This is a genomic window from Nonlabens xiamenensis (genome assembly GCF_003865345.1).
In the GTDB taxonomy this organism is placed as follows: domain Bacteria; phylum Bacteroidota; class Bacteroidia; order Flavobacteriales; family Flavobacteriaceae; genus Nonlabens; species Nonlabens xiamenensis.
Map to the genome: position 1 here is coordinate 230,687 of NZ_RMVE01000005.1, position 115,343 is coordinate 346,029.

Genomic DNA, 115,343 nt, shown 5'->3' on the forward strand with positions numbered 1-115,343 from the left:
GGTATATTCCTGTTGTGCGCGCTCTAAAAATTGATAGCCACTGCGTATGCTGGAAAAAGTAGTCAGGGCTTTGTTGGGGTGCGTAGCTCTTTGAATCTTGAGCATCTGATACCCATTCTGATCAGTTTTCATGTACAAGCCCGCTGAGAATCTCGGTTTTCTCGGGTGTTTATTGAACCTGGGTTTATGCTTTTTAATTTCTACCAACTCCTTTAAAGAGGCAATCAGTTCGCTACCGGTTCGCTCAAACTTAACATCCTGAACAACTTGTTGTAATTCTTTTGATCGCTTGTTATCGTTGGTAAAGAGTTGGATCAGTTTTTTTTTGATGTTTTTACCTTTACCAATATAAATGATGCGTTCCTTGGCGTCAAACAAGTAAAAGACGCCAATTGTAGAAGGCGTTAACTCAACCAATTCCTTAAGGTTAGGAATCATTTTTACTCGCTCAATGGTTTTCAGGCTTTTTGAGATGATTTCTTTAGCGTGGTCCTTATTCAGGAGCATCTTAAAAAGTTTTACTGTTGCCTGGGCATCCCCAGTGGCACGATGCCTGCTAGGAATCGGTATTCCCAACGACTTACAGAGTTTACCTAAATTGTAGGTAGTCTCCTCTGGTAAAAGCTTTTCGGCCAACTCCACTGTACAGAGGCTCTGTTTGGAGAAGTCATAGCCCAAGCGGTCAAACTCAAGTCTTAACATCCTAAAGTCAAAAGCCGCATTATGGGCTACAAGAATGGCCCCATCCATGATTTCCAAAATGCGTTTGGCTACTTCATAAAACTTTGGGGCTTTGACCAACATTTTATTGCTGATACCAGTAAGTTTCACTACAAATGGCTGTATGGGGCGCTCTGGATTAATCAGGCTAGCAAATTGGTCTACTACTTCATGACCATCAAACCTATAGATGGCAATCTCTGTAATGCCTTCTTCATTATATTTCCCTCCAGTAGATTCTACGTCCAGTATTGCGTACAATAGTTTAATTTTAAGTCAGAGCGGCTTGTAATTTCTATCTCAATAAACCTGGCCGCTGCAATTACCAGTCTAAAATAAGGAATGGGATTTGAAAACTGCCGATCGCTTTTATCCTTCAAAAGTCGGCCGATGCGTCTCACCAATTAATTTAAAGGTGGTGTTCATTCCATTCGCTCGCCTAAACTAATAAAAAAAGCCGTGTTTGATAGACACGGCTATTTTATTTTAATCAGGAGGTATTATAATTTGGTACCGTAAATCTTATCGTATAGATCCTGGTATCTGGATTTAATGTTCCGTCGCTTGAGTTTCATGGTAGGAGTGAGGTGCTCGTCCTCTATGGTCCATTCTTCTGGGGTCAATTCAAAGGCTTTGACACGCTCCCATTTACCAAATTTCTCGTTGTGCTCATCAATCTCTCGCTGATAACGTTCAATTACTCGTTCGTTTGCACATAAGTCCTTGTTGTCTGTAAAGGAGATTCCCTTGCGCTTGGCCCAATCATGTAAAAATTCAAAGTTGGGTTGGATTAAGGCGGCAGGCATTTTTTCTCCTTCACCGATAACCATGATTTGCTCGATAAAACGGCTTTGTTTCATGGTATTCTCAATTACCTGTGGAGCAACATATTTTCCTCCTGAGGTTTTAAACATTTCCTTTTTACGATCTGTAATTTTTAAGAATCCTTCGCTGTCGATTTCTCCAATATCTCCGGTATGGAAATAACCTTGGGCGTCAATGGCTTCATCTGTTTTTTCTTGGTCTTTGTAATAACCGATCATGCGCTGCGGCCCGTTGATGATGATTTCACCATCCTCGGCAATTTGCACGTCAGTTTCTTTCAACATTTTACCTACGGTACCAATTTTAAATCCGCCGTTGCGCATGTCGTTGACTGAAATCACTGGACTGGTTTCTGTCAACCCGTAACCTTCCATTACTGGAACACCAGCCGCATTAAATACTCGTGCTAACCTTGGTTGTAAAGCCGCGCTTCCACTGGCAATAGCTTTTAAGTTGCCCCCCAGGGCTTCTTGCCATTTGGAGAAAATAAGTTTTTTGGCCAGTTTAAGTTTCTGCTCATACCACCATCCGTTAGCACCATAAGGTTCCCATTCCAAGCCCAGTTCAACTGCCCAGAAGAACAGTTTCTTTTTTACCCCTGTCAGGTCAGTTCCTTTGGCAATAATCTTATCGTAGACTTTTTCGAGCAATCGAGGTACTGCGCTCATCACATCAGGCTTGACTTCTTTTAAGTTTTCTGAAATGGTTTCCAGAGATTCTGCAAAGTAGATTCCCGTTCCTGTATAAACGTATAAATACTGCAGCATTCGCTCGTAAATATGACAAACAGGAAGAAAGCTCAGGGCGGTAGATTCTCCTTTAACTATCGGCAGCCTTTCGTCACAATGCATGGCATTACTAGCAATATTTTTATGTGAAAGCATGACTCCCTTAGGGCGACCTGTAGTTCCCGAAGTGTAAATCAGTGTGGCTAGATCTTCAATGTCAATGCTTGCTTTGATCTCGTCTAGCTCGCCTTGATTGCTGGTATCTTCTCCCATTTGCAAAACATCTTTCCAACTCTTGCAACCGGTTATATCGTCAAAGGAGAATACTTCTTTTAAGCTAGGGACGTCCTTTTTGATGCTCATTACCTTATCGTACACCTCTTTGTCTGAAACAAAAACGTATTTAGACTCACTGTGGTTCATCACATAGGCATAATCTTCTTCAGAGATTGTAGGGTAGATGGGGACGTCTTGGGCACCCGTCTGCATGATCCCGATGTCCATGATATTCCATTCCGTGCGGTTAACAGTCGAGATAAGGGCGATCTTGTCATTCTTTTGAACCCCCATTCTCAGTAAACCTCGAGAAATGGCGCTGGCCTGGTCCACAAAGGATTGGGTGGATGTTTTTACCCAGGTGCCGTTCTTCTTGGTGACTAAGGCATCCTCACGCGGATACGTGTCCAGCTGGTATTGAGGAAAATCAAAAAGTCTTTTGTATTGCATGGTCTATTTTTTCAGTATGGCAAATTAATGATATATCATCAGTTTTCAAACGTTATAGTATGGTCAAATCAGAAAATATGTATAATTAATAAGAATAATACATCGATCAAGCCTTATATCTTATTGACCTATTGCGTATTTCATATAATTCCCAATCACTACTCAGCGCGGGTACATATATTGTTCTATAAAAATAGCTATAAATCTCCGTTTGTGTAAATATGGGGTAAAATAGAGGTCAAAAAAAACTGCTTCTTGAATGAAGCAGTTTTTATGAGTTAAGTTTTTATAACTTAATCTTTACAAATCTTTTAGTGCGACCATCATTACCATCTACGATAAATGACCTAAGGTCAAGTTTACAGGCATTGCGAATAGACATCGCATAAGAACCAGTTTTCTTCGCCGAAATAACTTCTTTATGGTGCAATGTACCCGAGGTATCCATTTGAATATGAAAAAGTGATAATCTCTTTTCATGCCCTCCTTTAAATGCCAATGAGAGGTCTGTTTCATCTTCTTGTTCTTTGGCGTTTAAAAAAATATTCAGGTTGTTTTCAGAAACAAAGGCATAATAGCTGTGAAAATCAGCAGGGGCTGAACTCTGTGCTTGTTCCTTTAGAATCAACTTTGTGGTCATATATTTTCCTTCTGGAGAAAATTGACTAAGGGCTATATCATTAAAATGATGAGTATAATGCTTTCTCATCATACCGTTTTGAAAAGATTGCCGCTCCACAACTCTGACATAGTCTTCCTCTCCTATAAGATATATGTATCCATCTTGTGAAATAAAGATATCCTTAGCCTTCAACTCCGAACTCTCACTTCGCTTGAGTCTTTTTGTTCTACGTTCGTTGGCATCGTGAATTTCACTAACTATACCATCGGTAAAAGGAGTGAGATTTGAGTTTCTTTTCTCTAATGTTTGTCCATCAAATAATCCCATGTAGACACCTTTGATACCGTCTGTTTTTTTCTCTCCATAATAGCCGCCAACCACTAATTTTCCATCTAGGACATCTGAGGCGATTTCTTGGATAAAAAATTTCTCATTTCCAAAGCTATAGGCAAAATCCCCTTGAGCATTTACTAAGCTTATTTCCAAGTGAAAGTTGGCCTCCTTATCCTTAGCTTTATTTCTTTTGGATTCTTTTCTTTTATTTCCTTCATAAACCTTAGAGGTTAAAAAAACACTTCCATTGGAGTCATTTATATCTATGGATTTGACCACGTATAAATAATCTTTCAACTCCTTTTTAAGCGTATGGGTATACAGAATATTAAAATCTGAATCTAATACGACCATTTGATGCTCTTCACCTTCATGGTCACCCACTTTGATGGCTGTAGAGTAGAGGTAGTAATTATTTGAGGTGGATGCTTTAAAATATCCTCCCGTATCAAGATCTTTCTTTTCCACTCCATAATTAAAGATTATTGGTCCCCAGGCTGGTTTTTGAATATTTTGGTCTGAGTAATCAAAGATGATACGATCTTTAACAAATGCTTCATTTTTAAAATCGACTTTGTACAAGGTTCCGATGCCTTGGTCTGAGTCGATGGCAACAAACTTTAATTGCCCATCGATAAATTTGCCAGCTACATACTCCTCATCTTTTTCGCCCTTGATATAGTATTGGGATTGATGATTCATATTGCTGTCAAATACATCGATCACCATCTTGTTACCTCGACCAGACCTTTTAGAAACAGAATAAATCTTTCCATCTTTACTTGGTATGTTAAAGACGATATCATTCCATTTTCCTTTGCCCTTAAATTCGGCACCCAGCTGAATATTCTCAACAGGATCGTACTGGCCTTGTACGCTGAGGCTAAATAGCCCGATAATAATTAGAATTAAATTTCTCATGAGTAATAATTAAAATATAGTTCTTATGTAAATTCCGTTGCATTCAAAATATTTGTAGTCGAACACTGACAATTCACTTTTAAATTAATTTTTTCAAATGAATCTCCAATGCATGGAATAATTCTTACAACTTCACCTTCATCTGCACTATTGTTGAAGGTGTTTGCTGCGTTTGCTCTTATATGGGAATAATAAAATAGATGACTATGTGGCGTAGCAGGTTCATGTCCTAAAAGAATGAAGTTCTTGTCTAATTCAAAATCTTCAGGGGATTCTTCATGATGATAAAAGTCAGACCCTAAATGGCCACATACATTTGATTGGTTGTTTATTTCCGAAGAGGCCCGAAAAGTAATTCCCAATCCAAGAGAAATCGTTGTCTGCGGACTTAACACCAAATACAATCCTGAGGTACTTTCCTCACCATCCTGGGTATAAACAGTGATGCTCATGATGCAAACGGTAAATAATAAAAGTTTTTCACAAGGGTTGGTGGTAGCACTTGGGTTGGTTCTGTTCAAAGGTCGGCGTGAAACTATAAAAATTTCGTTCAAAGTGAAAAATAGAAGTTAACCTCCAAATGGTCTTTATTCATCGATGTTTTAACCATTCTTAAACAAAATATTACCTGTATAAGTGTTTATAAACAAGACATATACAGACCACGTTTATCATCCTGAAACCAACATTTGCAGAAATATTTGAAGATATAAGGTTGATGGTTAACGGGCCGCACAGGTATTACACATTTTCTATTATCTACTGGTCAAAACTCTGAAAAACAGCTATCTATACGTTTGAGTGCTTTGATCTTTGTAAACTTCTATATCCAGGAAACCATTGTTGATAAATTTTCCTTTACTTCCCAGAGTTATTGGCTTTCATCGATGAATAGACTATGAGCATGATCGGAGTGCAGCCTTTCCAGTCTTTTATTCTCCAATATTTAGATGATTTTTTCATTGTAGATACCACAACTTCAACTTGTTCACATCAGATTTTTTCATCTATTAACTCAGCTAGTGTTTTGGTCATTTTCATCTCATCACTACAAGGTCCAGGACATTATTCAATACAAACTAGTATAAAAAAGAAAGCTGTCTCCGTAATAAGAAACAGCTTTTTTATTACCCTTTTTAAAATTTGGGGTTTTAATCAGGATTCGCTTTCGCGAAAGCGATAACATTCAAGGTCTTTCATCTTTTTTTACACTTCAACTTCTTCATTCTGATTTCTAAAGACCAGTTCATCTTCAAAGGCATCGACTAACACAATACTGTCTGTAGTAATGGATCCCGCCAAGATTTCCTTGGATAATCTATTCAGGATTTCCTTCTGGATGACACGTTTCACTGGACGAGCTCCATATTGAGGATCAAAACCTTTTTGTGCCAACAAAGCGATCGCCTCATCGGTAGCATCGATGGTGATTCCTTGCTGAGCTAGCATCTTTGAAATTCCACGTAATTGTAAGCTAACAATCTCTTTGATTTCATCCTTATTCAAAGGAGTGAACATCACAATGTCGTCAATTCTATTGATGAATTCTGGGCGAACTCGCTGTTTTAAAGCGGTAAGAACTTCTTGTTTGGTCGAATCAATCAGACCATCAAGCTGTCCGTTAAAGTTCTCGAATCTTTCTTGTATCACATCGGCTCCCATATTGGAAGTCATGATTATAATGGTGTTTTTAAAATCCGCAACACGCCCTTTATTATCAGTCAACCTACCTTCATCCAGTACCTGTAAGAGTATGTTGAAAGTGTCGGGATGGGCCTTTTCAATCTCATCCAGTAGGACTACGCTATAAGGCTTTCTGCGCACCGCTTCGGTGAGTTGGCCTCCTTCATCATAACCTACATATCCTGGGGGAGCACCTACTAGTCTGCTCACACTGTGCCTTTCCTGATATTCACTCATATCGATGCGCGTCATCGAATTCTCATCATTGAATAGGAACTCGGCCAAGGCTTTGGCCAGCTCTGTTTTACCTACACCAGTTGTACCCAGAAAAAGGAATGAGCCCACTGGTTTTTTCTGATCCTGTAGTCCGGCCCTGCTTCTGCGCACGGCATCGCTTACCGCTTGAATAGCCTCTTTTTGTCCGACGACCCTGTGGTGAAGTTCATCTTCCAATCGCAGCAATTTCTCGCGCTCACTCTGTAGCATTTTGGTAACAGGAATTCCAGTCCATTTGGCGACCACTTCAGCGATATCGTCATAAGTAACCTCTTCTTGAATCAGGGACTGACTGCTATCAGTGGCTTCCATTTCTGCTTGTAGCTGCTCAAGCTTTTCTTGAGCTTCTTTGATTTTACCATATCTCAATTCAGCCACTTTTCCATAATCCCCTTCACGTTCTGCACGTTCGGCTTCCAGTTTGTAGTTTTCTATATCTGTTTTGGCATTTTGGATATTATCCACCACGCTTTTTTCATTCTCCCACTGCGCGTTTAATTCGTTTCTAGACTCCTTAAGGTTAGCCAATTCAGATCTAAGTGTCTTTAGTTTAGCTTCATCCTGTTCTCTTTTGATGGCCTCAATCTCAATCTCCAATTGCATGATCTTGCGATCCAGAACGTCCAGTTCTTCGGGCTTTGAATTGATTTCCATGCGCAGTTTGGAAGCGGCTTCGTCCATAAGATCTATGGCCTTGTCTGGAAGGAAGCGATTGGTGATATAACGCTGGGAGAGCTCTACTGCACCAATGATCGCATCGTCCTTGATTTGCACCTTGTGGTGGGTCTCGTATTTATCTTTGATACCCCTGAGTATAGAAATGGCACTTTCAGTATCAGGTTCATCCACTGTGACTTTTTGGAAACGACGCTCCAGAGCCTTGTCCTTTTCAAAATACTTCTGGTATTCGTCCAGTGTGGTAGCACCGATGGCGCGTAACTCTCCTCTGGCCAGTGCTGGTTTTAATATGTTGGCTGCATCCATGGCACCCTCGCCACCGCCAGCACCTACCAAGGTGTGTATCTCATCAATAAATAAGACAATATCTCCGGCGCTGGTCGTCACTTCCTTGACCACTGCCTTGAGTCGCTCTTCAAACTCTCCTTTGTATTTGGCTCCGGCGATCAGCGCTCCCATGTCCAAAGAGAAAATTTGCTTGTTTTTGAGATTCTCAGGTACATCACCACCTACGATTCTATGCGCCAATCCTTCTGCGATTGCAGTTTTACCAACTCCGGGTTCGCCTACCAGCATGGGGTTATTTTTGGTCCTCCTGGATAATATCTGGAGAATTCTTCTGATTTCCTCATCTCTACCTATAACGGGATCCAATTTACCCTGGTCAGCCAATTGATTGAGATTTTTGGCATATTTATTCAAGCTATTGTAGGTTTCTTCAGCACTTTGTGAAGTCACCCGTTCTCCCTGACGCAGTTCTTCTACCGCTTTTTCCAATGATTTTCTCGAAATACCTTGGTCCTTTAAAATTTGTGCAGTTTTTGAATTACCGTCAAAAATTGAAAGAAGCAAGTGTTCGATACTTACATATTCGTCCTTCATCTTAGTGGCCAGACTCATTGCATTATTCAGGACCCTGTTGGTTTCCCTGGATAATTGTAACTCGCCGCCCTCCACTTTGGGTAAGGATTGAAGCTGACTATCAATCAATTGATCAATCAAGTTTAAGTTTACATTCAGTTTTTTGAAAATAAAGGGGACGACGTTCTGATCAACCAAAGTGATGGCTTTGAACAAATGGGCATTTTCTATTTGTTGTTGTCCTAGTTCCTGCGTAAGCTGTTGGGCCTGCTGCAGAACCTCTTGTGATTTTATAGTTAATTTATTGGGATTCATATCTATTTCTTTTTCCGATCTCAGGTCAATTCTTATACCATAACAAAATTTGTCATTTAGTCAGATATTTTCTGAGATTTAACAGACATTATGACGTGTTTATAAATGCTTTGGGAATATTGGCAGCCATCACGTCTATCTTTGTAACTTAGTAGTAAGGCGGTAGAATTACTTGATTGGTATAAGACAACAGGCGATTCTATCACATAAGGCTACTAATTTTACTATTATGGGACTGTTTGACAAACTTTTTAAATCACAACGTGAGATCGCTAAGGAAGAAATTCAAGGGATCCAATGGGATCAATTGGAATCCATCGATCAATTAGATAATTTGATCAAAAATTCTGAGATCAAGCCAAAGGTGATCTTCAAGCACAGTACACGTTGTGGTATTTCACGTATGGTACTTAGTCAATTTGAAAAGGGGTATACCCAAAACCAAGATGATGTGACCTACTATTTCTTAGATCTTTTGAACTATAGAGACGTAAGTAACGCCATCGCCGAAAAGTTAAACGTCACCCATCAGTCACCCCAAGTCATTGTCTTGCGCAATAATAAAGTGCTACACAATGAGTCCCATCATGGCATTGACATCAAGAAAGTTCAGGAAATCATACATCAAAATCAATAGAAAATGAAAAGCTTTAGAATTACCCTGGTTGCCATCAGCCTTTTTTTAGCCTCTTGTGCCACCAATGTTTTTACTGGAGAAAGAACGCTAAAACCAGTAGCCAACGAACAAATATTTCCGGCTGCCTATGCGCAGTATGATGAGTTTTTGAGTGAAAACAAAGTAGTCACTGGTACCGCTGAATCCCAAATGATCAAGACGGTAGGGGGTAAAATTAAAACAGCTGCCCAGCGGTGGCTTAATGCTATTGGACATCCAGAATATTTAGATGGATACGCTTGGGAATACAATCTTGTTCAAGATGACCAGGTCAATGCTTGGTGTATGCCAGGAGGTAAAATTGTTTTTTATACCGGAATTCTTCCTATTTGTCAAGATGAAACCGGTGTAGCGATAGTTATGGGACATGAGGTAGCACATGCTTTGGCAAATCACGGTGGGCAACGTATGCGTGCTGGCCAATTACAAGCTCTAGGGCAAGTAGGGGTGGCTGTTGCAGGTAGCGGGCGTAGTCAAAGTACGCAGCAAATATTGAATCAAGCCTATGGTTTGGGAAGTACCACCTTGGGAATACTGCCTTTTTCCAGAAGTCATGAGAATGAGGCCGATAAGATTGGTCTGTATTTGGCCGCTATTGCTGGATATAATCCTGAAGAAGGTGCCAGATTGTGGCAACGCATGAAAGCTAACAGTGGGGGGCAAGCACCGCCTGAATTTTTAAGCACACACCCATCGCCCGATACGCGAATCGCTAATCTAAGAGACTTGGCGCCAAAGGCAAAAGCGGAAGCCAGAAAATACGGTGTAACTAGCTTTAAGTAAAGCACTCATCAATGTTTGGAGGTGAATCTAGCAGTTAGACCTTCAGCTAATCAAAAAATACATACTTTTAAAGGGTTCAATCGCGAACCCTTTTTTTATGCAAACCAACTTACCCAAAGGTCACAAAAAACTGATTCATGCCTGGGCCTTTTACGATTGGGCCAATTCAGTGTACTCCCTTGTGATCACTAGTGCCATCTTTCCTATCTTTTATGCTGCAGTAAGTAAGAAAGCTTTCGATCAAGGACGAGTACCTGAGCTGTTAAAAGATGTCAACAATGAAAATATAATTATTGTAGTCACGGCTATAGCTTTTCTCATTGTTAGTTTGATTTCTCCAATACTATCCGGAATAGCGGATTACAGCGGACGCAAAAAGCGATTCTTGCAGTTCTTTTGCTATTTAGGGGCCTTGAGTTGTATCGGGTTGGCTACTTTTTCTTTTGATTATTTATGGACAAGTCTTTTGATCTATATGTTGGCCTTAATCGGTTTCTGGGGTAGCCTGGTATTTTATAATTCCTACCTTCCCGATATTGCTTTTACCGAACAACAGGATGCGGCCAGCGCCAAAGGTTTCTCCCTCGGTTATATAGGTAGTGTCATTTTATTGATTCTTTGTTTGGTTCTCATTCAAGGTGGCTTTTATCCAGAGAAAGGCTTGTTCCCTGAATCAGAATGGATGCGTTTAACAGCTGTACAATTGTCGTTTGTATTGGTGGGACTGTGGTGGATAGGATTTGCACAGTATACTTATGCATTTCTACCTATGGGGACCAAAAAAAATACGGAACAAGTTAGGAATATTTTTACCAATGGCTTTAGAGAACTTAAAAAAATATGGCTCGGTCTAGGCGACAACCTGCAAATGAAGCGATACTTGGGCGCATTTTTTATTTACAGCATGGCTGTTCAAACCGTCATGCTTGTTGCCACTTACTTTGGAACAGAAGAAGTCGCTTGGCCGATAGATCCAGAGACCGGAGAATCTAATGCAACCACTGGTTTAATTATTAGTATTTTACTGATCCAACTAGTGGCCATAGGTGGTGCGTGGCTGGCCAGTTTGCTTTCGCGAAAGGTAGGAAACATCAAAACCCTCATCTTGATCAATGTATGCTGGGCGGCCATATGTATTTACGGTTACTTTGTCATCACGCCATTGCAGTTTTATATTACGGCAGGTTGCGTGGGCTTAGTTATGGGTTCTATACAGTCTTTATCCAGAAGTACTTATTCCAAAATGATTCCTTCTGATACCGTTGATACAGCCTCTTATTTTAGTTTTTACGATGTCGCTGAAAAAATAGGTATCGTTATTGGAATGGTCATTTTTGCCGTAGTAGGCCAGGGGACAGGTGGTATGAGAGGCCCCATACTTTTTCTGGTTGTGTTCTTTATCATTGGTGTGATCCTGTTATATCGGGTACCAAAAATCCAAACTTCCGCAACACCCAAAAAAGCTGATGACCCACCAATTTAAAGGTTTATGGTCCTATCTTTTTGATCGAGATCCGTGTATGATGATATTCATTTTAAGAGCTTACTTATTTAAATGGAAATACTGTTAATCACGCCAGCCATTAGCCTTTAGAATTTAACCAAATCATTTAAATGGATTATCAGAACAAATCAGAAGTCTACTACGCCAATGTACGACCCGAAATGCTGAAATACCTTCCAGATAATCCATCGAGGATATTGGACATTGGTTGTGCAGATGGATCATTTGGTTGGATGGTAAAGGAAAAAACAAAAGCTGAAATTTGGGGTATAGAGTATATGCCTGAACAAGCCAACCAGGCAGCAAAAAAACTTGACAAGGTGTTTTCTGGACCTTGTGAAAAACATATATCTAAACTACCTGATGCTTATTTTGATGTTATTTTCTGTAATGATGTTCTAGAGCACCTGGTTGATCCGTATGAGGTACTTGATCATCTCAAGTCTAAAATTGCACCAGATGGTATCTTGGTTAGTTCAATACCCAACGTGAGGTACCACAATACATTTATGAGAGTTATATTTCAAAAGGATTGGAAATATCATGACCATGGAGTGATGGATAAGACCCACCTAAGGTTTTTTACAGGAAAAAGTATTAAAAGAATGTACGAAGAGGCTGGTTATGAAGTGATCCGCCAAGAAGGTTTGAATAAAAGCAGGTCCATCAAACCTATTTTATATAATATCCCGGTGCTTTTTAAACATATGGATATACGCTATCCACAATATGCTACGGTGGCGAGACCAAAAACATAAAACCCCAAATCATTGGATTTGGGGTCATTGGACTGCGCAGCTTTTAGACTACATGTGCGTAATATCTCCACTGCCCAAAACACTCTTTTTTACTTTGTCGGCAGAGCCTTTATACCTGAGGTCTCCAGAACCAACAATGCTGGCAGATAGTTTGCCACCATTACAGTAAACTGACACATCACCGCTTCCAGCGATAGATGCTTCTACATTGTTAGCTTTTAAACCAAAAGCAGATATATCGCCACTACCAGCAACACTGGCATTGAGTGACTCTGTACGACCAGTAAGTTTTACATCACCACTTCCTGCTATATTCACCTCAAGTTGCGCGCACTCTACCTCAGTTTCTATATCACCGCTCCCAGCTACAGAGATTTCCATGTTTCTGGATTTAAGTTTGATCTCACTGCTGATATCACCACTTCCAGCCATGCTTAAACTGCTAATACGTCTTACGGGAACCCAAACTTTTACTCCTTCTCGGGTGGTAATGTTGATACGGTCTTCCAGTCCTATTTTCAAAATTCCACGATTCACCTCGATCTCAATATATTCCATGATATTGGATTCTGCTTCAACCCTGATTTCACCTTCTTCTCCTTCCATTATGGTGATATCAAAACTGCTTCTGGCAGAAATACCCTCGTAGTCAGAAGTATTGAAGGTTTTAGTAATAACTTCTCCATTGCCTTTCACCCGCTTGCCGTTGCTCCACCATTGGGCTTGGGCAGTTTGAGCCGCCATAAAGAGTACACAGATATAAACGATTTTTTTCATGATATTCAAAATTTAGAAGGTTTAAAATGATTAGTTGCTTTTGAGACTGACTCCCCCAAAACTGGATTTGATGTTGATGATTCCTCCTGAACCATTACCACCCGCATACCCTGACTTCCTTTTGTCGGTAGAATCCTTTTCAGATCGGGTTACGTTGAGATCTTCAGAAAGTTTGATTCCTGCAAATTCAGTATCGATTTCAAAACTGAATTCGGCATCTGGGTGATAACTGATTGTCACACCCGTATAATCTGAGCGCACGATAGCTTCTTTGAACCCTGGTTGCAAGGCTGCGATGTTAATAGAACCAAAATCTGTATTCAAGTTAACGCTTTCATGGACCTTACCCAATCTAATGGTACTGTAATCACCCCTGCATACTAGCCTGTTCACCTCTTCTGATTCCAGTGTAGAAAAGTCGCCGTTGAAATTCAGATCGTTGGTGTTGTGGAAATTCCCCTTGGTGTAGTCTCCTTTAAATTCGACTCGCTCACACCCATGTAGATCAAAACTACTGAAATCAGCACGTATGGTTCCAGACTTCATATAATCTATGTGCGAACTCTTGGTATAATCAAATCGCAGTTCGTTGTTTTCCGCCAGGAGTTGTCCGATATCCAAACGTCCAAAATCGCATTTGATCTTGGCTTGACCTTCCAATCGATCTAACACAATAGCGCCATAATCGTTGGATACATCAAGAGAGGAGGTAGCTGGCATTTTAACGATATAATCAATTTTGATTTTAGACACTTCGTTCTTAGCACCACTGAACCAGCTGGTCCAACTGTTGTTTCTACTCGTGCTGTAGTCGGTATCTGTTTCGGCGCTCACTCTGGAAGCACTGGCTTCAAAATTGACGTCGATTTCCCTGAGCTGTCGATCTACGTTTTCTTCATCATCACCACTCACTTCTACCATGATATCCATAGCAACCCTGGGCTCATTCCAAGTGGTTATGGTAACACTACCAAATTCATTTTCGATATGAACCATGCAGGTTTTGTTGACAGTAAAGCTTTTGCTCAGTTTTTTAGACTTGGTATACTTGCCGGTGCCGGGATCCGTAGCCATAGCCAGGGTTGGCAATAGCATCAGCAGGAGGAGGCTGATTTTATATAAATATTTCATTTTCATTTTCTTTATAAGTTTTCAGTTGTTCTATTTGTTCTAATGCGGTTTCCAATAAATCAATTCTCATTTGGAAATTGGTAATCATGGCAGCGATCACCGCTTTACTGTCTTGATTGACTTGAAAGTCTTTTTTGATGCTTTGATAATCTGTTTCCAACTTGTCCAGTGCTGCTTTAGTATCTGCTATAATACGTTCAGTTTCTGGTGATTGTTCTTTATTCAACCGCTCTAGTTCTGCATCAATGGTACGCTTAAAGAAGTCTTGAGCCTGCGCCATCTCAGGAGAAACGCTGGATAATTCAAGGTCAGTTTCTGGCGTTGCGCCCATATTAAACACGGTTAAGCCCATCAAAATTGCCAAACCAGCTACCAACGACCACTTAATGATCGTAGTGGTGTTCAAGGTCCTGATCTTCTGATTCTGACGATGTTCCACGCGCAATGCTATTGCGGTATCCTCTTCCAGGGAATCCTGCTCTGCACAAATGCTATCCAGCCGATCCATAAACCTGGTTCTATGTCCTTCTGGTAATTTTTCAAGATCAAAATCTTGTTTAGAAAACCAGTCTTCCATTCCTTTACCCATAACATTCCATTTTAGTTCGCAAACTCGATTTTGCCCGTGAGATTGTCGTTCTGCACATGGCGTTAGAGATATTTAAGATCTCACATATTTCTTCATTATCCATTCCTTCAATCAGGCTCAATGTCAGTATCTGACGGTAACTTTCTTTGAGTGTATCCATGACTTTCAATACTTTTTTGGCAGTCATTCCTGCAGCTTCCATGTCAATTTGCTGGTCGGGTACTTGTTCCATTTGGTAAGCGACCTCTTCATAATCTGTTGTCGGCATTCGTTTTTCATTTCTCAAATGGGTCAGACTATTGTTGACCACGATTCGCTTTAACCAACTACCGAAAGTAGCCTCACGATTCCACTGCTTCATTTTGGCAAAAGCAGTGATCATACTCTCTTGCATGATATCTTCTGCCTGAGAAGTGTCTCGTACAATACGCAGGGCAACGTGGTACATTCCTTTTGCGTACTGATCATACACCTGCATTTGGGCACGGCGATCTCCATTTTCACAGAGCTGGTATAGTTCTATTTCGGTGGCAGTTAAAGTCACTTGGTCAGTGTTACGTCTTAAAGATGCAAATTAAACTAGCATGTTACAGTTCGTGGCAAGGAATTTGAATTTTCCCGTTATAATGTGTGGTGGTCGGATTGATGAGGCTTTATTAATTATAATTTAATGAGGCTGCAGTAGATTGATTTACAGTTGATTGTTTGTGGTGTTTTCGCTTTCGCGAAAGCGATATCATCATCACCCACCAAAATTTAATCAACAACAAATAAAATAAGTCACAATAGTGAATGACATTGTGGCGAGGAAAGAAGATATGTTTAAGACTAAGAAATTTAATATAGACAACTTGTCACTTCAGGAATTGGATCAAGATGCCGAATTTATTCCATTATTGAGCAGTGAGGATGAAGAAGAAATGAACAATGAAAGCGTTCCGGATACCCTTCCTATTCTGCCTTTGCGTAATATGGTCTTGTTTCCAGGAGTGGTTATACCCATTACTGCGGGTCGGGACAGGTCCATCAAGTTGCTACAAGAAGCACATAAAAACAATTCTGCCATCGGAGTGGTAGCACAGACTGATGAAGAGATTGAGGAACCTAGTTATGAAGATCTCCACAAAACTGGTGTGGTCGCCAAGATTCTCAAAACCTTTAAGATGCCCGATGGAAATACCACGGTCATTATTCAAGGTAAAAAACGTTTTGAAATGGGTGAGATCGTCAGTGAACATCCCTATATCACTGCTGTGGCAAAACCAGTTCAGGAAGCTCGTCCTGCCAGAGAGAACGTGGAGTTTGCTACGATTATTGAAAATATCAAAGATCTGGCCCTTGAAATTATTAAAGAAAGCCCAAATATCCCTAGCGAGGCTTCATTTGCTATTAAAAATATCGAGTCGGATTCCTTCTTGGTGAATTTCGTGGCTTCCAATATGAATTTAAAGGTTGCCGAAAAGCAAAAAATTCTGGAAATCAATAGCTTGAAGGAAAGAGCGCTAGAAACTTTGAGGTACATGAATATCGAGCGCCAAAAACTCGAACTCAAAAACGACATCCAATCCAAAGTTCAAACGGACATTAATAAGCAACAGCGGGAGTATTTCTTGCACCAACAAATGAAAACCATCCAGGACGAATTGGGTGGCGGAGTTTCTTCCATGCAGGAGGTTGACGAGATGCGCCAACGTGCCAAAAAGAAAAAATGGGACGACAAGGTGAAGGAGCATTTTGAGAAGGAACTGGCAAAGATGCAACGCATGAATCCTCAGGTTGCAGAATACAGTATACAACGCAATTACCTGGACCTCTTCCTGGACCTTCCCTGGAATGAATATTCCAAGGATAATTTTGATTTAAAACGTGCGATGCGCATCCTCGATCGAGACCATTATGGACTGGATGAGGTCAAAAAGCGCATTATTGAATATCTGGCTGTGCTCAAACTGCGCAATGATATGAAGTCGCCAATTTTATGTTTATATGGTCCTCCAGGGGTAGGAAAAACTTCTTTAGGTAAATCTGTGGCCGAGGCACTGGGTCGTGAATATGTGCGTATCTCATTGGGTGGGTTGCGCGATGAAGCCGAGATTCGTGGTCACCGTAAAACCTACATTGGTGCCATGCCAGGACGAATCATACAAAGTATTAAAAAAGCCAAAACTTCAAATCCCGTCTTCGTATTGGATGAGATCGACAAATTGAGTAACTCGTCGCATAATGGGGATCCTTCTAGTGCGATGTTGGAAGTACTTGATCCTGAACAGAACAATGCATTTTATGATAATTTCCTAGAAATGGGCTTTGACTTGAGCAAAGTCATGTTTGTCGCCACTTGTAACAGTTTACAGACCATACAGCCTGCACTCAGGGATAGAATGGAAATCATCAATGTTACAGGATATACCATCGAGGAAAAAGTTGAAATCGCTAAACAGCATTTGTTACCTAAACAACTCAAGGAACATGGTCTAAACAAAAGCCACCTTAAAATTGGTAAACCTCAATTAGAAAGAATCGTTGAAGGATATACCCGAGAAAGCGGAGTGCGAGCGCTGGATAAGCAAATTGCTAAAATGGTACGTTATGCAGCCAAAAGCATCGCCATGGAAGAAGAATACGATGTCAAGGCGACCAATGATACCATCTTGAAGGTGTTAGGATCGCCCAAAATGCAACGTGACAAATATGAAAACAATGAAGTAGCCGGTGTAGTTACTGGCCTAGCCTGGACCAAGGTGGGAGGGGACATTCTTTTTATAGAGTCTATTCTGAGTAAAGGAAAAGGGAACCTGACCATTACCGGTAATTTGGGTAAGGTGATGAAGGAAAGTGCAACCATTGCGATGGAGTACATCAAGGCCAATGCGGAACAACTGGGTATTGACCACGTGGTTTTTGAAAAATACAATGTGCATATCCACGTACCTGAAGGGGCCACACCCAAGGATGGCCCTAGTGCTGGTGTAACGATGCTTACCTCACTGGTATCCTTGTTCACCCAACGCAAGGTCAAAAAGAGTATCGCCATGACCGGAGAGATTACCTTGAGGGGTAAGGTATTGCCTGTAGGCGGAATCAAGGAAAAAATCCTGGCTGCCAAACGTGCACGCATCAAGGAAATATTGCTTTGTGAACAAAACCGCAGGGATATTGAAGAGATCAAACCTGAGTATTTGAAAGGTCTGACTTTCCATTATGTGAGTGATATGAGCAAAGTTTTGGAATTGGCGTTGACCAAACAAAAAGTCAAAAACCCTAAAGAATTGATAGGATAAATTTTTTGTCAGGATTTATTATTTGCCGTCCAGATCTAACAAGATAGAGGTGCGTTTCTCGACAATCAGGTGTTGATACCATTTACCTAGATTGGCGGCTATCTTTTGATGGTTTTCTACCAATTGTATAGCCAGCGGAAAGACTGCGCGGTCTTTGTGATTTTTAATAGCGGTAAGGTAACCCAGGAACTTACCGTGTTGGTTCAGTATTTTCGGCGGGTTGGTACTCAGCGGGTTCCAAGGTGAATAGTTCTTATTGGGGTCTCCGTAAATATTAAGGTCATTCCAGATGGAAGTCGAACTAAAACTGCTACCGTACTCGCCAAAGGCATTCCATATAGAATTGGTCTGAAATCTTTCACATGTCAAACAACCCAAGTAAACTTGATGATTTTCACCCCCGTAGAGGTGCATTTCCTGGCCTTGAGCCAGACCACCTATAAGTAGGTTCAAAAGAATAATTCCTGCAAACGGAAGCTGGCGCATATTCGTTAGGATTTGTGTTGATGCTTGCTTCCAAAAATAAGTGAAAGAAATACGACAACAAAAGCGCCGAAAAACACAAGCTTTATAATTTGGCAAATAAAGACAGGGTAGGATGGTGAGGAATAATCAAATCCTTTTGGCTCATTGAATGGTGTATACACACTTCCGTCATGTACAATTAAGTCAATGGGTTATTCCAAAACAGTTGACCCTTAAACTGTTATATTAAACTGCTGCGTTCTGGGTAAGCAGCTCGCGGTCGAACAACTCCAAATTGATTGGTTTGAAAGTTGGACGAATCTGCTATGATGGATATCGACTTGTTATTAGCACCATAGACACAGGACTATCTCTGTTGCTGTCCAACCATATGGCTATCAATATAGAAGTAAAAGATGCCTATAGAAATGACTAACAGCTTACAAGCACACTCCTAGCCATTGTTGATTGTATAACTTCCTGTGGGAGAAATATAAGATTTATGTATAGAAGAAAGGAGCTGGAGTTGGGCACAATCCAGCCCAATGTCAATAAAATTAAAATATGAGTAGAGTTGCTGACCGTCTCGATTGAAATGATTTCCAAAATAATGAGATACCCTTTGGTGATGAAATGTCCATTAGTGGGTACATAAAACCCTGCTTTAAAGGGAAGTCCTGTTGACAATTGATAGGAATGAAACACGGATAGGGCGGATGAGTTGCTATCCTTGGGGCATAAGCTTAACAACAACATACAGCGCGACGAAAGGTCAGAACTGCGGGTCAGGTTGTTTTCTTTGGTCCCATTTAATGTCACTCAAAGCACTGGCTTTGATACCAATAAAGAAGAACCAGCTGTTTCTAGGACCTATAGGAGTCCAGTTAAAACTCATCCTAAAACTTTCCAGATCCCGCTGAAAGCGCAAGGTTGTGAATGAAATTCCTTTACCCACAAAATCATATCCCGTATTACCGCCTACAGACCATCTGGGGGATAGCTCAACATCGCCGCTTACCATTAAACTTTGATTATTGATCTCACTCTGCCGTTGGGCATTGTTGTAGGTCATGGTATAAGCAAAGTTCAAATTCCATGGAATCTTAAATCGGTACCGCTGCTCATCTATGTTTACATCCTGTTGTTCTGGTTCAGCATTCAGGTCGGCATTGGGGTCTACCGCCTGGCCGAAAAGGTCATCCTCCCGACCACCGTTGGCCAGTGTACGATCATTTAATTTTGTTGGGTTTTTCTCTTCTTCTGTGGCCTCTTTGGAGAAGTCTTTGTCACTTAATGAAAAAGAAACCCTTGCACCAGCTCTGGTCAAACGGAACAGGCTACCACCATTGTTGATATTAAAAGTATTGATGCGTTGATTATTATTGTCCAGGGCATAAGGATCAAAATTGGCATCCAAGTTCAAATCGATCTTCTTGGTTAAAGGGATGACGCCACGGACCTGCAGCGGACTCCAGTTCAAGCTATCTCCTGCCAAGTTATAGGCAGTGTTGAATGTGAGTGTTTTTAGTAGTTGAATTTTCTTAGGTTCGGTGGCGGTACTATCCTTATCCCTAACTTTGGCCTCAATGTTATTTTGAACGCTGATACCTATACTGCTGGAGAAATTTCGTCCTGGCGCACCGGCATAAGTTCCTTCAAATCTACTGTAAAAACGCTCTTCCTCTGACACCTCAAGTCCGCGCTCGTCTAGTAATCTTTCATAGTATTGATCAAAACTTGGGTTGGCGGAATAACTAATACTGGGTCTGATCACATGTCTGATGGCTTTGATTTTAGCATCAGGGTTATCGGATTTCCAGTTTCCAAATATCTGAGTCCCGACGCTGGCACCGTAACTGTAGGTGCGGTAGGAATCAAACCCATTGATGGTATCCCTTCTTACTGCAAATCCGCCTGTGTCGTTGGCTACCAAGGTCTGATCGATGGTTTCAAACACCCAGTTCTCATCATAATTGGCATTGGCACTAATACTGAAATAACTGATTTTAAAGTTGGTCGCGAGAGGTACACTATGTCGCACGCCCATCACCGCATTGTCAAACATACGACCTGTAAGAAAGTCTTCATCATTGGTATTGATGGTATTTTCTGCACGAACGTTATACTGCAGGTTGACATTTTGGATGATTCCTTTTTTGGAACCGTTCTTACCAGCAAAGGGGTACACCCTGGATACACTTCCCTGTAGTGTTGGCAACGTCAGATTCACGGTTCCTTGGTTGACATTTTGTCGCACACTTACTGTCGAACTCAAATTGACTTGTGGTTCTCCTGGAAAGGTCTTGTTATACGAAATTGAGCTGGCCAAGGTATTGTTCAGTGTTGCGCTCTGATTGATTTGATTAAAGGACTGTCTAAAAAACTCGCTGCTCCCCAGGTTAACGCTAGCGCTAAATCGGGAATTTGGGTTGGATTTCGGATCCTGTGAATGTTGCCAGTTCAAGTTATAACGTGTAGATTTAGAAAAATCAGAGAATCCGCGCTCACTTTGGATTTGGTTTTCATACAGGAACCTCAAATTTCCAGAAAATCTATACCGCTTTCTATAACTACTCTCTACACGAGCTCCATAACTTCCATTGGTAAAGTAATCTCCCAACAGGGTCAAGTCAAAATAATCATTGACGGCAAAGTAATAGCCACCATTCTGTAAAAAATACCCCTGCGTATTGTTATTTCCAAAGGAGGGCAATATAATTCCACTCTTGCGCTCACTGGTCATGGGGAAAAAGGCAAAGGGTAATCCCAATGGGGTAGGCACATCGGCAATGTACATATTGACCAAGCCGGTGACAATCTTTTTCTTTGGTACCATCTTAATACGTCGAGCGAGAAAATAATACTCAGGATTTTCAGGATCCTTTGAGGTAGTAAATCTTGCATTGCGCATAAAGAAAACCGAATCATTGACTTTTTTGACTACTTCGGCAATCACGTTGAATTCGCCTTGCTTGGTGACTGAATTATAGGTTAGCGCTTTTTTACTGTCTTTGTTGAATACGATGGAGTCAGGCTTTACCGTGTTGGTGCCTTGAGTAAATTCCGGTTTTTGGGTGTAAACACCTGTTGAATCCTCGACGATACCATAGGCGTAAATATTGCCGGTATTATTATCAATAACAATTTTTCCGGCTTTGATGTTGATATCACCGTAAGTGATTTCGGCCTGGTTGTACAAAGTGATGGTATTGTCACGTCTATCGATGCGCTTGTAATCGGTAGCACTGGACTCAATTTTGTATTCTAGAAAACTTTTCTTCTTTACGCTGTCTTGCGCAATAGTATCTTTTTTAGAACGATCGTTGGTATCTACGACCACACCGTTTAAATTCATTAAAGCCGCGTCAGTCCCCTGAATTGATGTGTCTACTTCCTGCTGTCTCAATTCCCTTAGCCTGGCATTGATAAGCGAATCGTTTTTCTGATTTTCACGTGCAGGAATCTTCTCCCCAGATTGCGGTAATTCCTGCGCGATAAGTTCTGCACCACCTGTTAAGAACAAAAGGATAAAAATGATATGCTTATAGTAGGTATGCAATCTTGACTGTACTATTTTCGTTATTGGAATGGCCTGGTTTTTGAAATGTCAAAACTACGTATAATATTACAGCTGTTTTGTCATTTCGCTTTCGCGAAAGCGGACTTAATAAAAAACAATGCTATAAGCTTTATTCTCTATATGAAAACGAAGGAAATCTTCATTATTGCCCAAATGTTACTGCCTGTTTTTATGCTGGCAAATATACCGATCGATTCTACAAAAACCAGCAATAACAAAGTTTTTACAGTGGTATTGGACGCAGGTCATGGAGGTAAGGATTCAGGAAAATATATCGCACGCACTGCAGAGAAGGATATTGCACTGAGCGTAGTCAAGATGTTAGGCAAAGAATTGGAGGCGCATCGAGATATCAAAGTGGTTTACACCAGAACAACTGATAAGTTTCTCGAACTCTACCAGAGGGCTGACATCGCCAATAATGCCAAGGCCGATTTATTTGTATCCGTTCACTGTAATGCAGCGGCAGCCACAAGTGCCAAAGGAAATGAAACGTGGGTACTTGGGATCCATCGAAATGCAGACAATCTCGAGGTGGTACAACGAGAAAATTCTGTAATTCTATTGGAAGAAGATTACGAAGAGAAATATGCAGGCTTTAATCCAAACGACCCTTCTAGCTTTGCCACCAACCTGATGATCCAGGAGGAATATTTGGATAATTCTATTGAAATGGCCAGCAATGTACAGACCCGATTTTCAGCAGATCTTAAGCGTAAAAATCGCGGAGTCAAACAGGCAGGATTTGCTGTTTTGCGATTGTCTTATATGCCTAGTGTTTTAATTGAAACTGGGTTTATCACTAATGCCGAGGAACGAGCTTTTCTTAAAAGTAGCGCGGGTCAAAAGAAGGTAGCTCATTCTATTTATGACGCTATTTTAGAATATCAAAAGAACAGGGATATCAATCTTTTTATATTAGATCAGGTAGATACTGGTAGTGTAGATGGTGCTGTGCCCTTTCAAACGGCGGCAGATAATGCTATTTATAAGGTCCAAATTAGTGCAAGTGGCAATAAATTAGCTCCCAAATCTTACAATTTTCAGAAATTGCCAGAAATCTCCAGAGAGCAAGATGGGTCTATTTACCGATATTTTACGGGTAATTTTTCTAACCTGGCAGACGCTGTAGAATTGAAGAAGCAAGCGGTGGCAAAAGGTTATAAATCAGCCTTTATAGTCGTTTACGAGAACGGTGTGCGTCGAAGGTTGTAACAACTCATAAAAAATTGTTACTTCATATCTATGCGGCTTGCCTTATCTTTACATTCGCAGAAAGGCTATATTCATGAAGCTCTCCAAAGAAATCAAAGTCGGTATCCTCACAGTTTCAGCCGTTGCGTTGTTCATTTTTGGATACCAGTATCTCAAAGGTCGGAACCTACTCAAAGATGACCGATCTTTTTATGCCGTTTATAATAACGTGGAAGGACTTACCCAGTCTGCTCCTGTGACCATCAACGGTTTACGGGTTGGAAATATTGACAATATTGACTTTTTGGATTCTTCTGGAAGGTTATTGGTAAAATTTCACGTAGATGAGTCTTTTAGTTTTTCTTCGGAAAGTACAGCTTCTGTGTATAGCACTAGTCTTATTGGTGGAAAAGCCTTGGCCATCGTCCCCAATTTTGAGAGTAACGCGCGTCCCGCTCAACCAGGTGATACTTTAAAATCTAAGATCGATTCTGGTATTCAAGGTCAAGTCATGGATGAGTTCTTACCTCTCAAAGATAAAATTGAGCATATGATTGTGAGTGCTGATTCAGTACTTACCGCTGTGAATAAAACCTTGAATCCAAAAACACGAGCAGCTATTGTCAGTAGTTTGGGTGAGGTCAACAGAACATTGGTCGAAATCCGAGGCTTGTCTAGAAGTGCCAATAGCTTTTTGGAAGATAACCGCCAGAATCTAGATCGCACGATTGCCAATCTGGACACCACTACCAAGAATTTTGCGGCCATCTCTGATACCTTGGCACAAGTTGAAATAGCTGGAACGGTAAAAGAACTGGAAATGGCAGTATCCAAATTCAACGTAGTTTTGGATGATGTAGCTTCAGGAAAAGGCAGTTTAGGAAAGTTGATGACTGACGATAAATTATATACCAACCTTGAGCGCACAACACGTCAGGCTGAGATGCTGTTGCAGGATATCAAACTTAACCCCAAACGATACGTACATTTTTCAGTATTCGGTAAGAAGCCTGGAGAATATGAAGAACCAGAATCCCGAGACCAATAATCAATTATGGAGTACTTACCTATTATCATTTTTGCCCTGATCCTCGTGGGAGGTGTGGGATATTTTGCGAGCAACATCAAAAAAATGATTCGCAACATCAAATTGGGAAAAGAGGTAGATCGTTCTGACCGTAAAGGGGAACGCTTTGCACAAATGGCTCGTATAGCTTTAGGTCAATCTAAAATGGTACGTCGTCCTATCGCTGGACTTCTACACATTATTGTGTATATAGGATTTGTCATTATCAATATTGAAGTCCTCGAAATCATTATCGATGGTCTGACAGGGCAGCACCGCATTTTTGCGCCTTACTTAGGTGGAGTATATGACTTTCTGATTGCTACCTTTGAAATTCTTGCCTTATTGGTATTGGTGTCGGTCATTGTGTTCCTGGTAAGAAGGAATGTGATGAATATCCGTCGTTTCTTGGCTCGCGAACTCAAAGGTTGGCCTAAAAATGACGCCAATTACATTTTGTATTTTGAGGTAGTATTAATGGCGCTTTTCCTTACGATGAATGCTGCCGACCTGGCCATTCAACAAGGTGTCGCCGCTGGTAGATTTACCAGTGAGGCCGCTACACATTATATCGCTGCTGGTTCTTTTCCTGTAAGCCAATTTATTTCACCACTGTTTGAAGGAATGGAGTTCAAAACTTTGTTCTGGATCGAGCGTACTTGCTGGTGGTTACACATTGTAGGTATTTTGATCTTTTTGAATTATCTATACTGGTCCAAGCATCTGCACATCATGTTGGCTTTCCCTAACGTTTATCTGGCAAAGCTTACGCCAAAAGGTCAATTCACCAATATGGAGGCGGTGACCAAGGAGGTAAAAATGATGATGGATCCCAATGCAGATCCGTTTGCGGCTCCGGACCCTGCTGCTGCAGAAGAAGAGCCTGCCAGTCTGGGTGCTCAGGATATTTTTGATCTGAACCAGGTACAATTATTAAATGCTTACACCTGTACCGAATGTGGGAGGTGTACGGCCGAGTGTCCGGCCAATCTGACCGGTAAGAAGTTAAGTCCGCGTAAAATCATGATGGATACCCGAGATCGCTTGGAAGATGTAGGAAAAGTGATTGATAAAGAAGGGGAATGGAAGGATGATGGTAAGACGTTGTTAAACGATTACATTTTGACCGAAGAGTTATGGGCTTGTACCACGTGTAATGCCTGTGTTGAGGCATGCCCGATTGGTATCGATCCATTGAGCATCATCATGGAAATGAGAAGATACCTTGTGCTGGAGAATAGTGCGGCGCCTAATGAATTAAATGTCACCATGGGTAATATTGAAAACAATGGAGCACCATGGCCTTATAACCAAATGGATCGCCTGAACTGGGCAAACGAATAACATTATGAGTGAACAATTTAAAGAAGCATTAAATGAGGATGGTTCCTTGGCAAGTCCTGTATTGCCGGAAGGTGTCAAAAACTACTTGATTGATATTGACGGAACTATAACAGAAGATGTTCCTAATGAGGAACCAGAGCGCATGGCAACTTGCTTACCATTCCCAGATGCCTTGAAAACCCTGAATGAATGGTACGATGATGGACATATCATTTGTTTCTTTACCTCAAGAACCGAAGAACACAGAGAAGTAACAGAAGCCTGGTTGGACAAGCATGGTTTCAAATACCACAGTTTATTGATGGGTAAACCTAGAGGAGGAAACTACCACTGGATTGACAACCACATGGTACGCGCTACTCGCTATAAAGGTCAGTTTACTCATTTGGTAGAAAAGGAAGTAACCATTGAGGTCTTTCAAAATAATAAGTAAACATACACATTGGCTTCCTTTCTTTTGAGCCAGGAAGTTTTGTCAAATTTGCATTGGGAAACAAATTTGGTTCCTGATTGACGTATAGAATAAGAACCTATGAGCAACAATTTAACAGTACCAACCGTAGCAGAGTTTATTGCACAAGGAAAACAACCCGAAGTTTTATTCTGGGTAGGGTGCAGCGGAAGCTTTGACGACAGGTCCAAAAAAATTACCAAAGCCTTTGTCAAATTATTGAACAAGGCGGGCGTAGAGTTTGCGGTATTAGGAGCAGAAGAGAGTTGTACAGGGGATCCTGCTAAACGTGCTGGAAACGAATTTCTATTCCAGATGCAGGCGATGATGAATATAGAAACCCTGAATGGATACGAAATCAAAAAGATCGTTACGGCTTGTCCTCACTGTTTTAATACGCTGAAAAATGAATACCCTGAACTAGGAGGGAATTATGAAGTGATTCATCACACCTCTTTCCTTAAAAGTTTGATCGCTGATGAAAAACTTACCATCGAAGGAGGCAAATTCAAGGGTAAGAAAATAACTTACCATGACCCCTGCTATCTAGGACGAGCCAACGAAATTTATGAGGCACCCAGGGAATTGATCGAAAAACTGGATGCTGCATTATTGGAGATGAAGCGTAGCCGTCGCAATGGTCTGTGCTGTGGAGCAGGTGGTGCCCAAATGTTCAAAGAACCTGAAGAAGGAAAAAAAGATATTAATATCGAGCGTACGGAAGAAGCACTGGAAACAGGGGCAGATGTCATTGCAGCAGCTTGTCCGTTCTGTAATACAATGATGAGTGATGGAATCAAAGCTGCAGAAAAAGAAGGACAAGTTGAGGTTCTTGATATTGCAGAGATGATCGCCTCAGCTGAAGATTTATAATTGATTATGAGAAATTTTATTACCCTTTTTATTTGTTTGCTCGTGTTTACAGGCACCTATGCACAACAACCGAGCGAAGAAGCTATTAGTAAATTATCAACAGATACCTGCACGTGTATCGAGAAAATAGATAACATTAAAACCGAAGCCCAAGCCGAGTTAGAATTAGGTAAATGCATGGCCGCTGCCTACGGTAAAGATGTAAAGTACTATAACAGTCAAGGTCTTGATTTTATGAACGAGGCCATTTTGGAAGAGTTTGGTGAAGCTGTAGGTTTAAATATGGTAGCGAATTGCCCTAGCTTTCTTGAAATTTTCATAAACATGGATTATGATGATGAAGAAACTGGAGATAGCTATGAAACCTTTGAGGAAATCACTGGCAGCGTTCAGAAACTCACCTCTGATTCATTCAGTGTTTTGACGATCAAGGACGACAACGGAAGGCAGCATAAAGTCCTTTGGCTGACTTATGTAGACAATGGTGACTTGCTGAGACAGGCCATTGAAGACAAAAAAACCTATACATTTAGGGTTCGCGAGCTGGACATCTATGATCCACGCATTGAGGAGTACCGAAACATGTATGTATTAGATCGCATAGATTAACTGGTTTGTCAGAAAATAAATTTGATTATAAAAGCATTGTATTGTCCGCAGCTTTCGGCGGGATGATTTATGCAATATTGATGTCAGTCTGGTACCAATTTGTCAATGAGGAGCCCTTTAGTATATTGAAGTTTGTCATTGACTTTTTCATGTTTGGACTGTTGATCGCTGGAATCATCTGGTGGTCTATGAGGGGGAAAAACAAGGAGAAATAGCCAACTGGTGGTAACATTTGAGTTGGTACAATGTTAGACATGCTTACACCTTCTTTTAAAGCCAGTCATGCGTGATAAACAACAACAAGCCAATTATCAGCAACGTATCCAACGTGTTTTTGAATATATCGATGAAAATCTTGGGGAAGATTTAAACCTTGAGGTTTTAGCGGGTCAGGCCTACTTCTCGCCGTATCATTTTCACCGTATTTTTAAATTCATGACTGATATGACGTTGAATGACTATGTGACCAAAAGGCGCATGGAGAAATCGGCTGCGGATTTGCTGCATAGAGATACACCTGTAGGAGAATTAGCCCATACCTATGGCTTTGCCGATAGTACTTCGTTTTCCAAGGCTTTCAAAAATTATTTTAATATCAGTCCTACGCAGTTCAAGGATCAAAATTACCAGAGATTTAGCAAGATCGGACAACTGGACCGCAAGAATGGACAAGACAATCTAACTCACGAAAAATACATTTGTACCATCGACAAACTAAAAAAATGGATACAGATGAATGCAACTATTACAATTACCAACATTCCTTCCATGGAGCTGGCCTACATTTCCAGTTTAGGAGTAAGCAATCTTCCGCAGGCCTATCATAACCTGGTACAATGGGCGATAAGCAAAGGATTGATGAACGATCATTCCAAAATGGTCACCGTATATCACGACAGTTTTAAATTTACTTCCCCTGAAAAGGTCCGTATCAGTGCTTGTATATTACTTGACGAACCCATGGCACCAGAAGGTCAAATAGGGAGGCGTACAATTCCTGAAGGTAAGTATATCAAGTCTGCTTATACAATAGGGGTAAATGAGTTTGAACAAGCGTGGACAGGATTATTTGTATGGATGAATGAACAAGGTTATCAAATGGCAGATAAAGAACCTTTTGAGATCCATCACAATAATTTCAATGAACATCCACAGAAGAAAGCCATCGTTGACTTTTACATTCCAATAGTGGGGTGATCAATTGACAAACATCAACAAAAGCCCGTGCTGATGAATCATTCAGGTTGGCTGTATTGGTGATCTCGTATGCAACGCAGGAAACCTTTTACTCCTTTTATCAAACTCATGGCAAATCCTTAACTTTACAGATCAAGAATGGTAAATAACGAGTTGATTATAACCCGGGAAAGAAAGATGTCTGATCCATGCCTCATAAAAAAACGCCCTATAGGATCCTTGATCAGGATTGGTTTACTGATGGGGCTATTTTATGCCTGCGGGATGGCAGGTTTTGATCTGTGGGATAGTGGAGATTTTTATTGGATCAAATTTATAATGAACACCCTGATTTTTGGCGGATTGATGGCGTATTCTTTTCGTTACCATAGAAAGAAAGCATAATAATGAGAGCAAATTTTAAAGACCTACCGGATGATGCCCGGGTATGGATTTATCAGGCCAATAGGCCTTTTACTACAGACGAACTCAATGAGCTCAAGCCGCAGATGGACAATTTTCTACAGCAATGGACCGCACACGGCAAAGATTTAAAAGCTGGAGTAGAGTATCCGTATAACCGTTTTATCGTGATAGGCCTAGATCAGTCTCATGCCGGTGCAACCGGATGTTCCATTGATGCTAGTGTACATTTTATCCAGTCTATTGAAAAAGCCTTTGGGGTTGATTTGATGGACAAGATGAACGTGACTTTTAAGAACGGTCCTTATGTGGCACATAAAGAATTAGCTGACTTTAAAAAAATGGCCAAGGCCAAATCTGTTTCGCCTAAAACTATCGTATTCAACAACTTAGTTCAGACGGTAGGGGAGTACAAGGAACATTGGGAAGTTCCTGCCAGTGAGAGTTGGCATTCCAGATTTTTTTGATCTGATACTTTCTAAAGGCCCAGGGCGTATTTCATTTTGATTATTCTAATATTTATCGGTGGGATAACCCGTGTAAAACACGCTCAATTTTTGACTTAAATTTATCAGCTTTCCCCAGTTAATTCAATATCTTTCGTTGAAGGGAATGATTATTGTTTCCTACTGAAAAACCTCGGTAACTTCTATGAAATTGAATTTGGTCAAATTGACTGTTTGTTTGTTCGCTTTCGCGAAAGCGTACACCACACAAGCCCAATTAAATAATAATCAACCGCTTATTGCGAAAGACGCTGTAGCTCAAAACATTTGGGTGGATAGTGTCTATCAAAGTCTTTCCCAAAAAGAACGCATCGGCCAGCTCTTTATGGTGGATATGTTTTCCAACAAAGGTGCTGCCCATGAAAATCAGATCAAACGCTTGGTAAAGGAATATGGCATCGGTGGTATCATATTTTCTAAAGGAGATCCTGTCACACAAGCCCGGTTGACCAATCAATTGCAGGCTCAAGCAAAGATTCCTATGCTTATTGCCATGGATGCAGAATGGGGACTGGCGATGCGGTTAGAAAATACCTATGCTTTTCCATGGAATATGACTTTGGGAGCCACTCCAGGAACACAATCTAGTTATGAAGTAGGTCAACGTATAGGTGAACATTGCCGTCGATTAGGGGTCCACATCAATTTTGCGCCAGACGTGGATATCAATACCAATCCAGATAACCCTATTATCGGTAATCGCAGTTTTGGTGAGGATAAATTCAATGTGACCCAAAAAGCAGAGGCATTTATGAAGGGGATGCAAAGTACCGGAACCTTGGCTTGCGCTAAACATTTTCCTGGTCACGGTGATACCGATCAAGACAGCCATAAAACCTTGCCTACCGTAGATTTTTCCGCTGCCCGTATCGATAGTGTAGAATTATATCCTTACAAACAATTGATTGATAAAGGCATGGCTAGTGTCATGGTTGCCCACTTAAATATTCCCAGCCTGGAACCCAAGTCGGGTTACCCAACCAGTATCAGTAAAAAGGTAGTTACAGATTTATTAAAGAAGCGTCTGGGTTTTCAAGGCTTGATTTTTACAGATGCCTTGAATATGAAAGGAGCTAGTAATTTTAGCGAACCTGGCGACATAGATTTGGCTGCGTTCAATGCTGGTAACGACGTGTTGCTGATTTCTGAAAACGTTCCAAAAGCCATCGCCAAAATTGATGCAGCTATCGCCACTGGAAGTATTACCGAAGACCGACTGGCCCATTCAGTCAAAAAAATACTGCAAGCCAAATACGTCGCCGGACTTCACCAATATCAGCCAATAGATGAGACAAACTTGGTACAACAACTCAATACAGAACAGGATGAAGTAACCTATGAACGAGCGATGTCAAAAGCCATCACTGTTTTAAAAAATGAAAATGACCTGTTGCCCCTTAAAAATTTAGAGACTAAAAAAATTGCCTATGTCGAGTTGGGGGATGATAGTGGTGATGTTTTCTATCAGGAGCTGAATAAATACGCAAGGGTAGATAAGATCATTGCAGATCGTCTCGACGGACTGCTCCAAGCCCTGTCGCCTTATAACACGGTGATCGTTGGATTTCACCGCAGTGATGAGAATCCCTGGAAGTCCTATCAAATCAAAGGAAAAGAACTAACATGGTTATATGAGATTGCCCGCAAGCATGAGGTGGTTTTTGACGCTTTTGTCCGCCCTTATGTGTTGAACCAATTGAAAACTACAGCCAATTTTGAGGCTGTACTTATGTCCTACCAGAATAGTAAATGGAGTCAGCAGCTCAGTGCACAAATCATATTTGGCGCAAGGGAAGCGGTTGGTAGATTGCCCGTCAGTGCAGGTCAGTTTACGGTAGGGGATGGTTCAAATCTTACCGCGATTGGAAGATTGTCCTATGGGGATACGCCCAGTAGTGTGGGATTAAATACAGCTGTTTTAGAAAAAATTGACAGCATCGCTCAATACACAATAGATCATCAAGGAGCACCAGGAATGCAAGTGCTGGTAGCACGCAAAGGTAAAGTGGTTTGGAACAAAAATTACGGGTATCATACCTATGATAAAAAACAGGAGGTAAAGGCCAGTGATATCTATGATGTAGCTTCTATGACCAAAATTATGGCCACCTTGCCTCTGTTGATGGAGCTGCAGGAAAGACATGTATTGGACCTGGATAGCCCAGTGTCTCTATATGTACCTGAATTACGTGCATCTAACAAGGAAAACATCAGCCTAAAACAGATGTTGTCTCATTACGGCAGACTTAAACCATGGATTCCGTTTTATATACATACGTTGGATTCTGTAGACCAGCAACCGTTGAGCCAATTCTACAGTAAAGGCCCTCAAGCAGGTTATCATATCAAAGTGGCTGATGGACTCTACGGCAGCAAAGTGCTCAATGATACAATTTTTGGAAGAATAAAAAACTCAGAGTTGCTGGATGAACTTGAATATAAGTACAGCGACCTGCCCTACTATATCTTTAAAAAATACCTGGAAGATCGATCTAAAAAAGACCTGAACGAACTCACCCAAACTCATTTTTACGAGTCTATGGGAATGCATCGTACAGGGTATTTGCCGCTGAATCGTTTCCCAAAGTCGGAGATCATACCTACTGAAAACGATACCTTATTTAGAAAACAGCAATTGCATGGCTTTGTTCACGATCAAGGAGCTGCAATGCAAGGTGGAATAGGTGGACATGCTGGTGTTTTCTCCAATGCCAATGACGTGGCCAAGATGATGCAAATGTACCTTCAAGGTGGGACTTACGGTGGCCGTCAATACTTTAAGCGAGAAACCTTGGATACCTTTAATACTTGTTTTTATTGCGAGAATGAAGTGCGCAGGGGAGTTGGTTTTGACAAGCCTCAACTTGAGGAGCCTGGACCAACTTGTGGCTGTGTAAGCATGACCAGTTACGGTCACAGTGGATTCACAGGTACCTTAACCTGGGTAGATCCGGAAGAAGACATCGTTTATGTTTTTCTTTCTAATCGTGTGTATCCAGAAGCCAGCAATCGATTCCTGATCCAAGAAAACATTAGAACCAATATTCAACAAGTGATTTATGACGCAATTATTGATTAAGAACTCCCAATTATGAAGTTAGCCATTGTTTGTTATCCTACCTTTGGTGGAAGTGGAGTAGTGGCTACGATGTTGGGGACTGCCCTTGCAGAACGCGGTCATGAAGTACACTTTGTTACCTACAGCCAGCCCGTCCGATTGGAGCTACTGTCAAGAAATATTTATTTTCATGAAGTGAATGTGGAAGAATACCCACTCTTTCACTACCAGCCTTATGATCTTGCACTTTCCAGCATGCTGGTCAATGTGGTACAGGAACATGGCATCGAACTCCTGCATGTCCACTATGCCATTCCGCATGCCTATGCAGGTTATATGGCCCAGCAAATGCTCAAAGACTTAGGAATTCATCTTCCTATGGTTACAACTCTACACGGAACAGATATTACACTGGTAGGAAATCACCCAGTATATAAGCCTTCTGTGACTTTCAGTATCAACAACAGTGATGTGGTCACCTCAGTATCTGAAAGTCTTAAGCAGGATACTTTAAAGCTTTTTGATATTAAAAAACACATCGATGTAGTGCCCAACTTTATTGATATGTCTACTTATCAGTCGGAATTTAAAGATTGTGACCGTTCTGTCATGGCATTTCCACAAGAGCGTATCATTGCTCATATCAGTAATATGCGACCTGTAAAGCGCATTATGGATGTGGTCAAAATTTTTGAATTGGTGGAAAAGGAAGTGCCGTCTATTTTAATCATGGTCGGAGATGGGCCAGAACGCGCTGCTGCCGAGGAATACGGAAATAAAGTTGGATTGAGGCAAAAGATAAAATGGGTAGGGAACAGTAATGAAATTGATCGTATTCTTTGTTTTTCTGACCTTTTCCTATTGCCTTCTGAAAAGGAGAGTTTTGGACTGGCTGCACTGGAAGCCATGGCCAATCGTACTCCTGTTGTTTCCACCAACACTGGCGGACTTCCAGAGGTGAATGAAGACGGTGTGTCTGGTTATACTAGCCAAGTAGGGGCCATTGAAGAAATGGCACGATATGCGATCGACATCTTAAAGGAAGATAAAAATTTAAATAAGTTCAAGAATGCCGCTTTCGCGAAAGCGGAACAATATGACATCAAACACATAATACCTCAATATGAAAAACTTTATACCGACATGCTTGATCTTGCTCATTAGCCTGGCATCATGTTGTAGCCAAAAGGGAGCCAACGCTCAAGTGTCTAAGATTGATCAAGGAGAAATGATAGTACTAACGGATCAACATACAGGTCACGAGACCAAGGAAATTTTGGTCATTGACAACCAAACAGACCTCGAGAAAATCTACGATAGGATCAATGAGGGAAGGAGTCCGTCCTTAACATTGCCAACTGTAGATTTTGATCATCAATGTGTGATCGCCACCTTTTTAGGCACTAAAACCAGTGGGGGCTTCTCCATCAACGAAAAATATGAAGTATACACTGAAGACGGTATACGTTATGTTTTTGAAGCGGTGTCCCCTGCGCCCGATAGTCTAGTGACCACGGTTATGACTTCGCCGGGTATGTTGGTAGTAAGCAACCATCCTGCGTCCGAAGTGCAGGTGGAATGGAAGGAGTGATCCGGAAAAGAAAAAAAGTATAGGTATTCATCACACCGGAAATCTTATGTGGTACAACGCGGTCATCTGGTTAGCTATTGACCTTACTCAGATAGGCAAGAAGCTCCGACGCTATAGTAATAAATACAGACTGTCGGTACTGATAGTGTTGTCTGGTGTTATTTCTTTAGCACAATCCGATCCGGCAGAATACTTAAAGTTTATTGACGCGCAAAATGAACTGATTCATCGGTCTACCTGGAATTATATGCAGGAATACAGTTTAGATGTCAACCCGAATGCGTTAAAAGGAGCACGTAAACAATTGGAAAACCAACTCAAAGCTTCCTTGTCCAAAATCAGTCGTTCTAGAACACCAGATAAGGAGTTTACCAATCAGGCAATGACGTATGTTCAGGGAAATTTAGATTTGGTAGAAGGCGATCTTAAAAGTTTGCTGAAGGACAAAAATGCTGGAGATATAACGATTAATCAGCTTCAAATTTTACAACAATTGCGCAAGCGCATCCAACAAATCAGACAGAATTATGACCAAGCGGTCATTGACTACGGGCAGAAGTATGGTTTGAATTTAACTGAGAATGACTCCCGACTGGCACAAAATATGGCAGCCACTATACGAATTTATGATTATTACAATCAGCTGCAGTTGGTTTTCAAAGGATTACAGCAAGAGGAATACAATTTCTGGCAGGACATGAATAATAAGAGCTTGGTTTCTTATGACCAATCCATCCAAGAATTAAAAGCACATTTGGCATCTGTAAAGGTTGACAGCGCTCTGTTGGCGTATGAAGGGGATGGTAGGATGGGTATAGTGTTAGAGGAATATCATCAGTTTTTGACAAAGCAAGTTCAGGGAGGACTTGATCCGATCCGAGTGATTAAAAATGCTACTCCGGGAAATCTGACGGCTCAGACGGATGCTTATAATCAGAGCATTCACTGGGCAAACAGAACTAGAAAGAAGCTTTATGAACGGTGGAAGGTAGAAAGTAAGGAATTTTTGCGTAGAAAAATCTCTTCATTGATCTCCCTTTAACAGACTTTATTTTAATTTTAAGTCAATTCATTAAATGAAGGAGTTATCTTTAAAATAAAAATTATGAAATCTATAATATCGTATTTAAGTTTAATTGTAGTCTTTCTGGGTTTTCAGAATCTCCAGGCACAAGATCTTGATTTAATTGAGGCCAGTAAGAGTCAAAAGGACAGAGCACATTTAATCGTTACAAAACTTAATGACCAACTGTCATTAACTGAAAAGCAGTACATGTTGTTTCACGAAAAGCAAACAGAATTTATTGCTAAAAATGATGCCGTCATCAATAGTGATAGAACGCCAGATGAAGCCAATAAATTATTAAGAGCTTTTTACAAAGAACAATATCAAGAAATGGATGATATTTTGACTGAGCCACAGATGCAGGTATACAGAGAAATACGTCCAGTTACCGACCCCTTGATTACAGTGAGTAGATTACAAACTACCAATGAAAAAATGGATAACTAATTTTGATATAAGTCATTTTTTAAGGCCGTTCCATCAGGAGCGGCTTTTTATTTGATAGGGTTGCATTGATTGGGTCAAGATTTTATCTTTACGCTTCTTAATTAATATTTGAACCACAACTTATGGGTAGAGCATTTGAATTCAGAAAGGCCAGGAAGATGAAACGCTGGAGCGCCATGTCCAAAGCCTTTACAAGAATTGGTAAAGACATCGTGATTGCAGTAAAGGAGGGAGGTCCTGATCCAGACGCGAATGCAAGATTGAGAGCGGTGATCCAAAATGCCAAATCGGTCAACATGCCCAAGGCCAATGTGGAACGTGCGATTAAAAGAGCAACAGATAAAAACACGGCCAATTATGAAACCGTATTGTTTGAAGGATATGCACCACACGGAATTGCCGTACTGGTTGAAACATCCACCGATAACAACAATCGGACAGTGGCCAATGTGCGTAGTTACTTTAACAAATGTGATGGAAGTCTAGGAACCTCTGGATCCGTAGAATTCATGTTTGACCATAAATGTCATTTCCGTATTCCTGCTGGTGATCATGATTTGGAAGAGTTGGAATTGGAATTGATTGATTTTGGGGCCGAGGAACTTTTTCTGGATGAACGGGATGAAGAGGACGATAATTCAGTGGATGGTATCATGATTTATGCTGAATTCCAAAATTACGGAGCACTGCAAAAAGGCCTAGAAGAAATGGGTATCGAAATCTTAAGTAGTGATTTTGAATATATACCTACCGTTCAAAAGGAATTAAATGAGGAGCAAAGGGAAGATGTAGAAAAATTGATTGAAAAATTGGATGAGGATGATGATGTCAATAATGTTTATACAACCATGAAGGACGATTAATAAATGCATCTTGTAAAAATTTTAAGCATCAATTCTGGATTTAGTCTTAACTTTAAATGCTAATCATAAAAAATTTATATCATGGTAAAACAAAAATATCAAAGTGTCCTTGATCTGGGTGAAAAGTTAAATATCAAAGAAGGTGATGTTCAGGTAAAAGGAGACAGGCTGGAAATAAAGGGTACGGCCCATACACAATATGAAAAAGATTTGTTGTGGGATGAAATCAAAAGAGTAGGTGGCGAGAATCCGTCAGACCTCATGGCGGATATAAAAGTTGAAAATGATGCTTACTATACCAAGCACACTGTGGATAGTGGCGAATCCCTAAGTTTAATCGCCAAAAAGTATTATGGTGACCCAATGAAATACAAGCAAATATTTCAGGCCAATACTGACCAACTAAAAAATCCGGATTTGATACATCCAGGTCAAGAATTGATCATTCCAAATAAATAATAAAAATTATAATATCTTATCAAGGCCGTTTCAGAATTTTCTGCAACGGCTTTTTAATTGTATACATGTGAGTCAAAGTGGTAATTGTTTAACTAACAGCAATATTACGTGCTACTGACGTCATAAGCTTACCAGTGTATGATAAAATTGGTAAAGTATTTATTGAAAAAATACCAATAGACCCATTGTTTTAACGTAGTCCAACTGTGGCTTTATCGATGAAATGCGTAGTTGGTATGGTTGAAGTCTATTGTTTAATCGTAAATAAGTGTATTTCATCGATTTACCGATGAATAGGTGATTTAAACCTCTAGTAACCATAGCATCCAAGTAGTTTTGTATGGTCTATCATTCATATCAACCAGAATGTCATGAATACAAACTACTTAAACCAATTTATCTCACGTTCTTCTAAACATAGCGCTGGCTTCTTTTGCCAAACCTTGTTTTTATTCTTCGCGTTTGGTCTGCAAGCTCAGACCTATTGTGAGCCAGAGGCTAGGGATGAAGCAGATCTCTATATCAATCAGGTTGAATTTGCAGGTATGATTAATTCAGGGACTGGATACGCTCTGGGTTATCAAGATCATACCGCTCATATCGGCTATGTGCAGGAAAATGGCACAGTTACTTTTCAACTCACTGCTATCCCCTTAAATGCATGGCAAGTTGGAGAAACCGTATTTGGTATATTCATCGATTTAAACAGCGATGGCGACTTTACAGATACGGATGAAACCCTTGTTATTACCCCTTTGGGAGGTGAATCATATGCTTATACTTATACACTACCGGCGAGCATGGTTTCAGGTAACAATTATAGGGTTAGATTCAGGGCAGCTACCAGCTACCTGGGTGATTCTTGCGCTGACGAGCGTCGATCTGAAACGGAAGATTACCTTATTGGTGTAACGAGCGCAAGTGGGCCCAGTGCGATAGATGATAACTTTAGTGCAACAGCTAATTCCAATGGATCAGACAACACGTTGGATGTTTCTGCAAATGATTCATTCGGGCCTACTCATGGTAGTGATGGAGATGACTATTCCATAGCTTCAAGTCCGTTGACCACAGCAAATGGTGGATCAGTCGTAGAGACTACCGACGGGGTATTTGAATATACCCCAGGTGCAAACTTTGTAGGTATGGATACTTTTGCCTATACATTCTGCGATTCTGGAGGGAATTGTGCGAGCGCTACCGTATATCTGCTAGTTGATTTCGGAGCTTGTACTCCATCATCTAACTCTGGTGGTACGCATTACATTACTAGATTTCAATTGGGCGGTGAAACTACCAGTATTGATAATTCATCAGGAGATGATGGTGGATATGCTAATTTCACCGGCGTTACGCCTGCTGATGTTTACACAGGAGGAACCTATACCATGGACTTAGACACCCAAGGTGACAGGTCGGGTTGGGCGGCCTATATTGATTACAACAGGAATGGTGATTTTGGTGATCCCGGAGAGCAAATCTATGCAACCAATGGAGAAGAGGCTACTCCTTATGCTCCACGTTCTTTTACAGTACCTACAGGCCTCTCCTTTGGTAATAGAATTTTAAGGGTAGGTTCCAGACGGTACTGGTCTTCCAATGAACCCTGTGGTACCACCAGTGGGCATCCTGAAGAGTTTGAAGATTATATCGTTGAAGTTGCACTTGATCCATCAACTCCGCGAACAGCTTCTGTAACTGGGAATCTAAATACCATTAACGACGGAGATACCACTACATCATTTACGAATTTTACTGACTTTGGGGCAACAGATACGAGTTCTGGTACCCGTCAACGTACGTTTACGATAACTAACATTGGAGGGGCTGACCTTACATTGGGAACCAATCCAGTCATCTTTGCTGGTGGAGGTATTCCAGAATTCACAATTATTGCCGCCCCTGCTAGTGGGACCGTCATTCCATCAGGTGGTTCGGAGAGTTTTACGATTGAATTCAATCCATCCGCTGCGACTTTCTTTACTACAACCGTTAGGGTGAGGTCCAATTCATCTCCTAGTGGAACCAATAATTATGATTTTGCTATCAGTGGAGAAGGCGCCGAAATTTATCCAGATACCGATGGAGATGATGTTTCTGACAACGTGGATATAGATGATGATAATGATGGTATTACCGATACCGAAGAACAAAATTTATGTCTCGCTAATCCGCTGAGCAGCACAGCAGATATCATTTTCCTTAATGAAACCTTCGGTGCAGGTACCAATAAAGTGAGAATTGACGATGTTACTCCAGGAGTAAGTACGACTTATTGTTATGAAGATGGTACCACAGCTAGGGCTGCAGATGAATGCGACAATGATCAAAACTTAGGTGATGGTAAGTATGCTGTTCACTATTCCATCACCGACAACGATGGGAACACCGTAGTAGGAGCAAATACTGCCGATATTTCTGCATGGGCAGAGCGATTGTGGTATGACGGGCAAGATCATACCGTGGGCGATACAGATGGAAGAATGGCCATCTTTAATGCAAGCTTTGAACCTGGTACCTTTTATGAAACTGAAATCGTCGGAACAGTGCCCGGAGCACCCATATATTATGAATTTTGGGCAATCAATATTGACCGTGCGGATAGCGAATTTGATCCCAGCGAATTACCGCGTATACTTCCGAATGTGACCGTCAACTTCTTAAGCCTTGATAAAACTATCACCTATCATACCTTCAATGCGGGAGATATTCCACGATGTGATGGAGATCCTACCAATTCCTGTATTCAGTCGGATTGGATCAATAAAAATACCACGGTAGTCCTACCCTCAAGTGATTTTATCATTCAGTTGGTCAACAATGCTCCTGGAGGTTTTGGAAATGACTTGGCACTAGATGACATAAAAATTACACAACAGCTTTGTGACCTTGACCTTGACGGTGTGGCTGACGTTGTAGATTTAGACAATGATAATGACGGGATCCCCAATATTTACGAGATCGGTCAACCTGCCTCAGTGACTTCAATCGATGATAATCGTGATGCCACTTCTTTCAATGATAGTGGCTGGGTTGATACTAATGTTAACGGTATGCATGATGCCTATGAGTCATTTGCAGCTTTAGACTCTGATGGAGATGGCGTGGCTGATTATTTGGACCTTGATAGTGATAATGACGGAATCTTTGATGTGTTGGAATATGATGGCTATGGTGATCTCGATATCAGAGGTGACGGATGCGGTGATGGGACAGATCTTTACACCAACAGTGCCACCGATGAATCAGATGGCGATGGGATTCTAGCCATGTATGATTTAAACGATAATGACTCGGACAACGATGATCATGGAACTGCTGGATTTGTTTTACCCCAGGATTCTGATGGAGACGGTATTCCAGATTACCTGGATATTGATAGCAATGATGCTGCCGATGACCTTACCAATGGAAGCGATATAGACAATTCCTACTATGCTCACTTGGATTTAGATCATGACGGTAGAATAGATATTGGTACCGATGTAGATATGGACGGCGTTACGGATGGAACCTCCGATTTCGATACTGGATTGTTTGGTGCGCCGATTGACCTGGATACCGATCTTCATATGAATTTTGACGGGCGTAATGACTACGTTCAAGCCAGTATCAGTAGGTTGGCAGGATTATCATCCTTTACCGCCATGGCTTGGGTCAAGTTGGATGCTTCCTTTTCCAACACAGGAACTTTCCTAAGTGATTCTGGATTTGAGTTGAAAATTACACCTTCTCAAACCGTTCAATTGGTTTTGACGGATAACGCCAACAATACTTATACGCTAGAGAGTTTGGCGGCATTGACGATCAATAAATGGTTTAATATCGCTGTGATTTACGATAGCAATAACAACGAGGTAAACCTATATATCAATGGTGTAGAGGAAGCTACCGCCGTGACCTCTGGACTGCCAGTTCAATCCATCGGCGGACAAGTCCTTACGATCGGTAATTTAGCCGATGGATCCAATGAATATTTCCATGGTTCGATCGATGAGGTGAGACTATTTTCCAAAGCCATCGAGCACCAATCAATGACCCAAATGATGTATCAGGAAGTTGGCCTTTATGCAGGCGACCTCAAAGGAAAGCTGATCAATAGAACTTTTCAAGGAGTGGCCTGGACCGATCTCATATTGCACTACGATTTCCGGAAAAATGTATACGATCAGGTTTTTGACCAAAGTGCTGCAGGTATAGATGCGATCATGTACAACATCAAGAGTATTAAGTCTCAATCGGCTCCTTTACCCTATGAAACAGCACAGCCAGGTCTTTTGTCTGATCCTAGTACCTATGTGGAACCAGTCGTATGGCATCCTTCTGATCTAGCTGCCTATCCTTACGGTATACTTCATGTTAAACACGATGTCACTCTTCCGGTGAGTGCCCAGTCCTCAGGATTAATTATTGATGCTGGAGCGACCCTTACCATTCTGGACGGGAATGAAGGTAACAGTAAGTGGTATTTACTACTCAATGGAACAATTGACCTGTTGGGCGATGCACAAATTACCCAAACGGAAGCTAGTGAACTGGATGTCGTGAGTGTTGGAAAAATATTGAGAAGACAGGAAGGGAAAGGTGATGTGTATAGTTACAACTATTGGGCCTCTCCTGTAGGTGAATTATCAACTTTAAATAACAATACAGACTTTCACTTAGGAATGCTCAAAGATCCATTTGGAAATGTGCAGTTTACCAGTAGGGGAGTCATTACTCCTCCAGTGACACAGCCAGCCACGATAAGCGGTAGGTGGTTGTATCAATTTGTCAGCGGAAACTCCTACTTCGATTGGTTACCAATAGACCAAAATACACCCTTGAGTCCAGGAACAGGTTGGACCCAAAAAGGTGCTGGAGGAAGTCCGAACCAACAATATATTTTTGAAGGAAAACCCAACAACGGAGTGATCCAAATTCCGGTGACTACAGACGCCTATTCTTTGGTAGGTAACCCTTACCCTAGTGCCATCGATGCCAGACAATTCATTGTTGATAATGCAGGACTCATTGATGGAGCGGTTTATTTATGGGATCAATTCCGAGGAACGGATCATGTTCGTGCCAACTATGAAGGGGGTTATGCGACCATTACCCAACTGGCGACGACTAGAGGTTCGCAAATCGCTACAGGTGGAGCATTAGGCGGTCCTACACTTGGGACAGTAACTCCAACCTTCTTTTTGCCAGTGTCCCAGGGATTTTTTGTCAACCATACTGGAACAGGAAATTTGGAATTCAACAATGGTCAGCGCGTATTTAAGTTGGAAGCTGCTGGAGAAAGTATATTTACAGGTGCACCAGGAAGTTCGCAAGCTCAAGTGGATCGCTCAGACTACCAAGATCAAGAGGCCACTATCATAAGATTGGAATTGGAATCAGAAGTTGGAGAGAGTAAGGAAATTGTGCTCGGTTTTGACCAAAGATTTACAATGGGTGAGGATTATGGCTTTGATGGGCGTATGTACGATAATCCCAGAAGCTGGGACCTATACACCCAGTTTGGTGGACGTAACTATGTGATCAACGCATTACCTGAAATTCAACCCAATGCTCAGGTTCCCTTGATCATTCATGCAGAACAGCAATATCAGTATATACTTCGGGCTACTGAAATAGCTCAGATCGATGCAGGACAGATAGTGTTACTTCATGATAAGGATTTGAATGTTTACCACGACTTAAGGCAAGGTGATTATTTATTTCAAGTGCCCACAGATGGAAGGTTTGAGAATAGGTTTGAGGTCGTGTTTGAACAACCCTCTACTTTATCCAACGATGATTACATAGTCGACGGATTACAAATTTATTATGCCAGCCAGCAGGAATTACTATTTGTTGACCATGTGGAAGGAACTTTAGAAAAAGTTCAGTTGTATGATCTGTCGGGTAAGTTGTTGTACCGCTTTCGCGAAAGTGACATCCAAAACAGCTCCAACGGTATGAGGTTGCCTACGATCAGTAGTGGTATCTATCTTGTGGAAGTTCATGTAGACGGGCAGTCAACTACCCAAAAAATTATCAAGCCATAGCATATAAAATAAATATGAATAAATTTGACTCTGCCAAGTATGCTTGTACTGGCAGGGTTTTTATCTTTTCTACTTCAATCTAAACCAACAATAATGAAGAAAATTACCCTATTCCTTTTTATGTTTACCCTGATGCTTGCGTGGGCGCAGGATCCTGAAACCAATAGCCGAAACTGGTCAGTAACAAAACTGGCCAATGCTGATCAGTTGGTTTCTTACCCTAATGAAATTACATACGGTCCCGATGGTTGGTTGTGGATAACAGAACGTGCTTCCCACAACAATAATGAAAACAACAATGGTGAGCGTGTGGTAAGGGTCGATCCTACTAATGGTAATAAAACAGAAATGTTGGACCTGCACAATGATGTTTATAGTGCAGCAGGACAAGATGGGTTGATGGGTATGGCCATTCACCCTGATTTATATGCCGATGTGACCACCACCACCAACAATTATGTTTATCTGGCCTACACTTATGATGATGCACCGGGTGGTAATGTAGCCAGAAAGCTTCGTATTGCGAGATATACCTATGACAACGCAAATAATAACTTGGATCCCAACTCTGAGTTTGTGTTGATTGACAATATAGATGGAAGTAACGATCATAATTCTGGTCGTATGAAAATAGGGCCAGACCTAAAAATCTATTACACGGTAGGAGATTTAGGTTGGAACCAATTTGCCAACAAATGTCAGCGTATCCAGGCCCAGGCACTTCCCACTCAAAATGATGTGAATAACCAAAATTGGTATTCGTATAAAGGCAAAATTTTAAGAATGAATCTGGATGGATCCATTCCCGCAGATAATCCAGTATTTTATCCATTTACCGTAACGGATGCCAACCCAATACCGGACAACGCGGATACCAATCGCCCTGATAATGAAAAGGTACGTAGTCATATTTATACCTACGGGCATAGAAATGCTCAGGGTATCATATTTGATTCTGCCGGAAAACTATATTCTTCTGAACACGGTGACCGAGTGGATGATGAAGTAAATATTATTACTCCAGGAAAAAATTATGGATGGCCGCTTATTGTGGGACAACGTGATGCCCAGGCTTACAGTTACTGTATTAAGGCTTCGGACCCAAATGGTTGTACGACCGGCAGCAATGAATGTCCAGCGGGTTCTACCATACATCAGGAAGATGCTTTTCCAGAACCAGTTGATTTTCAAGGCCCCATTGCCACTTACGTAGACTTACCTGCCAGTGTGCCTACGGGTGACTTTTTAACTTGGCCTACAGTGGCTCCCTCCAGTATTGATGTTTATGAATCCGGTATCATTCCTTGGAATAAAAACATCATTGTCCCAACCTTGAAAAAAGGAACATTATACCGTTACGAACTGAGCACAGATGGGAACTCTGTGGCCAGTGAGTTGATCGAATTTCATTCGTCCAATGACCGGTATAGAGATGTGGCATTTTCACCAGATGGAAGTACAATTTATGCGGTAACAGACAGTGGAGGATCTACCTCTGGTCCATCAGGAACCACAAACGTAGGTGTGAGCAATCCAGGAGCTGTATTTAAAATTGAATACCAAAGTTTCCCAGAACCATCTAATCAAGTTACCGCTTTTACCGCTACTGGTGGCGCAGCCTCAGTAAACTTGAGCTGGACCGATGCCAGTGGAACCAATCAAGCAGATGGTTATTTGATCGCCGTCAGCACAACTCCAGGGAATTTCCCTACTTTGATTGATGGAACATCACTGTCAGACGACCTCGATTTGACGGACGGGAATGGGGTGATCAATATCAAAAACGGAGTGGAAAGCTATTTGCTTCAGAACCTAGATGAAGCTACCACCTATTATTTTGAAATTACGGCTTATGCCAACTTTGGTACTGATGTAGATTATTTGACTGGTACTCCAGCTCCTCAGGCTAACGCAGTTACTGAAGAGTCGCCAAAACTGTTCATCACAGAAGTGGTCAGCACTGGTGCAACTGCAGACCGTGCTTTTGTTGAAATCTATAACTTTGGTTCCCAGCCATTGGATTTGGCTGCCAACAACATTTATTTGGGGAGAGAACGTGCAGGCGGAAACCAATTTGATGTGGCCTTGACCGGAACAATCCAGCCAGGACAATATTTTGTTGCCGGGCGCAGTAATGCCCAGTTCAGTTCTGTATATGGAATGAATCCAGATGCCGAAGGGACGGATGATCTTTTTGGAGGAGATGGTGATGATCCATACATATTGACCGTAGGCAGTTTTGTGTCTGGCGGTCACCTTACGCTGGATATTTATGGAGAGATAGGTGTAGATGGGACGGGAGAAGCCTGGGAATATACTGATTCCAGAGCGGTACGCCGCAGGGAGGTAAGCCAGGGCAATGTGGTTTGGACTGCATCAGAATGGGATATCATAACTATTGCAGCTGCTGCTGAAACCACACCCAAAACTCCGGAAACTTATTCTTTTGTATATGATGCCGGAAACTGGTCTCCTTTTGATCCCAATGGTTTGAGTTTGCTGGTGGATAATGCACAAGTGATGAACGGAACAGCGACATTGACTGGTGCCATGGAAATCAATGACCTAACTATTGACGCCGGAGCTACCTTGAACTTTGCAGGTCAACAAATGACCTTGGCAGGGAACTTGACCAATAACGGTGATATCCAGGCATTGGATGCCATACTCGTGGTGGATGGAGTTACTGCACAAAACTTATCTGGTAACGATTTTGGGTTGGCTACGCTTGAAGTACGTAATGCAGTTACGGTGAATTCAACGATCAGCTTATATGAGCTGCTTACTATAAGCGCCGACCTTAGCGTTGATCCAGCTCATAATATTGTTCTGAAAAGTAATGATCAGGGCACCGCTTATATCTCTGAAATTTCGGCAGGTAATGTGACAGGTAATTTTAGGGTTGAGCAATATGTTCCTGCAAGGAGAGCATTTAGATTTTTGACTCCATCGGTCACCACTTCTGATTTTATTTCTGATAACTGGCAACAGGATACCCACATTACTGGATCGAATACAGGAGCCAATGGTTTTGATGCCACTGGAACAGGAAATGCCTCGATGTTTGGTTTTGACAACCTAAACGGAAACTGGACTGCCGTTGCCAACACGGATGCTACTATTTTAGAAGCTGGTAAGGCCTACCGTCTGATGGTAAGGGGAGACCGCAGCATTAATGTGAATGATAATAATGCTACCCCAGTAGCTACAACGCTCAATGCAACTGGTACTATTCTTACCGGTCCTCAGATTGTTTCCAACTTGAGTAATACCGCCAGCGGATTCAACTTTGTTGGAAATCCGTATCAGGCACCGATTGACATGCAATTGGTATTGGCGGGTTCAACAAATCAAAATACTTCGTTTATCTATTTATGGGATCCAGCCTTGAACGCGAGAGGAGCCTATGTCACTGTTGATGTTACGGATAACACCTCCAATAATATAGGAAGTTTATTGAACAAATATGTGCAACCAGGAACTTCTTTCTTTACCCAGACGTTGACCGATGCTGCTGCTTCTATCGCTTTCGCGGAAGCGCATAAATCCACAGATCAAGGAATCCTAAATACAGCACGAACTGCTAGTGTTAGCTCATTGATTGTTTCTCTATATGAAGACAGTGAGTTCCAAAACGGTAGTGGTCCTAGAGATGGTGTGGTAATGAAATATGGTGGACAGTATTCCAATGCCGTTACCGCAGAAGATGCGATAAAATTCAACAATTTGGACGAGACCATGGCATTAGTCAATGGCACAGATCATTTGAGTATTGAAAAAAGACAACCACCTGCAGATGGTGAGAGTACAGGATTAAACTTTGTGCGTTACCGCGGTATGCAGTACGTGTTACAGCTTCAATTGAACCAATTGGGTATTGGAGCACAACTATACGATGCACATACACAAAACTATACCCAACTCAATGAAGGTGTTAACAATTACTCATTTACTGTAGATCCACAGCAGGCAGGAAGCAACGATCCTGAGCGTTTTAGTATTCTTTATACCAATTCTACCTTGAGCGTAAATGAACCTGTAGTTAGTGGCTTTACATTGTATCCAAACCCTGTTGAGGATGGGGTGGTGCAATTAGGATTTGGTCAGCAAACTACCATACAACGCATTGAACTATTCCACAGTTCCGGACAATTGATCGGAACGACCAAAGTTCAAAATGCAGTTGATTCATGGAGCTATCGTTTACCACAGGGTGTGGCTACGGGGAATTACTTTATCAGAGTAGTCACTGACTTAGGAAGTGAAACCCAACAATTGATCGTCCGATAAGATTTAGCAATTGTTCTATTATAAAAACGGGTCCTCATGGGACCCGTTTTCTTTTAATGATTTTATCTTCTCGGCAAGTCGTCTTGCAGGTTCTTAAGCGGGAGTGATGATGAACCTGTCAGGTATTCATCTACATGGTGAGCCGCCTGTCGACCCTCAGAAATAGCCCAAACGATTAGCGATTGTCCTCTTCTCATATCTCCTGCGCTAAATATGCCTTCCATATTTGTCTTGTGATCGTTTACACTTGCTTTGACATTTCCTCTTGGGTCTTTTTGTAAGCCTAACTGATCGACCAGAGTAGCGTCAGGACCTGTAAAACCAAGGGCCAATAAGGCCATATCACATTCCCAGGTTTTCTCAGTATGGGGAATTTCTTTGAGTTGTTTGCGGTTGCTTCCAGGTTGGTCTACCCATTCTACTTCACAAGTCACCAACCCTGTCAGATTGCCTTTATCATCCCCAATAAATTCTTTGGTGCTGATACCAAATACTCGGTCTACACCCTCCTGATGCGAACTGCTCGTGCGCAATCTCATAGGCCAATAGGGCCAGGGCTGATCTTCAGGGCGCTCCGTCCCCGGTCGGGATAGAATTTCAAAATTGTAAACACTTGCAGCACCTTGTCGGTTTGAGGTTCCTATACAGTCTGAACCAGTGTCACCTCCACCGATCACGATGACTTTTTTACCAGTGGCTTCAATCAATTCCTCCCAGGCTTTTTTACCATCTACTCGTTCATTGTTTTGCTTCAAGAAGTCCATGGCTTGATAAATCCCTTTAAGGTGGGATCCTTTGATGGGAATGGATCGGCGTTGCGTGGAGCCGCCACAGAGTAGCAAGGCGTCGTGTTCTGTACGCAGTCTTTCTATACTGACGTTTTTACCGACGTGAGTATTTGTTTTAAAAACAATTCCTTCTTTTGTTAGAATGTCTAGCCTTCTGTCAATGATGTCTTTTTGCAATTTAAAATCAGGGATGCCGTAGCGAAGTAAACCACCTATCTTTTCATCTCTCTCATATACGGTTACTAAATGACCGGCCCGATTCAGCTGTTGTGCGGCCGCTAGACCAGCTGGTCCTGAACCAATAATTCCAACGGATTTGCCAGTCCGTTGGATAGGCGGCTCAGGCTGTATCCATCCCTCTTCAAAAGCTTTCTCGGCAATATTTTTTTCTATGTTCTCAATGCTGACGGGATCCTCATTGATGCCCAGCACACATGATTCTTCACAAGGGGCAGGACATAGTCTACCCGTAAATTCAGGGAAATTATTAGTGCGATGGAGAATTTGGGCAGCTTCTTTCCATTTTCCTCGGTACACCATATCGTTAAAGTCTGGAATCAAATTTCCCAGTGGGCATCCACTATGGCAAAACGGGATTCCACAATCCATACATCGACCGCCCTGCTTTTTGAGTTCGCTCTCCTCTAAGGGTACGGTAAATTCTTTATAATGTTGAAGTCTTTCTGCTACGGGTAAGTAGGACTCATCTTTTCTTTTATATTCCAAAAAGCCTGTTGTTTTTCCCATTTCTGTTTTGATTTTGGATTATACGGTTTGTTCTTCAGCTAGTTTTAACAAAGCTTGTCGGTATTCTTCTGGTAAAACTTTGATAAAATGATGGACTTCACGTTCCCAATTTTCCAGTAAGCGTTGCGCCAATTTACTGTAGGTAGCGTTATAATGTTCTTCCACCATTTCTTTTAATAATTGCAAGTCTTCTTCTTGCTGAACTGGGCCAAAATTGAGCCCTTCGCTATTTGACTTGCGTTGTAATTCAGAGGAAGGGTCATATACATAAGCTATACCACCACTCATCCCTGCGCCGAAATTGCGACCAACACTACCTAAGATAACAACTGTGCCTCCAGTCATATATTCACATCCATGATCACCAATTCCTTCTACCACAGCCTGTGCTCCTGAATTACGCACACAAAAGCGCTCGCCAGCCTTACCGTTGATAAAGGCTTTTCCGCTGGTAGCACCATATAAGGCAACGTTACCTATAATAACATTTTCCTCTGGAACAAAAGTGGATTCCATAGGAACCTTAACAATGATTTTGGCTCCAGATAAACCTTTACCTAAATAATCATTAGTATTTCCTGAAACACTTAAGGTCAATCCCTTGGCTGCAAAAGCTCCAAAACTTTGTCCAGCACTACCGGTGAAATTCAATTTAAGCGTGTTCTCAGGTAAACCATTCGCGCCATAAATTTTAGAGATTTCATTGCTTAGTATGGTACCTACTGCACGATCCTCATTGGTGATTTTAAAGTCGAGACTGGTCTTTTCTTTTCTAAAGAGCGCTGGATGTGCTTTGGAAATTATTTTAAAGTCCAGGGATTTTTCAAGATCGTGATTTTGCTTGGTTGTGTTTCTTATGGATACGCCTTGAGGTGCCTTGACTTGATGAAGGATGGGACTCAAATCCAATCCCATCGCTTTGTATTGCTTGATGCTTTGGCTGCGATCCAGCTTTTGTACCTGACCAATCATCTCGTCCATAGTCCTGAAACCTAATTGTGCCATGATCTCACGAACTTCTTGCGCCACGAAGTACATAAAGTTGACTACATGTTCGGGCTTACCTTTGAATTTTTTACGTAATTCAGGGTTTTGGGTAGCTATACCTACTGGACAAGTATTCAAATGACACACTCGCATCATGATACACCCAGAAGCTACCAGAGGCGCCGTTGCAAAACCAAATTCTTCTGCTCCCAACAAGGCAGCCACTGCGACATCTCTTCCTGTTTTGAGTTGACCATCACATTCAAGGACCACGCGATCCCTTAAATCGTTCATGACTAAAGTTTGCTGGGCTTCTGCCAGACCAAGTTCCCAGGGCAAACCTGTATGTTTTAAACTGGTTAGTGGAGCGGCTCCAGTACCTCCATCATGTCCTGAAATCAAGATGACATCGGCTTTGGCTTTGGCGACCCCAGCGGCCACCGTTCCTACACCTACTTCTGATACCAACTTGACGTTGATACGCGCCTCTCTATTGGCAGATTTCAAATCATAGATCAACTGTGACAAGTCTTCTATACTGTAGATGTCGTGATGCGGTGGGGGAGAGATCAAACCAACATAAGGAGTTGAGTTTCGTGTCTTGGCAATTTCCGGATTTACTTTCGGTCCTGGAAGGTGTCCGCCTTCACCCGGCTTGGCGCCTTGGGCCATTTTTATTTGTATTTCGGAGGCATTGGTCAGATAATTGGAGGTCACCCCAAATCGGCCAGAGGCAACTTGTTTGATCGAACTGTTTTTCCAGTCTCCGTTAACATCCTTATAAAAACGTTGCTGATTCTCACCACCTTCTCCAGAATTACTCTTCCCGCCGATTCTATTCATAGCGATGGCGAGATTTTCATGGGCTTCTTGGGAGATCGATCCATACGACATTGCACCGGTTTTAAATCTTTTAACAATTTCGGTCCAGGGTTCTACCTCCTCAATATCGATGGGGTCAAAATTGGTAAATTCAAACAATCCTCTGATGGTCATGAGTTGCTTTTGCTGCTCATTAACCATTTGCGCATACTCTTTATAAACTACAGGTTTATTGGAACGCACGGACTCCTGTAATTTGGCAATACTCAAAGGGTTAAAGAGGTGACCAGCACCATTTCTCCTCCAGCGATACTCACCGCCTATTTCGAGATCCATGGCAGAGGGTTCAGTAGCAGCGATACTCGAATCTTCTTTTACATTTGTTGGTGGTGTCGCTTTCGCGAAAGCTTTATGGTATCTCTTGTTGATATCTTGCTCTATTTCATGAAGACCTATGCCTTCAAGTCTAGTGACCGTTCGAGGGAAATACTTGTCCACCACTTTGGAATTGATACCTATACATTCAAACAATTGCGAACTTCGGTAGGAGTTTAAGGTAGAGATACCGATTTTATTCATGACTTTTAGCACACCTTTTCCAATTGCGGCATTAAAGTTTTGAATGGCGGATTCCACCTCGTCAACCTCCAGATCACTAAAGCGTTCTTCAATGATTTCGTTGACCATGTAAGGGTTGATAGCGCTAGCTCCGTAGCCAAATAATAAAGCAAAATGATGTACCTCCCTAGGTTCTGCGCTCTCAATAATGATACTGAATTGAGATCGTTTTCCTAATTTGAGCAGTCCGTTGCTGACATAAGAGCAGGCCAGCAATGCTGGAATAGGTGCCATATTTCTATTGGCTTCTCTGTCGGTGAGAATGATGATGTTAGTTCCTGCATCCACAGCTTTTGCCGCTTCAGTAAGTAAGCTATCTAATGCATTTTCCAATCCGTTATGTCCTTTATCAATTGGATAGACCATTGATACGGTTGAAATGTTGAAGTGGGGATGATCAAAATTCTTGATCTTGTCCAGGTCCTGCTTTGAAATGACAGGGTTTTGAATCTTCAGCTTGCGACAATGCTCAGGAAGCATTTTAAATATATTATGATCGCTACCTAAGGTCAGACTGATGTCAGTAATTAATTTTTCCCGGATTCCATCTAGAGGCGGATTGGTCACTTGGGCAAATAGCTGTTTGAAGTAATTATAAACGAGCTGGGTTCGGTCTGAAATGGCTGCGATCGGTGCATCATTTCCCATTGATCCTATAGGTTCCTTTCCTTGTTGAGCCATAGGTAGAATGATACGATCAATTTCTTCCTGCGTATAGCCAAACATCATCTGACGGGCGATCAGTGATTCCTGATTGTAAAAAACCGGACACTCATTATAAGGGATATTCTTTAAATGAACCATGTTTTCCTCAAGCCATTCCTGGTAAGGATGCCCAGCGGCAATTCTGTTTTTTATTTCTTCATCGTTCACAATTCGTCCTTCAACCATGTCCACGAGAAACATTTTACCTGGTTCTAATCGGCCGTGAAACTCTACATCCGCAGGGTCGATTTCTACGACACCGGTTTCAGAAGACATGATAACATAGCCCTTTTTTGTCACCGTATAGCGCGAGGGTCGTAGTCCATTTCTGTCGAGAACAGCGCCTATATAATCCCCATCCGTAAACGGAATAGATGCAGGTCCATCCCATGGTTCCATCAAACAACTGTTGTATTCGTAAAAAGCTTTCTTTGCCGCTGTCATGTCTGAATTCTTTTCCCAGGCTTCGGGCACCAGCATCATCATCACCTCAGGCAAACTACGACCTGTCATCAATAAGAGTTCGACTACCATATCCATGCTAGCAGAATCTGACTTGTGAGGTAAAACGATAGGCAACACCTTTTTAAGGTCATCACCCAACCAATCGCTTTGCATCAACTCTTCCCGAGAATACATTCTGGCTACATTACCTCTCAACGTGTTGATTTCTCCATTATGACACATATACCTGAAGGGTTGTGCGAGGTCCCAAGTAGGGAAGGTATTGGTTGAAAAACGCTGGTGGACTAGAGCCAGACGAGTCACCAAACGGTCATCCAGCAAGTCTCTATAAAATAGTTTAATATCTTTAGGTCTGAGCAGACCTTTATATATAATGACCTTGGTAGAAAAGCTAGGCAGGTAAAAAAATGAGCTTTCAGAGAGTTTGGAAGAATAAATCAAGTGCTCGGCGCTCTTTCTGGCCATAAATAACTTACGATCAAAATCGATTTGATTTTTATGTACATCGGGGCCGGTCACAAAGATTTGTTTCACAAAGGGTTGGGAAACTTTGGCAATGTCACCTAACACGGATTCATCTATAGGTACATCACGCCATCCCAAGAGTTCGATTCCTTGAAGTTGTAATTGTTCTTCAAAGACTTGAATGCAATATTTGCGCTGGTTTTCTTTGAGCGGCAGAAATACATTACTAACGGCATAAGCTCCAGCTTCAGGTAGGTCAAATTCGCACTTGCTTTGAAAAAAGCTGTGAGGAATATCAATTAGAATCCCGGCACCATCTCCAGTGCGTCCATCGGCGCTCACGGCGCCTCTATGTTCCAGTTTTTCTAATATCTGGAGCGCTTTGTGAATGATATCATTGGACTTGACACCGTTGAGGCTACATATGAAACCTGCACCGCAGTTGTCATGTTCAAATTCTGGTAAGTAAAGACCCTGTTTTTTTAATGTCATGGCAGCATGATTTAGGATATAATAATGGCTTGGTTTGTACTAAATATACTTTTCTATTATTCCCATTCCAAATGCGCGGATCATTTTTACGAGTATCCAATTTTAATGTGGTTATCATTGCCAGATTCTGAAAATACACGATCTCAATTGCGAAATTCAAAACAATCAGAAATGTTAATAATGCAATAAAATGAATTTTTCCTTCAATATAATCATGAAAAAAAGCCTTTTCTACTGACTAAACAACCAAATTTTCCTCGATGAACTGATAATCTCGTATTCTAAATGTTAAGTTAAAATTAAAAAAAGCATATATTTTTTACAGACCCCTATTTTTTATAGGGGTCATTTTGATAATAACATAAAAATGATATATTTGACCTTAATAAAATAGGGGTGTGATTTATTTTTTGATAGGTTTACATCATCAAATCAATCAAAAACCTATTTTATGAAAACTCTATTTTCCTTCTGTATGATTCTTTTGGCCATGACTGCATTTGCACAACAAGAAGAAAACACTGAAAAGAAAACATTCACCTTGTCGGGTAGTGTCGATGTCTACGCTAGACAGAATCTCACAGGACCTAATGGTGAAGATGCCATTGCCCCCAATACCTCATTTGCCAATTTGAATGGCTTTGCCTTAGGCATGGCTAACGTTGTTGGTTCATTTGAAAGCAAAAATGGTAAAGTTGGTGCCGTTGCCGATCTGGTCTTTGGCCCAAGGGGAGAGGATGCTACCTTTTTGTCTCCTGAGTTGCGACCTGGTGGTAGTTCAAATATTTTAAACCAACTATATGTATACTGGAATGTTAGTGAAACGACCACGCTTACCTTTGGTAATTTCAATACCTTCTTAGGTTATGAAGTCATTTCACCGACCGGAAATTTCAATTATAGCACTTCCTATATGTTTTCTTTTGGTCCATTTTCCCATACAGGAATAAAAGCCGATTTCAGTTTATCAGATGATTTTGCTATCATGGCAGGAATTTTTAATAATACCGATGCCACCGAGTTCAATCCTGATAATGATTACACAGTCGGAACACAATTGGCTTACAAGAGTACTTTTCTCAATTTTCTTTACGGTAAACAAGGAGGAAATACTGAGGCTACTTTCCAGGTAGACCTTACCACTGGGTATGACTTGAGTGACAGCTTTTATTTAGGACTCAATGCCACTTACAATACAACTGATGATGCCGCTTTTTACGGAGTTGCTTTATATCCACAGTACGCGTTAAGTGATGCTTTTAAATTAGGTCTTAGAGGAGAGTACTTTGCCGAGACTGAGGAAGGCGTACTCGCCATCGGTGGCTATGATGAATCAGGAGATGCCTCGGTGATTGCTTTAACCCTTACTGGAAGCTATGAAATCGAAGACTTTACCATTAAACCAGAAATAAGAATTGACAGCACGAGTGAGGATACCTTCCTAGACGCTGATCTGGAACCTGCCGATTCGCTCGCTTCTTTTCTGGTGGCAGCCATCTATAAATTTTAATTAAACCAATGTAAAAATGAAAAAAATCGAAGCCATTATCAGAAAATCTAAGTTTTCGGCAGTAAAGAAAGCCCTGCATGCCGTTGACGTGAATTTCTTTTCCTATTGGGATGTTACCGGTTTGGGAAATGAAAAAAAAGGCTCAGTGTACAGAGGCGTATCCTATAGTACAAGCGATATTCAACGCAGATACCTATCCATTGTGGTGACAGATGAATTTGAGGAACAAACTGTCAACGCCATTCTTGAATCTGCGCGTACAGGAGATGTGGGTGATGGAAAAATATTTGTCTCTACTATCGAGGAAAGCTACAGAATAAGAACTGGCGAAAAAGGCAAAGACACCCTCAAATAACCTACACCTCAATTCAATCAATCTTTATCAACCTAGAAAACTATTATCATTATGAATGAAGTACAAAAAGAAGCACTGGATGCTGCCCTTGCCTTGAAAGGAGACATGGGTGCCTTATGGATCACGCTTTGTGCCATCCTGGTATTTTTTATGCAGGCTGGATTCACCCTTGTAGAGGTTGGATTTACCAGGGCCAAAAACGCTGGGAATATTATTATGAAAAACGTCATGGACTTAGCTATTGGCTCCATCATGTTTTTTACCGTTGGTTATGCATTTATGTATGGCGACATTGTTGTGGCAGGTGGGTTTATGAGATTCAGCAGTGAAGAACAGGGCTATTTTCTCTTTCACGCAACCGATTGGTATAACTTGTTCTTTCAAACAGTATTCTGTGCCACCGCAGCTACCATTGTATCTGGTGCTGTAGCCGGACGTACAAAATTTTCAACCTACCTGATCTTTTCAGCGGTACTGACCACCATCATCTATCCCATATCAGGAAGTTGGTATTGGCCCTTCGATGAAAATGCTTGGTTAAATGAATTAGGCTTTATAGATTTTGCAGGTTCTTCAGTGGTACATGCAGTAGGTGGTGGAGCCGCGTTGGTGGCTGCAAAACTAGTTGGCCCTAGAATCGGCAAGTACGTAGACGGAAAGGTAAATGTAATCCCTGGACACAATATGCTTTACGGTGCCTTGGGAGTCTTAATACTTTGGTTGGGCTGGTTTGGATTCAATGGTGGATCTCAATTGGCCTGGGGAGGCGATGATACCATCGCTGCTGGTAGCGTGATCATCAACACTAATCTTGCCGCAGCTATTGGAGCAATGGCAGCACTGGCTTATACCTGGTTGAGATATGGGCAGGCTGATTTGTCCATGACCTTGAATGGTGGTCTTGCCGGGTTGGTGGGTATCACCGCTGGATGTGGCGCAGTCAGCGCGATCGGCGCTATTTGTATTGGTCTGATTTGCGGTATCGTGGTCGTGATGTCTATTGAATTCCTCGATAAAAAATTACGAATCGACGATCCAGTAGGAGCGATCTCTGTTCATGGAACCTGCGGATTCCTTGGAACCGTACTAGTAGGAGTATTTGCGCTGGAAGGCGGATTGATCTCTGGTGATGGTTTCAAACTCTTAGGAGTGCAAGCCTTAGGATCTTTGTCCTACATCGGTTGGGCAGTGGTTACAAGTTTCGTGCTATTGTTTGTGCTGAAAAAGACCATTGGTCTGCGAGTAAGTGCCAAAGAAGAGGAAGAAGGTCTGGATATGCACGAGCACGGTGTGAATATCTATGCCGAGGACTAATATCAACCCAAACTAAAACGTCTAAAATAAAATCCGCCGTAATGGCGGATTTTTTATTGGTAAGTCATCAGGTTATTTAAAGAGCTAGAAATAACAATTCTGGTCTCTCGGTCATTAGAAAGTTGCTTTCTAGGCAGCCTCCCTTTTTTCAAATCAACCTGGCTGTAGTCTATTTAAAAAGATCCATACCAGGAATGTTAGGCATACCGTCTTTGGCTACGGCAGCCACTTCCGTATCATGTATGTTTTCGGCTCGATCCAGTGCTTTGTTCATCACACTGATCAAATAATCTTCCAACTGATCTTTGTCTTCCAATAGGCTATCATCTATTTCTACATTTTTTACCTGGCGATTGGCTGTGAGGGTGATTTTAAGCAAGCCATCGCTACTTTGCTCTTGCACCATTACCGTATCCATGCGCTTCTTGGTGGCTTCAACCTTTTCCTGTGTCTCCTTGAGTTTTCCCATCATACCCATCATATCTCCAAACATATCTTTCGTTTTTTTGTTTATCATTCATGTGTTCGGCAATCAGGGGCAGGAAACTTTGAGTTGCTCCGCTACCTAAATGCCATTTCTGTGTCCGCTTTCGCGAAAGCGAAACAAAAATAAGTCTCTTAGGACAATGACGGCAAATAGACTACCTATTTTATATCTTGCACCGCTGAAAAACTAAGTTTTATGGCCCACCAAGCTCCAATTGCCAAAAAGATTGCTCATGTTCACGATGCCCACGACCACCAACGCATCGATTATTATCACTGGATGAGTGAGCGTGATGCCCCAGAAGTTATCCGCCACTTAGAAAACGAAAATGAGTACTATGAGGCCATGACCGCACATACAGCCGACTTAAAAAATAAGCTGTTTGAAGAAATCAAGGGTCGTTTAAAGGAAGATGATCAATCGGTTCCCTATCTACTCAATGGATATTGGTATTTCAGCAGGATGGAAATAGGGGAAAGCTATCCCTATTATTATAGACGCCAGGACGGAACCCAGCACGAAGAATTGTTGTTCAATGTCAATGAGATGGCTCAGGGTCATGATTACTATAAGCTTACCGGTATGAATGTTTCGCCCGATAATAAAATGGTAGCATTTGGTATCGATCAAATCGGGAGACGAGAATATCAACTTTTTGTTAAGGACCTAACCACTGGTGATATCTTGCCACATTCACTGAAAGGTACAACTGGAGGATCTGTATGGGCTAATGACAACAAAACGCTGTTCTTTACCCGCAAGGACCCTCAAACTTTGCGAGCTAATCAGATTTTTAGATATCAAATACATCGACCAGCCGAAACCAATGAGTTGATCTATGAGGAAAAGGATGAGACCTTTAACTGCTTTATATATAAAACGCTTTCGGAGGAATATATCATGATCAAGTCCTCAGCTACGCTTTCAGATGAAGTCAGATTTATCAAAGCTGATCAGCCTGGTGCGGCATTTCAATTGGTTCAGGAGCGGCAGCCAGAAATTGAATATAGTGTATCTCATTATCAGGATCATTTTTACCTGATGACCAATAAAGATGGGGCGACCAACTTTAAAATCATGCGTACACTTTGCAGTACACCAGAAATGGAAAATTGGGAAGAAGTGATCGCTCATGATCCAGAGGTGTTGCTGGAGGATTTTGACATTTTTGAGAAATATTTTGTGGTTTCAGATAGGTTCAATGGGCTCAATCGAATCCGAATCAAGGCTTGGGATGGTACCGTAGACTATTTCTTGCCCTTCAGCAACGAAACCTATACCGCTTATACCAGTGCCAATTTTCAGTTCAAAACCAATAAGCTTAGGTATAGTTATAATTCCATGACATTGCCTCCATCGGTGATCGAATTTGACATGGAGACGCGAGAGGAAATAATTTTAAAAACACAACCTATAGAAGACCCTGACTTTGATCCAGATAATTACCATTCTGAACGGGTCTGGGCAACAGCTGAAGATGGTGCCAAAATACCGATCAGTCTGGTTTACCGAAAGGATAGAAGGGTGGAAGGTGGCAACCCACTCTTACAATATGGTTATGGTAGTTATGGAAGTACGATAGATCCTTATTTTTCCATTTCGAGGTTAAGTCTGCTGGATCGCGGATTCATATTTGCCATTGCGCATGTGAGGGGTGGAGAATACCTGGGAAGGGAATGGTACGAACATGGGAAAATGTTTCACAAACGCAACACATTCACCGATTTTATTGCCTGTAGTCGGCACTTAATTACCCAGGGCTATACCACTGCACCTCATTTATATGCCTCGGGCGGTTCGGCTGGAGGTTTATTAATGGGAGCGATCATAAATATGGCACCCAGGCTGTATAATGGTATTTTGAGCGCTGTCCCATTTGTAGATGTGGTGACGACCATGCTGGATGATAGTATACCACTTACTACTGGAGAATATGACGAATGGGGGAATCCGCACCAAAAAGATAGTTATGAGTATATGCTTGGTTATTCGCCCTATGACCAAATTAAGGAACAAGATTATCCACATATATTCTGTACGACCGGTTATCATGATTCACAGGTGCAATATTGGGAGCCTGCCAAATGGGTTGCGAAACTAAGGGAATTAAAAAAAGACAATCATTTGTTGTTGTTTAAAACCGACATGAGTAGCGGTCACAGTGGCGCCTCCGGCCGGTATGAAGCATTAAAAGAAGTGGCGCAGGACTTTGCCTTTCTGCTGGATCTGGAAAAGATCACTACCTAGAGAATTTTTTGTGTAAATTTGCCACGTTTTTGTGCAGATTTTTTGTGCAGACTCAAAACCCAATATATGAGCGACAACATTAAAGCGTACCATAGCGTACTTGAACTGATAGGAGAGACCCCATTGATTCAACTTTCCAAAACGGTTCAAGATTTTCCGGGAAGCTATTACGCCAAAGTAGAAGCGTTTAACCCTGGCCATTCGTCTAAAGATCGCATCGCCCTTCACATTATAGAAGAAGCAGAACGCAAAGGAATACTTCAACCAGGCCATACCATCATTGAGACCACTTCTGGAAATACCGGATTCAGCATCGCCATGGTGAGCAGGATTAAAGGTTATGACTGCATACTAGCCGTGAGCTCTAAATCAAGTGCAGACAAGATTGATATGCTGAAGTCCATGGGGGCCAAAGTATATGTTTGTCCCGCACATGTCAGTGCAGATGATCCACGCAGTTATTACCAAGTTGCGAAAAGATTACATGAAGAAATCAAAGACAGTATCTATATCAATCAATATTTTAATGAACTGAACATAGATGCTCATTACAACACCACGGGCCCTGAAATCTGGGAACAAACGGCTGGTGAGATCACACATCTGGTAGCTTGTAGTGGAACCGGAGGAACGATCTCTGGTACGGCGAGGTTTCTTAAAGAGCAAAATCCCAACATCAAGATTTTGGGGGTAGATGCTTATGGTAGTGTACTGAAAAAATACCATGAGACCCAAGAATTTGACAAGGATGAAATATACCCATACCGTATTGAAGGACTGGGGAAAAATCTGATTCCAACAGCTACAGATTTTGATACTATTGACAGTTTTACCAAGGTAAAGGACGAAGATGCCGCCCATATGGCGAGGTTGATTTCTCAAACTGAAGGTCTATTCGTTGGTTATACCAGTGGAGCGGCCATGCAGGCGGTGAAACAACTGGCAAGCCAAGGTGTATTTGACAAGGACTCTAAGGTGGTTGTTATATTTCCTGACCACGGTTCTCGTTACATGAGCAAGATTTATAATGATCAGTGGATGCAGGACCAAGGCTTTTTTGATTCCAAATCTACAGCCGACCAGCAGCATATCGAGTATATCAAGTAGATTGAAGCTTGCTTGTTGGAGCAGAGGCCAGTTTCATCAATGCATTCGGTTATCCTATGCAGCTGCTAATGGGAATGGATTTTTTGTAAAAAATAGCTTCTGTTTATTGAAGGAGTAGCTGGAAGTTATTAAGGTTGTTCTCCTTACCAGTATTATCTGAAATTTAGAATATATCGTAGGTTGTATGTAAGCCATTGTTATATCAATGACTTATCACCCAATTGTGCGTAAAATTCTTATTACTATGCATGCATAGTATATGTATAATCCTTCATACTTTGTATATTTGCCTGCTTAATAAATGATATGAAGGACTTATTTGACAAAATTTATAAGGACAAGGGACCATTAGGTAAATGGGCAAGTGTAGCTGAAGGATATTTTGTATTTCCGAAATTGGAAGGACCTATTGCCAACCGAATGCGTTTCAATGGTCGAGAGGTCATCACCTGGAGTGTCAATGACTACTTAGGACTGGCTAATCATCCAGAGGTAAGGAAGGTAGATGCAGAGGCTGGTGCTGAATATGGAAGTGCCTATCCTATGGGTGCCCGAATGATGTCTGGTCATACCGATTTGCATGAACAATTACAAGACGAATTGGCCGAATTTGTTGAAAAAGAAGCCGCCTATTTGTTGAATTTTGGGTATCAAGGTATGGTTTCCACTGTAGATGCACTGGTATCCAAGGATGATGTCATAGTCTATGATGTAGATGCTCATGCCTGTATCATTGATGGTGTACGATTGCATCATGGTAAAAGATTTACCTATAAGCACAACGATATTGAAAGTATAGAGAAAAATTTACAGCGTGCTACCAAAATCGCCGAACAGACTGGTGGTGGTATTCTGGTGATTTCGGAAGGAGTTTTCGGTATGCGAGGTGAGCAAGGGCGTTTGAAGGAGATTGTTGCCTTGAAGGAAAAGTATAACTTCCGACTATTTGTGGATGATGCACATGGTTTTGGAACACTAGGTAAAACTGGAGCCGGAGCAGGGCAGGAGCAAGGCGTACAAGATCAAATTGATGTGTATTTTGCCACATTTGCCAAATCACTGGCCAGTACAGGAGCTTTCATTGCAGCGGATAAAGAGATTATTGATTACCTGAAATACAATTTGCGTTCGCAGATGTTTGCCAAATCACTTCAAATGCAATTGGTCAAAGGTGCTTTAAAACGTTTGGATATGTTACGCACCATGCCAGAACTAAAAGAAAAGCTTTGGGAGAACGTTAATGCTCTTCAAAACGGACTCAAAGACAGAGGTTTTGACATCGGTACTACGCAATCCTGTGTGACTCCAGTTTATTTAAAAGGGAGTATACCAGAAGCTATGGCTTTGGTCAAAGACTTGCGAGAAAATTTTGGAATTTTCTGTTCGATCGTAGTTTATCCAGTGATTCCGAAGGGAATGATATTATTGAGATTGATCCCAACAGCATCGCATACACTGGAAGATGTAGAAGAGACGCTGGATGCGTTCTCTGCGATCAGAGACCGATTAGAAGGCGGTGTGTATAAAAGACTAAGCGCAAAAGTTGCTGAGGCGATGTCCTAAGTAATGCGTTTTGATCCATTAAGAGAGGTTGCCTAAAAAACATACATTGTAAAATGTTGTCAGTCTAAGCTTGTCGAAGATCGTTTGAAGATGAAGAAACTAAAAACTTCGACAAGCTCAGTTTGATCATATAAATCTTCTGTTGGGGCCGCCTCTTGTTTATTTTCAATATTTCTGTTACAGGCTGTCCTTATTTTTTTTCAGGTAAGCTTGTTGTATCACGCTGATCGGGTAGGTATCTACTTTATAGCCTTCGGCCTTTCCTGCGGTCGTTGAATCCTGTAGGCTGGACATGGTGATCATAAAATCCATGTGGTCCGGATAAAACTTTTCGGTACTATTCAAAAGGTTACCCGCTACCTGATAAGTACTAAAGAGCGTACCATCTGCATAAGCAACAGGAAGTATGATACCGTTATTCTCATCCAACTCAAAGACATTCGGATTCGGCGTGCTAATGAGGGTGTAAGCTCTTTCAGACCGCTCTTCACCGTAAAATATTTTATAATCAAAACGTGTGCTATCGGCAGTAGATAGTAAATGAAATTCCATGGGAATGGAATTGACACCGTTACTGGTAGTGATTTCCAGATCACCTTTATACACACCTAAATAATCGTTGGGAAAGTCGAATGCCTTTTTTACGTCAGCGGGTGTTTCTTCAGCCGTGGTGGACTCAAACTCTTTGGCCTCTTTACAGGCCAGAAACAAAGGCAAGATCAGAAATGCTATCCATTTTTTCATGGAGCGAAAATAGGTATTAAAAAGAAATCCCGAGTCGTCCATATAGACTTCTCGGGATTTCCCACTAACCAACCAAAAAACTTTATGAAAATTACTCTTAATAACCTTCTTATAGTATGTTTCAATTCCCGTGCCAAAGTATTATGCGTACATAATAAAATTATTACTCATTCTTTGATTTAACTGCCTTGAAAAGGAAATCCCGAACGCTCTTGCAAACCTCCGGGATTTCTCACTAACCAACCAAAAAACTTTACGAAAATTACTCTTAATAACCTTCCTACCATATTATTCAATTCCCATGCCAAACTATTATGCGCGCATAATAAAATACCGAAGAATATCATGGTGGTTGCAGAATAAAGAAATCCCGAGTGATCGAGCGACCTCTCAGGATTTCCTACTAACCAACCAAAAAAACTTTATGAAAAAATACTCTTCAAAATCACATTTATCTGAAAAACAATACATTGAGTATGATTTTCTTCAAATGAGCGTGCAAAAATACATAGTATATCGGGATTGGCAAGTATTCTTTGTTATTTATTCGATAAACGGCAAATCAGAGCCATTTTTTCCATCTGAAGAATCCAAGCAAGCTTACAAATATAATGGCGTTTAGAATCCAGAAGTATTGATAGCCATGCTCCCAGGTCAGTTCTGGTATATGTTCAAAATTCATCCCGTAAATACCAGCCACAAAAGTCATAGGGATAAATAACGAACTCACAATAGTCAATACCTGCATGACTTGATTCATTTTATGGCTTACACTGGACAAATACATATCCCTTAGTCCTGCATTGATTTCGCGATACGATTCCACCGTTTCTATAATCTGTATACAGTGATCATAGGCATCTTGAAAGTAAGCATGTGTCCTTGAATCGATCAAAGTGCTATCCTCTTTTAATAATCTGCTGATGGACTCCCGCAGCGGATAAATGGCTCTTCTTAAACTGAGCAACAACCGCTTATTGCGTTGGGCCTTATTGAGGCTATCCTTTTGTGGTTCCTCAAATATTTCATCTTCTAATTGGTCCAGGTAATCCCCAATCTGTTCCACGGCGATAAAATAATGGTCGATAACACTATCGATCAACGCATAAAACAAATAATCATTTTTAACGGAACGTATTCTCCCTTTACTGTTTTCAATCCGGTCTCTTATGTTCTCAAAAACATCCCCTGTTTTTTCCTGAAAAGTGATAACGGCATCCTGTGTCAGGATAATACTTACCTGCTCTTCATTGAGTTCGTTGTTTTCTGTATCATAGGAAATCATTTTTATACATTGATAAATATATTCTCCATAAAACTCGGTTTTAGGACGTTGGGTGGTATTGGCAATATCTTCCAGTAACAAATGATGTAAGTGGAATTTGGATCCAACTTTTTCCAATAAGTCTATATCGTGTACACCGTCTATATTGAACCAGTTTACCCGGTCTTCCTTGAGCTGATCCAGGAAAATCCCATACTGCTTAGAATAATGATCTTTATCGTATAAAATCGTTTCTGCTGTGACTTCTCCATCGCGCTCTTCTCCTACATACGAAATAGTTCCAGGTGGCTGAAACACGGTACTTTTTGACTTTGGGGTCGCCTTGCGTCTAAGTCTTAGCTTTGGGGTCTTCATAGGCTTGTAATACTAATGCTAAGATAGCTTTTCTGCAATATAAGGAGCGGTATAGCTCTCTTTGACCTTGGCTACCTCTTCTGGTGTACCGGTGGCTACAAGTCGTCCTCCTTCCTGACCACCTTCAGGTCCTAAATCGATTACATAGTCGGCGCATTTGATCAGATCCATATTATGCTCGATCACGATCACCGAATGACCTTTATCAATCAAGGCATTAAAACTGTCTAATAGTTTGTTGATATCGTGAAAATGTAGTCCTGTTGTGGGTTCATCAAAAATAAACAGGGTCTTATCGTTAGTTGTTCCTTTGACCAGAAAACTGGCCAATTTAATACGTTGTGCTTCACCACCAGATAAGGTTGAGGAGCTTTGTCCTAAAGTGACATAGCCTAGACCTACATCTTGAAGTGGTTGGAGTTTTTTGATGACTTTTCTTTCTTCGTGTTTCTCAAAAAAAGCAATGGCGTCATCGATTGTCATATTTAAGAGATCATCGATATTTTTACCGTGATAAGTTACTTCCAGGACCTCTTTTTTAAATCGCTTCCCTTTACAGGTTTCGCAAGTCAATGTAACATCTGCCATAAACTGCATTTCGATGGTGACTTCACCATCTCCTTTACAGGTTTCGCATCTACCACCATCCACGTTAAATGAAAAGTGTTTAGCCTTATAGTTACGAATTATGGACAATTTCTGATTGGCATAAATATTCCTGATATCGTCGTAGGCTTTGACGTAGGTCACCGGATTTGATCGCGAACTCCGACCAATAGGATTTTGGTCAATAAATTCGACCGTCTTGAGGTTTTCAAACTTGCCTTTGATATCAGTAAATTGGCCCGCTTTTTTACCATAACCTCCCAATCTCTTAAGTAAGGCTGGGTATAAAATTTGTTTGACCAGTGTAGATTTTCCACTACCAGACACTCCTGTAACCATAGTTAGTACACCCAAAGGAAAACGCACGTCAATATTTTTTAGGTTGTTTTGACGGGCGCCTACGATGTCAATATGGTATTTATGATTTCTTCGCTTTCGCGGAAGCGGAATCTCCATACTTCCATTAAGGTATTGAGCCGTAAGACTATCTGAAGCTAATATTTTCTCCAGACTTCCCGCAGCCACCACTTCGCCGCCATGAGTTCCGGCTTTGGGTCCAATATCTATGATTTCATCAGCCGCTTGCATGATTTCCTCATCATGTTCAACCACGATCACCGTGTTACCCAAATCCCTCAGGTTTTTTAATACTTTTATCAAGCGTTGGGTATCTCTGGGGTGCAAGCCGATGCTGGGTTCGTCCAGTATATACATGCTGCCCACCAAACTGCTTCCCAAAGAAGTGGCTAGATTGATGCGCTGACTCTCTCCTCCAGAAAGGCTATTTGATTTTCGGTTGAGTGTTAGATAACTTAACCCTACATCGGCCAAAAAACCTAACCTGTTGTTGATTTCGACCAACAAACGCTTAGCGACCTGACTATCGTGTTCGTTGAGTTCGAGTTCCTTAAAGAACTCCACTAGTTCCTTAATGGGCATCACCACAAGATCAGTTATCGTAGTATCGTTGATCTTTACGTAGGAAGCCTCTTTGCGCAAGCGTGCACCACCGCAATTACTGCAACGTGTTTTGCCTCTGTATCGGGACAACATCACCCTATTTTGAATTTTATAAGCTTTTGCTTCCAGTTCCTCAAAAAAGGCATTGATTCCTTGAAAATGTTTATTCCCATTCCAAACCAGATCCTTTTCCTTCTGAGTTAATTCAAACCAAGGCCGGTGGATCGGAAAATCAAATTTTGCTGCATGCTTAATCAGTTGGTCATTGTAGTAAGACATACTATCTCCTCTCCAGGGGAATACTGCTTTTTCATATATAGACAAAGCAGTGTTGGGAATGACCAGATCCTCGTCAATACCTATCACATCACCATATCCCTCACATTTCGGACAGGCACCATATGGGTTATTAAAGCTAAACAAGTGTGGATTAGGCGCTAAAAACTCCATTCCATCCATTTCAAACTTATTGCTAAATTCTCGAACGGCACTTCCGTTCATATGCTCGATATAGGCTAATCCTTTACCTTCAAAAAACGCGGTGTCCACAGCGTCGGCCAGGCGATTGTAAAAATCTTCATCATCTCTTTTAATGATACGATCTACTACAATTCGCACCTCGTCTTTTTTACTGTATTCAAGCCCTTCTTCATCGATGCGATGTATATCATCATTGATCTTGATCCTCGTGTATCCTTGTTGCAATAGGACTTGGAGTTGATCCTTGATTTCTCTTTTACCCTTGACAATCAATCGAGTCGTCAACAGTAGCTTGGTACCATCTTCTTGGGATTTTACATAATTAATGACATCGGTAACCGTATCCTTTTTGACCTCATTCCCGGAAATAGGAGAGTAGGTACGACCGATGCGGGCAAAAAGCAATTTTAGGTAATCGTAAATTTCTGTACTGGTTCCAACGGTAGACCGCGGATTGGTAGAGTTGACTTTTTGCTCGATCGCAATGGCGGGAGCAATACCTTTGATATATTCTACCTTGGGTTTATTGAGTCGGCCCAGAAATTGTCGCGCATAGGAAGATAGACTTTCTACGTACCTGCGTTGACCCTCGGCATAAAGTGTATCAAAGGCCAGGGAAGACTTACCACTTCCTGATAGGCCGGTGATGACCACCAGTTTATTTCTAGGAATCGCGGCATTGAGGTGTTTAAGGTTGTGTAGCTCGGCTCCCTTAATTAAAATATTCTTTTTAGGGCTTAGCTGATCGATATCGGCAAAAAGGCTTTTTTTGGGCATATGCACAAATATAAGATCGGTGATCGTCCCAGTTTCCCGCATTATTGTAAGAAAAATGTTAAATAATGTTACATGATTTTGTTATTCTGGAATAAAAGTTGCTATATTTAGCCCGTTAACATTTTTTAAACACTACGCGTATAGGATAACATTACTTTAAAAATCGATCTACAAGGAACATCTGGAGGATCAACAAAGTTGTTATACTATGCTTATGGAAAATGTTAAAGACTCAGTACTGGTCCGACAGTATATTGAAGGGGATGAAGGATCACTAGAAATTCTTATCCGTCGTCACAAACAAAGAATCTACAGTTTTATTTTTTCAAAGGTTATGGATCGGGACATCACTGAAGATGTTTTCCAGGATACCTTCATTAAAGTTATCAAAACCCTTAAACGCGGCAAATACAATGAAGAGGGTAAGTTTCTACCTTGGGTCATGCGTATAGCCCACAACTTGGTGATTGATCATTTCCGTCGCAACAAACGCATGCCTAAATTCCAGTCTAGAAATGATTTTGATATTTTTGACGTGATCAGTGATGGTGAGGAAAGTATGGAATATGAGATGATCACCAGTCAGTTGCACGATGATGTTAAACGATTGGTAGAAGAGCTGCCTGAAGATCAAAAAGAAGTATTGGTGATGCGTATCTATAAAGAGATGTCCTTCAAAGAAATAGCTGCTGCTACTGATGTTAGTATCAACACGGCGCTCGGAAGAATGCGTTATGCCTTGATCAACCTGCGCAAGGTGATTGACAAGCACAATATTGTATTGACAAGATAATTAGTGTTTTTTGGCCGATTCTTATAATAAAGCCTTGAAAGTTGCGTTTAATTCAAAACTAAACCCAATTCCAAATGGCAAAACTTTACAAAGAATCATTACCAGAATCCGTGAAACCCCTTGGACCGAAAGAGGATACCATCAAGCTGTTGCTCAGCTTTTCAAAAGCTTTGAGTATATCTCATTATAAAAACATGACTTTTGAGATACTCAATAATTAAAAATTAATTTTTGTTTTCGAAAAAAGCCCATTTTGAAATGAAATGGGCTTTTTTAAGGTGTATATCATCCATCTTTCGCGATATTTAAAATAATACCAGACGGTCAGTTCTTCCTCAGTTCTTCTTACTTTTTGTGGCGGCATATTGGTTGAGCACGCTTTTTCTACCTACTGTTTTAGTAATGATGTCTTTTTCCAGATCCCAACCTCTGGCAGGACTATACTCTCTACCGTACCAGATGATTTGCAAGTGTAAGTCATTCCATTTTTCTCTGGGAAAAAGCCGTTTGGCATCTTTTTCAGTTTGAACTACATTTTTTCCGTTGGTGAGGTTCCAACGATACATCAAGCGATGAATGTGCGTATCTACTGGAAAAGCAGGTATTCCAAAAGCTTGCGATAATACCACCGCCGCGGTTTTGTGTCCGACGGCCGGTAATTCTTCTAATTCTTCATAGGTCTGCGGGACCTGACCTTTATGTTTATCGATTAAAATTTGGGATAAACCGTGAATACCCTTAGATTTCATTGGGCTGAGACCCACCGGTTTAATGATTTCCCTGATCTCATCTACACTCAGCCTCACCATGTCGTAAGGATTGTCTGCGCGTTCAAAAAGTAAAGGGGTAATCTGATTGACCCTGACGTCTGTACTCTGTGCACTCATGAGTACGGCAATCAATAAAGTGTAAGGGTCTTTATGGTCTAAAGGAACAGGAATAGTAGGGTAGAGCTCTTCTAGCTTATTTATGATAAATGCAACCTTTTCTGCTTTGTTCATTAGTATCTTTATGCTTTGAAACCCAAAAATACGATTATGACTTCATTAAAAGCGGGTGATCCAGCCCCAGATTTTAGCATCCCCAACCAGGATGGTCAAACCATTTCCCTCTCTGACTTTAAAGGTAAAAAGTTGGTGCTTTTCTTTTATCCGAAAGCCAGCACACCAGGTTGCACCGCTGAAGCCTGTAATTTAAGAGACAATATTGACCGCTTTCGCGAAAGCGGATACGAAATTCTAGGGGCGAGTGCCGACAGTCAGAAGCGTCAACAGAATTTTAAAAATAAATACGATTTACCTTATGATTTACTGGCCGATGAAGACCATGAGCTACTCAATGCCTATCAGGTTTGGGGACCTAAAAAGTTTATGGGCCGAGAATATGATGGGATACACCGTACAACTTTTGTGATCGATGAAAAGGGGATCATCAGCGAAGTTATCCAAAAGGTAAAAACCAAAGAACACGCTGAGCAGATTCTATAAAGGAGCATCCTCTACCGAGGTTTCTGGTTCAGACTCTGTGCTACATTCCTCGTTACAGCCGAACAAATTTTGCGCTTTCATCAAATCAGCAATACCTTCTGGCAGCATTTCTTCCCAACCTGATTCACCTTGTTCAATCTTGCGCAATACATCCCTGGAGAAAATGTGCAGAATATCTGGATTGTAATCCTCAATATCCTTAAGTTTTCCATTGTACTTGAAGAATTTATACAATTCCTTCATACGTGGATGTACTTTAAGGTTTTCACTGGTGGTCAATTCGCCAGTCTCTTTGTCAAGAAGCGGATACAGATAAACGCGTAAATCTTTAAAGAAGAGTTTACCAAAGGCTTCCAGAATACCTCCACTGAGGTGCGTATAGTATTTGGTGTCAAAGATATCAACCAGGTTGTTGACTCCCATCACCAGCCCTATACGTTCTTTCGTGTAGTTATTCAGGTACTCAACCAACTTATAGTATTCCTTGAAGTTGGATATCATAACTGTTTGTCCGAGAGAGCATAAAAGCTCAGCTCGATGCATAAAATCTTCCTCGTCAATTTCACCACTGGCCCTTAAATTGGATAAGGTAATTTCAAATATGGTTTCTAGTTTTTCTTCCTTAACCGTACCTGATTTTAGAAACCTTCTCCTGGCAGTTTCATACATATCCATATTCACTTTGGTCACTGGTCTAAAGCTTCCACGCAAGGCCAATACATTCTTTTTGTACAATATGCGCGCAGAAAGGATGTTGTTTCCGTCAGGACCAAACATGACCGCCTCCGTCATTCCATTTTTTAACAGCTGTAAACTCATCAGGCGGTTGTCGACTTGCTTGAATCGAGGACCAGAAAAATTGATCATATCAATTTCGATCTTATCTTGATCAATATGGTCATATAGGTATTGCAGCAATTTCTTGGGTTGATCGTGCTTATAAAAAGCGCCGTAAATCAAATTGGTTCCCAATGTTCCTAAGGTAATTTGTTGCAGTCTTGCGTCACGTTCCTTAAAACGCACGTGCAATATGATTTCTGAATAATCCTCTTCTGGCGAGGCTTGAAAGCGTATACCCACCCAACCGTGACCTAGATAGCGCTTGGCAAAATCAATGGTCGCTACAGTATTGGCATAAGTAAAAAAGAGTTTTTCAGGGTGCTTTTCTCTGGAGAGTCTTTGCTCGATAAGATCTGTCTCGTGCTGTAGCATTTTCACCAATCGGGACTCAGTCACGTATCTACCATCACCCTGTATACCGTAAACAGCATCAGAGAAATCTTTGTCGTAAGCGCTCATGGCCTTGGCAATAGTTCCAGAGGCGCCACCTGCTCTAAAAAAATGTCTCACGGTTTCCTGTCCAGCCCCGATCTCGGCAAAAGTACCGTAGATGTTTCTGTTCAGATTAATTCGTAAAGCTTTGTTTTTGAGAGAGGGGACCGATTCAAAATCGTGGTCGCCAGGCAAGGATATACCCATTGGTGCTTATTTGCTGTTTACACAAAGGTAGCAAAGCCCTTAGCTTTATAAAAAAATATCAATACTTTTATGAAACAATTATGGAAGTAAAAATCACGCTCTTGGGAACTGGAACATCCCAGGGAATTCCCATTATAGGTAGCACACATCCAGTATGTTTGAGTCAGGATCCCAAGGATAAAAGACTGCGCGTAAGTGCACTTATTGAGGTCCAGGGAAAACGCTTTGTCATCGACTGTGGGCCAGATTTCAGACAACAGATGCTGCGACATAAGATCACAAGGTTGGACGCCGTTTTTTTTACGCACGAACATGCCGACCACACAGCAGGGCTCGACGACTTGCGCCCGTTTTATTTTCGGCAAGGTGATCTGGAGTGTTTTATGACCCCTAGAGTACATAAGGCCTTGCAAGAACGATTCCATTATATCTTTACTACTGAGAATAAATATCCAGGTGTAGCGACCCTCAATGTGCACGAATTTGGCAACGAGAGCTTTATCGCAGATGGGGTAAAAATCACTCCGGTACTGGCAGATCATGGATATATACCTGTTCACGGATTCCGGATAGGTAATTTTGCCTATATGACTGACGTAAAAACTATTGCCGATTCAGAAAAACAAAAACTAAGAGGACTAGATGTGCTCGTGCTCAATATGTTGAGAAAAGAGCCGCATCCTACCCACCTAAACATGGAAGAGGCGATGGTGTTGATTGAAGAATTACAACCTAACCGCACCTATTTTACCCACATAAGCCACCATTTAGGGTTCCACGAAGAAGTACAACAAACCTTGCCCGAGAATGTGTATTTGGGCTATGATAATCTAGAAATTATTTCAAAATGATGAAAAAGAACATTTATTTATACCTATTTATTTTTGCCGCACTCATTGCTTTAATTGTTTATGTGAACGGTAGGAAATACCAAGAAGATTTGGAACAAAACGTTTCCCAACTTAGGAATGAACTCAGTAAAAGTGATGAGTCAAGAAAGGATTTGCAACGCCAACAGTTGGAGTGGGAGCAACGCTCAACTTTTTCTTTAGAAGGCAATCCTGAAGCCGAGAGTTATTTTGACTCCTTGGGCACTTCTGCCGACATAGTAAAGTCACTGATAACCGACGAATTGTTAGAACTAAACATTCAAACTGGTGGAAATCCATTGATCCCTTATGTAGGCGCTGGTAAGGGCTATCATATCATTGATACTCAGTTTATCAATCACCGCTGGGTATTGGCCAATTTTACCGACGGTCAACGTTGGGGAGAAATACTTATCCAGTATTTTTTTGATGAAAATAATGAACTAGAACTTACCGAAGTTGGAACAGTACTTTATCCAAACTAATACCTGCTGATCACCAACCGAACATGGAAATAAGTTTTGAATACTGGAATCGCCTGGCCGATCAAACCATATTGATTAGTTCGCTGCTCTGTGGTTTCTCCATCGCTATTTTGGCCAATTTTCTGGTAGCTAGCCTGCGGAGTCGTTTGACCAATTACATTTTAGTTCTTTCTACCTGTGCCGCTGGTTTTTTACTGATCAGTGTGTTTGCGATGACTAAACTGCTGTTGCTCACCACCCAGGGCTATCCTTTTCCCGTGGTCAATGACGACCTGTTTTTTCCACGCATTGTTGGTAGCTGCTCTTTTTTTCTTGGGATATTTTCGTTGATTTCAGTCATTTCCCTATCCGGATGGACCCGATCAAAACGACTGGGTAGAATCACGACCTTGATTGGCTTGTTGACCCTGATCTGTTTACTGGTTGTATTGTACTGATTCTAAGCTGTTAAGAAAAAAGACGTGATTCCAACCATTTTTTCATGTCGTAAAAGTTTTCCCTGGCTACCCCATGACCTACAGGATAATCATTGAAAACATGTGGAATTCCCCATTCCTTTAATAGCTCAGGCGCCTTGCTTCCCCAAGCAAAGGGCACCACTTGATCCATGTTGCCGTGGGAGATAAAAAAGTGCGTGGTGTTTGCGCTTTCGCGAAAGCGAGACGCCAAATTTTCTTTTCCAGCGATCAACTCCTCATTGATATAACCGCTCATGGCTACTACATTTTGAAATTCTCTTGGATGCGAAAGACTAAGTCCATAGGAAAGTATGGCTCCCTGACTAAAACCTAATAGACTGATCTGTGCTGGATCTATGGGATAGGTTTGTTTGACTTCCTCTATAAAGCTCATCAATTTTTGCATGCTTTCCCGGGCCTGGTCGTCGTCACTGAATTTTTCACCATGTGGATCAAAGTTGATGGCATACCATGCGGCACCATACGGCGGTAATTCATAAGGCGCTCTAACAGAAATAATGAATAATCGCTCGTCCAATTCAGGAGCAAAAGAAAATAGATCTTCCTCATTACTGCCATATCCGTGTAACAAGATAAGAAGGGGGGCTTTTTCCAGCTTGGAAGGTCGGGTAAGGTGTTGAAGACTGAGTTGTTGTGACATTATTTGATAAAACTAAACCAGGTTTGAAAATAACTCCCTAAAACGGGTAGCGGGTCTTTTTGATCCCTCAAAGCAGAAAGCATTCCCAATAAGGCAATCAAAACCATCAAAGTGATGATCAGCAACGCGATATACCAAGTCGGTATCAATTCCGCAAAAACGCTGATAAGAATCGCAATTATAGCAATGCCAAACATTTGGCGTATATGGAAGGCGGCAAATTGCTGCCCTTTATTCTGATTCATAATTACGGCTATCCCAAAAACTCCGATAAACAGTAAAAGGTGAATGTATAAAAAAAGACTACTGGCATAAGCCAGAATGGCCAGATTTTTACCTGCTAGACTAGACATAAAAGGTAGATTTTTTATTGTTGACCACACCAAGTATCTTCCCTTTCATTGGACGTCCCAGAAAAGCAGAATTCTTGCTGGTGGATATGATATGTTCCTCGCCAAATTCATATTCATGAATAGGGTCAAACAAGGTCAGATTGGCGAGTGTATCTTCTTTTATCTTTGGTCTGCTTATTCCGAAAACCTGGTAGGCGTTGGTCAATAAAGCAATAGCTCTTTCGGTACTGACAATATGATTGAGTGCCCCAAAACAAGATTCTAATCCAACTGTTCCCGCTGCAGCATGATCAAATTCCACTGCCTTTTGCTCGATGGTCAATGGGGTGTGATCACTGGTCACCAGGTCCACTGCATTGGTGTTTAAATATTTTCTCAGGGCTTTTTGTTCGTTACTGTCCCGCAACGGAGGATTGAGCTTGAAACGCGTATCAAAGTCGGTAAGTACAGCACTGGTTAAAGTCAAATGGTGAATACTAACGCTGCTGGTTACGGTACTACCTGAATCTTTAGCACTTTTGATGAGTTTTAAGCCTTCAACCGTGGAAACGGTAGGGATGTGTAATCTTCCTCCAGCGTATTGGGCCAATCGGATGTCTCTAGCAATTTGTATTTCCTCGGCCAGTCCTGGCATAGATTTTATTCCCAAATGTATACTGTTCTCATCTTCATTGATCATGCCTTTTCCTGCGATATTTCTATCTTGAGGAAAGGATTGGATCACAGCATTAAAAGCCGATGCGTATTGCAATCCCACCTTGAGCAAATTTGCATTCTGTACACTTTTTTTGTAATCGTAAAATGAAACCGCACCTGCCTTTTTCATATCGTACAATTCTGCCAGATGTTCTCCTTCCTGTTGCAGGCTTAAGTTACCTACCGGAAAAACATTGACCACATTTCCTGCCGTGGCTTGCAACAGGTAGTGTATTCCAGATTGGTCCTGTGGATTGGGTTGATTGTTAGGGTTGAGCATGATACCAGTAAATCCGCCGGCTGCCGCTGCCTTCAGTCCATTTTCCAATGTTTGGCGCTCCTCAAAGCCCGGTTCGCCAAAACTTACACTGGAGTCCAACCACCCTATAGAAACATGGAGGTTTTGGTGTTCAATCAACTTAGCTTTCGGTTCCTCGATCTTGGACTGAATTTTTTGAATTTTACCATTTTTGATCAGGATATCCCTTTTCTTGAGGTGGAGTGACGAATCGGCATCAACGATGACAGCATTTTTGATCAGAATCATTTCAAGTACTTTAGGATCAACAGTTCACAAATTAAAAAAAACAAGGCACCCAGCACAAAATATTTCCAAAGGCTCAGTATATTTTCTTCTTGACTGATCTTGTCCAACACATCGCTTACCTCATTAAATACATCAGGACCTAAATCAGCATCTTGATAATAGGTCATTTTATTTTCTGAGCGGTCCAAATTATAGCTCAACGTAGCCATTTTTTTATCAGATTGCAATACGTTGTAGCTGCCGGGTAGTTTGAGTTCTTGCCCGCTAGACAACATGACATAGCTATCAAAGGCTTGCTGGGCTGGGATCCATTCCTGCGAATCAAGTTCAAGTTTTAGGACTTCATCCTGTTCCATGATGGCAGGAACCGCTATTTGATTGTCGGTTCCCAAGCTGTAATATAACTCTGGCACTGGCAAGGCGCTGATGGCCATATTATAAAATATGGGTACAATGAGTGGCGAATTTTGAAAGTTGGAGTTCTCCTGATTGATAGGAGCGGTAAAAATGTACATCTTACCTTTCTGAAACAGGAAGCTTGACCCATCTTCCAGCGAAAGAATAGGAGAGAGGGCGTTCGTTGTAAGCAGACTGGTGTTGATTCTGGGGTACTGAAAATTGGTTACTCGGTTATTGAAAACACCTTCCAGCAGTGGATGCGAAAAGTGGATCTGAGTAATGCGTTTTTCAAAATCATTCGGCTGCAGTGTCGGTATGCCGGCAATTTCTAGTTCAGACATTTGCAAAGAAGGGATAATGACAAGACTCCCTCCATTGGCCATTAATTTATTGAGTTCTAATCGCAAACCTGCGGGAATATCAGTCAGTTCATTCAAGATGACAAGTTGTTGTGATGCTACCAGATTGTAATTTAAATCACGCTCATTCACCGCTAGATATTCAAACTCAGGGCCATCATATAATCGATTAAGGAAATTACCATTGGCTCCGTTAACGCTCAATACCTTTATCTTTTGCAGATTATTAGTGCTGATATACATGCTATTGTCAAAGGTCAGGCCTTCATCTTCAATACTAACACTCGCTTGAAGTGGCTCGGTTAATTCCAGGTCAAACTCTGCTGTTCCCTCCTGATTTTCTAGCTTAACACTGGTCTTGGCCATCAGGATACCTGCATTGTCCAGGCTAATGGTGATTGGTGTTTCTACCTCATAATTGGCTGACAGATCAACCTCGAGCTTAAGTTTTCTTCCGTTCTGACTGGCCACAAAAACTGTGTCTATGGAAATATTATTTAGGTTTTGCGGTTCCAATTTGACAAATTCGAGTTTGATTCCAGGTAAGGAGTCTGTAAATGAACCAGATCCGTTTTTCTGAAAATCCGATATCAGGATCAGCTCTTTGACCGCCGCATCATTGTTGAAAAGCGACTGGGCCTTTAATTGAATTTGTTCGGGAGTAAGTGCGCTGCCAGTAAAACCACTATTCAATAGTGCATTGGAAAGTTGTTGTTTATTGGTGGCTGTAAATACCTGATCGTTGGTAAATAGGGAGAACACCTTATCTGGGGATAAGAATCGCAGCAAATCTGTCACTGCCGTATTATACAAGGTGGATTTGGCTCCTTTGGCCTGCATGGAGTATGAATTATCCAGGTAGATCAAGGTTTCCTTTTCGCTGGTGGCTGTATCGCTGCCAGGCCAATAGGGCTGAGCAAAAGCCAACACCAAACAGCTGATCGCTAGCATCCGCGCGAGCAAGCTCAACCATTTCTTTAATTGGCGACTTTTTCTAGTTTGATTGATCAGTGGCTTTAGAAAGGCAACATTGGTAAAGGCCACTTTTTTAAATCGCCTCAGTTGAAACAAATGCACTAAAATAGGTATGAGCAGAAAGAATAGACCGTAAAGAAGAGCAGGATTCTTAAATAGCATTTGGTTCTGTTACCTAAGGTCAAAGATAATCACTTTGACTGTAGCCACCATAATATTTTACATATACTCAACGCCGTTCTTTTTCATGGGGAAATGGAAGGCTATGCGCCAACTTGAGTTTTAACAACACTTAAAGTGGAGCACGGGTTGATCAGTGTTTGAATCGTTCAATCCTTATTGTCCTCTGTTTTAAAATCCTATCGATTGCTTATCAAACTGCGCTATAACTTGGCTTTACAATTCTTTAAAAGCACCCAACCCGAACAAGGCGTAATCATACTTAACAGGATCATCTGGGTCAAACTTCCTGAGTTGAAGGTCGAGTTCGCCAACGGCCTTTGCATCATTCTGCTTACGTTTTAGTAGCCCTAACTTTCTGGCAATATTGCCGGTATGCACATCCAGTGGCAAAGAAAGGGAGCTTGACGGAATTTTATCCCAGATTCCGAAATCAACGCCAGCCTGATCTTTTCTCACCATCCATCTCAAATACATGTTGATGCGCTTGGCACTGCTATTTTTTACTGGATCGCTCACGTGCTTCTCAGTTCTCGCAGGGTGTTTGATTTCAAAAAACACTTTTTTAAAAGCCGATATTCCTTCTTGTAAGTTGGCTTCTGTATGGTACGCTTTCGCGAAAGCGGATTCCAACCCGTCATGATGTGCATAGATATGCTGCAACGACCTCATAAAGCTTTGGGCGTCCTGGCTGTTAAAGGTCCGGTGTACGAAACCTTCAAAACGCGCTAGATCTTTTTCTTCAAAGTTTTTAATAAAATCTGAGGGGGCATGATCCATCAATTCCATTAGCCGGTTGGCGTTGTTGATGATACTTTTTCTATTTCCCCAAGCGATAGTAGCGACCAAAAAGCCTGAGATTTCAATATCTTCTTTATCATCAAATCGGTGCGGAATTTGAATCGGATCGTGTGGGATAAAATCCGAGGTATTATACTGGATCACTTTGGCTTCCAGAAATTCCTTAAGCTCTTTACGATTCATTTTCATAGGAACGACCCGTCCGACATGATGAGTTTGCGGTCGGCCAACTCTGCTAGTTCTTCATTGTGGGTAACGATCACAAAAGTTTGTTGCATTTCATCTCTGAGTTTAAAAATGAGCTGGTGCAAATCTTCGGCGGTACTGGAATCTAAATTTCCTGTAGGCTCATCGGCAAAAATGACTTTAGGATTATTGATCAATGCCCGCGCCACTGCCACCCGTTGCTGTTCACCTCCAGACAAGGCACCGGGTTTATGTTCAAACCTGTCTGAAAGTTTAAGGTAATCCAGGAGTTCTTTGGCGCGTTTTTCTGTGCTTGATTTGTCCTTATTACCGATGTAGGCAGGAAGACAAACATTTTCTAGGGCACTAAATTCAGGTAATAACTGGTGAAATTGAAACACAAAACCTAAGGACTCATTGCGGAATCGACTTAAGGCTTTAGGCTTCAATGACATCAAGTCTGTTCCATTAATACTCAACCGAGTCTCAGGTCTTGAATCTGGTGTTTCTAAGGTTCCTAGTATGTGCAATAAGGTGGTCTTACCAGCGCCCGAACTTCCTACTACACTTACTACCTCACCAGGTTGAATATGCAAATTTACGTCATTCAGCACCTGTAGGTCTCCAAAGCTTTTATTAATATGGGTCGCTTCTATCATAGCATAAAGGTAGGTGATACTAAGCTTTGAACAATCTCCTGGCATCATTGAAATCCAAGAAATAAGTCACACGCAGAGAAATATTGTGCCGTTGGTCTTGTTGAAAAAGGTTCTGCAGACTGTCCTGATAGCTGATTTCGCCCTGATCGTCTTGGTTAAAAATACTGTTGCGGTAGAGTAGGGTAGCCTCACTACCCGGCGCAAAGCGCCATCGGTAGGAAAGGTCAAGGTTCCAAATATTAAAATTAGCGTCTGGATTTTGTCCGTCCTCTAGCGCATAATCACTGGGAATGGTTGTACCATCATCTTGTAATTCCTCAAAGTTTCTACTAAAACTTGCTCTGGACCAAAAATTTCTAAAAGCAATGCTCAGTGCCTGTCGGTTGTTGAAATTATAGGTTCCAGATATTTGATTTTCTACGGTATGGGTGTTCCTGTTACTTAAAATAGCGGTTGCTCCTTCATTTATTCTAGTGACATAACTGATGCGGTCATCGGTCCTGGACCAGCTATACCTATAAATCAACAAAAATTTATCTGAAAACCTAAACCGCGGACTCACGTTGTAGTCATAACTTAATTCTGGGTCATCAAATCGTTGAAAATACCCGGCATTGATGTCCAGGGCAAGCTTTTTCCTGTAGTCGGTAGAAATGAACCCGCCCACAAAAGTTGCTGGATTATAACGCACCACTTGCCGAGGAATGCGGCTTTCAAACTGATTGAGGTTGCGGGTAGAATAGACCACATCCATCCCAAAAGCCAATCGCTCTCTGGTGATAAAAAAAGGGTTGAGGGTGACATCTGTTTTGGTGATAATGTCTGGATTGAGCTGTCGCTCGTGCCTCATTCTCAATTCAATATTGTACCGATTAAAAATACCTTGTTGGGTAAACTGATTGTATTGTAAGTCAGCCGCAAAGGTCTGAAAATTAGTACTGAAGTTTTGACCTAAATCGTTCGGATTCCAATTTTCTCCGGTGAGAAAGTGGCCCAATCTGGGGCGCCATTTTCCTGTTGTACGTCGCCATTGTATTTCAGTTTGGTAGCCAGAATCAGTCCCTGTAGGTGTAAATCTGTTACTCATTTTCACTTCCGTATGATAATTGTTGGCCGCTTGGGAATCGTTCAGATCAACGATCAAGGCAGTAACGTTGGCATCGGTAAAACTGCCGTTACGCAAGGTATTGGCATTGGCGATAGAGGCAGAGCTGTTTTTACCAAATTGCTGGTCCAGAACAAACATGTTGTAATTGGTAAAAGGTTCGGTGACCACCAATCTTCGGAAACCATCAGCTGAATTCTCTACGGTGGCTTCTGTTTTTTCAGTGATGGCATTGAGCACTCCTACACCCAGTCGGTTCTTGGTGCGCCCTGTGACTTTAACGGCATTGAGCAATTGGGCGCTGGATGGATTGTCAATGATATCCTCATTTTCAAAGAGTTCGATATTGCTAAAACCAGATGGTGTTTGTCCAATACGTCTCGAGAAAAATATACCACCTTTATTCAATAAATCGGTACCCTCATTAAAGAACGCTCGGTTCTCCCCAAAGGTTTGTTCAAAAGGTCCCAGATTAAGCCTTACCTGATCAAAGGCCACTTGTCCAAAATCAGGAATCAAAGTTGCATCCAAGGTAAAGGCCTCATTAATTCCGTATTTCAGGTCCAGCCCGGCGCTGTAATCGGTAGTGTTTTCTCCTGCAAACCTATTGTGAACAACACTGGTATAAGGATATAGATTGAGACGCAGGGGTGGATTGATCTCGGCCACTCCTTTTAGCAAAGCATCGTATTGAGTGTCATTACCTTTGGTAATATCAATATAGTTATAAGAATAAAATTCGTTTAATTTTACGATCCGGCGAGTGACTTGAAAACTCCAATCTTGAACGTTACGCTTAGGAAATCTAAGGGTTCGGTAAGGAATCTTCATTTCCACATACCAGCCTTTATCATCAATGCTGGTTTCTGAAGTAAAAACCACATTATAGCTAAAGTCTTCACGACCTCCTTCAACAATGGCATCTGCCAGGGCATTAGCACTGGTAGCAAAAAACCTGGTTTGATTGATCTGATTGTTGTAAGTATTGATATAAAAGCCGAAATTATCAGCTTGTACACCAATCTGGTCACGCTGAGAAAACTGAGTAGGGATACTGCCCGGGTCATCGTCATAGAGGTAGCCAGCCACGTACAAGGCGGTATCATCGTAAGCAATTTTCACCTCGGTGCGATGGGTTGGTCTTTCTGCCTGGCCATTTGTAGGCTCTATCATGACAAAATCTTTCGCAACAGGAAGTCCCTCCCAAAAGGCTTCAAAGGGCTTCCCATCAATATTTGGTTTGTCATTCACCCTGGTGGCTACATAAGATTTTCTGGAAATATTTAAAGAATCAGAGGATATTTCATTGGACTTGGTTGGCGTTTGTGCAGTGGCCGCTTTCGCGAAAGCGAATAGAAAAAACAGGAAATAAAAAGATTTCAAAGACATTCTGATTGGAGCAAAGCGCAAAAATAAAAGGTTTAACAATTTCTTTCATTAAAGACTTGTTAATATGGTATATGGCTATGGGCATGGAAGCTACATTGCAATATGGAAAAGGAAAAAGCAATCGTTGCAGGAGGCTGTTTTTGGTGTACCGAAGCGGTTTTTCAGAGAGTCAAAGGCGTGGAAGAAGTTCGGTCAGGATTTTGTGGAGGCCAAATCAAAAATCCGCCGTATCGGGAAGTTGTTCAAGGACGTACTGGTCATGCTGAAGCTATTGAAATCACTTTTGATCCATCCATCATCAGTTATAAAGAATTACTGGAGATATTTATGGCTACCCATGATCCAACGACCTTAAATAGGCAAGGGTATGACGTAGGTTCACATTATCGAAGCGCCATTTTTTATCTGAGCGAGCAGCAACGTGAAGTGGCGACCGCTTATGTCCGTTCACTAGAATCTACGGGTGAATATACAGATCCTATCGTAACAGAAATATCTCCCGCCACTGAATTTTACCCAGCTGAAGAGGCACATCACAATTATTACAACAACAATCGGGAGCAAGGCTATTGTCAGGTGATTATCGATCCGAAAGTGCGGAAATTGATGAATTCCTATAGCGACCTAGTCAAGGGTGAAGTGAAATAAATCCTCTATTCAGGTGTGACGTCGATCACTTGCTTATCTTTTTCATCCACGGATTTTGACTTGATGACATACGAATAAAACCACATAATTGTAAAGGAAGGAATGATATCTAAGCCTGGAATCATTTCTTCGATAGCGGTAAAAACACCAGCCGCCACACCGGTTTTGGAAGGATAAAGTTTGGTCATCAGATAACCAGCGATGGGAGCCCAGGCTACATCCGTGAGTTCTCCCCAGCCAGGAACCAGATAGGAAGCCATACCAATAGCATCAAATACCAGTCCGGCAAATAATTTGGAACGTTTAGAAGTCAACATAGTTTTTTATTGTAAACCTGTCAAATAACGTTCCAAAAACGAGGTTTAGTGCAGGTTGGCAGATATTAAATTTAAAAATTCCGTACGAGTTTCAACTTTTTCAAATTGACCTCTGAATCCACTGGTGGTTGTTGTACTGTTCTGTTTTTGAACACCGCGCATCATCATACACATATGTGCAGCCTCAATGACCACAGCCACACCTTTGGGCTTTAAGGTTTGATGTAAACATTCTAAAATATCATGGGTCAATCGCTCCTGAACTTGCAGTCTGCGAGCAAAAACGTCAACAACTCGCGGAATTTTTGATAGCCCAACAATATGACCATTGGGAATGTAGGCCACGTGTGCCTTTCCAAAAAAGGGTAACATATGGTGCTCACACAGACTATATAATTCGATGTCTTTGATAATAACCATGTCGTTGTAGTCTTCGGCAAACATCGCTCCTTTAAGAATCTCGACGGGATCAGAATTATATCCAGAGGTTAGAAATTGCATGGCTTTAGCAGCGCGTTCAGGGGTCTTAACCAGTCCTTCCCTTTGAACATCTTCTCCCAGCTCAGTAATCACTTCTTTGTATTTATCCTTGATTTCGTCGGTTATCTCAATGTTGTATTCTTCAAAAACTCGGTATGGTGCCATAGTGGGTAAATAAGTGATATCAAAAATACAATATAAGTGTTTATAATTTTAACTCAAAAGTTAAACATTTTTAAAAGATAGGATTTAAAAAGAAAGGGAGAGTCCAATTTGATTGATTCCGGCAGAAAAGTGTATTTGTGTCGTAGGGTTCCTGTCTTTTCTCTTTCTGTCGCCATATCGTTTTTCACCGTAGCCATTTCTGGTGTCCAGGTATCGGTCAACACCCTCCACTGTGGCGACTACAATAGCTAGACTTAGCACTACATCGGTTAAAAAGTGCGCTCCCGACCAGAGTCTGGATACTGGTGAGATCAATCCAACCGCGTAAATACCACCTTTTACCCAAGGGTTATCAAAATGCTTGGCCAATGCGTAGGCGGTGGTAAATGAGAGAATGGTATGTCCAGAAGGAAACGACCTATAACCTGATTCTCCAGAAAATGGTCGAAACACATCTTTTCCTACCCCTGTTTGCGGTCTGGCTCTACCAGTGATGGCTTTCAGGAGCTGTTGTAGAACACCGCCAGCAGTAGCGCTGGAGATCATCAATACGCCAGTACGTCTCCATTCTGGATCTTTGGCGATCAAGCCATAGGCATAAATTCCGGTAGTCACACCATAATTGTTCTGCGGGCTACCAAAGTACCACCCAAAATCCCGGATTAACTCTGGAACATTGTCTTCTTGTCTTCCAAAGTAGTCTGCCGTCTCATCATCCACTATATAGAGTCCGCCAACCAATGCTGCTGTTGCCCCGGCTCTAAAAAAATCTCTTTTTTTCCAGTGAAAGGGGCGGGAGTAAGCATAGGCCACTCCATTGAAAGTATTTAAACCATCGTATTTCAATAATTGCCAGGTGTTCATTTCGGATACTTGCTGGCTAGAAAACGAGTCGGCTTTGAAGTTTTGGGCAGAGGCTAGAAAAAAAGTAGGTAAGAAAAGGAGTAAAAACAGGTAACGCATAAATCTAATTCTAACGGCAAAATTAATCAATTCAGCCAGTTGTGAGTTGGGGTTTAAGATTAACTTGACTTAATTTATTTTTAATCGTTGACTTTCCAAAATAGTATTATATTTGCAACCGCTTAGAAATAGGCACTCATAGGTCGCGTAGCTCAGCTGGATAGAGCATCTGCCTTCTAAGCAGACGGTCACAGGTTCGAATCCTGTCGCGATCACAACATTTTAAGATACTGAAAACCACACTTTTAAAAGTGTGGTTTTTTGTTTTGGTTCATGTTTGTGGGATAGATCAGCTGGGTCGTAATTCCGCCCATAGACGTTAAGCTTACTAGGTATGCATCACAACATGCTTCAATCGCCTGCTAAGATCAAAAGCTACATCACCACGCATTTAAGAAATGACTGGACTTCAGAAAAGTTGAGTTCGAACTAGGTGGATCTAGTTTACCGGATTTTGTTGCTTCGTAAAATGTTCAATCCATTACTAAGAAATCTATTTCCAGTAGAATACAACCTATACTACATGCAGATTGTGCATTAAGACTGCAACATAAATGCGGTCAGAGATTGAACGGTCAAAACATCACCACTTTGCGGTACCGGTAATGCCAGTCCGAAAGCAGAGAAATCCTCCAGCTCATAATCCAATTGGTTGTCTGATTTGATTAAACCTGTGTCTCTGGCCCAGTAATTATCAATGGTGATAATATCTTGCGGATTTAATAAGTTAACATTTGTAGTAAACCCGCCGACGCTCACTTCAGTTGATATACTAGCATTGATGATCACCTGACTGTGAATCACATCGGTATAGGAAACGCCGTTCACTGTCATCATGGAAACATCTGCTTGTTGAACACTACGTACGGTATAATTGATATCCAGGTCGTAGCCTTGAACGGTCTGAGTGGTCATTTCAGCTATAGAAAAAAGTTCTATTCCAGCTCGAGCGTTTTGGTCAAATAGCACACCATTATCAATGGTAAATGATAGACCTTCAAATCCCTCTATTGAGAAATCCACACTCCCAGACCCTATTAATTTACCTTCAGTCTCACGCAGACTTCCACTGGTCAGGATGGTACTCATTAGCGTATTGGCAGGATCAGGTGTAGAGCTCAGCTCATAGGATTGACCAGTTTGGGCAGTTACCTCCAAATCATCATTTTCTGTATTGCTACCTGTAGTTACATCATACCTCCAATTATTTTGAAGCTGCAAAGGCATATAACTAAAATCGGTTGTTGGCGCATTTCCATCGTCGCTCTCGCATCCAATCGAAAGGCTAAGAATTAAAACAAATGGAATTAGATTTTTGAGTTTCATTTCTAACAATTTTAAACAAATATAGACAAGTCGAATCTACTTTGGTTGAAGGGCGGTTCTATTTTGCTTTTAGGTAGCCTGTTGAGTCAAGGTTTGTCAAGTATACATTGACTGAACTAACTGATCCATTTACACTTGTGATTAACATTAGCCATATCAATTCCCATGACTTATATTTGCTCGTATGGCAGGAAATACCTTTGGAAAACAATTTACCTTAACGACTTATGGAGAGTCGCATGGTGCAGCACTTGGGGGCGTGATTGACGGATGTCCTGCAGGAATCGAGATTGATTTGGATTTCGTTCAACGAGAACTAGATCGACGCAAGCCTGGGCAAAGCAAAATCGTTACCCAACGCAAGGAAAGTGATACGGTAAAGTTTTACTCTGGAATCTTTGAAGGTGTGACCACTGGAATGCCCATTGGATTCCAAATCATCAATGAAAACCAAAAGTCTAGGGATTACTCCCATATCAAAGACAGCTTCAGGCCCAGTCATGCCGATAAGGTTTACCAAGAAAAATATGGTATTAGAGATTACAGGGGTGGAGGCCGGAGCAGCGCCAGAGAGACCGTCTGCAGAGTGGTGGCAGGTTCTATCGCCAAGCAGTTGCTTCAGCAAGTGAGCATCACCGCTTTTACTAGTAGTGTAGGAGAGGTATTGATGGAAAAACCTTATCATGAAGTCGATTTTAGTTATATCGAACAGAATCCGGTGCGTTGCCCTGATCCCGCTTTCGCGAAAGCGATGGAACAGAAAATTCTCGACATTAGAAAACAAGGAGATACTATTGGAGGAACTGTGACCTGTGTGATCCAGGGTGTTCCTTCAGGGTGGGGCGAACCAGTATTTGACAAATTACACGCCGATCTGGCCAAGGCTATGTTATCCATCAATGCAGTCAAAGGATTTGAATATGGCAGCGGATTTAGTGGTTCCAAAATGAAAGGTAGCGATCATAATGATTTGTATAATGATGACGGTTCTACCCAGACCAATTTAAGTGGTGGTATTCAGGGGGGGATTTCAAACGGAGAAGACATCTATTTTCAAGTGGCTTTTAAGCCTGTAGCGACCATTATGCAATCCCAACCCACCATCAACAAAAAAGGAGAAGCCGTAGAAATGAAAGGCAAAGGTAGACATGACCCTTGTGTGGTACCCAGGGCGGTTCCTATCGTAGAGGCGATGGCTGCTTTGGTTTTGGCTGATCATTTTTTAAGATCCAGGACCTCCAGGATTGATGTATAGATCATGCCTATCAAAGAAAAAGAAGGAATACACATAATAGCATATAGTTTTTAATTATGAAGAAATTAGCATTGCACTGGCAGATATTGATTGGTATGGTAGGAGGAATAGTCTTTGGCTTTATTCTGATACAAACCGCTTGGGGAAGTGAAGAGGTGCTGGTCAAAACTATCAAGGAGTCAACACGCATCGTACATGAAAATGTAGACGGCCAATTAGTTGCTGTAGAACAAGTTCAGCCGGAACAGGAGGTTTATATGACCAAAGCCAGACACTTTGTGAGTCGTTGGATTGAGCCGTTCGGTAAAATATTTGTCAATTTGTTGAAACTTATTGCGGTACCTTTAATTCTGGCTTCACTGATCAAAGGAATATCCGATCTAAAGGATATCGCCAAATTCCGTAATATGGGTTTGCGTACCATCGTCATTTATATTGCTACCACTATAATTGCCATCACTATAGGTTTATTGATGGTAAATGCTTTTGAACCTGGTTCTGGTATCTCTCAGGAAACCATCGATAACTTAAGTGCTACTTATAGTGGGAATGAAAATATACAAGGCAAGCTCAATACCGCAGCACAACAGAAAGATGCCGGTCCTTTGCAAGCTTTGGTAGACATGGTTCCAAGCAATGCTGTAGAAGCCATGTCGGATAACAGCCTGATGTTACAGGTCATATTTTTTGCCATCTTTCTGGGCATTTCTATGTTGTTGATTGGGGAAAAGGCAGCTAAACCGCTGAAAAAGTTTTTTGATAGCCTGAACGATGTAGTTTTAAAGATGGTCGACCTGATCATGCTGACTGCTCCATATGCTGTATTTGCGTTGTTGGCCACCGTGGTAGTAACTTCTGATGATCCGGAGGTATTACTGGCTTTATTGTATTATGCGCTAACAGTAGTGGGCGGACTCATATTGATGATCGTTGTGTACTGCCTCATCTTTTCACTCTACGTGAAAAAATCTCCGTTCTGGTTCTTATCACAAATCGCCCCAGCCCAATTGTTAGCTTTCTCCACCAGTTCAAGTGCTGCAACCTTGCCAGTAACTATGGAAAGGGTAGAGGAACATATGGGTGTGGAAAAGGACGTGGCCAGCTTTGTTCTTCCTGTAGGAGCGACCATCAATATGGATGGAACCAGCCTGTACCAAGCTGTAGCCGCTGTATTTGTTTGCCAGGCTTTGGGAATTGATGTTTCTCTGAGCGCTCAATTGACCATCGTACTTACTGCTTTATTGGCCTCTATAGGTTCAGCTGCGGTTCCTGGAGCGGGAATGGTGATGCTGGTTATTGTGTTGGAATCAATAGATTTCCCCAGTGATCTGTTGCCAGTTGCGCTTGCTTTGATATTTGCAGTAGATCGTCCTTTGGATATGTTGCGTACAACAGTTAATGTCACTGGAGATGCTACCGTAGCTTCTGTAGTAGCCAAGTCATTAGGCAAGTTTGGGAATCCCGACGTGCAGGATTGGGATGATCATCTCGACGAAGTGACTTCATAAATTACTGTGTTTAAGTTTTGTGCATATTTATGCTCATTTCTCTTCCTTTATTTTAAGAAATATTTAAGGATTTCAAGTATTTTGCGCGCCTCTAATCATTATTAGATGTATCGCCTATTATGCTTGTTGGTCTGCTTAGTCACCTGTCAGCTATCGGCCCAAATTGGCATTGGAACTACCAACCCTGATCCAGCAGCTGTACTGGATATTCATGCAGAAATTTCCCCTGGACATTTTGGAGGTCTCAAATTACCTACCGTTAATTCGGCCCAAAGGGACCTTATTGCAACTCCGATCCCTGACGGAATGATGATTTACTACCGCGAGGCAGGTAACAGATGTGTTCAACTTTATGATGCGCAAGCTGCCAACTGGGTGAATTTTTATTGTATGAATGCTGCCCCGGTAGCCAGTGGAACATCAATCTCCTATACAGATGCCTTTGTAGGTGAAATGATGAGTTTTGATGCCGGTAGTTTTACACAAACTGATGCCGAGGCCGACCCGCCAGGCGCACGTTTATACCAATGGTTCCGAGCAGATGATACGAACGGCCTCAATGAAGTTCCCATTAGCGGAGCTACCGCTGCAGATTATACTTTGACTACAGCTGACGATCAGAAGTTTATACGTTTGGCAGTCACGCCTACAGCCACAACTGGTGCTAGCCCGGGAGTGGCGGATTATTCTTCTTACAGCCATCAAGTAACTTTTGCTCCCACCAAAATATCAATGGTACCACAAAGTCAAACGGTATCCGAGGCACAATCTCCCAACGCTATTGAACTTGAATTTTCTTTCCCTTATGTGAGTTCGACGCCAGTTCAGATCGAGCTTGTGGCATCAGATTACACCAGGTTGGCCGAATCTGGAACCGTAACTGTTACCATACCAGCCCAGCAGACATCGCCGTTCAGAACTAGCGTTTTTCATACCGCAGACAATGCTTTGACGGATGGGAATCTGGATATCATATTTAGCATTGACGCTGTGTATGGAGGTTTAGGAGCCAATTCCATAGGCGCCGTATTTCAAGATACCTGGACCATTCTGGACGACGAGACGATTCCCAGCTACTACATCAATGAGGATTTTGAAACAGATGGAAATGGTATACGTTACACCACGAGTACCGCAGAATCCATCAGTGGGACAGATTATTTTTCACGTACAAATGACAGCGGAGTGTCTGGAACTTATAATCACGCAACTGGTTACTTCTTTGCTGCTCAGGATATCGACGCAGTAGCTAGTTCGCCTACCCAATCCATCATTTTTAACCCGATATCGATTGCTGGAACCAACACCTTTAATTATTCGATTGATTTGGCCGAGGATGACGACGGGACCAATCAGGACTGGGATGCTGCAGATTATTTTATCATTCAATATAGTTTGGATGGGAGTGGTACCTGGATTGATCTTTTTGAAGTTGCAGGTGCCGGAACGAATGCAGAACCTAGTGTTGTCCTCAACACAGGAGGAACACAAACAGGAGATGTTTTGACCGATAATTTTACAACTTTCACAGGAAGTTTTAGCGCTGCCGGTACCACTAGTATCCAATTTAGACTAAAGATGAGCCTGGACGCTGGTGACGAGGACATTGCTATTGATAATTTTATGGTGAATTGATATGCGTGAATTGATTCTGTTATTGTTTTTAGGATACATAGCAAGCGGACAAGTAGGTCTAAATACATTATCTCCAGATCCTGCCACCGTTTTAGATATCAATGCCCAGACCAATTCAGGCACTTATGGCGGAATGACCATACCGACACTTACGGAAAGTGATAAAAATCACCTCGCTGTTTCTCCCGCTTCAGAAGGAGTATTACTCTGGGTTCAGTATCCTGATCAACGCTGTCTAGAAATTTATGACGGACAACAATCTCTTTGGCAAAAGATCAATTGCCTTCAAATACCCACTAAATTACTGATATCAGAATATGTTGAGGCTGATCAGAGCAATAAGTTTATCGAACTGTACAACCCAACCTCGAATCCAATTGATTTATCGAGTTACAAAATTTTAATATTTAGAAATGGCGGTGATTTTCCGATTGGTGGTACTGATCGAGAAATTTTCCTTTCAGGCACGGTAGCTCCTATGTCTACATTTGTTTTAGCTAATTCTTTGCAAACCCTTCTAGTAGGACCTCTGGACTTGGTTCTGAATGGACTTAACTTTGATTTCGGTGGTGATGATCCAGTTCTCTTGGTGGATTTGTCAAACAATATCATTGATGTCATCGGTATCCCAGGCATAGATCCTGGAAACGGCTATGCCGTAGATGGTGTAATTACAGAAAACGCGACCATCCGTCGAAATGCATCGATTCAAACGCCTAATCCTGCTTGGAATCCGCTGGAATGGACTGCTTTTCCCAATAATGATGTCAGCGGTCTGGGATCGAGATAGTCAATTCTATGGCATCAACTTCCTCATTTTCTTGAGAAATAAGTGAGCATATTACTATTTGATTGATTTTCTTACAAAACCTTAACGTGAGGGCATGAAAAAACTTCTTAGTTTGCGATACCAATCAAAAAATCTGATTTATGAATGTTTGCTTTATCATGTATCCCTGGGAGGAGATCAATACTGAAAATGATTCCACCCTCGCCATTATTCATGAGTGTGTAAAAAGAGGACATCGTGTGGCCATTGCTACTCCAGCCAACCTCACGATTAGAAATAGTATTGCCTATGCTTTTTCCAAAATCATCGGAAAAATGGATAAGGTACCAGCCCAACTGAAATCCTTCCACAAAAAAGCAGTACTGAAGGAAAAAATGCTGCCATTGGCTGGGTTTGATGTAATCATGATGAGAGCTAATCCGCCATTGGATCCCATTGCCCTCAACTTTTTGGATTCGGTGAAAGACGATGTATTTATTGTAAACGATATTGAAGGTTTGAGAGAGGCCAATAACAAATTGTACACGGCATGTTTTGACGATCCAGATAACGAGATTATTCCTGTAACCCACGTTTCTAAAAACAAAAAATATTTAAAAAGCGTCATCAAAGAAAACCCGCGTGATCGCATGATCATGAAGCCGTTAAATGGATACGGTGGGAGCGGTGTGATCATGATTGAGAAAACGGCGATGGGTAATGTGAATTCGCTATTAGATTTCTATATCGATAACAAAGATGGAACGACCAATTATGTAATTCTTCAGGATTATATAGAAGGCGCAGAAAAAGGAGATGCCAGAATTTTGTTATTGAATGGTAAACCTATAGGCGCGGTAAGAAGAGTACCTGGAGGTGACGACCACCGTTCCAACATCAGCGCTGGTGGTAGTTTTGAAAAGCATGTGCTTTCACCAGCTGAGAAAAAGTTGTGTAAGAAAATCGGTCCAAAATTGGTCAAGGACGGGCTCTATTTTGTGGGTATAGACGTGATTAATGGTATGCTCGTTGAAGTCAATGTGATGTCACCAGGCGGTATCACTTACATCAACAAGGTTTCCAAAACCAAAATACAAGAAAAGATCATCGACTTCTTTGAAGAAGTAGTAGAAGAGCGAGTCAAAGCACTGGATCGTAAAACCAAACTTAAAAACACCATCATTGATGCTTAAACTTTCCATACGGGAAATTATTGAACGCATTGAAAGAGAAGAACACTTTCATGCCGTTGTAGAAGATTATTCCTTTTCCATCAAGGTTGAGGATTATGTACCTTATGTGTGTGCAGCGGTGCATGACGGGCACCATTTTCCCAAGGATTTGTGGGATAACTGTACACATTCTGAATATGAGCGTTGGTACGAGGAGGATCCGCAAACCGGAAATATGATCTCGGGACTTCCTATTACATTAATTGCTCATGACAGCAGATTTGAATACGACTTAAATCGCCATCCTGATACCGCGGTGTACGAAGAAGCCTGGGGCAAAGAATTATGGAAAAAACCGCTGCCTGAACTCTTGAAAAATAGAGCACTTAAAAAACACGACAATTTCTATAAGGTGGTGCTTACCCTTATCGTAAAATTAGAGGAGATCTTTGGTAGTACCGTTTTTTACGATATGCATTCCTATAACTATAAACGATGGGATAGGGAAGTACCTGTATTTAATATTGGTACTGCCAATGTAGATGCTCAAAAATATCGAACCGCTATTGAACAGTGGCAGGAGATTCTGCACAATGTGGAATTACCTATACGTCAGAAAGTGACTTGCGAAGTAAATGATGTATTTGAAGGGAATGGTTACTTTTTAAAATATGTAACGGCTAATTCTTTAAATACCTTGGTGCTAGCTACCGAAATTTCTAAAGTTTATTGCAATGAGCACACGGGTCAGATATATCCAGAAGTGGTACATACCGCCAAGGATCTTTTAACCTATTACATCAAAGCACACGCCCATAGATTCTACGATAGACACAGCAATGCCACAATTTAATATCCAGCAAGAATACAAGTCACTCTTTGAAATTGATGCCAATATTCATCGATTTGTGCGGAATCTTGAACTTCTGGCGTTTATCAATCCTCTAAATATTGCTCAAGAAAGGAAACAATTCTTTCGTGAGAAATTTAACTATGAGCCACAATTTAAATATCGAAAGGTAAAATTCAATCCCTATAAGTTACACCGTCTATTTTACAGTCAGCGCCTAGAACGTATAGAGGATGAAACCATCAAAAGCCTTTACAAAGACATTATTTATACCTACAGTGGTCTGGTGCAATGCATCGAGACGATTGCAGAACCCAATAGTAAATTTTATTTCAATAGTTTAAGGTTTTTCGGCACCCCTACAGAGAAAATGGTAGAGAACGCCAGATTCATCCTTCATTTTGATGAAGATGACTTGGACAATGAGAAGTTTGAACCGCGACTTACTACTGCTGAGGCTGAGGCATTTTTTAAGAATTATCGGCGTCAATATAATTTTGATTTCGCTATCAAAACCAGCAGTGCGATGAGTGCCTCAGCTATGGTGTCCAATAATGACCGTAGCTTGATCCTCAAAAAAAATCACAAATTTTCTCAACATGATTTGAATGTTCTCGCTCATCATGAGATAGGTGTTCACCTGGTGACTACCTTTAATGCGGTTGAACAGCCCTTACACATTTTTTCCAATGGTTTCCCCAATAATGTGGAAACACAAGAAGGTCTGGCTGTGATGTCTGAATACATGAGTGGTAGCCTGACCATGACCAGATTAAAAGAATTAGCTTACAGAGTTATAGCTACCGATTCTTTGATTAAAGGTTATTCTTTTGCTGATACCTTTGATCTTATCCATAACCAGTACAAGATGGATCAGAATCGGGCCTTCAATATCACCTTGCGCATTCATCGCGGAGGCGGTTTTACAAAAGATGCTTTATACCTCTCAGGACTCAAAAAAGTCTATGATAATTATCAGAATAACCAATCACTTGACGAAATATTTTTAGGCAAATGCTCTTTGGAATATAGGGAGGTAGTAAGTCACATGAAAAAACTTGGTATTGCTCAACCAGCAAAACACCGGTCATTGTCATTTGATCACTGCCTCAATAAAGACTCCAGGGTTGAGTTTGTACTGAATCACCTAAAATAAATTTTCATACGTGATGTGGATAGGTTTTTGATGTGATTGTAACCTGGTAATTTTTGCGATTGCAAAATTAAAAACTATATATCATGCCCAACTATATACTAAGTATACTGTGCCTCATTCTAGGATCAAACAGCCTGCTTTCGCAAAATTTGATCCCCACTGATATTATTGTGGAGTTCCCAACGGATGTCGAAGCTGTCAAAGGCATTGAAATTGGTGGGCTTTACGACAAGGATCGACATACTTACAACCTTTACAATGCCCCGTACTATACTTCTTCAGGGTATCAATATATTTTTTATAACAATCAAGAGATACCTATTTATCTGGAGTCTCAAGATAACTTTGTTATTTTCTTGGATAAAGATCTTAAATATTTACATTACGGTGAAGGCAAAGGGGCCGTAAGAAATAATTATATCCTTGATCGCCACCGCGAAATTCAGGCTATTTTAAATGACTCCTCAGTAGTCCAACAAGAGAAAACGGAATATTTGGATCTGATCCAGTCAAAAAAAGACAGTTTAGTAAAAGTCGGCGAACAATTGTTGCTTTCTGAAAAATTCTTAGCAGATGAGAAGCAATTTTGGAATTACTTCCTCTACTTGCAGGAAATAGCTTTTGATGATTTGCGCTCCAACCAGCAAACTTTATACCTAGATATGCCTTCTGAACCGGCATTTGATTACAACGACCCTACAAAAGCCCGTCAATTTATCGATTACAGGCGGTTGGCTTACAGTCATTACTTTAAACTATTGGAATCGTCGCGATCCATTGACAGCGCCAAGTCGCTGTACAATTCAATTCAATCAGATGAAGTCAGGGATTTGCTTGATCAATTATTGCTCTGGCAGGTGGGAGCAGATCACCCCAAGACCAACTGGTGGCTGGAAATCCTGGATGACGAATCAGATCAAAACTTTAATAGCGAATTGCGCATATTGAATGAAAATCGCGAAAGAAAAATAGGTATAGAATTTCCAGTACCTAAGGTTTGGGATCATTTCGGTAAACGTGTCAGATTGGACAAAGCCCCAAAACAAACCTCTTATGTTTTGATCTACGATGGAAAAAAAAACCTGTCATCAAATATGTTTGTAGCATGGAATCGATTCTACGTTAATCATCGCGAGAATGCAAAGTTTTATTCCATTGGAATTGGAACTGATGATTATAAAAGTTTTTATAAGGACTTTTTCCTCAACAATAGCATTGCAGGTTTTCATTTGACCACCACCCAAAATAGAGGGAAACGATTGTTAAAAAAGTTAGGTCAAATTCAATTACCTACGATCATTAAATTAGACGATGAGTGGAATATTGCCGAGTTTGACCTGAACTTTGAAGCGACCCAAGAGAATAGGCTATTGGATGTAAAATTGAAGAACTTGATGCGGATTGAACCGGGAATGATCCATTGATCAAATATTACGTAATCAGGTTTTTGACGACAAGGGTAGGTATAAGAACTTCCCAGTTGTGTTGGGGTGTAATGGGTTCGCTTTCGCGAAAGCGCAGTCAACACAATTCTTGTTAAATTGAAAAAGATTCGGACAATCCACCATGGAATGAAGCGGGTTGAATGCAATGTAGTTTGGGAAAGCCGGAAGAAACTTTAGGAATCTGAGTAATCAACGACCAAAATAGGTGATTTGTCTTGTCTGTATCTGCTGTATGACAGGCTCACCTTTTCTATTTTTCCGATAGCTGGATTTCTTTATCCAATTCCCCTGTGGGTCCAATTCGTAGGTAAAAGTATAAGAATCCACAGTGGTACGCGGATAGGCACCTTTTGTTGTGTAAGTGCTTTGGGATGATATAATTCTGCCTTCAGCATTATATACATTATCGTAGGTTATGGTACTTGCATTGGTATCTTCAGTGATAGTGACATGTAATTGATTATTAATTGTTTTGTAATTGTATTCATTCATCTGATATCCTCCAGCTGATCCATCCTTACGTTTAAATGAAGTGTTTTTTTTAATCAATCTACCTTGTTTGTCATAGAGAAATGAAGTGACTTGGTTTAAGATATAGCCCTGTTTATTTTTTGAGCCTTGAGCGCTGTTACGGTATCTTTTTTCTTTAAATAGTTGGCCGCTTTCTCGATGATACAGTCTTTGAATCTTTAATTTATCGTCTACCTGAACAGTCAGTTCCAGTATATTACCAGAAGACCAAGCCGTTTCTCCTCTGTCATTGATGACGTTATAATTATATTGTATGGTTTCAGACGATTTTTTAAGCGCTCCAGTGGTACTGTTTTTACGCGTGGAGGTGGTGTAGATTTTATCCAGGTCACCAACAATTGATCCAGTGTCCGGATACTGATATTCTGTAATGCGTTCAATTAATCCAGAGGGGTTTTTGCTCTGGTTGTAGAAATTTCTGTTGAGTATCCAGCCTTCTTGGTTGAATAATAAGACGTTACCCACTCCCGTCTCTATTTTTTTTACCCGTCCTTTCAACTGTAAGTCAGATGCCCATCGAGGAAGTATCTCGGTTAAATCATTTTTATTTTCATGGGCAATGAAAAATGGGGAATAGTCGTGAAAGGTTTTCCAATCTATTTCCTGGGCAGGCAATAGCTGTGACATGACAACCACGCTAAATACCAAAAAGTTCATTTTCATTTTTACAAACATATATTGGTGGTTAAGTGCTTAAACATAAACAATTTTGACTGCGATGCCAAACGTCTGGTTTTCAAGGGCTGCTAACAACAAATGATCAGATGGATAACTCATCATCAAAATAGATGGTTGCAAACACTAGGCTTTTAATTCACCTAATTCTCTTAATTCATTCTCTAAGTTTTCTCTCGCTTTCTCTTCATATTCATTTCTAAAAAACTCAGTCTTAAAAATACTGTCAAGAGAGAGAAAGTGTTGCAATACCTTTTTCCTTCCTTTCCGATACATCCAACCTGGGTATATAGCATATTCCTTTCTAATCTTTTTTGCGTAGCCCTGATAACGATCAGGTTCACTACCCAAAATAGACAGATCCATATCCAATAACAAATTAGTATCACTGTCATCCGATAGCTTATGTTCTTTCGTGGCAACAATTTGCTCCACGCAGTAATCGATAGGGGTAAAGGAGGTATTGGATAGTCTCTTTTTGAAAACCAAAGCGCTCTGGTATTCACTATCGCTTTTACGTGGATTGTATATCAGGTCATGATAGAAAATCGAAAACTCAATCGCGTCCAGCCTGTTGATCTCTGATTTTACTTTTTCTAATTCTGAAAACATATGGTCTAAATGATCCAGGTTATGATAGTGTCGCGATTTGGAAGAATATTTTTTATTCAACTCATTCCAGCATTCGACTTTATAATCTTTATCACTTGAATATCTTTCAATTAGACTTAAGAATTTTTCTTTCATGCACTTAATTATGGTAATGCTTTCGACAGTTTGTATAAGGCTTATAGCGGTTATGGGGCTATTTTCTGTTCCCTCAAACCAATTCATGGATTATTTCGGTAGGTGTTTCAACAATCAACTGGCCAGATCTGTCCCAAATAGGGAATTTGCTTAGCATTTTGAGGAATTTCAATGCTGGTTCAATGGAGTTAGATAGCTACATAAAGAACAACGTTCGAGTGCTTATGTTGAAGTGCGATCTACTTTTTTATTGTTCAAGTTTCCCTATGTTATCAACTTGAAAAAATTTGAAACTTTTTTCATCCCATTGCGCCATAACTACGACACTGGATGATTCAATATATAAGCCATAACAAGAGTCAGGGTCTAAATTCTGGGCCTCAATTTTTGTTTGTCCGCTGTCACCGTATAAGTCTACCACCTTTCCAAAAGTGCCCATGGTATCCAAAATGTGAATTCCTTCCAGGGAAATTTCTTTCCTTTCAATCAATTTTGACATCGCTGGAATTAGTACTTCGTCAGGTACATTCTCAGGAAATAGTAAGTATTCTTTCGCGGAAGCATAATCTTCCTTTTCTAAGGCCGTGAATAAATCTGTCAAGGTCGATATCATCAACTCCTTTGTTGGTTGATTCTTTTTCAACTCATCATTTGATGTAGCATGATCATCTCCTGAGTGAATGGAATTGAAACCAAAAGAAGGGATTAGAAGTAAAAACAAAAATATTATGCTTATTCTTTTCATATGGCTTAGTCTATTAAAATAAAGTATTTGATGATCGTTAGTTGCTTTGGCAATTACTAATGTAGTAAAAGAAAAATAACCATAGGAACATTTTCTGGATATTCACAGAATGAGCAATGAGTTATAGACAGCTTCAGTTGGCTTTTCTATTGATTTGCTGATCAATCAGAAAGAACAATATAAAAGGGATCAAATGTACAGCTAGATGTGTATTTAGATGATAATCATATAGGATATAAAAAGCGCAACCTATTTTACTAAATGTAAAGTTTGTTTGTCAAATAGATTTATTTGTTTTACATTTGGTCAGATTTAAATTCGACTATTATGAGAACAAACTATTTATTTCCCAATCAGTTCAAGAGAATAGGTTGGCTGATTTTAATTCCATCAGCAATTTTCGGTTTGGTAACCATTATGTATGAGTATGAACCAAGCTTTTTAGATTTCAAGGTTCCTGCTATTATAATTGATGAACCCTTTTTTACAACGGACGAAAACAATATACTCAATGAAATTTTCGGAGTTTTAATTATTATCAGTTCCTTGATTGTCGCCTTTTCTAAAGAAAAAACAGAAGATGAGTATATCTCTAAAATAAGATTAGAGTCCTTGGTTTGGGCAGTTTACTGTAACTACGGAATTCTTTTATTTTCGTTTCTATTTATTTTTAATTTCTCCTTTCTGTGGGTTATGATATTCAATATGTTCACACTTTTATTGTTTTTTATCATCAGATTTAACTGGCAACTTTCCAAGTTTAAAAAATCAGCTAATTATGAAGAATAGTATTAAAGTTGAAAGAGCAAAAAAGAATATTACTCAAGCTGAATTAGCAAAATTGGCAAAAGTTAGTAGACAAACAATTAATGCCATGGAACTAGGGAAATATGTTCCGTCGACAGTTTTAGCTTTAAGATTAGCTCAAATTTTCGAAGTTGAAATGAGCGAAATATTTACTTTGGAAGATTCAGATTGGGATTAGAACACATTTGCAGCCACCGCAGGACTCCGTAATTATGTTAATAACGCTGACTCATTCACCCAAACTAGTCTGATGATTATGCGTTTTTAAGGTCTTTTGAGCGCTTGTCATGGAATATGGTGCCCAGAGTAGCCTGCTAGTTCAATTAATGGCTTATGAACAACAGCTTTTGATAATGACTTCACTAAGAATGTTTTTGACTTTAACATCAAATCCAGGTGTCACGATCATCATTCCAATATTTCCAACGTAATTATATCGTTCTCAACCTGTCTTCACTAGGAGGCGTTTTGCGTCATGGAAGCTACCAGCTGTTACCATCACTTCCTGACGCGGATATCAATTTTTAACAAGTGGATTAGACAGGCATGCGCCACAGCCTAACCAACTATTTGCTAAGACCTGCATGATGCAACGAAATACATCTAGAAAGGCTTAGTTTTTACCACAGTTCTTTGTGGTGTGCAGTTGTTTATTTTTCTTTGACTTTGCATGTTTTGATTCCGAACGGTGCATAAAGTGGACAAAAGCTAATGAAACTAGTGATAACGAAAACTCCTGCAAGCACCATTAAAATGATACCTAGTGTACCTGATATCGTTCCAGTGAAATAAAGAAAAGCAATTATAGCAGCGATTATAATTCTAATAATTTTGTCTGCTGAACCCATATTTGTTGTCATAATTGGATATTTGAAATTATTGAAAGATTACCTGTCAAAGGTAAATAGTTGTTCATAGCTATGCAGTGACTGTAGTCACCACTCGTCAATAATTCTTATTTCACCTGATACTTGTTCAACTTTCCCATACGTTTCAAGCTTTTTTAAAACTCTGGTAACGACTTCACGAGCAGTTCCTAATTCATTCGCTAGTTGTGAATGACTCATATGAACAGCTTTGTTATGATTCAATTCAGTTTTCTTTTTCAAATGGTCGTATAGTCTTTTGTCCATTCTATCTAATAACAAGCTACTGATGGTATCTAACAGCTCCGAATATCTCAAATTGAACTGATTATAAAAAAGTTCATTGAAGTCTGGGTATTCTTTCAACCAATTAGGTATCAAATGAACGGGTAACAACAGTACAGTTGAATCCTGTTCTGTTTTAGCAAATACTTTACTCGGTGTATTTTTTAAGGCCGCATAAAAAGACATTACGCAACTTTGTGCTGATTCGATATAGTAGAGTAGCAGTTCTTTTTCATCAAATCTTGAATATACTTTTATAAGGCCGCTAACAACAATCGGTAAAACTTTGACATACTGTTGCTCCCTTAAAATTTCAGTTCCTTTTGGGATTTCCTTGATGCTCGATTCTGAGCGTATTTTTTCGACCAAACCAGGTTGAAGAAAAGATAGTATTTTTTTGTCCAGTTCCATTCTTGAATGATCTTATTGTTTACATACGACGGTTCGTGCAGCAAGAGTAGCTTTCCCGCATGAAGGGTCATATAATAAATTCTAACGGTCTCGCGTATGATATGTTGCGATTTAGTTTGCTCTAAGTTAGCAAGAAAGAGGATCCCGATTGAAGTTGTCCGATGATTTTGTCGAGGGAAAAATTAGTCAGCAATGAATTATATAGGTTGTAGTAAAATGTTTTTCATTCCGAAGTCCATTTCCAATTGTCTAATATTAGAGTTATAATCACATCATTCCACATCTCAAAATTAGTTAGTTTTGGTCTAATCGGGATGATACTTGTTTTTAATAATTCGTCACGTCCTACGATGAACATTCGTGCATCATAAGTCATAATTTTGTTAAAAGGATTTTTTACGGTCAGCATCATCATCTCGCTTTTTCCATCTTTAACTTCTTGTTTAAAATCAATAGTTATTGTCTTTTCAGGAAATTCTAATTTTTCAACCGTTTTCATAGAAACGATACTGTCATTGTCAATTTCTACTTCAATATTTATTTTCTCGGAAGGAAATATTTGAAGGATGTAATCTTTAACAAAATAGGGCGAATTTGGAATTTCTTGTTGATAGTAATTCTCACTATCTACGGCCAATCTTAAAACAAAAGGTTCTCTATTCGGTTTTTCGTTTTGCGCAAATGTTATTCCGATAGATATCAGAAATATTAAAATGGTTATTTTATTTTTCACAATGTTAGTCTGATGGTTTAGAATTGTCTAATGTATGATTTTCTTGCGTGTTTGATCACTAAAGTTATCAAACAAAGCACAGATAGAAAGTCCGCATCCCAATAGCTATAAGGATTTGTAAGTAAGCTAGAACTAGCAATTAATTTCTATAGTATAGGGCATAGTTTTTTATTCGTAGTAGAATTTAAATTTCTCAAAAGTTTCTTGCCCTGGAATATTAACTGTCATTAGATAATATCCATCTTCTTTTGATAAAATTTGATAAATAAATTTATCTCCTTTTACACTAAAATTTGACCTTGTTTCATTGTCGCTTTCCACAAAGACTAACTCAAATTCTGTTTCGTTAATCCATTTATATGTCAGATTTGAAGATGTTTTATTAGGAAATGAGTCCGTCCATTTTCCGTTTTCCATTTTTACTCTTGTTGTTTCGCCAGTAACTTCATAATAATAAAATTCTTTCTGATTTTTAAATTCCTTAATATGCTTTTTCGAAATTTCAGGTTTTGGCTTTTTCGTTAATCTCGTTACCGCTTCTTTTGGCTGCTCTAATCTGTCTAATAAATTTCGAAATTCTACACAATTCCTTTGAAGTCTATAATAAACTTTTTGTCCAATTTTTTCGGTTTGTGATGGCTTAATCTTTCCTAAATATGGATAAAGTTGATTTTTGTATAATGCATTTATTTTCAGTGTATCATTTTTAATTTCCAAATTTTTCAGGTAATCACACATGACATAAGAAACAGAATCAATTTCTGTTATTGTTTGTGAAAATGTAATATGGGAAAGTCCCATTAATAATAAGATCAATATTTTTCTCATTTCGTTTATATTATGCTCAAGGCCTAGGTTATGGTTTAACTGCATGGAAAATACACCCAAAATTTTGAAGCTACAACTGCAGCCAGTGCCTTACCCTGGTTTTCTAAATTACTGTTGTTACCATCTAGGGAATCGCATCCTTTTGGCAACAGCCAACTCATGCAGCGCATCCTAGCCCTTGTTATCAGCTGTTAGGTCCACAACGATATTCATTACCTCCTTTCGAATGCTGATACATCTACGAAGGAGTATAGGATGCTGCAGCTGTTTAAAAACTAGAGCTTTATTCGCTGCAAAGGTGGATTTGGTTGAATCGGCTTGTTTTATTCGCCTCGAGGTTCAACAATAACGCTGCTCAAATAAAACCAAAACCTGATACAAGAAAAACGTGGGTAACTCAACTTAGAATTAGATGACATCTTATAGCAAGTGGGCAGGTTTTCAACTCATAATCATACAGATGCTGGTGAACCTTTACTGAGGTGTTTCGCGAATAGTATGCTGAGCGAATTGTAAAACATTGAAACACTAAAAATAAAACCTTTTGAGATCATTAAAATATAACCAGTAAATTTTTGAGCTCTAAAAGGGCTATTCATAGGGGACGTTATTGTCGCCAGTTCTTTATTCAAATGGGTCGCTCCATTTTTCCTCAGAACTTAAGCTCATATCTGTCAGCGTTTTTAGAAAGGCTACTAACGCTGCTTTTTCGGCAGCTGAGAAATTCAGTTGTACAGGATTTCCATTGTCATCTGTTAACGCTGGTGATAGAGTAGGGTGAGCTTGAATTCCACTATTGTAATGCTCCACGACTTCATCTAAAGTTGCAAATCTGCCATCGTGCATATAAGGTGCTGTGAGTTCAATGTTTCGCAAGGTTGTGGTTTTGAAGCGACTTTCAAAGATTGGGTTATTGAAAACTGCTCCTGCACCTTCGTCTGTTGTTGCTAGATCAAGGCCATTGTTTTGTGGGCCCGGATTTGCACTCACAAAAGCTTCTGTCGTATGGCATCCAAAACACGCTCCACCACCATTTGGGATGGTTTGAAAAAATAAATTTTTTCCTAAATTTTCTTCATTCGTGAAGTTTGGGAAATTAGCTCCAGGTGAAGCAGATAAAGCTCTTCCTTCATCGTATCTACTCGAATAACTGACAATACTCCTTACGAATTGGGATAAAGCTCTTGAGATTCTATCACTGTTAATATCTTGTGACCCAAATGCGTTTTCAAATAATGCGGGATAAAAATCCTTCTCTTGTACTGCACTTACTACTTGTTCTAAAGTCATTCCCATTTCTACCGGGTCTTGAAAAGGTTGTAGAACTTGTTCTTCTAAAGTACTTGCTCTTTCGTCCCAAAAAAAACGACCTCGTTGATAAAACCTCGAATTTATCAAAGTCATTGAATGGCGTCCTGTAAGCCCACCATCAAAGCCAACACTCAAGATAGCTTCATCTGAAAAACCTTTGTCCTGTTTATGGCAGGAAGCACAAGCTATAGTACCGTTGGCACTTAAACCTTTATCATAAAACAGTACTCGACCTAAAGTTGCACCTTCATTGGTGATAGGATTGTCGCTTGGCGAATTGTCTAATCCATTAATAGATGTTGGTAAAGGTTGTCCAGGCACATCAGTAGTAAAATGACTTGGTAAGTTTAAATTAATGTAATCGAACGGCTCTTCTGTAAGATTAATAACATTATTTTCAATCGGACCATAGCTTTCATCATCGCTACAAGCAACTAATCCATAAAATAGAATAAAAGAAATAATGATAAAGGTTGGTTTAATCATAATTAATTAGGTTGAATTTCAATTTTAGACTTAGCGTATTGTTATAGGTTTAATTTGGGATGAATTATCTACAATCGTTTAGTTTAAAATGCGTTTTAATTTTTTTTACCTACTGTTATTCAGATTTTTTTATCGTTTCAATTTTCTTCTTTACCCTTGACAACCATTTTGCTCTAACTGGATTACTAATAAGTTGCGCCTCAACATAGGCTTGTGCATTATCAAGCTCAATTAACGGAAATACTTCTTCTTCCGAATCAATTAAAAGGGGTAACAATTCTATCCATATATCTGTTCTATTCACCTCATGACCGACCTCTTTAATTTTCATTAGTTCACTTGATGTTAACCTTACTTCTGGATTTGCATCAACACACCAGTCGCTTATAAACTCTAGGGCTAAACTATATTCTCCCACCTGAACATATTGCATTGAATCTTCTATCAATGGCAGTTTAGGTTTCAATACTTGACAAAGATTTTGAAACAGTAATTCCATTTTTCGATGTTCATTCAATATCATTGCTCATTAATTTTGTCCAATCGTTCAGCTAAAAAGCGTTGGCGTCCCCAAGGGCAGCTATGATTTTTTGGCTCTTGTAGTGCTTTCTTCTTCTTTTGTTTTGTAATCCTCTGGATTGACTTCTATCTTTTCAAATTCTCCAGAGTCGATTAATATTTGATCTATTTTTTTAATGTCAGTCTGATTTTGTTTTCCAAGAATGAAAATCATATCCCAAATGTCTTTGGTAATTGTCGTTTTACCATTTGAAGACTTCAGATGAAGCCAAACCTCTTCATTCATCCAAACATCAGGTAGACCATTATATGAAAATCCGTTCCTAGATAACAAGTCAAGTAATTTTTCAATGAATCTGTCCGCATCTCCGATTTTGACAAATTCAATGAGTTGTTCACTTGAGTTATAAGCAGGTCTTAATTTGTAGCTATAATTCAGCCTTTTTCGATTACCCTTCTTGTCAAGAAGCTCAAGTTTAAAATCGTTTGCTAAACATTCAAAAGTTTCATCTTTGAAGAAGAAGATATAGTGTCTTTTTCCTTCTAGTTCTTTGTTTACTATTGTTACTGGTTCTGGGAAATTTCTGTTCAGTCCACTTTTAATTTCGTAGAATTCTCCCCAAGGCAATTCTTTTGGATTTGTCCGATATTGGCCGGTATAGTATCCTTCATCATTGCAATGATTGAGTGAATACATTGAACAGTTTTGAAATGTAATCTTGGCTTTATCTCCTTCTTCAAAATGATCAAATAGTAAGTGATTGACAAATATTTCAATGGTCAGGTTATCTTCATCAATTTCTAACTGAACGTCTGGTGATACAGGGTCAGCATTCCAATCACTTGTAATTTTAAAATAGTCCATCCTCCTTTTAGATTACTTTTTGATTTTAAATATGTCAGATAACCATTTCAATTTCGAGATTCTTTTAGTGAAGCACAAGGTCTCCGGCTATGAGTAGTTACGTGGTTTGGCACTTATCCACCTCCGCCGCGGAACACACCAAATTGAAAATCCGCGTCGCGATAGCTATCGGGATTCGTAAGTAGGTGAGAACGGCGCCATTACTTAACGCATCTATGTAAAAACTGCTTGTCTAGCATCTTTAGGATATACTAAAATCAAAAGATATTAAATTCGAACAAACTGCTATTGCTAAGTTATTTATTGGTATTGACATACACAAGCGAGGTTGGAAGGTTCATTGTGCTACTGATTGATCAGGAGGTAAGTCTTTTTCAATGCCTCCAGACCCGTAGCAACTTTGTTCTTATGTAGCGAAGCACTATTTAGGTTATAAGGTCACCGCGGCTTATGAGGCTGGTTGCTGTGGATATTGCGCTCATCGTTGTTTTAAGGGTTATGGATGGGAGTCATTGGTTGTTAACCCCTCAGATATTTTTAGGAAGGGTTATAATTGTTGACAGAAACATAAAGAAAGTTTTGCCAACATTTAAACACCTCAAAAACAATAGTATGAGTTGATTAAAAATTAAAACAGTAAAGTTAAAGAATTGGACTAGGGCTTTTGATAGGAGCCATTGTTGTGCTTAGTATTATTACTTGCCATATGGTATAAAATTCTCCCAATACCAAGGCATCCATTTATCACTCATTGAAATTTCTAGTAGTTCTTTAAAAATACTTTCTCCATTAGAACTATTAGACATTATCACAATTCCTAGATTTTGCGAAGGATAAAATATAGTGTAATGTTCCCAACCTTGAATATGACCTTCTTTAAAAATTGCTTTGCCGAAAGGTGTTTTGTAGGTACCAAAACCTAATGCATAGCTTAATTCTATATCATCATTATCTGTAGTTTTTACCAGTCTGTTTTTACCAAACTGTTGCTTAGAATCAATTCTTATTTGCGGTTTGAAAAATTCTTCATATAAATTCCCGCTCAAGCCTTTTTGGGCTAACATCGCTTGGATGAATTTTACATAATCTTCAGGTGTGGTGTCCATACTGCCTGCAGCATATTCTTTATTCCTTTTTCTTCTTTTTATTGTTTTTCTTTTTTTGTAATGTCCAACGGCAAAGTTTGTATCAAATCTTTCTTGCCAAAGAAAACTAGTCATATTCATTTCATACGGTTTGAATACATATTCTTGCGCGAGTTCTTCCAGCCCTTTTTTAGTTATTTGTTCAACAACAAACTGCAACAATTGAATACCCTCTCCAGAATAACTATAAAAAGTTCCAGGTTCAAATGCTATTTCTAGTGGTTTTTCCATATTAATACCAGATTTTCCAATATATCTCCAATTTGGAAATCCAGTTGTATGAGATAAACACATTCTCGCTGTGATCTTCTCATATCTTTTGTCGGTTTTTAAGTCCTTATAGTTTTCATAATCGTGTTGGAATTCATAAGAATATATGGGATTTTCAAGATATGCCACTAAAGGTTTGTCTAGATCAATCTTTTCTTCCTCAACTAATTTCATTACAATAAATGCAAAAACAGGTTTACAAAGAGAAGCTGCATAAAAGTTATTTGAGGTTTCAAGAGATTGTTTCTCTTTAAGGTTTTTAGAGCCATAGGCCTTTTGAAATAATACGCTGTCCTGAGTAACTACAGATACCGTAAGTCCGTGAACATTTCCCGATTCCATCAAACGCTTAATATCATTATCTAGAGCTACTGTAGATATTGTAGAATTATCAATTCTTGTAATGGATTGAGAGTAAGTTTTTAGATGTATAACAATAAATAATAACGAAATGAAATATTGTGGTTTGCCCATTTTAAAGATGATTTGAATTCCCTTTATTTAATAGACGTATAATTTTGTCATATGGTTGCCTGAGTTTTTCAAATGCACCACAACGTTTTGGCTATGCGCGGTGTCCCGCAGGGGATTGCGTATAGGTGTTGTTGTGGCTAGTTTATTATTTCAATTTTCATTGTTTCTGTTGGTTCCATATTTCTGTCAGGAACATTAATTGGAAGTAATGTCTTATCAGTTATCAAGTACTTGTCCGTCAAAATTCCTTCTGTCTTTTCATCGGACACGTTATTCTACGTAGTTTTTATTCACCTAAATCATATTTGAAATTTGAATTATCATCAAAATGCCGTAAATTATTGATATTATAATTATTCCTTTTTTTATTGTTTTTCCGTGTTCATTTGACCAATTCACGTATTTAGTTTTTTTAGATTCAGATACTTTCCATTTTCCATCTGCATATTTAAATCCTAAATATATAATTACCGCAAAAAAGGTAATTCCGATAATTGAAGTCAAAAGACTTGGTTCCATATGTTATTCTTAATTATTAGTTTATAGTCTGAAATTTCAATTCTTTTTTCCAATTCAAAGTATGTAATTCCGTTCAGTGGTTGCTCAAATTGCGTAGAACAGTCCATGCTAAGATAGCGTTGCGGTGAAAATCCACTAGGATTTTCGCCCATGACCAAGCCTTTGCTGGCAAGATAGGAATTTTCAGTAGAAAATTCCGCAGCAATGAATCATAGCCCTTATCACCATTTGTAACGCCCGCCATGATATTCAGGATGTCTTTTTGGCCGCCGCGTACTCTTCACATGAGTTGACAGATTTGCTGCCAACTTCAAAGTCCGCAGTTGCATAAACACTGGAGTAGATACATTCGCTATAAACGTTTAATTGTTTGTCTCGGCTCGTTTTGTTCGCTTACTGATTAGCGGGTTTACAAATGGCGCTGCAACTGTTTTCCGCTACTCAACCTGCTCAAGAGTTGATTTGGAGAAGGGTGGGGTAGGAGAGAGTACTTAAAAAATATTTCCAGCTTAAAATCGGCGTAAAAGTTCAAATCTCTGAAGTAATAGGGTTATGGATGGTAACGTGATTGTACAAGAAAAGTTGCGTGTTTGTGTGCGAGGATTTTCCGAAGTAAAATCAAAAGCTAGCAAACAAGCAACTAACTTTGGTTTAGCTTAAACTAGCAATTTTTTTATATGCTGTTAGTACCAGTTTTTTAATTTTTAATTTTTTGTAAATAAGCCAAATGAAAAGATTTGGCGGACTTTATCAATATACTCAAACCTTTCGGTAAAGCACTTACTAGCTATGTTTTATTTACCGTGTTGTGAGCTGGTATTATCTATTTGTTATACATCAAAGCTGAAATTTGTTCTCCCTTTTCATTGAAAACTTTTGCTCGTGTTCCATTCACTCTATCATTTTTCGTCACATAAATCACAATATTACTTTTAGCGTCTACAAATTTATAAGCTGGTTCTTTCAAATTTTTAACTGTAAAAATTGAATCCGTAGTGCTTATCAATTCAGCTATTCCATCTTTTTCAAATTCTTTTTTCCAATTGATTAGTTGAGTGTATGAATATTCAATTTCGTTATCAGCTATTTTCTTAACATATATTCCATTTGTTTTCGTTTTTCCATTATCTGTTTTTAATCCCCCAGTAAACAATTGTCTTTCTCCAAGTTTTTGTTGGTTAAAAATCAGAGTTGAATCAATATTAGTCTCTATGATTTCTCTTATTATTTTTGTAGCATACTTGGAAGTATCATTTTCAGATGCGGTCGATTTCTTTTCTATTTTAGATGTCCAAGAACATCCGAAAAGAGTAATTCCAACTATTAATATCAGTATTTTAATTTTTTTCAGCTTGTTCACAATGCAACGTGTTGTGGTTAGTTTTTCTTTATTTCATTCATTCGTATTATCGCTTCTGGCTCACCTTTTTCCACAGCGTTCTCCAAGTATTTCATTCCCATTTCAGTTTTACCTTGATGTATAAGGAAATTAGCATAATGTAATTCCAAAAGGTCAACTGGAACGGTTTCGTTTTCAAAAGCCAATTGGAAGTTTAATTCAGCTTGTTCTAATTCTCTTTTGGCTAGATAATACAAGGCTAAGTTTCTGTATGTATAGGCATTATCATTATTTTCCATTTTCAAAGCTTTTTGAAGTTGTAGCTTCCCTTCTTCCAATTGTCCCGTTTGGATTAAGGAATATCCTAAATTGTCATGAGCAAACCCATAATTTGGGTTTATTTGAAATGCTTTATGAAAATTTTGAATGCTCTTTTCATATTCGCCACTTCTCAATTCATAATATCCAATATTGTTGTAGACGTCAGCTTTTAGCATTTCATCTTCAGTTAAAAACAAGATTTTTTGAAGAGTGGTAATGGCAGAATCGAAGTCACCATTTTGGTATTCCTTATCTGCTTGATTGAATAAATCGTTTGCGTCTAATTCAGCTTTGCTGAATACTGTCGAAGGCGAATCATTTAGAAATGCAATAGCTCCTTCAAATTGAAGTCTAAGCTCTTGGGGTAATTCATATTTCCAATCTGGATTTTCTTGTTCAATTAGTTTTGAAAAGGTCGCCAATCCAAAAGTCATTACTTCATACGGCATTTCAGAAACGTAGTTCCATTTGGTTTCCCAAAAACCATCATCAATTCTTCCTCTATCAGTTAAGTTTTGAGAAAGCGGGATTCCAAAGCCGAAATAGATTCCTGCGATAAATATGAACAGGGAAGTATCATCTCCTGTGTCGTATTGCAACTTGTTTTCAATTAGACGAATTTTAATGAATTCATAAATAAGGCTGAATATGAGTCGGTTTGGTCGTTTAGAAATGCTTTTAGCAATGTGTATTTTGTAATGATTCTCGGTCACTTCTGTTTCAGTTTCAAATGCCTTGCCTTGGATTTCAAATGGCATTCCATATACATCTCGTAAATCCTCATGTAACCCAAACGCAATTTTACTAGAGTCTAAGCCTAGCAAGTTGCATAGGTCATCAATCAGGTTTTGGACTATTAAATGACTAGTAGAAAAGGTCTTTGGAAAGAATTTATTGGTAATTAGAATTTGTTCACTTTGTCTACTAGGGTAGCCATAAACTTTAATCAGCCATTTAAAATTATCCTCGACCCAATCTCTATCAGGTTCCGTTATTCGAAACTTTGGCTCTTTTGTTTTCTTATTGTATCCGAATAATTTCATTTTATCTAATTAACCACAAAGTCTACGTCTTTGAGTAGTTGCGTGGGTTAGCACTTAACTTTACAAGTACACACCAAAATAGGCGATAAAGGCGCCATTACTTATAGCATCTATGTAAAAGCAGCCTGCCGGGTATCCTTAAAGTTCACTAAAACTTATAGATATGATAGATCAACAAACTGCTCCACCTAATTTATACATAGGAATCGACATACACAAGCGCAACTGGATAGTTCATTGTGCTAGCGAGTTGTTTCCTGGCAAGACATTTTCTATAAAACCCAAGCCAGAGATGCTCAAGGGTGATGTGGATAAACACTTTAAGGATTACGTAATAAGCACTGCTTACGAAGCTGGTTGCTGTGGTTATTAGGCCCACCGATGTTTTGAGAGTTATGGTGAGCAATCGCCAGCGGTGAACCCTGACCGAGGTGTTTCACCTATAGGATGCTGAGCGAGTTAGATGGTATTTAAACACTGCAAATAAAATCTTATGAGATGATTAAAATATGAGCAGTCAATTTTAGAGATCTAGAAGGGCTCTTCGTAGGATATGTTGTTGTAGTGCATTTTTAGTTTTCTTATCTTAAGTCAAGGTAATTTTTGTTTTCCGCAACGATATTTGCATGAATAAACAATTTAAAAATGGAAAAGAACATATTTGTAAAAGTACTTTTAATAATCTCTGGAATCATTGGAATTTGGATTGGATATTCTCTCTTATTTTCTCCAGTAACTTTTGAAGCGTCTGCAGGCATCAACCTCGGAGAGGACATTAATTTACTGAGCGAAATAAGGGCTCCAAGTGGACTATTACTAGTTAGTGGAATAATAATTATTTTAGGAGCCTTTTTTTCTAAATTGACAATTTATTCCATTCAATTATCTTGCTTAATATATCTATCGTATGGATTGTCTCGTATAATTAGTATTATATTTGATGGATTTCCAAGCGAACCACTTCAAATCGCTTTGTTTGTAGAACTTCTAGTTGGATTGTTATGTCTGTTTGCCCTCTTAGGATTTTACAAGAAAGAATTAAACTGAGATAAGCGCCTCATTGAATTTATTAGGATTTTTGCTTTGTCAAAATCCTTTTTCTTATTCTGCTAAGTGATTCAGGGGTAACTCCAATATAACTCGCAATTAAATGCAAAGGAATTCTATTGAGAAGTTCAGGACGGTTTTTTAAAATTGTCTTGTATCTTTCTTCAGGACTATAATGGCTAAGTAATTCGATATGTTCTTGAGATTTGACATAATCGTTAGGCATTAAAATGTTTATCAAATTTTCAAGTTTTGGATATATTTTATGTAATTCCTTTTCTGCTGTTCTTGTTCCTGTAGTTAAAATGGAGTTTTCAATGGTTGATAAATAATATTTTGAAGGCTTTTTTTCTAAATAACTGGAATATAGAACTGCAGCTTCACTTTCACAAAAAAATGCTGTCGTCTTTTCTTCTCCGTTGACTATTTGATATTGCCGGAGACATCCCTTTATAACAAAAAAGCATTTATTACAAATTTGACCTTCTCTTAAAATTGTAGTGCCTTTTTTGAAATTCTCCAATTCAGTGTTTTCCACAATAGCATTGATTTCCTCTCGGGTGAATTTATCGAACTGTGAAATAAAATGAATTAAAGCGTCTTTCATATTTTTAGTTTGTCCTTTCGATACATAATCTTGATTTACAGAAAACTTCTTCAAATGCACTAAAATGATTAGTATATGAAGCGTAGCGACTCAAAGGGAGCTATGATTTCACATATAGTGATAGCACCTTTTATTATTTAACGTTTACAAATTTATCAACTGTCACTCCTTCTCCAAAGTCCTCAAAGCTTCCAATCAAATTTAAATCATTAAATATTTTGGATGCTTTTTTTGAATTTTCGGGATGCATTATTTTATAGGTTTCATTCTCTTCAAAAAACTGTCCGAGTCGAGATGTTAAATCCTTATATGTAATAAGTCCATCTTCTTTTTTGGTCTTTAAGAGTTTTTTGATTTTTTTCTGAATTAAAATGTAATCCACTTTTGGCAGAATAAAAGGGATGTGTTCGGGCCAAACTGATAAGGTAAACACTTCCGTACTATCCTTCTTCTTAACATAATATATTCTAGGAACGAAGTATTCGTCTCCTAATTGGGACTGAAGTTGATTTCTCCTGAAGCAAAATTCCCAAGAGTAATTTGATTTTTCTAGTTCAAGATAGCTTAAACCAAGTTCATCAAAATTTGACTTAGAAAATCTATTATTTGACTCCGCCCATTCTTTCTCGAGAACACCTTTTTCGTATTTCGTGGGCTCACCTATACCTTGTGGATTGAGAATATATAAATTTAGTTTATCGACAAATTCATCTACAATTGGAAAACACTCTTTACCAAAGAACTGAGGTCGTATGAAATTGATGTTAAAAGTAAAATTAGTATCATCGAACTCTTTGAGATATCCTTCTTCTACTTCATCATCGTGATCTTCAAATTTATAGTATTCAAAAGAACAGTAAACTCCTGTTTCCTCATTCTGGTAGAACCAATGTTTGCCACCTTCATTTGTCATATTTGGTAAATCATTCAAGTATTGTTCAATATCAGTTTTTGAAATCGAATCAGTTTTTCTTTTATAAAAGTTTAAGTCGTAACTCATTTTCTCTAATTGGTGCTAAGGTGATTGTATAAGAATAGTTGCGTTTTTATAGCAACTAATTTAGCAAATACAAACCGAATAGAAAATCCGCGTCCCGATAGCTATCGGCATTCAGAAGTAGGCGAGAAAGGCGCCATTACTTATAGCATCTATGTAAAAGCAGCCTGCCGGGTATCTTTAAAGTTCACAAAAATTTACAGCTATGATAGATCAACAAACTGCTTCACCTAAGTTATAAATAGGAATCGACATACACAAGCGCAACTGGAAAGTTCATTGTGCTAGCGAATTGTTTTCTGGCAAGACATTTTCTATCAAACCCAAGCCAGAGATGCCCAAGGGTGATGTGGATAAACACTTTAAGGATTACGTAATAAGCACTGCTTACGAAACTGGCGCTGATAGCCGTAAGCAACAAGCTGCTCAGACAGTGCTTTGCAGTGGGCAAGAGCGGTATACCCTGGGACCCAGAATTTAAAAAGATCTGGGCAGCCTAAAACATAGTGAGATTAAGGAATTGAAGAACCTTGGTTGGATCAATCCAGGGCTGGCAAACTATTGGGCAACTTAAAATTGATTAATTGCTTGTTTTTTACCTCAGTTCTTTGTTGTGCTACGTTATTTTTTTCAGAAGTTTTTCGTAACAATATTTTCTTTTTGTTCTTCTGTTTTTTCCTTTTATATAACCTTTTACTTCATTCGTTTCAGGAAAGTATTCTAACCACTTTTCAGAACATCCACCAATTGCATAATCATTTTCATCTTCATTAGGTTGACTATATTCAGTTTTTCGAGTTTTGTAAATTCCGAAAATATAGACTTTATCAATTTCAAATAGGTGAATACTTTCGCGACAATCAACTCCGTCACTACCATAAATTTCAAAAGTTTTTCGTTCTTCTTTTCCTTTTATTAATTCAATAACATGAACTTTTATTGATTGATAGTATTCTTTGTCGGTCTTGATTAAATAATCTCCATAACTTTCTTCACTACTTAATGTTTTTCCATCTTCAAAATGCCATAACATTTCAACAACCTTGGCTTTAATTATTACTTCAGAATATTTAGAAGATTTTATGAAATTCCCACCCCATTTACAATCACAAGCAAAAATTAGACTTGAAATCAGAAGTAAAATTATTGTTAGAAACTGTTTTTTCATAATGTTGCACAACGTGCTTGTATAAGATTAGTTGCGTGGTTTAAGCACCTAATTTAGCAAATACAAACCGAATAGAAAATCCGCGTCCAGATAGCTATCGGGATTCGTAAGTAGGTGAGTACGGCGCCATTACTTATAGCATCTATGTAAAAGCAGCCTGCCGAGTATCTCTAAAGTTCACTAAAACTTATAGATATGATAGATCAACCAACTGCTACACCTAAATTATACATAGGAATCAACATACACAAGCGCAACTGTAAAGTTCATTATACCAGCGAGTTGTTTTCTGGCAAGACATTTTCTATAAAACCCAAGCCAGAGATGCTCAAGGGTGATGTGGATAAACACTTTAAGGATTACGTAATAAGCACTGCTTACGAAGCTGGCGCTGATAGCCGTAAGCAACAAGCTGCTCAGACAGTGCTTTGCAGTGGGCAAAAGCGGTATACCCTGGGACCCAGAATTTAAAAATACCTGGGTAGCCTAAAATATAGTGAGAATAAGGAATTGAAGAACCTTGGTTGGATCAATCCAGGGCTGGCAACCTATTGGGCAACTTAAGATTGATTAATTGCTTGTTTTTTACCTCAGTTCTTTGTTAGCTACCGTTTTTATTTATCCATTAAACCATCGAATAAGTCCGAGATATATTGCTCTTCTCTTTCCATTTCTTGTTCATATTCTCTTGCTTCATATTCATAGTCTGACATATCAAACTTCGCATCTATTTTTGCTTCGTATGCATCGTGCTTTTGGGTTAATTCGCTGATTTCATCATCTAGCATATAATCAAAATCCAATTCGATTTCCTTTAATTCTTCAATTAGACTTTTATATTTTTCAATCGCAGTATTTTCTATTTCATTATGAATCACTGACTCAAATTTTTGATTGAAATCATCTGTAATTGTGTATTCTTCATATTGAGTTGAAAACACGTCTTTAAATTTTGAAAAATCTTTTAAAGAATCAATTGTATCAACGTGTTCTGCAAAATCAGAGATTAATTTGGCTCCGTCATAATCTATTTGACTTTCTCCAATTTTGCCTATTAAATCTACATAAGCTCTTCTTTCTGAGTATCCCATTCTTTTAGGCTGAATATTCTGATTGAATTTTTCAACAACAAAGTTTTTTAGTTCTTCATTAGAAGCATTTTCCAGTTCTATTAAAATCTGATTTAGAAAACCGTAAAAAAACTCCTCATTTTTCCACCAAGTGAATGTATTTGATTCAGAATAATTTAATCTAAAAATGTAAGATGTTTTAAAGAGGTCAAAATCAATTAAAATTTTTGATACATATTCTTTCAGAATTTTTTTATCGAGAATAATTCGTTTGTTATATTCCTTTTTTACTTGGTCAAATGTGAAAATTCTAAAAAATTGGCTTACAAAAGAAAAAGATTTGATTAAGTCAATTATGAGATCATATTTTCCATCAATGTAGTTGATTAAAAAATCTTGAATT

General features: G+C 40.1%; 95 protein-coding genes, 1 tRNA gene and 2 pseudogenes (2 of these 98 running past the window's edge). 50 read left to right on the plus strand and 48 right to left on the minus strand.

The genetic code is table 11. From position 1 onward, the window contains the following. The 5 genes from EGM47_RS13735 to clpB form a co-directional block, all read right to left on the minus strand. Positions 1–981: the 5' portion of an exonuclease domain-containing protein gene (locus EGM47_RS13735; protein ID WP_124981401.1), read on the minus strand. The gene continues 402 nt to the left of window position 1, outside the view; the window shows 981 of its 1,383 coding nt (coding positions 1–981); it begins with the start codon at positions 979–981; its stop codon lies beyond the left edge, outside the window. A 239-nt stretch (positions 982–1,220) separates the two neighbouring features. Then, positions 1,221–2,999, minus strand: a complete 1,779-nt coding sequence (locus EGM47_RS13740; protein ID WP_124981402.1) for an AMP-dependent synthetase/ligase — start codon at positions 2,997–2,999, stop codon at positions 1,221–1,223. A 286-nt stretch (positions 3,000–3,285) separates the two neighbouring features. Beyond that, positions 3,286–4,875, minus strand: a complete 1,590-nt coding sequence (locus EGM47_RS13745) for a hypothetical protein (RefSeq protein ID WP_124981403.1) — start codon at positions 4,873–4,875, stop codon at positions 3,286–3,288. Positions 4,876–4,898: 23 nt separating this feature from the next. Continuing rightward, complete coding sequence (locus tag EGM47_RS13750) at positions 4,899–5,429, minus strand: hypothetical protein (protein ID WP_124981404.1); 531 nt, start codon at positions 5,427–5,429, stop codon at positions 4,899–4,901. Between the two features lie 652 nt (positions 5,430–6,081). Further along, positions 6,082–8,688: an ATP-dependent chaperone ClpB gene (gene clpB, locus EGM47_RS13755; RefSeq protein WP_124981405.1), complete on the minus strand. Its 2,607-nt coding sequence runs from the start codon at positions 8,686–8,688 to the stop codon at positions 6,082–6,084. A gap of 229 nt (positions 8,689–8,917) precedes the next feature. Between clpB and ytxJ the strand changes: the two genes are divergently transcribed. The 4 genes from ytxJ (at position 8,918) to EGM47_RS13775 (ending at position 12,409) form a co-directional block, all read left to right on the plus strand. Then, positions 8,918–9,325, plus strand: coding sequence for a bacillithiol system redox-active protein YtxJ (gene ytxJ, locus EGM47_RS13760; RefSeq protein ID WP_124981406.1), 408 nt, complete (start codon positions 8,918–8,920; stop codon positions 9,323–9,325). 3 nt (positions 9,326–9,328) lie between these two features. Then, positions 9,329–10,147: a M48 family metallopeptidase gene (locus tag EGM47_RS13765; protein ID WP_124981407.1), complete on the plus strand. Its 819-nt coding sequence runs from the start codon at positions 9,329–9,331 to the stop codon at positions 10,145–10,147. Positions 10,148–10,244: 97 nt separating this feature from the next. Further along, the gene (locus tag EGM47_RS13770) at positions 10,245–11,630 is read left to right on the plus strand and encodes an MFS transporter (RefSeq protein ID WP_124981408.1); all 1,386 of its coding nucleotides are present in this window, start codon (positions 10,245–10,247) and stop codon (positions 11,628–11,630) included. A 131-nt stretch (positions 11,631–11,761) separates the two neighbouring features. Further along, positions 11,762–12,409, plus strand: coding sequence for a class I SAM-dependent methyltransferase (locus EGM47_RS13775; RefSeq protein ID WP_164510901.1), 648 nt, complete (start codon positions 11,762–11,764; stop codon positions 12,407–12,409). A gap of 48 nt (positions 12,410–12,457) precedes the next feature. Here the strand turns inward: EGM47_RS13775 and EGM47_RS13780 are convergent, their stop codons facing one another. The 4 genes from EGM47_RS13780 to EGM47_RS13795 are packed head-to-tail and all read right to left on the minus strand — an operon-like array spanning position 12,458 to position 15,450. Next, complete coding sequence (locus EGM47_RS13780; protein WP_124981409.1) at positions 12,458–13,186, minus strand: head GIN domain-containing protein; 729 nt, start codon at positions 13,184–13,186, stop codon at positions 12,458–12,460. 30 nt (positions 13,187–13,216) lie between these two features. Next, on the minus strand, positions 13,217–14,317 hold the full coding sequence (locus EGM47_RS13785; protein ID WP_124981410.1) for a hypothetical protein: 1,101 nt from the start codon (positions 14,315–14,317) through the stop codon (positions 13,217–13,219). Next, entirely contained in the window at positions 14,301–14,906 is a 606-nt protein-coding gene (locus EGM47_RS13790) for a hypothetical protein (RefSeq protein ID WP_124981411.1), read from the minus strand. The genes EGM47_RS13785 and EGM47_RS13790 overlap by 17 nt, the downstream gene beginning before the upstream one ends. Next, positions 14,899–15,450, minus strand: coding sequence for an RNA polymerase sigma factor (locus tag EGM47_RS13795; protein ID WP_240642484.1), 552 nt, complete (start codon positions 15,448–15,450; stop codon positions 14,899–14,901). Before EGM47_RS13795 ends, EGM47_RS13790 begins: the two co-directional genes overlap by 8 nt. A 274-nt stretch (positions 15,451–15,724) precedes the next feature. On the opposite strand from EGM47_RS13795, the gene lon reads away from it, so the two are divergent. Beyond that, positions 15,725–18,187, plus strand: a complete 2,463-nt coding sequence (gene lon, locus EGM47_RS13800; RefSeq protein WP_124981412.1) for an endopeptidase La — start codon at positions 15,725–15,727, stop codon at positions 18,185–18,187. 18 nt (positions 18,188–18,205) lie between these two features. Here the strand turns inward: lon and EGM47_RS13805 are convergent, their stop codons facing one another. Beyond that, on the minus strand, positions 18,206–18,673 hold the full coding sequence (locus tag EGM47_RS13805) for a hypothetical protein (RefSeq protein WP_124981413.1): 468 nt from the start codon (positions 18,671–18,673) through the stop codon (positions 18,206–18,208). A gap of 751 nt (positions 18,674–19,424) precedes the next feature. After that, positions 19,425–22,211, minus strand: coding sequence for a putative LPS assembly protein LptD (locus tag EGM47_RS13810; RefSeq protein WP_240642485.1), 2,787 nt, complete (start codon positions 22,209–22,211; stop codon positions 19,425–19,427). A 141-nt stretch (positions 22,212–22,352) separates the two neighbouring features. Here EGM47_RS13810 and EGM47_RS13815 point away from each other — a divergent pair, with 141 nt between their 5' ends. From EGM47_RS13815 to EGM47_RS13905, 18 genes are all read left to right on the plus strand, one after another. Continuing rightward, complete coding sequence (locus EGM47_RS13815; RefSeq protein WP_124981414.1) at positions 22,353–23,447, plus strand: N-acetylmuramoyl-L-alanine amidase; 1,095 nt, start codon at positions 22,353–22,355, stop codon at positions 23,445–23,447. Between the two features lie 73 nt (positions 23,448–23,520). Continuing rightward, positions 23,521–24,474 carry an MlaD family protein gene (locus EGM47_RS13820; protein WP_124981415.1) on the plus strand — a complete coding sequence of 318 codons (954 nt, stop codon included), beginning with the start codon at positions 23,521–23,523 and terminating at the stop codon, positions 24,472–24,474. A 6-nt stretch (positions 24,475–24,480) separates the two neighbouring features. Further along, complete coding sequence (locus EGM47_RS13825) at positions 24,481–25,836, plus strand: (Fe-S)-binding protein (RefSeq protein WP_124981416.1); 1,356 nt, start codon at positions 24,481–24,483, stop codon at positions 25,834–25,836. A 4-nt stretch (positions 25,837–25,840) separates the two neighbouring features. Then, the gene (locus EGM47_RS13830) at positions 25,841–26,269 is read left to right on the plus strand and encodes an LNS2 domain-containing protein (protein ID WP_124981417.1); all 429 of its coding nucleotides are present in this window, start codon (positions 25,841–25,843) and stop codon (positions 26,267–26,269) included. Positions 26,270–26,368: 99 nt separating this feature from the next. Then, positions 26,369–27,160, plus strand: coding sequence for a (Fe-S)-binding protein (locus EGM47_RS13835; protein WP_124981418.1), 792 nt, complete (start codon positions 26,369–26,371; stop codon positions 27,158–27,160). A gap of 6 nt (positions 27,161–27,166) precedes the next feature. Next, the gene (locus tag EGM47_RS13840; RefSeq protein ID WP_124981419.1) at positions 27,167–27,769 is read left to right on the plus strand and encodes a hypothetical protein; all 603 of its coding nucleotides are present in this window, start codon (positions 27,167–27,169) and stop codon (positions 27,767–27,769) included. A 5-nt stretch (positions 27,770–27,774) separates the two neighbouring features. Continuing rightward, positions 27,775–27,984: a hypothetical protein gene (locus EGM47_RS13845; protein WP_124981420.1), complete on the plus strand. Its 210-nt coding sequence runs from the start codon at positions 27,775–27,777 to the stop codon at positions 27,982–27,984. A 67-nt stretch (positions 27,985–28,051) separates the two neighbouring features. Continuing rightward, the gene (locus EGM47_RS13850) at positions 28,052–28,966 is read left to right on the plus strand and encodes an AraC family transcriptional regulator (protein ID WP_124981421.1); all 915 of its coding nucleotides are present in this window, start codon (positions 28,052–28,054) and stop codon (positions 28,964–28,966) included. A gap of 386 nt (positions 28,967–29,352) precedes the next feature. After that, positions 29,353–29,835 (plus strand): ABC transporter ATPase, encoded by a 483-nt coding sequence (locus EGM47_RS13860; RefSeq protein ID WP_124981423.1) that lies wholly within the window; start codon positions 29,353–29,355, stop codon positions 29,833–29,835. Between the two features lie 184 nt (positions 29,836–30,019). After that, the gene (locus EGM47_RS13865; protein ID WP_124981424.1) at positions 30,020–32,953 is read left to right on the plus strand and encodes a glycoside hydrolase family 3 N-terminal domain-containing protein; all 2,934 of its coding nucleotides are present in this window, start codon (positions 30,020–30,022) and stop codon (positions 32,951–32,953) included. A gap of 12 nt (positions 32,954–32,965) precedes the next feature. Beyond that, positions 32,966–34,096 (plus strand): N-acetyl-alpha-D-glucosaminyl L-malate synthase BshA, encoded by a 1,131-nt coding sequence (gene bshA, locus EGM47_RS13870; RefSeq protein WP_124981425.1) that lies wholly within the window; start codon positions 32,966–32,968, stop codon positions 34,094–34,096. After that, positions 34,056–34,523 (plus strand): protease complex subunit PrcB family protein, encoded by a 468-nt coding sequence (locus tag EGM47_RS13875; RefSeq protein WP_124981426.1) that lies wholly within the window; start codon positions 34,056–34,058, stop codon positions 34,521–34,523. Before bshA ends, EGM47_RS13875 begins: the two co-directional genes overlap by 41 nt. A gap of 46 nt (positions 34,524–34,569) precedes the next feature. Continuing rightward, a complete protein-coding gene (locus tag EGM47_RS13880; RefSeq protein WP_124981427.1) occupies positions 34,570–35,565 on the plus strand; it encodes a hypothetical protein in 996 nt (331 codons plus the stop codon). 63 nt (positions 35,566–35,628) lie between these two features. Beyond that, complete coding sequence (locus EGM47_RS13885; RefSeq protein WP_124981428.1) at positions 35,629–36,036, plus strand: hypothetical protein; 408 nt, start codon at positions 35,629–35,631, stop codon at positions 36,034–36,036. Between the two features lie 122 nt (positions 36,037–36,158). Then, on the plus strand, positions 36,159–36,899 hold the full coding sequence (locus EGM47_RS13890) for a YebC/PmpR family DNA-binding transcriptional regulator (RefSeq protein WP_124981429.1): 741 nt from the start codon (positions 36,159–36,161) through the stop codon (positions 36,897–36,899). An 81-nt stretch (positions 36,900–36,980) separates the two neighbouring features. Next, on the plus strand, positions 36,981–37,358 hold the full coding sequence (locus EGM47_RS13895) for a LysM peptidoglycan-binding domain-containing protein (protein ID WP_206052179.1): 378 nt from the start codon (positions 36,981–36,983) through the stop codon (positions 37,356–37,358). A gap of 371 nt (positions 37,359–37,729) precedes the next feature. After that, positions 37,730–43,393 carry a LamG-like jellyroll fold domain-containing protein gene (locus EGM47_RS13900; RefSeq protein WP_124981431.1) on the plus strand — a complete coding sequence of 1,888 codons (5,664 nt, stop codon included), beginning with the start codon at positions 37,730–37,732 and terminating at the stop codon, positions 43,391–43,393. Between the two features lie 93 nt (positions 43,394–43,486). Further along, complete coding sequence (locus EGM47_RS13905; RefSeq protein ID WP_164510902.1) at positions 43,487–47,683, plus strand: PQQ-dependent sugar dehydrogenase; 4,197 nt, start codon at positions 43,487–43,489, stop codon at positions 47,681–47,683. A gap of 62 nt (positions 47,684–47,745) precedes the next feature. Here EGM47_RS13905 and EGM47_RS13910 read toward each other — a convergent pair whose 3' ends face one another. Beyond that, a complete protein-coding gene (locus EGM47_RS13910) occupies positions 47,746–49,218 on the minus strand; it encodes a glutamate synthase subunit beta (protein ID WP_124981433.1) in 1,473 nt (490 codons plus the stop codon). Positions 49,219–49,236: 18 nt separating this feature from the next. Next, entirely contained in the window at positions 49,237–53,772 is a 4,536-nt protein-coding gene (gltB, locus tag EGM47_RS13915; RefSeq protein ID WP_124981434.1) for a glutamate synthase large subunit, read from the minus strand. Between the two features lie 451 nt (positions 53,773–54,223). Between gltB and EGM47_RS13920 the strand changes: the two genes are divergently transcribed. From EGM47_RS13920 to EGM47_RS13930, 3 genes are read left to right on the plus strand one after another with little or no spacing between them, the layout of a single operon-like run. Beyond that, positions 54,224–55,282 carry a porin gene (locus EGM47_RS13920; protein ID WP_124981435.1) on the plus strand — a complete coding sequence of 353 codons (1,059 nt, stop codon included), beginning with the start codon at positions 54,224–54,226 and terminating at the stop codon, positions 55,280–55,282. A gap of 16 nt (positions 55,283–55,298) precedes the next feature. Then, positions 55,299–55,637, plus strand: a complete 339-nt coding sequence (locus EGM47_RS13925; protein ID WP_124981436.1) for a P-II family nitrogen regulator — start codon at positions 55,299–55,301, stop codon at positions 55,635–55,637. A gap of 51 nt (positions 55,638–55,688) precedes the next feature. Then, positions 55,689–56,951 (plus strand): ammonium transporter, encoded by a 1,263-nt coding sequence (locus EGM47_RS13930; RefSeq protein WP_124981437.1) that lies wholly within the window; start codon positions 55,689–55,691, stop codon positions 56,949–56,951. Between the two features lie 169 nt (positions 56,952–57,120). Here the strand turns inward: EGM47_RS13930 and EGM47_RS13935 are convergent, their stop codons facing one another. Continuing rightward, complete coding sequence (locus EGM47_RS13935; protein WP_124981438.1) at positions 57,121–57,444, minus strand: YbaB/EbfC family nucleoid-associated protein; 324 nt, start codon at positions 57,442–57,444, stop codon at positions 57,121–57,123. 189 nt (positions 57,445–57,633) lie between these two features. Here EGM47_RS13935 and EGM47_RS13940 point away from each other — a divergent pair, with 189 nt between their 5' ends. The 3 genes from EGM47_RS13940 (at position 57,634) to EGM47_RS13950 (ending at position 62,355) form a co-directional block, all read left to right on the plus strand. After that, positions 57,634–59,685: a S9 family peptidase gene (locus tag EGM47_RS13940; RefSeq protein ID WP_124981439.1), complete on the plus strand. Its 2,052-nt coding sequence runs from the start codon at positions 57,634–57,636 to the stop codon at positions 59,683–59,685. A gap of 66 nt (positions 59,686–59,751) precedes the next feature. Next, positions 59,752–60,792 (plus strand): PLP-dependent cysteine synthase family protein, encoded by a 1,041-nt coding sequence (locus EGM47_RS13945; RefSeq protein ID WP_124981440.1) that lies wholly within the window; start codon positions 59,752–59,754, stop codon positions 60,790–60,792. 306 nt (positions 60,793–61,098) lie between these two features. Beyond that, positions 61,099–62,355 carry an aminotransferase class I/II-fold pyridoxal phosphate-dependent enzyme gene (locus EGM47_RS13950; protein ID WP_124981441.1) on the plus strand — a complete coding sequence of 419 codons (1,257 nt, stop codon included), beginning with the start codon at positions 61,099–61,101 and terminating at the stop codon, positions 62,353–62,355. 177 nt (positions 62,356–62,532) lie between these two features. Here the strand turns inward: EGM47_RS13950 and EGM47_RS13955 are convergent, their stop codons facing one another. From EGM47_RS13955 to uvrA, 3 genes are all read right to left on the minus strand, one after another. Further along, positions 62,533–63,099 (minus strand): hypothetical protein, encoded by a 567-nt coding sequence (locus EGM47_RS13955; RefSeq protein WP_124981442.1) that lies wholly within the window; start codon positions 63,097–63,099, stop codon positions 62,533–62,535. Between the two features lie 562 nt (positions 63,100–63,661). After that, a complete protein-coding gene (gene corA / locus EGM47_RS13960; RefSeq protein ID WP_124981443.1) occupies positions 63,662–64,738 on the minus strand; it encodes a magnesium/cobalt transporter CorA in 1,077 nt (358 codons plus the stop codon). A gap of 18 nt (positions 64,739–64,756) precedes the next feature. Next, positions 64,757–67,561, minus strand: a complete 2,805-nt coding sequence (uvrA, locus tag EGM47_RS13965; RefSeq protein WP_124981444.1) for an excinuclease ABC subunit UvrA — start codon at positions 67,559–67,561, stop codon at positions 64,757–64,759. 208 nt (positions 67,562–67,769) lie between these two features. Here uvrA and EGM47_RS13970 point away from each other — a divergent pair, with 208 nt between their 5' ends. Further along, on the plus strand, positions 67,770–68,354 hold the full coding sequence (locus tag EGM47_RS13970; RefSeq protein WP_124981445.1) for a sigma-70 family RNA polymerase sigma factor: 585 nt from the start codon (positions 67,770–67,772) through the stop codon (positions 68,352–68,354). A gap of 335 nt (positions 68,355–68,689) precedes the next feature. Here EGM47_RS13970 and EGM47_RS13975 read toward each other — a convergent pair whose 3' ends face one another. Then, on the minus strand, positions 68,690–69,355 hold the full coding sequence (locus tag EGM47_RS13975; protein ID WP_124981446.1) for an endonuclease III domain-containing protein: 666 nt from the start codon (positions 69,353–69,355) through the stop codon (positions 68,690–68,692). Positions 69,356–69,391: 36 nt separating this feature from the next. On the opposite strand from EGM47_RS13975, the gene bcp reads away from it, so the two are divergent. After that, complete coding sequence (gene bcp / locus EGM47_RS13980) at positions 69,392–69,841, plus strand: thioredoxin-dependent thiol peroxidase (RefSeq protein ID WP_124981447.1); 450 nt, start codon at positions 69,392–69,394, stop codon at positions 69,839–69,841. On the opposite strand, the gene EGM47_RS13985 is transcribed toward bcp, so the two are convergent. Further along, positions 69,836–71,320, minus strand: coding sequence for a TonB-dependent receptor (locus EGM47_RS13985; protein WP_124981448.1), 1,485 nt, complete (start codon positions 71,318–71,320; stop codon positions 69,836–69,838). The two genes, bcp and EGM47_RS13985, sit on opposite strands and share 6 nt — an antisense overlap. 80 nt (positions 71,321–71,400) lie before the next feature. Here EGM47_RS13985 and EGM47_RS13990 point away from each other — a divergent pair, with 80 nt between their 5' ends. Genes EGM47_RS13990 through EGM47_RS14000 form a run of 3 tightly spaced genes read left to right on the plus strand, consistent with a single transcriptional unit; the run spans position 71,401 to position 73,111 of the window. Further along, complete coding sequence (locus tag EGM47_RS13990; RefSeq protein ID WP_124981449.1) at positions 71,401–72,171, plus strand: MBL fold metallo-hydrolase; 771 nt, start codon at positions 71,401–71,403, stop codon at positions 72,169–72,171. Further along, positions 72,171–72,674: a hypothetical protein gene (locus EGM47_RS13995; protein ID WP_124981450.1), complete on the plus strand. Its 504-nt coding sequence runs from the start codon at positions 72,171–72,173 to the stop codon at positions 72,672–72,674. Before EGM47_RS13990 ends, EGM47_RS13995 begins: the two co-directional genes overlap by 1 nt. A 23-nt stretch (positions 72,675–72,697) precedes the next feature. Continuing rightward, complete coding sequence (locus tag EGM47_RS14000) at positions 72,698–73,111, plus strand: hypothetical protein (RefSeq protein ID WP_124981451.1); 414 nt, start codon at positions 72,698–72,700, stop codon at positions 73,109–73,111. Positions 73,112–73,121: 10 nt separating this feature from the next. Here the strand turns inward: EGM47_RS14000 and EGM47_RS14005 are convergent, their stop codons facing one another. From EGM47_RS14005 to EGM47_RS14035, 7 genes are all read right to left on the minus strand, one after another. Further along, positions 73,122–73,793 carry an alpha/beta hydrolase gene (locus EGM47_RS14005; protein WP_124981452.1) on the minus strand — a complete coding sequence of 224 codons (672 nt, stop codon included), beginning with the start codon at positions 73,791–73,793 and terminating at the stop codon, positions 73,122–73,124. Then, positions 73,793–74,146 (minus strand): hypothetical protein, encoded by a 354-nt coding sequence (locus EGM47_RS14010; protein WP_124981453.1) that lies wholly within the window; start codon positions 74,144–74,146, stop codon positions 73,793–73,795. Before EGM47_RS14010 ends, EGM47_RS14005 begins: the two co-directional genes overlap by 1 nt. Continuing rightward, complete coding sequence (locus EGM47_RS14015) at positions 74,139–75,389, minus strand: dihydroorotase (protein ID WP_124981454.1); 1,251 nt, start codon at positions 75,387–75,389, stop codon at positions 74,139–74,141. Before EGM47_RS14015 ends, EGM47_RS14010 begins: the two co-directional genes overlap by 8 nt. Then, positions 75,386–77,284, minus strand: coding sequence for a BatA domain-containing protein (locus EGM47_RS14020; protein ID WP_124981455.1), 1,899 nt, complete (start codon positions 77,282–77,284; stop codon positions 75,386–75,388). The genes EGM47_RS14015 and EGM47_RS14020 overlap by 4 nt, the downstream gene beginning before the upstream one ends. A gap of 234 nt (positions 77,285–77,518) precedes the next feature. Continuing rightward, the gene (locus EGM47_RS14025) at positions 77,519–78,286 is read right to left on the minus strand and encodes a TIGR02757 family protein (protein ID WP_124981456.1); all 768 of its coding nucleotides are present in this window, start codon (positions 78,284–78,286) and stop codon (positions 77,519–77,521) included. A gap of 2 nt (positions 78,287–78,288) precedes the next feature. After that, complete coding sequence (locus EGM47_RS14030) at positions 78,289–78,948, minus strand: ABC transporter ATP-binding protein (RefSeq protein WP_124981457.1); 660 nt, start codon at positions 78,946–78,948, stop codon at positions 78,289–78,291. A gap of 19 nt (positions 78,949–78,967) precedes the next feature. After that, entirely contained in the window at positions 78,968–81,436 is a 2,469-nt protein-coding gene (locus tag EGM47_RS14035; protein WP_240642486.1) for a DUF5916 domain-containing protein, read from the minus strand. A gap of 108 nt (positions 81,437–81,544) precedes the next feature. Here EGM47_RS14035 and msrA point away from each other — a divergent pair, with 108 nt between their 5' ends. Continuing rightward, positions 81,545–82,090, plus strand: a complete 546-nt coding sequence (msrA, locus tag EGM47_RS14040; RefSeq protein ID WP_124981459.1) for a peptide-methionine (S)-S-oxide reductase MsrA — start codon at positions 81,545–81,547, stop codon at positions 82,088–82,090. Positions 82,091–82,095: 5 nt separating this feature from the next. Here msrA and EGM47_RS14045 read toward each other — a convergent pair whose 3' ends face one another. From EGM47_RS14045 to EGM47_RS14055, 3 genes are all read right to left on the minus strand, one after another. Further along, positions 82,096–82,407, minus strand: a complete 312-nt coding sequence (locus EGM47_RS14045; protein WP_124981460.1) for a hypothetical protein — start codon at positions 82,405–82,407, stop codon at positions 82,096–82,098. A gap of 45 nt (positions 82,408–82,452) precedes the next feature. After that, the gene (gene folE, locus EGM47_RS14050) at positions 82,453–83,052 is read right to left on the minus strand and encodes a GTP cyclohydrolase I FolE (protein ID WP_124981461.1); all 600 of its coding nucleotides are present in this window, start codon (positions 83,050–83,052) and stop codon (positions 82,453–82,455) included. Between the two features lie 84 nt (positions 83,053–83,136). Further along, a complete protein-coding gene (locus tag EGM47_RS14055) occupies positions 83,137–84,015 on the minus strand; it encodes a phosphatase PAP2 family protein (protein WP_240642487.1) in 879 nt (292 codons plus the stop codon). 141 nt (positions 84,016–84,156) lie between these two features. On the opposite strand from EGM47_RS14055, the gene EGM47_RS14060 reads away from it, so the two are divergent. Continuing rightward, positions 84,157–84,230 (plus strand) — tRNA-Arg (locus EGM47_RS14060). Positions 84,231–84,552: 322 nt separating this feature from the next. Here the strand turns inward: EGM47_RS14060 and EGM47_RS14065 are convergent. After that, on the minus strand, positions 84,553–85,341 hold the full coding sequence (locus EGM47_RS14065) for a chorismate synthase (protein WP_124981462.1): 789 nt from the start codon (positions 85,339–85,341) through the stop codon (positions 84,553–84,555). 184 nt (positions 85,342–85,525) lie between these two features. Here EGM47_RS14065 and aroC point away from each other — a divergent pair, with 184 nt between their 5' ends. From aroC to EGM47_RS14105, 8 genes are all read left to right on the plus strand, one after another. Further along, entirely contained in the window at positions 85,526–86,596 is a 1,071-nt protein-coding gene (aroC, locus tag EGM47_RS14070) for a chorismate synthase (RefSeq protein ID WP_124981463.1), read from the plus strand. A gap of 56 nt (positions 86,597–86,652) precedes the next feature. Then, the gene (locus EGM47_RS14075; protein WP_124981464.1) at positions 86,653–88,104 is read left to right on the plus strand and encodes a dicarboxylate/amino acid:cation symporter; all 1,452 of its coding nucleotides are present in this window, start codon (positions 86,653–86,655) and stop codon (positions 88,102–88,104) included. A gap of 105 nt (positions 88,105–88,209) precedes the next feature. Next, a complete protein-coding gene (locus tag EGM47_RS14080) occupies positions 88,210–89,739 on the plus strand; it encodes a hypothetical protein (RefSeq protein WP_124981465.1) in 1,530 nt (509 codons plus the stop codon). Position 89,740: 1 nt separating this feature from the next. Next, positions 89,741–90,529, plus strand: coding sequence for a lamin tail domain-containing protein (locus EGM47_RS14085; RefSeq protein ID WP_124981466.1), 789 nt, complete (start codon positions 89,741–89,743; stop codon positions 90,527–90,529). Positions 90,530–90,669: 140 nt separating this feature from the next. After that, positions 90,670–91,701: a glutathione synthase gene (gene gshB, locus EGM47_RS14090; RefSeq protein WP_124981467.1), complete on the plus strand. Its 1,032-nt coding sequence runs from the start codon at positions 90,670–90,672 to the stop codon at positions 91,699–91,701. After that, the gene (locus EGM47_RS14095; RefSeq protein WP_124981468.1) at positions 91,694–92,533 is read left to right on the plus strand and encodes an N-formylglutamate amidohydrolase; all 840 of its coding nucleotides are present in this window, start codon (positions 91,694–91,696) and stop codon (positions 92,531–92,533) included. The genes gshB and EGM47_RS14095 overlap by 8 nt, the downstream gene beginning before the upstream one ends. Continuing rightward, entirely contained in the window at positions 92,520–93,686 is a 1,167-nt protein-coding gene (locus EGM47_RS14100) for a flavohemoglobin expression-modulating QEGLA motif protein (protein WP_124981469.1), read from the plus strand. Before EGM47_RS14095 ends, EGM47_RS14100 begins: the two co-directional genes overlap by 14 nt. A gap of 83 nt (positions 93,687–93,769) precedes the next feature. Beyond that, positions 93,770–95,110 carry a hypothetical protein gene (locus tag EGM47_RS14105; RefSeq protein WP_124981470.1) on the plus strand — a complete coding sequence of 447 codons (1,341 nt, stop codon included), beginning with the start codon at positions 93,770–93,772 and terminating at the stop codon, positions 95,108–95,110. 210 nt (positions 95,111–95,320) lie between these two features. Here EGM47_RS14105 and EGM47_RS14110 read toward each other — a convergent pair whose 3' ends face one another. From EGM47_RS14110 to EGM47_RS14120, 3 genes are all read right to left on the minus strand, one after another. Next, positions 95,321–96,337 (minus strand): hypothetical protein, encoded by a 1,017-nt coding sequence (locus tag EGM47_RS14110; RefSeq protein WP_124981471.1) that lies wholly within the window; start codon positions 96,335–96,337, stop codon positions 95,321–95,323. A gap of 126 nt (positions 96,338–96,463) precedes the next feature. Beyond that, positions 96,464–97,084 carry an HD domain-containing protein gene (locus tag EGM47_RS14115; protein ID WP_124981472.1) on the minus strand — a complete coding sequence of 207 codons (621 nt, stop codon included), beginning with the start codon at positions 97,082–97,084 and terminating at the stop codon, positions 96,464–96,466. 247 nt (positions 97,085–97,331) lie between these two features. Beyond that, positions 97,332–97,829 carry a hypothetical protein gene (locus EGM47_RS14120; RefSeq protein WP_124981473.1) on the minus strand — a complete coding sequence of 166 codons (498 nt, stop codon included), beginning with the start codon at positions 97,827–97,829 and terminating at the stop codon, positions 97,332–97,334. Positions 97,830–98,156: 327 nt separating this feature from the next. Here EGM47_RS14120 and EGM47_RS14125 point away from each other — a divergent pair, with 327 nt between their 5' ends. Then, positions 98,157–98,618: a hypothetical protein gene (locus EGM47_RS14125; RefSeq protein ID WP_124981474.1), complete on the plus strand. Its 462-nt coding sequence runs from the start codon at positions 98,157–98,159 to the stop codon at positions 98,616–98,618. After that, positions 98,608–98,814, plus strand: a complete 207-nt coding sequence (locus EGM47_RS14130; RefSeq protein WP_124981475.1) for a helix-turn-helix transcriptional regulator — start codon at positions 98,608–98,610, stop codon at positions 98,812–98,814. Before EGM47_RS14125 ends, EGM47_RS14130 begins: the two co-directional genes overlap by 11 nt. A gap of 472 nt (positions 98,815–99,286) precedes the next feature. Here EGM47_RS14130 and EGM47_RS14135 read toward each other — a convergent pair whose 3' ends face one another. From EGM47_RS14135 to EGM47_RS14185, 11 genes are all read right to left on the minus strand, one after another. Continuing rightward, on the minus strand, positions 99,287–99,496 hold the full coding sequence (locus tag EGM47_RS14135; protein WP_124981476.1) for a YgaP family membrane protein: 210 nt from the start codon (positions 99,494–99,496) through the stop codon (positions 99,287–99,289). Between the two features lie 75 nt (positions 99,497–99,571). Beyond that, positions 99,572–100,198, minus strand: a complete 627-nt coding sequence (locus EGM47_RS14140; RefSeq protein ID WP_124981477.1) for a Crp/Fnr family transcriptional regulator — start codon at positions 100,196–100,198, stop codon at positions 99,572–99,574. Between the two features lie 223 nt (positions 100,199–100,421). Continuing rightward, positions 100,422–100,931, minus strand: a complete 510-nt coding sequence (locus EGM47_RS14145; RefSeq protein ID WP_124981478.1) for a hypothetical protein — start codon at positions 100,929–100,931, stop codon at positions 100,422–100,424. Positions 100,932–101,099: 168 nt separating this feature from the next. After that, the gene (locus EGM47_RS14150; RefSeq protein ID WP_124981479.1) at positions 101,100–101,759 is read right to left on the minus strand and encodes a hypothetical protein; all 660 of its coding nucleotides are present in this window, start codon (positions 101,757–101,759) and stop codon (positions 101,100–101,102) included. Positions 101,760–102,383: 624 nt separating this feature from the next. Beyond that, the gene (locus EGM47_RS14155) at positions 102,384–103,556 is read right to left on the minus strand and encodes a cytochrome-c peroxidase (RefSeq protein ID WP_124981480.1); all 1,173 of its coding nucleotides are present in this window, start codon (positions 103,554–103,556) and stop codon (positions 102,384–102,386) included. Positions 103,557–103,671: 115 nt separating this feature from the next. Continuing rightward, on the minus strand, positions 103,672–104,055 hold the full coding sequence (locus tag EGM47_RS14160) for a hypothetical protein (protein WP_124981481.1): 384 nt from the start codon (positions 104,053–104,055) through the stop codon (positions 103,672–103,674). Positions 104,056–104,136: 81 nt separating this feature from the next. Beyond that, complete coding sequence (locus EGM47_RS14165; protein WP_124981482.1) at positions 104,137–104,940, minus strand: hypothetical protein; 804 nt, start codon at positions 104,938–104,940, stop codon at positions 104,137–104,139. Between the two features lie 695 nt (positions 104,941–105,635). After that, positions 105,636–106,829 (minus strand): serine hydrolase domain-containing protein, encoded by a 1,194-nt coding sequence (locus EGM47_RS14170; protein ID WP_124981483.1) that lies wholly within the window; start codon positions 106,827–106,829, stop codon positions 105,636–105,638. A gap of 294 nt (positions 106,830–107,123) precedes the next feature. After that, a complete protein-coding gene (locus tag EGM47_RS14175) occupies positions 107,124–107,348 on the minus strand; it encodes a hypothetical protein (protein ID WP_124981484.1) in 225 nt (74 codons plus the stop codon). Between the two features lie 823 nt (positions 107,349–108,171). Beyond that, a complete protein-coding gene (locus EGM47_RS14180) occupies positions 108,172–108,708 on the minus strand; it encodes a hypothetical protein (protein WP_124981485.1) in 537 nt (178 codons plus the stop codon). 17 nt (positions 108,709–108,725) lie between these two features. Continuing rightward, positions 108,726–110,051, minus strand: a complete 1,326-nt coding sequence (locus EGM47_RS14185; protein ID WP_124981486.1) for a tetratricopeptide repeat protein — start codon at positions 110,049–110,051, stop codon at positions 108,726–108,728. 163 nt (positions 110,052–110,214) lie between these two features. On the opposite strand from EGM47_RS14185, the gene EGM47_RS14190 reads away from it, so the two are divergent. After that, complete coding sequence (locus EGM47_RS14190; protein ID WP_124981487.1) at positions 110,215–110,424, plus strand: hypothetical protein; 210 nt, start codon at positions 110,215–110,217, stop codon at positions 110,422–110,424. 272 nt (positions 110,425–110,696) lie between these two features. Next, entirely contained in the window at positions 110,697–111,098 is a 402-nt protein-coding gene (locus EGM47_RS14195) for a DUF4345 domain-containing protein (RefSeq protein ID WP_124981488.1), read from the plus strand. A 22-nt stretch (positions 111,099–111,120) separates the two neighbouring features. Here EGM47_RS14195 and EGM47_RS14200 read toward each other — a convergent pair whose 3' ends face one another. Beyond that, positions 111,121–111,705 carry a Crp/Fnr family transcriptional regulator gene (locus EGM47_RS14200; RefSeq protein WP_124981489.1) on the minus strand — a complete coding sequence of 195 codons (585 nt, stop codon included), beginning with the start codon at positions 111,703–111,705 and terminating at the stop codon, positions 111,121–111,123. 133 nt (positions 111,706–111,838) lie between these two features. Further along, entirely contained in the window at positions 111,839–112,705 is an 867-nt protein-coding gene (locus EGM47_RS14205) for a hypothetical protein (protein WP_124981490.1), read from the minus strand. A 389-nt stretch (positions 112,706–113,094) separates the two neighbouring features. Here EGM47_RS14205 and EGM47_RS16680 point away from each other — a divergent pair. Continuing rightward, positions 113,095–113,202: pseudogene (locus EGM47_RS16680) on the plus strand (IS110 family transposase); the annotation flags it as partial. A gap of 116 nt (positions 113,203–113,318) precedes the next feature. On the opposite strand, the gene EGM47_RS14215 reads toward EGM47_RS16680, so the two are convergent. Continuing rightward, a complete protein-coding gene (locus EGM47_RS14215; RefSeq protein ID WP_124981491.1) occupies positions 113,319–113,870 on the minus strand; it encodes a hypothetical protein in 552 nt (183 codons plus the stop codon). A 382-nt stretch (positions 113,871–114,252) separates the two neighbouring features. On the opposite strand from EGM47_RS14215, the pseudogene EGM47_RS16685 reads away from it, so the two are divergent. Further along, positions 114,253–114,360 (plus strand): annotated as a pseudogene (locus EGM47_RS16685) (IS110 family transposase); the annotation flags it as partial. 124 nt (positions 114,361–114,484) lie between these two features. Here the strand turns inward: EGM47_RS16685 and EGM47_RS14225 are convergent. After that, positions 114,485–115,343 carry the final stretch of an nSTAND3 domain-containing NTPase gene (locus EGM47_RS14225; protein WP_124981492.1) on the minus strand. 1,436 nt of this gene lie beyond the right edge of the window, so only the last 859 of its 2,295 coding nucleotides appear in the window; its start codon lies beyond the right edge, outside the window; it ends in the stop codon at positions 114,485–114,487.

What these genes read in the sequence shown, in the direction of transcription:
- EGM47_RS13740 (WP_124981402.1), bottom strand. Translation starts at nt 2,999, where the DNA reads ATGCAATACAAAAGACTTTTTGATTTTCCTCAATACCAGCTGGACACG.
- EGM47_RS13745 (WP_124981403.1), bottom strand. Translation starts at nt 4,875, where the DNA reads ATGAGAAATTTAATTCTAATTATTATCGGGCTATTTAGCCTCAGCGTA.
- clpB (WP_124981405.1), bottom strand. Translation starts at nt 8,688, where the DNA reads ATGAATCCCAATAAATTAACTATAAAATCACAAGAGGTTCTGCAGCAG.
- ytxJ (WP_124981406.1), top strand. Translation starts at nt 8,918, where the DNA reads ATGGGACTGTTTGACAAACTTTTTAAATCACAACGTGAGATCGCTAAG.
- EGM47_RS13765 (WP_124981407.1), top strand. Translation starts at nt 9,329, where the DNA reads ATGAAAAGCTTTAGAATTACCCTGGTTGCCATCAGCCTTTTTTTAGCC.
- EGM47_RS13770 (WP_124981408.1), top strand. Translation starts at nt 10,245, where the DNA reads ATGCAAACCAACTTACCCAAAGGTCACAAAAAACTGATTCATGCCTGG.
- EGM47_RS13775 (WP_164510901.1), top strand. Translation starts at nt 11,762, where the DNA reads ATGGATTATCAGAACAAATCAGAAGTCTACTACGCCAATGTACGACCC.
- EGM47_RS13780 (WP_124981409.1), bottom strand. Translation starts at nt 13,186, where the DNA reads ATGAAAAAAATCGTTTATATCTGTGTACTCTTTATGGCGGCTCAAACT.
- EGM47_RS13785 (WP_124981410.1), bottom strand. Translation starts at nt 14,317, where the DNA reads ATGAAATATTTATATAAAATCAGCCTCCTCCTGCTGATGCTATTGCCA.
- EGM47_RS13790 (WP_124981411.1), bottom strand. Translation starts at nt 14,906, where the DNA reads ATGGGTAAAGGAATGGAAGACTGGTTTTCTAAACAAGATTTTGATCTT.
- lon (WP_124981412.1), top strand. Translation starts at nt 15,725, where the DNA reads ATGTTTAAGACTAAGAAATTTAATATAGACAACTTGTCACTTCAGGAA.
- EGM47_RS13805 (WP_124981413.1), bottom strand. Translation starts at nt 18,673, where the DNA reads ATGCGCCAGCTTCCGTTTGCAGGAATTATTCTTTTGAACCTACTTATA.
- EGM47_RS13815 (WP_124981414.1), top strand. Translation starts at nt 22,353, where the DNA reads ATGAAAACGAAGGAAATCTTCATTATTGCCCAAATGTTACTGCCTGTT.
- EGM47_RS13820 (WP_124981415.1), top strand. Translation starts at nt 23,521, where the DNA reads ATGAAGCTCTCCAAAGAAATCAAAGTCGGTATCCTCACAGTTTCAGCC.
- EGM47_RS13825 (WP_124981416.1), top strand. Translation starts at nt 24,481, where the DNA reads ATGGAGTACTTACCTATTATCATTTTTGCCCTGATCCTCGTGGGAGGT.
- EGM47_RS13830 (WP_124981417.1), top strand. Translation starts at nt 25,841, where the DNA reads ATGAGTGAACAATTTAAAGAAGCATTAAATGAGGATGGTTCCTTGGCA.
- EGM47_RS13835 (WP_124981418.1), top strand. Translation starts at nt 26,369, where the DNA reads ATGAGCAACAATTTAACAGTACCAACCGTAGCAGAGTTTATTGCACAA.
- EGM47_RS13840 (WP_124981419.1), top strand. Translation starts at nt 27,167, where the DNA reads ATGAGAAATTTTATTACCCTTTTTATTTGTTTGCTCGTGTTTACAGGC.
- EGM47_RS13850 (WP_124981421.1), top strand. Translation starts at nt 28,052, where the DNA reads ATGCGTGATAAACAACAACAAGCCAATTATCAGCAACGTATCCAACGT.
- EGM47_RS13860 (WP_124981423.1), top strand. Translation starts at nt 29,353, where the DNA reads ATGAGAGCAAATTTTAAAGACCTACCGGATGATGCCCGGGTATGGATT.
- EGM47_RS13865 (WP_124981424.1), top strand. Translation starts at nt 30,020, where the DNA reads ATGAAATTGAATTTGGTCAAATTGACTGTTTGTTTGTTCGCTTTCGCG.
- bshA (WP_124981425.1), top strand. Translation starts at nt 32,966, where the DNA reads ATGAAGTTAGCCATTGTTTGTTATCCTACCTTTGGTGGAAGTGGAGTA.
- EGM47_RS13875 (WP_124981426.1), top strand. Translation starts at nt 34,056, where the DNA reads ATGAAAAACTTTATACCGACATGCTTGATCTTGCTCATTAGCCTGGCA.
- EGM47_RS13880 (WP_124981427.1), top strand. Translation starts at nt 34,570, where the DNA reads ATGTGGTACAACGCGGTCATCTGGTTAGCTATTGACCTTACTCAGATA.
- EGM47_RS13885 (WP_124981428.1), top strand. Translation starts at nt 35,629, where the DNA reads ATGAAATCTATAATATCGTATTTAAGTTTAATTGTAGTCTTTCTGGGT.
- EGM47_RS13890 (WP_124981429.1), top strand. Translation starts at nt 36,159, where the DNA reads ATGGGTAGAGCATTTGAATTCAGAAAGGCCAGGAAGATGAAACGCTGG.
- EGM47_RS13895 (WP_206052179.1), top strand. Translation starts at nt 36,981, where the DNA reads ATGGTAAAACAAAAATATCAAAGTGTCCTTGATCTGGGTGAAAAGTTA.
- EGM47_RS13900 (WP_124981431.1), top strand. Translation starts at nt 37,730, where the DNA reads ATGAATACAAACTACTTAAACCAATTTATCTCACGTTCTTCTAAACAT.
- EGM47_RS13905 (WP_164510902.1), top strand. Translation starts at nt 43,487, where the DNA reads ATGAAGAAAATTACCCTATTCCTTTTTATGTTTACCCTGATGCTTGCG.
- EGM47_RS13910 (WP_124981433.1), bottom strand. Translation starts at nt 49,218, where the DNA reads ATGGGAAAAACAACAGGCTTTTTGGAATATAAAAGAAAAGATGAGTCC.
- gltB (WP_124981434.1), bottom strand. Translation starts at nt 53,772, where the DNA reads ATGACATTAAAAAAACAGGGTCTTTACTTACCAGAATTTGAACATGAC.
- EGM47_RS13920 (WP_124981435.1), top strand. Translation starts at nt 54,224, where the DNA reads ATGAAAACTCTATTTTCCTTCTGTATGATTCTTTTGGCCATGACTGCA.
- EGM47_RS13925 (WP_124981436.1), top strand. Translation starts at nt 55,299, where the DNA reads ATGAAAAAAATCGAAGCCATTATCAGAAAATCTAAGTTTTCGGCAGTA.
- EGM47_RS13930 (WP_124981437.1), top strand. Translation starts at nt 55,689, where the DNA reads ATGAATGAAGTACAAAAAGAAGCACTGGATGCTGCCCTTGCCTTGAAA.
- EGM47_RS13935 (WP_124981438.1), bottom strand. Translation starts at nt 57,444, where the DNA reads ATGTTTGGAGATATGATGGGTATGATGGGAAAACTCAAGGAGACACAG.
- EGM47_RS13940 (WP_124981439.1), top strand. Translation starts at nt 57,634, where the DNA reads ATGGCCCACCAAGCTCCAATTGCCAAAAAGATTGCTCATGTTCACGAT.
- EGM47_RS13945 (WP_124981440.1), top strand. Translation starts at nt 59,752, where the DNA reads ATGAGCGACAACATTAAAGCGTACCATAGCGTACTTGAACTGATAGGA.
- EGM47_RS13950 (WP_124981441.1), top strand. Translation starts at nt 61,099, where the DNA reads ATGAAGGACTTATTTGACAAAATTTATAAGGACAAGGGACCATTAGGT.
- EGM47_RS13955 (WP_124981442.1), bottom strand. Translation starts at nt 63,099, where the DNA reads ATGAAAAAATGGATAGCATTTCTGATCTTGCCTTTGTTTCTGGCCTGT.
- corA (WP_124981443.1), bottom strand. Translation starts at nt 64,738, where the DNA reads ATGAAGACCCCAAAGCTAAGACTTAGACGCAAGGCGACCCCAAAGTCA.
- uvrA (WP_124981444.1), bottom strand. Translation starts at nt 67,561, where the DNA reads ATGCCCAAAAAAAGCCTTTTTGCCGATATCGATCAGCTAAGCCCTAAA.
- EGM47_RS13970 (WP_124981445.1), top strand. Translation starts at nt 67,770, where the DNA reads ATGCTTATGGAAAATGTTAAAGACTCAGTACTGGTCCGACAGTATATT.
- EGM47_RS13975 (WP_124981446.1), bottom strand. Translation starts at nt 69,355, where the DNA reads ATGAACAAAGCAGAAAAGGTTGCATTTATCATAAATAAGCTAGAAGAG.
- bcp (WP_124981447.1), top strand. Translation starts at nt 69,392, where the DNA reads ATGACTTCATTAAAAGCGGGTGATCCAGCCCCAGATTTTAGCATCCCC.
- EGM47_RS13985 (WP_124981448.1), bottom strand. Translation starts at nt 71,320, where the DNA reads ATGGGTATATCCTTGCCTGGCGACCACGATTTTGAATCGGTCCCCTCT.
- EGM47_RS13990 (WP_124981449.1), top strand. Translation starts at nt 71,401, where the DNA reads ATGGAAGTAAAAATCACGCTCTTGGGAACTGGAACATCCCAGGGAATT.
- EGM47_RS13995 (WP_124981450.1), top strand. Translation starts at nt 72,171, where the DNA reads ATGAAAAAGAACATTTATTTATACCTATTTATTTTTGCCGCACTCATT.
- EGM47_RS14000 (WP_124981451.1), top strand. Translation starts at nt 72,698, where the DNA reads ATGGAAATAAGTTTTGAATACTGGAATCGCCTGGCCGATCAAACCATA.
- EGM47_RS14005 (WP_124981452.1), bottom strand. Translation starts at nt 73,793, where the DNA reads ATGTCACAACAACTCAGTCTTCAACACCTTACCCGACCTTCCAAGCTG.
- EGM47_RS14010 (WP_124981453.1), bottom strand. Translation starts at nt 74,146, where the DNA reads ATGTCTAGTCTAGCAGGTAAAAATCTGGCCATTCTGGCTTATGCCAGT.
- EGM47_RS14015 (WP_124981454.1), bottom strand. Translation starts at nt 75,389, where the DNA reads ATGATTCTGATCAAAAATGCTGTCATCGTTGATGCCGATTCGTCACTC.
- EGM47_RS14020 (WP_124981455.1), bottom strand. Translation starts at nt 77,284, where the DNA reads ATGCTATTTAAGAATCCTGCTCTTCTTTACGGTCTATTCTTTCTGCTC.
- EGM47_RS14025 (WP_124981456.1), bottom strand. Translation starts at nt 78,286, where the DNA reads ATGAATCGTAAAGAGCTTAAGGAATTTCTGGAAGCCAAAGTGATCCAG.
- EGM47_RS14030 (WP_124981457.1), bottom strand. Translation starts at nt 78,948, where the DNA reads ATGATAGAAGCGACCCATATTAATAAAAGCTTTGGAGACCTACAGGTG.
- msrA (WP_124981459.1), top strand. Translation starts at nt 81,545, where the DNA reads ATGGAAAAGGAAAAAGCAATCGTTGCAGGAGGCTGTTTTTGGTGTACC.
- EGM47_RS14045 (WP_124981460.1), bottom strand. Translation starts at nt 82,407, where the DNA reads ATGTTGACTTCTAAACGTTCCAAATTATTTGCCGGACTGGTATTTGAT.
- folE (WP_124981461.1), bottom strand. Translation starts at nt 83,052, where the DNA reads ATGGCACCATACCGAGTTTTTGAAGAATACAACATTGAGATAACCGAC.
- EGM47_RS14055 (WP_240642487.1), bottom strand. Translation starts at nt 84,015, where the DNA reads ATGCGTTACCTGTTTTTACTCCTTTTCTTACCTACTTTTTTTCTAGCC.
- EGM47_RS14065 (WP_124981462.1), bottom strand. Translation starts at nt 85,341, where the DNA reads ATGAAACTCAAAAATCTAATTCCATTTGTTTTAATTCTTAGCCTTTCG.
- aroC (WP_124981463.1), top strand. Translation starts at nt 85,526, where the DNA reads ATGGCAGGAAATACCTTTGGAAAACAATTTACCTTAACGACTTATGGA.
- EGM47_RS14075 (WP_124981464.1), top strand. Translation starts at nt 86,653, where the DNA reads ATGAAGAAATTAGCATTGCACTGGCAGATATTGATTGGTATGGTAGGA.
- EGM47_RS14080 (WP_124981465.1), top strand. Translation starts at nt 88,210, where the DNA reads ATGTATCGCCTATTATGCTTGTTGGTCTGCTTAGTCACCTGTCAGCTA.
- EGM47_RS14085 (WP_124981466.1), top strand. Translation starts at nt 89,741, where the DNA reads ATGCGTGAATTGATTCTGTTATTGTTTTTAGGATACATAGCAAGCGGA.
- gshB (WP_124981467.1), top strand. Translation starts at nt 90,670, where the DNA reads ATGAATGTTTGCTTTATCATGTATCCCTGGGAGGAGATCAATACTGAA.
- EGM47_RS14095 (WP_124981468.1), top strand. Translation starts at nt 91,694, where the DNA reads ATGCTTAAACTTTCCATACGGGAAATTATTGAACGCATTGAAAGAGAA.
- EGM47_RS14100 (WP_124981469.1), top strand. Translation starts at nt 92,520, where the DNA reads ATGCCACAATTTAATATCCAGCAAGAATACAAGTCACTCTTTGAAATT.
- EGM47_RS14105 (WP_124981470.1), top strand. Translation starts at nt 93,770, where the DNA reads ATGCCCAACTATATACTAAGTATACTGTGCCTCATTCTAGGATCAAAC.
- EGM47_RS14110 (WP_124981471.1), bottom strand. Translation starts at nt 96,337, where the DNA reads ATGTTTGTAAAAATGAAAATGAACTTTTTGGTATTTAGCGTGGTTGTC.
- EGM47_RS14115 (WP_124981472.1), bottom strand. Translation starts at nt 97,084, where the DNA reads ATGAAAGAAAAATTCTTAAGTCTAATTGAAAGATATTCAAGTGATAAA.
- EGM47_RS14120 (WP_124981473.1), bottom strand. Translation starts at nt 97,829, where the DNA reads ATGAAAAGAATAAGCATAATATTTTTGTTTTTACTTCTAATCCCTTCT.
- EGM47_RS14125 (WP_124981474.1), top strand. Translation starts at nt 98,157, where the DNA reads ATGAGAACAAACTATTTATTTCCCAATCAGTTCAAGAGAATAGGTTGG.
- EGM47_RS14130 (WP_124981475.1), top strand. Translation starts at nt 98,608, where the DNA reads ATGAAGAATAGTATTAAAGTTGAAAGAGCAAAAAAGAATATTACTCAA.
- EGM47_RS14135 (WP_124981476.1), bottom strand. Translation starts at nt 99,496, where the DNA reads ATGACAACAAATATGGGTTCAGCAGACAAAATTATTAGAATTATAATC.
- EGM47_RS14140 (WP_124981477.1), bottom strand. Translation starts at nt 100,198, where the DNA reads ATGGAACTGGACAAAAAAATACTATCTTTTCTTCAACCTGGTTTGGTC.
- EGM47_RS14150 (WP_124981479.1), bottom strand. Translation starts at nt 101,759, where the DNA reads ATGAGAAAAATATTGATCTTATTATTAATGGGACTTTCCCATATTACA.
- EGM47_RS14155 (WP_124981480.1), bottom strand. Translation starts at nt 103,556, where the DNA reads ATGATTAAACCAACCTTTATCATTATTTCTTTTATTCTATTTTATGGA.
- EGM47_RS14160 (WP_124981481.1), bottom strand. Translation starts at nt 104,055, where the DNA reads ATGGAATTACTGTTTCAAAATCTTTGTCAAGTATTGAAACCTAAACTG.
- EGM47_RS14165 (WP_124981482.1), bottom strand. Translation starts at nt 104,940, where the DNA reads ATGGACTATTTTAAAATTACAAGTGATTGGAATGCTGACCCTGTATCA.
- EGM47_RS14170 (WP_124981483.1), bottom strand. Translation starts at nt 106,829, where the DNA reads ATGGGCAAACCACAATATTTCATTTCGTTATTATTTATTGTTATACAT.
- EGM47_RS14175 (WP_124981484.1), bottom strand. Translation starts at nt 107,348, where the DNA reads ATGGAACCAAGTCTTTTGACTTCAATTATCGGAATTACCTTTTTTGCG.
- EGM47_RS14185 (WP_124981486.1), bottom strand. Translation starts at nt 110,051, where the DNA reads ATGAAATTATTCGGATACAATAAGAAAACAAAAGAGCCAAAGTTTCGA.
- EGM47_RS14190 (WP_124981487.1), top strand. Translation starts at nt 110,215, where the DNA reads ATGATAGATCAACAAACTGCTCCACCTAATTTATACATAGGAATCGAC.
- EGM47_RS14195 (WP_124981488.1), top strand. Translation starts at nt 110,697, where the DNA reads ATGGAAAAGAACATATTTGTAAAAGTACTTTTAATAATCTCTGGAATC.
- EGM47_RS14200 (WP_124981489.1), bottom strand. Translation starts at nt 111,705, where the DNA reads ATGAAAGACGCTTTAATTCATTTTATTTCACAGTTCGATAAATTCACC.
- EGM47_RS14205 (WP_124981490.1), bottom strand. Translation starts at nt 112,705, where the DNA reads ATGAGTTACGACTTAAACTTTTATAAAAGAAAAACTGATTCGATTTCA.
- EGM47_RS14215 (WP_124981491.1), bottom strand. Translation starts at nt 113,870, where the DNA reads ATGAAAAAACAGTTTCTAACAATAATTTTACTTCTGATTTCAAGTCTA.